The organism is Streptomyces sp. NPDC028331 (assembly GCF_055565775.1).
Map to the genome: position 1 here is coordinate 1 of NZ_JBVHTR010000015.1, position 100135 is coordinate 100135.

The 100135-nt window shown below is 72.0% G+C and carries 88 protein-coding genes, 1 tRNA gene, 1 pseudogene and 1 riboswitch; of the genes and pseudogenes, 31 read left to right on the forward strand and 59 right to left on the reverse strand.

The annotated features are described in order from the left end of the window. Positions 1 to 152 precede the first annotated feature (152 nt). A riboswitch (TPP riboswitch) is annotated at positions 153 to 247 on the forward strand. The 5 genes from ACZ4SW_RS22080 (at position 239) to lpdA (ending at position 7017) form a co-directional block, all read left to right on the forward strand. Continuing rightward, positions 239 to 1657: a purine-cytosine permease family protein gene (locus ACZ4SW_RS22080; RefSeq protein ID WP_468246899.1), complete on the forward strand. Its 1419-nt coding sequence runs from the start codon at positions 239 to 241 to the stop codon at positions 1655 to 1657. It overlaps the preceding riboswitch by 9 nt. Then, positions 1654 to 2451, forward strand: a complete 798-nt coding sequence (gene thiD / locus ACZ4SW_RS22085; protein ID WP_468246900.1) for a bifunctional hydroxymethylpyrimidine kinase/phosphomethylpyrimidine kinase — start codon at positions 1654 to 1656, stop codon at positions 2449 to 2451. Before ACZ4SW_RS22080 ends, thiD begins: the two co-directional genes overlap by 4 nt. A gap of 113 nt (positions 2452 to 2564) precedes the next feature. Beyond that, on the forward strand, positions 2565 to 3821 hold the full coding sequence (locus ACZ4SW_RS22090; protein ID WP_468247749.1) for an arsenic transporter: 1257 nt from the start codon (positions 2565 to 2567) through the stop codon (positions 3819 to 3821). Between the two features lie 159 nt (positions 3822 to 3980). Continuing rightward, on the forward strand, positions 3981 to 5423 hold the full coding sequence (gndA, locus tag ACZ4SW_RS22095) for an NADP-dependent phosphogluconate dehydrogenase (RefSeq protein WP_468246902.1): 1443 nt from the start codon (positions 3981 to 3983) through the stop codon (positions 5421 to 5423). A gap of 196 nt (positions 5424 to 5619) precedes the next feature. Then, the gene (gene lpdA / locus ACZ4SW_RS22100; protein WP_468246905.1) at positions 5620 to 7017 is read left to right on the forward strand and encodes a dihydrolipoyl dehydrogenase; all 1398 of its coding nucleotides are present in this window, start codon (positions 5620 to 5622) and stop codon (positions 7015 to 7017) included. A gap of 208 nt (positions 7018 to 7225) precedes the next feature. On the opposite strand, the gene ACZ4SW_RS22105 is transcribed toward lpdA, so the two are convergent. The 12 genes from ACZ4SW_RS22105 to ACZ4SW_RS22160 form a co-directional block, all read right to left on the reverse strand. Further along, positions 7226 to 7299: transfer RNA gene (locus ACZ4SW_RS22105), tRNA-Pro, on the reverse strand. A gap of 108 nt (positions 7300 to 7407) precedes the next feature. Further along, positions 7408 to 7764: an MmcQ/YjbR family DNA-binding protein gene (locus tag ACZ4SW_RS22110; RefSeq protein ID WP_468246907.1), complete on the reverse strand. Its 357-nt coding sequence runs from the start codon at positions 7762 to 7764 to the stop codon at positions 7408 to 7410. 42 nt (positions 7765 to 7806) lie between these two features. Further along, positions 7807 to 8352: a GNAT family N-acetyltransferase gene (locus ACZ4SW_RS22115; RefSeq protein WP_468246910.1), complete on the reverse strand. Its 546-nt coding sequence runs from the start codon at positions 8350 to 8352 to the stop codon at positions 7807 to 7809. Then, positions 8349 to 8921, reverse strand: a complete 573-nt coding sequence (locus ACZ4SW_RS22120; RefSeq protein WP_468246913.1) for a helix-turn-helix domain-containing protein — start codon at positions 8919 to 8921, stop codon at positions 8349 to 8351. Before ACZ4SW_RS22120 ends, ACZ4SW_RS22115 begins: the two co-directional genes overlap by 4 nt. A gap of 74 nt (positions 8922 to 8995) precedes the next feature. After that, positions 8996 to 9901 carry a LysR family transcriptional regulator gene (locus tag ACZ4SW_RS22125; protein ID WP_468246916.1) on the reverse strand — a complete coding sequence of 302 codons (906 nt, stop codon included), beginning with the start codon at positions 9899 to 9901 and terminating at the stop codon, positions 8996 to 8998. Between the two features lie 31 nt (positions 9902 to 9932). Next, on the reverse strand, positions 9933 to 11132 hold the full coding sequence (locus tag ACZ4SW_RS22130) for a glycine C-acetyltransferase (RefSeq protein ID WP_468246919.1): 1200 nt from the start codon (positions 11130 to 11132) through the stop codon (positions 9933 to 9935). Between the two features lie 19 nt (positions 11133 to 11151). Next, the gene (tdh, locus tag ACZ4SW_RS22135) at positions 11152 to 12198 is read right to left on the reverse strand and encodes an L-threonine 3-dehydrogenase (RefSeq protein ID WP_468246922.1); all 1047 of its coding nucleotides are present in this window, start codon (positions 12196 to 12198) and stop codon (positions 11152 to 11154) included. A gap of 206 nt (positions 12199 to 12404) precedes the next feature. After that, complete coding sequence (locus ACZ4SW_RS22140) at positions 12405 to 12974, reverse strand: GAF domain-containing protein (protein ID WP_468246925.1); 570 nt, start codon at positions 12972 to 12974, stop codon at positions 12405 to 12407. Continuing rightward, complete coding sequence (locus tag ACZ4SW_RS22145; protein ID WP_468246928.1) at positions 12971 to 13570, reverse strand: GTP-binding protein; 600 nt, start codon at positions 13568 to 13570, stop codon at positions 12971 to 12973. The genes ACZ4SW_RS22140 and ACZ4SW_RS22145 overlap by 4 nt, the downstream gene beginning before the upstream one ends. After that, on the reverse strand, positions 13548 to 13925 hold the full coding sequence (locus tag ACZ4SW_RS22150; RefSeq protein ID WP_468246930.1) for a DUF742 domain-containing protein: 378 nt from the start codon (positions 13923 to 13925) through the stop codon (positions 13548 to 13550). The genes ACZ4SW_RS22145 and ACZ4SW_RS22150 overlap by 23 nt, the downstream gene beginning before the upstream one ends. Then, complete coding sequence (locus ACZ4SW_RS22155) at positions 13922 to 14356, reverse strand: roadblock/LC7 domain-containing protein (protein WP_468246933.1); 435 nt, start codon at positions 14354 to 14356, stop codon at positions 13922 to 13924. The genes ACZ4SW_RS22150 and ACZ4SW_RS22155 overlap by 4 nt, the downstream gene beginning before the upstream one ends. Before the next feature lie 56 nt (positions 14357 to 14412). Then, the gene (locus tag ACZ4SW_RS22160) at positions 14413 to 16305 is read right to left on the reverse strand and encodes a sensor histidine kinase (protein WP_468246935.1); all 1893 of its coding nucleotides are present in this window, start codon (positions 16303 to 16305) and stop codon (positions 14413 to 14415) included. Positions 16306 to 16949: 644 nt separating this feature from the next. Here ACZ4SW_RS22160 and ACZ4SW_RS22165 point away from each other — a divergent pair. Further along, entirely contained in the window at positions 16950 to 17600 is a 651-nt protein-coding gene (locus ACZ4SW_RS22165; RefSeq protein ID WP_468246937.1) for a DUF4360 domain-containing protein, read from the forward strand. Between the two features lie 112 nt (positions 17601 to 17712). Beyond that, positions 17713 to 19668: an SMI1/KNR4 family protein gene (locus tag ACZ4SW_RS22170; RefSeq protein WP_468246940.1), complete on the forward strand. Its 1956-nt coding sequence runs from the start codon at positions 17713 to 17715 to the stop codon at positions 19666 to 19668. Positions 19669 to 19906: 238 nt separating this feature from the next. Here the strand turns inward: ACZ4SW_RS22170 and ACZ4SW_RS22175 are convergent, their stop codons facing one another. Both ACZ4SW_RS22175 and ACZ4SW_RS22180 read right to left on the reverse strand, forming a co-directional pair. Beyond that, entirely contained in the window at positions 19907 to 21331 is a 1425-nt protein-coding gene (locus ACZ4SW_RS22175; protein WP_468246942.1) for a non-reducing end alpha-L-arabinofuranosidase family hydrolase, read from the reverse strand. A gap of 613 nt (positions 21332 to 21944) precedes the next feature. Next, entirely contained in the window at positions 21945 to 23129 is a 1185-nt protein-coding gene (locus ACZ4SW_RS22180) for an MBL fold metallo-hydrolase (RefSeq protein ID WP_468246944.1), read from the reverse strand. A gap of 395 nt (positions 23130 to 23524) precedes the next feature. Between ACZ4SW_RS22180 and ACZ4SW_RS22185 the strand changes: the two genes are divergently transcribed. Both ACZ4SW_RS22185 and ACZ4SW_RS22190 read left to right on the forward strand, forming a co-directional pair. Then, positions 23525 to 24715: a Glu/Leu/Phe/Val dehydrogenase dimerization domain-containing protein gene (locus ACZ4SW_RS22185; protein ID WP_468246947.1), complete on the forward strand. Its 1191-nt coding sequence runs from the start codon at positions 23525 to 23527 to the stop codon at positions 24713 to 24715. A gap of 14 nt (positions 24716 to 24729) precedes the next feature. Further along, positions 24730 to 25350, forward strand: coding sequence for a TetR family transcriptional regulator C-terminal domain-containing protein (locus ACZ4SW_RS22190; protein ID WP_468246949.1), 621 nt, complete (start codon positions 24730 to 24732; stop codon positions 25348 to 25350). Between the two features lie 219 nt (positions 25351 to 25569). Here ACZ4SW_RS22190 and ACZ4SW_RS22195 read toward each other — a convergent pair whose 3' ends face one another. Together ACZ4SW_RS22195 and ACZ4SW_RS22200 are read right to left on the reverse strand one after the other, a co-directional pair. Next, positions 25570 to 26355 (reverse strand): SGNH/GDSL hydrolase family protein, encoded by a 786-nt coding sequence (locus ACZ4SW_RS22195; protein WP_468246951.1) that lies wholly within the window; start codon positions 26353 to 26355, stop codon positions 25570 to 25572. Positions 26356 to 26537: 182 nt separating this feature from the next. Further along, positions 26538 to 28610, reverse strand: a complete 2073-nt coding sequence (locus ACZ4SW_RS22200; RefSeq protein ID WP_468246954.1) for an alpha-galactosidase — start codon at positions 28608 to 28610, stop codon at positions 26538 to 26540. Between the two features lie 192 nt (positions 28611 to 28802). Between ACZ4SW_RS22200 and ACZ4SW_RS22205 the strand changes: the two genes are divergently transcribed. Beyond that, complete coding sequence (locus ACZ4SW_RS22205; RefSeq protein ID WP_468246957.1) at positions 28803 to 29600, forward strand: tyrosine-protein phosphatase; 798 nt, start codon at positions 28803 to 28805, stop codon at positions 29598 to 29600. 21 nt (positions 29601 to 29621) lie between these two features. Here ACZ4SW_RS22205 and ACZ4SW_RS22210 read toward each other — a convergent pair whose 3' ends face one another. The 20 genes from ACZ4SW_RS22210 to ACZ4SW_RS22305 form a co-directional block, all read right to left on the reverse strand. Further along, positions 29622 to 29741, reverse strand: coding sequence for a DUF6126 family protein (locus ACZ4SW_RS22210; protein ID WP_388566235.1), 120 nt, complete (start codon positions 29739 to 29741; stop codon positions 29622 to 29624). Then, entirely contained in the window at positions 29738 to 30373 is a 636-nt protein-coding gene (locus ACZ4SW_RS22215; RefSeq protein WP_468246962.1) for a helix-turn-helix domain-containing protein, read from the reverse strand. The genes ACZ4SW_RS22210 and ACZ4SW_RS22215 overlap by 4 nt, the downstream gene beginning before the upstream one ends. Positions 30374 to 30459: 86 nt before the next feature. After that, on the reverse strand, positions 30460 to 31857 hold the full coding sequence (locus ACZ4SW_RS22220; RefSeq protein ID WP_468246964.1) for an aspartate aminotransferase family protein: 1398 nt from the start codon (positions 31855 to 31857) through the stop codon (positions 30460 to 30462). Further along, positions 31854 to 33800, reverse strand: coding sequence for a 1-deoxy-D-xylulose-5-phosphate synthase (gene dxs, locus ACZ4SW_RS22225; RefSeq protein WP_468246971.1), 1947 nt, complete (start codon positions 33798 to 33800; stop codon positions 31854 to 31856). The genes ACZ4SW_RS22220 and dxs overlap by 4 nt, the downstream gene beginning before the upstream one ends. 27 nt (positions 33801 to 33827) lie before the next feature. After that, entirely contained in the window at positions 33828 to 34985 is a 1158-nt protein-coding gene (gene ispG / locus ACZ4SW_RS22230; protein WP_468246976.1) for a flavodoxin-dependent (E)-4-hydroxy-3-methylbut-2-enyl-diphosphate synthase, read from the reverse strand. Between the two features lie 4 nt (positions 34986 to 34989). After that, positions 34990 to 36012: an adenosyl-hopene transferase HpnH gene (gene hpnH, locus ACZ4SW_RS22235; RefSeq protein WP_468246981.1), complete on the reverse strand. Its 1023-nt coding sequence runs from the start codon at positions 36010 to 36012 to the stop codon at positions 34990 to 34992. 5 nt (positions 36013 to 36017) lie between these two features. Beyond that, positions 36018 to 36659: a phosphorylase family protein gene (locus ACZ4SW_RS22240; protein WP_468246983.1), complete on the reverse strand. Its 642-nt coding sequence runs from the start codon at positions 36657 to 36659 to the stop codon at positions 36018 to 36020. Further along, positions 36659 to 38659, reverse strand: coding sequence for a squalene--hopene cyclase (gene shc, locus ACZ4SW_RS22245; RefSeq protein WP_468246991.1), 2001 nt, complete (start codon positions 38657 to 38659; stop codon positions 36659 to 36661). The genes ACZ4SW_RS22240 and shc overlap by 1 nt, the downstream gene beginning before the upstream one ends. Before the next feature lie 116 nt (positions 38660 to 38775). Beyond that, positions 38776 to 39915, reverse strand: a complete 1140-nt coding sequence (locus ACZ4SW_RS22250) for a polyprenyl synthetase family protein (RefSeq protein ID WP_468246996.1) — start codon at positions 39913 to 39915, stop codon at positions 38776 to 38778. Next, complete coding sequence (gene hpnE, locus ACZ4SW_RS22255) at positions 39912 to 41357, reverse strand: hydroxysqualene dehydroxylase HpnE (protein ID WP_468247001.1); 1446 nt, start codon at positions 41355 to 41357, stop codon at positions 39912 to 39914. The genes ACZ4SW_RS22250 and hpnE overlap by 4 nt, the downstream gene beginning before the upstream one ends. Beyond that, a complete protein-coding gene (locus ACZ4SW_RS22260) occupies positions 41354 to 41494 on the reverse strand; it encodes a DUF6380 family protein (RefSeq protein ID WP_468247005.1) in 141 nt (46 codons plus the stop codon). Before ACZ4SW_RS22260 ends, hpnE begins: the two co-directional genes overlap by 4 nt. Beyond that, a complete protein-coding gene (hpnD, locus tag ACZ4SW_RS22265) occupies positions 41494 to 42444 on the reverse strand; it encodes a presqualene diphosphate synthase HpnD (RefSeq protein ID WP_468247010.1) in 951 nt (316 codons plus the stop codon). The genes ACZ4SW_RS22260 and hpnD overlap by 1 nt, the downstream gene beginning before the upstream one ends. Then, positions 42441 to 43343, reverse strand: coding sequence for a squalene synthase HpnC (hpnC, locus tag ACZ4SW_RS22270; protein WP_468247016.1), 903 nt, complete (start codon positions 43341 to 43343; stop codon positions 42441 to 42443). Before hpnC ends, hpnD begins: the two co-directional genes overlap by 4 nt. A gap of 360 nt (positions 43344 to 43703) precedes the next feature. After that, positions 43704 to 44492 (reverse strand): ABC transporter ATP-binding protein, encoded by a 789-nt coding sequence (locus tag ACZ4SW_RS22275; RefSeq protein WP_468247023.1) that lies wholly within the window; start codon positions 44490 to 44492, stop codon positions 43704 to 43706. Next, positions 44485 to 45414, reverse strand: coding sequence for an ABC transporter permease (locus ACZ4SW_RS22280; RefSeq protein ID WP_468247030.1), 930 nt, complete (start codon positions 45412 to 45414; stop codon positions 44485 to 44487). Before ACZ4SW_RS22280 ends, ACZ4SW_RS22275 begins: the two co-directional genes overlap by 8 nt. Positions 45415 to 45514: 100 nt before the next feature. Continuing rightward, positions 45515 to 46387: a glycosyltransferase family 2 protein gene (locus ACZ4SW_RS22285; RefSeq protein ID WP_468247753.1), complete on the reverse strand. Its 873-nt coding sequence runs from the start codon at positions 46385 to 46387 to the stop codon at positions 45515 to 45517. Positions 46388 to 46425: 38 nt separating this feature from the next. Beyond that, entirely contained in the window at positions 46426 to 47205 is a 780-nt protein-coding gene (locus ACZ4SW_RS22290) for a CDP-alcohol phosphatidyltransferase family protein (protein WP_468247036.1), read from the reverse strand. Next, positions 47183 to 48244: an iron-containing alcohol dehydrogenase family protein gene (locus ACZ4SW_RS22295; protein WP_468247042.1), complete on the reverse strand. Its 1062-nt coding sequence runs from the start codon at positions 48242 to 48244 to the stop codon at positions 47183 to 47185. The genes ACZ4SW_RS22290 and ACZ4SW_RS22295 overlap by 23 nt, the downstream gene beginning before the upstream one ends. Next, positions 48232 to 48984, reverse strand: a complete 753-nt coding sequence (locus ACZ4SW_RS22300) for a phosphocholine cytidylyltransferase family protein (RefSeq protein ID WP_468247050.1) — start codon at positions 48982 to 48984, stop codon at positions 48232 to 48234. The genes ACZ4SW_RS22295 and ACZ4SW_RS22300 overlap by 13 nt, the downstream gene beginning before the upstream one ends. Continuing rightward, positions 48981 to 50789, reverse strand: a complete 1809-nt coding sequence (locus ACZ4SW_RS22305) for a DUF5941 domain-containing protein (protein ID WP_468247758.1) — start codon at positions 50787 to 50789, stop codon at positions 48981 to 48983. The genes ACZ4SW_RS22300 and ACZ4SW_RS22305 overlap by 4 nt, the downstream gene beginning before the upstream one ends. Positions 50790 to 51100: 311 nt before the next feature. Here ACZ4SW_RS22305 and galE point away from each other — a divergent pair, with 311 nt between their 5' ends. Together galE and idi are read left to right on the forward strand one after the other, a co-directional pair. After that, complete coding sequence (gene galE / locus ACZ4SW_RS22310; protein WP_468247056.1) at positions 51101 to 52081, forward strand: UDP-glucose 4-epimerase GalE; 981 nt, start codon at positions 51101 to 51103, stop codon at positions 52079 to 52081. Between the two features lie 272 nt (positions 52082 to 52353). After that, positions 52354 to 52947 carry an isopentenyl-diphosphate Delta-isomerase gene (gene idi, locus ACZ4SW_RS22315; protein ID WP_468247063.1) on the forward strand — a complete coding sequence of 198 codons (594 nt, stop codon included), beginning with the start codon at positions 52354 to 52356 and terminating at the stop codon, positions 52945 to 52947. A gap of 232 nt (positions 52948 to 53179) precedes the next feature. On the opposite strand, the gene ACZ4SW_RS22320 is transcribed toward idi, so the two are convergent. Continuing rightward, a complete protein-coding gene (locus ACZ4SW_RS22320; protein WP_468247762.1) occupies positions 53180 to 53698 on the reverse strand; it encodes an ATP-binding protein in 519 nt (172 codons plus the stop codon). 232 nt (positions 53699 to 53930) lie between these two features. Between ACZ4SW_RS22320 and ACZ4SW_RS22325 the strand changes: the two genes are divergently transcribed. Continuing rightward, complete coding sequence (locus ACZ4SW_RS22325) at positions 53931 to 54680, forward strand: enoyl-CoA hydratase/isomerase family protein (protein ID WP_468247070.1); 750 nt, start codon at positions 53931 to 53933, stop codon at positions 54678 to 54680. Here ACZ4SW_RS22325 and ACZ4SW_RS22330 read toward each other — a convergent pair. Both ACZ4SW_RS22330 and ACZ4SW_RS22335 read right to left on the reverse strand, forming a co-directional pair. Then, complete coding sequence (locus ACZ4SW_RS22330) at positions 54667 to 55302, reverse strand: DJ-1/PfpI family protein (RefSeq protein WP_468247077.1); 636 nt, start codon at positions 55300 to 55302, stop codon at positions 54667 to 54669. The genes ACZ4SW_RS22325 and ACZ4SW_RS22330 overlap by 14 nt on opposite strands. Positions 55303 to 55313: 11 nt before the next feature. Beyond that, positions 55314 to 56267, reverse strand: coding sequence for a GlxA family transcriptional regulator (locus ACZ4SW_RS22335; protein WP_468247081.1), 954 nt, complete (start codon positions 56265 to 56267; stop codon positions 55314 to 55316). A 114-nt stretch (positions 56268 to 56381) separates the two neighbouring features. Between ACZ4SW_RS22335 and ACZ4SW_RS22340 the strand changes: the two genes are divergently transcribed. Continuing rightward, entirely contained in the window at positions 56382 to 57248 is an 867-nt protein-coding gene (locus ACZ4SW_RS22340) for an SCO6745 family protein (RefSeq protein WP_468247086.1), read from the forward strand. A gap of 191 nt (positions 57249 to 57439) precedes the next feature. Next, on the forward strand, positions 57440 to 59803 hold the full coding sequence (locus ACZ4SW_RS22345; protein ID WP_468247093.1) for a Tex family protein: 2364 nt from the start codon (positions 57440 to 57442) through the stop codon (positions 59801 to 59803). 228 nt (positions 59804 to 60031) lie between these two features. Here the strand turns inward: ACZ4SW_RS22345 and ACZ4SW_RS22350 are convergent, their stop codons facing one another. The 4 genes from ACZ4SW_RS22350 to ACZ4SW_RS22365 all read right to left on the reverse strand — a co-directional run bounded on the left by ACZ4SW_RS22350 (position 60032) and on the right by ACZ4SW_RS22365 (position 65874). Beyond that, positions 60032 to 60877 (reverse strand): LLM class flavin-dependent oxidoreductase, encoded by an 846-nt coding sequence (locus tag ACZ4SW_RS22350; RefSeq protein ID WP_468247102.1) that lies wholly within the window; start codon positions 60875 to 60877, stop codon positions 60032 to 60034. 184 nt (positions 60878 to 61061) lie between these two features. Then, positions 61062 to 62702: an ABC-F family ATP-binding cassette domain-containing protein gene (locus tag ACZ4SW_RS22355; protein ID WP_468247108.1), complete on the reverse strand. Its 1641-nt coding sequence runs from the start codon at positions 62700 to 62702 to the stop codon at positions 61062 to 61064. A 47-nt stretch (positions 62703 to 62749) separates the two neighbouring features. Then, a complete protein-coding gene (locus ACZ4SW_RS22360; protein ID WP_468247114.1) occupies positions 62750 to 63772 on the reverse strand; it encodes an oxidoreductase in 1023 nt (340 codons plus the stop codon). Positions 63773 to 63921: 149 nt separating this feature from the next. Next, positions 63922 to 65874, reverse strand: a complete 1953-nt coding sequence (locus ACZ4SW_RS22365; RefSeq protein ID WP_468247119.1) for a Xaa-Pro dipeptidyl-peptidase — start codon at positions 65872 to 65874, stop codon at positions 63922 to 63924. 215 nt (positions 65875 to 66089) lie between these two features. On the opposite strand from ACZ4SW_RS22365, the gene ACZ4SW_RS22370 reads away from it, so the two are divergent. Then, positions 66090 to 67583 (forward strand): M1 family metallopeptidase, encoded by a 1494-nt coding sequence (locus ACZ4SW_RS22370; protein ID WP_468247126.1) that lies wholly within the window; start codon positions 66090 to 66092, stop codon positions 67581 to 67583. A gap of 148 nt (positions 67584 to 67731) precedes the next feature. Here the strand turns inward: ACZ4SW_RS22370 and ACZ4SW_RS22375 are convergent, their stop codons facing one another. The 7 genes from ACZ4SW_RS22375 to ACZ4SW_RS22405 form a co-directional block, all read right to left on the reverse strand. Beyond that, the gene (locus ACZ4SW_RS22375) at positions 67732 to 69198 is read right to left on the reverse strand and encodes an amino acid permease (RefSeq protein ID WP_468247132.1); all 1467 of its coding nucleotides are present in this window, start codon (positions 69196 to 69198) and stop codon (positions 67732 to 67734) included. 291 nt (positions 69199 to 69489) lie between these two features. Continuing rightward, the gene (locus ACZ4SW_RS22380; RefSeq protein WP_468247138.1) at positions 69490 to 71670 is read right to left on the reverse strand and encodes a 3-hydroxyacyl-CoA dehydrogenase NAD-binding domain-containing protein; all 2181 of its coding nucleotides are present in this window, start codon (positions 71668 to 71670) and stop codon (positions 69490 to 69492) included. A 77-nt stretch (positions 71671 to 71747) separates the two neighbouring features. Continuing rightward, entirely contained in the window at positions 71748 to 72962 is a 1215-nt protein-coding gene (locus tag ACZ4SW_RS22385; RefSeq protein WP_468247144.1) for an acetyl-CoA C-acetyltransferase, read from the reverse strand. 3 nt (positions 72963 to 72965) lie between these two features. Continuing rightward, entirely contained in the window at positions 72966 to 74159 is a 1194-nt protein-coding gene (locus tag ACZ4SW_RS22390) for a CaiB/BaiF CoA transferase family protein (RefSeq protein WP_468247149.1), read from the reverse strand. A 197-nt stretch (positions 74160 to 74356) separates the two neighbouring features. Continuing rightward, a complete protein-coding gene (gene mmpA, locus ACZ4SW_RS22395; protein WP_468247157.1) occupies positions 74357 to 74503 on the reverse strand; it encodes a morphogenic membrane protein MmpA in 147 nt (48 codons plus the stop codon). Positions 74504 to 74565: 62 nt separating this feature from the next. Beyond that, positions 74566 to 75264 (reverse strand): endonuclease V, encoded by a 699-nt coding sequence (locus ACZ4SW_RS22400; RefSeq protein WP_468247164.1) that lies wholly within the window; start codon positions 75262 to 75264, stop codon positions 74566 to 74568. Positions 75265 to 75298: 34 nt separating this feature from the next. Further along, complete coding sequence (locus ACZ4SW_RS22405) at positions 75299 to 75625, reverse strand: plasmid stabilization protein (RefSeq protein WP_468247170.1); 327 nt, start codon at positions 75623 to 75625, stop codon at positions 75299 to 75301. A gap of 292 nt (positions 75626 to 75917) precedes the next feature. Here ACZ4SW_RS22405 and ssgD point away from each other — a divergent pair, with 292 nt between their 5' ends. Next, the gene (ssgD, locus tag ACZ4SW_RS22410; protein ID WP_468247176.1) at positions 75918 to 76334 is read left to right on the forward strand and encodes a spore wall synthesis regulator SsgD; all 417 of its coding nucleotides are present in this window, start codon (positions 75918 to 75920) and stop codon (positions 76332 to 76334) included. Positions 76335 to 76438: 104 nt separating this feature from the next. On the opposite strand, the gene ACZ4SW_RS22415 is transcribed toward ssgD, so the two are convergent. Then, positions 76439 to 77299, reverse strand: coding sequence for an isocitrate lyase/PEP mutase family protein (locus ACZ4SW_RS22415; protein WP_468247183.1), 861 nt, complete (start codon positions 77297 to 77299; stop codon positions 76439 to 76441). 355 nt (positions 77300 to 77654) lie between these two features. On the opposite strand from ACZ4SW_RS22415, the gene ACZ4SW_RS22420 reads away from it, so the two are divergent. From ACZ4SW_RS22420 to ACZ4SW_RS22435, 4 genes are all read left to right on the forward strand, one after another. Beyond that, complete coding sequence (locus ACZ4SW_RS22420) at positions 77655 to 79289, forward strand: ABC-F family ATP-binding cassette domain-containing protein (RefSeq protein WP_468247188.1); 1635 nt, start codon at positions 77655 to 77657, stop codon at positions 79287 to 79289. A gap of 99 nt (positions 79290 to 79388) precedes the next feature. After that, positions 79389 to 80165 (forward strand): dimethylargininase, encoded by a 777-nt coding sequence (ddaH, locus tag ACZ4SW_RS22425; RefSeq protein ID WP_468247194.1) that lies wholly within the window; start codon positions 79389 to 79391, stop codon positions 80163 to 80165. 263 nt (positions 80166 to 80428) lie between these two features. Further along, positions 80429 to 81403 carry an acyl-ACP desaturase gene (locus tag ACZ4SW_RS22430; RefSeq protein WP_468247201.1) on the forward strand — a complete coding sequence of 325 codons (975 nt, stop codon included), beginning with the start codon at positions 80429 to 80431 and terminating at the stop codon, positions 81401 to 81403. Positions 81404 to 81638: 235 nt separating this feature from the next. Further along, complete coding sequence (locus tag ACZ4SW_RS22435; protein ID WP_468247207.1) at positions 81639 to 82106, forward strand: hypothetical protein; 468 nt, start codon at positions 81639 to 81641, stop codon at positions 82104 to 82106. A gap of 73 nt (positions 82107 to 82179) precedes the next feature. On the opposite strand, the gene ACZ4SW_RS22440 is transcribed toward ACZ4SW_RS22435, so the two are convergent. Both ACZ4SW_RS22440 and ACZ4SW_RS22445 read right to left on the reverse strand, forming a co-directional pair. Further along, positions 82180 to 82395, reverse strand: a complete 216-nt coding sequence (locus ACZ4SW_RS22440; RefSeq protein ID WP_181139054.1) for a hypothetical protein — start codon at positions 82393 to 82395, stop codon at positions 82180 to 82182. A gap of 52 nt (positions 82396 to 82447) precedes the next feature. Beyond that, the gene (locus tag ACZ4SW_RS22445) at positions 82448 to 82699 is read right to left on the reverse strand and encodes a WhiB family transcriptional regulator (protein ID WP_468247766.1); all 252 of its coding nucleotides are present in this window, start codon (positions 82697 to 82699) and stop codon (positions 82448 to 82450) included. Between the two features lie 291 nt (positions 82700 to 82990). On the opposite strand from ACZ4SW_RS22445, the gene ACZ4SW_RS22450 reads away from it, so the two are divergent. Further along, a complete protein-coding gene (locus ACZ4SW_RS22450; RefSeq protein ID WP_468247213.1) occupies positions 82991 to 83782 on the forward strand; it encodes a VOC family protein in 792 nt (263 codons plus the stop codon). A 167-nt stretch (positions 83783 to 83949) separates the two neighbouring features. Here ACZ4SW_RS22450 and ACZ4SW_RS22455 read toward each other — a convergent pair whose 3' ends face one another. From ACZ4SW_RS22455 to ligD, 3 genes are all read right to left on the reverse strand, one after another. Further along, entirely contained in the window at positions 83950 to 84987 is a 1038-nt protein-coding gene (locus ACZ4SW_RS22455) for a LacI family DNA-binding transcriptional regulator (protein ID WP_468247219.1), read from the reverse strand. Positions 84988 to 85099: 112 nt separating this feature from the next. Next, a complete protein-coding gene (locus ACZ4SW_RS22460; RefSeq protein WP_468247225.1) occupies positions 85100 to 86050 on the reverse strand; it encodes a multicopper oxidase domain-containing protein in 951 nt (316 codons plus the stop codon). Positions 86051 to 86212: 162 nt separating this feature from the next. Next, positions 86213 to 87259, reverse strand: a complete 1047-nt coding sequence (gene ligD, locus ACZ4SW_RS22465) for a non-homologous end-joining DNA ligase (protein WP_468247233.1) — start codon at positions 87257 to 87259, stop codon at positions 86213 to 86215. Between the two features lie 75 nt (positions 87260 to 87334). Between ligD and ACZ4SW_RS22470 the strand changes: the two genes are divergently transcribed. Continuing rightward, positions 87335 to 88405, forward strand: a complete 1071-nt coding sequence (locus ACZ4SW_RS22470) for an ATP-dependent DNA ligase (RefSeq protein WP_468247240.1) — start codon at positions 87335 to 87337, stop codon at positions 88403 to 88405. Positions 88406 to 88436: 31 nt separating this feature from the next. Here the strand turns inward: ACZ4SW_RS22470 and ACZ4SW_RS22475 are convergent, their stop codons facing one another. Together ACZ4SW_RS22475 and ACZ4SW_RS22480 are read right to left on the reverse strand one after the other, a co-directional pair. Beyond that, on the reverse strand, positions 88437 to 88769 hold the full coding sequence (locus tag ACZ4SW_RS22475; protein WP_468247246.1) for a hypothetical protein: 333 nt from the start codon (positions 88767 to 88769) through the stop codon (positions 88437 to 88439). A gap of 205 nt (positions 88770 to 88974) precedes the next feature. Then, positions 88975 to 89442, reverse strand: coding sequence for a MarR family winged helix-turn-helix transcriptional regulator (locus ACZ4SW_RS22480; RefSeq protein WP_468247254.1), 468 nt, complete (start codon positions 89440 to 89442; stop codon positions 88975 to 88977). 232 nt (positions 89443 to 89674) lie between these two features. Here ACZ4SW_RS22480 and ACZ4SW_RS22485 point away from each other — a divergent pair. The 8 genes and pseudogenes from ACZ4SW_RS22485 (at position 89675) to ACZ4SW_RS22520 (ending at position 96878) form a co-directional block, all read left to right on the forward strand. After that, positions 89675 to 90333: pseudogene (locus ACZ4SW_RS22485) on the forward strand (CoA transferase subunit A). Continuing rightward, complete coding sequence (locus ACZ4SW_RS22490; RefSeq protein ID WP_468247259.1) at positions 90333 to 90977, forward strand: CoA transferase subunit B; 645 nt, start codon at positions 90333 to 90335, stop codon at positions 90975 to 90977. Before ACZ4SW_RS22485 ends, ACZ4SW_RS22490 begins: the two are co-directional and overlap by 1 nt. Then, on the forward strand, positions 90974 to 92176 hold the full coding sequence (locus ACZ4SW_RS22495; protein WP_468247263.1) for a thiolase family protein: 1203 nt from the start codon (positions 90974 to 90976) through the stop codon (positions 92174 to 92176). Before ACZ4SW_RS22490 ends, ACZ4SW_RS22495 begins: the two co-directional genes overlap by 4 nt. An 8-nt stretch (positions 92177 to 92184) precedes the next feature. Then, a complete protein-coding gene (gene pcaH, locus ACZ4SW_RS22500; RefSeq protein ID WP_468247268.1) occupies positions 92185 to 92958 on the forward strand; it encodes a protocatechuate 3,4-dioxygenase subunit beta in 774 nt (257 codons plus the stop codon). A 6-nt stretch (positions 92959 to 92964) separates the two neighbouring features. Continuing rightward, a complete protein-coding gene (pcaG, locus tag ACZ4SW_RS22505) occupies positions 92965 to 93570 on the forward strand; it encodes a protocatechuate 3,4-dioxygenase subunit alpha (protein ID WP_468247272.1) in 606 nt (201 codons plus the stop codon). Further along, a complete protein-coding gene (gene pcaB / locus ACZ4SW_RS22510) occupies positions 93567 to 94898 on the forward strand; it encodes a 3-carboxy-cis,cis-muconate cycloisomerase (RefSeq protein ID WP_468247278.1) in 1332 nt (443 codons plus the stop codon). The genes pcaG and pcaB overlap by 4 nt, the downstream gene beginning before the upstream one ends. Beyond that, positions 94895 to 96022 (forward strand): bifunctional 3-oxoadipate enol-lactonase/4-carboxymuconolactone decarboxylase PcaDC, encoded by a 1128-nt coding sequence (gene pcaDC / locus ACZ4SW_RS22515; RefSeq protein ID WP_468247285.1) that lies wholly within the window; start codon positions 94895 to 94897, stop codon positions 96020 to 96022. Before pcaB ends, pcaDC begins: the two co-directional genes overlap by 4 nt. 64 nt (positions 96023 to 96086) lie before the next feature. Beyond that, complete coding sequence (locus tag ACZ4SW_RS22520; protein WP_468247290.1) at positions 96087 to 96878, forward strand: SDR family NAD(P)-dependent oxidoreductase; 792 nt, start codon at positions 96087 to 96089, stop codon at positions 96876 to 96878. 35 nt (positions 96879 to 96913) lie between these two features. On the opposite strand, the gene ACZ4SW_RS22525 is transcribed toward ACZ4SW_RS22520, so the two are convergent. Beyond that, positions 96914 to 99589 (reverse strand): ATP-binding protein, encoded by a 2676-nt coding sequence (locus ACZ4SW_RS22525; RefSeq protein ID WP_468247294.1) that lies wholly within the window; start codon positions 99587 to 99589, stop codon positions 96914 to 96916. Between the last annotated feature and the right edge of the window lie 546 nt (positions 99590 to 100135).

A 100135-nucleotide genomic window follows, 5' to 3' on the forward strand; every position in this document is an offset into this window, starting at 1 on the left:
AGCTTCACAGGCCCCTGAGCCGTCCGGTCCCTGCGGATCTCGAAGTCCATTGCATCCCCTGAGCTGGGGTGTTGCAACGACTACTAGAACCTGAGACCCGGCAGCGGCCCTTGCCTATGGCCGATTCCCGTCCTCGGGTTAGTCTTGCCGCCGTACCGGACACGGGGTGCCCCACCTGCGGGCTGAGATCACACCCGTCGAACCTGAACCAGTTCGTACTGGCGGAGGGATGTCTTTCATGCCATCGGCGCATGTCTCGGGAGGGCTGCCCGCAGGCGGCCGGAGCACCGTCTTCGACGGGCGGATGCCCACCGCTCCCGGCGACCTCAGGGTCGAGGGTCACGGCATCGAGCCGGTCCCCGAGACGAATCGTTACGGCGGCGCGGGCCGGCTGTTCACCGTGTGGTTCGCCCCCAACCTGACCATGACCGGCGTGTTCACCGGGACCATCGGCATCGCGCTCGGCCTGGACTTCACCACCGCGCTCGCCGCCGTCGTCCTGGGCACGGTGCTGGGCGCGCTGCCCACCGCCTATCTGAGCACCTGGGGCAGCCGCACCGGAGCCGGCCAGTTGCCCCTCGCCCGGCTGGCGTTCGGGCGTGCGGTGGTGCTGCCCGGAGTGGTGCAGTGGCTGTCCTCGATCGCCTGGGACGCGCTGATCGGGCTGTTCGGCGGGGACGCGCTGGCGCGGCTCGCCGGCTGGCCGTTCTGGCTGGGCGCCCTGGTGGTGATGCTGGCGCAGGGAGCCCTCGGGGTCCTCGGCTACGAGGCGATCCACCGGCTGCAGATCGTCATGACGTTCGTGCTGGCGGCCGCGTTCGCGCTGATCGCCCTGCGCATGGCGGGCAGCGTTCACCCCGCCTGGACGGGCACCGCGCACGGCGCCGACCGCGCGGGCGCCTTCGTGCTGACCAGCACCATCGCCCTCAGTCTGTCGTTGTCCTGGGCGCCGTACGCCAGCGACTTCAGCCGCTACCTGCCGAGCGCCACCTCACGCTCCCGGATGTTCTGGTGCACGCTGCTCGGTCTCGTGGTGTCCTTCGTGGCCGTGCAGGTCCTCGGCCTGTGGGGAGCCTCGGTGCTGACCGACCAGACGGCCACGGGCGTGGACCGTGTGCTCGGCGGGGGCGCGGCCGGCGCCTTCGGGCTGCTGGCCGTGGCGCTGGCGGCGCTCGCCAGCAACGCGATGAACGACTACAGCGGCTCCCTGGCCTTGCAGACCGTCGGGGTGCGCCTGCCGCGTCCGGTGGCGGCCGCCCTCGCCGTGCTGCTCGGCTTCCCGCTCGTGCTGTGGATGCACGCGGCGAACACGACGGCCCGCTTCCAGAACGTGCTGCTGTTCGTGAGCTACTGGATCCCCGGGTTCGTGGCGATCGTGGTCGTCGACTGGCTCGTGCGGCGCGGCGCCGTGGTCGACCTCGCCGCCGAGACCGCGCGGCCGCGCTCCGGGTGGCCCGCGCTGCTCGCCTTCGTCGGCGCCTTCGCCGCGGCGGTGCCGTTCATGGACACCGGCCTGTACGTGGGCCCGGTCGCCCACGCCCTGCGCGGCGCCGACGTCTCCTACTACGTGGCGTTCCTGGTGGCCGTCGCGCTGTACGCCCCGCTGCGCGTCCGGGAGGAGGGTCGCGTGCGCGTCCGAGAGGAGGGCCGCGCATGACCGCGCCGCCCCGTGTCCTGACCATCGCCGGATCCGACTCCGGCGGCGGCGCCGGGATCCAGGCCGACCTGAAGACCATGCTGGCGCTCGGCGCCCACGGGATGAGCGTGATCACCGCGGTCACGGCGCAGAACTCGGTGGGAGTGCAGGGGGCGTGGGAGCTGCCGGTGGAGGCGGTGCGCGCCCAGTACCGGAGCGTCGTCGACGACATCGGCGTACAAGCGGTCAAGACGGGCATGCTCGCCTCGCCCGCTCTGGTCCAGGCGGTGGCCGAGCTGCTCACGGACGCGCCGGCGCCGGTCGTGGTGGATCCGGTGAGCGTCTCCAAGCACGGGGACCGGCTGCTCGCCGACGACGCCCTGGACGCCGTACGGACCCGGCTGCTGCCGCTCGCCACCGTGGCCACGCCGAACCTGGACGAGGTCGCGGAGCTGACCGGCATCGCGGTGACCGACGAGGCGGGCATGCGCCGCGCGGCCGACCGCCTGCTGTCGTACGGGCCCCGGTGGGTGCTCGTGAAGGGCGGGCACCTGCCCGGCGAGGCCGCCGACCTGCTCACGGACGGCCGAGACGAGCACTGGCTGCGCGCTCCGCGCCACGACAACCGCCACACCCATGGCACCGGCTGCACCCTCGCCTCGGCCGTCGCGGTCGGTCTTGCCCAGGGCCGCACGGTGCCCGAGGCCGTGCGGCAGGCCAAGGAGTACGTCACGCAGGCGATCGCGGCGGGCTTCGCGCTCGGCGCCGGCATCGGGCCGGTGGACCACGGCTGGATGCTGCGTGCCCACGCGTGACGGTGACCGGGGACAGGCACCCGCACGCACCGGGGTACCTCGGGTCCGAGCGTCACAGACGCGTCTGATGTGATGGACCGGCACCGCCGATCCTTTCGCGGAAGGACCGAACCCTGAACACCCCGCTCGCCGAGGCTCTCTCCGTCGTCCTCCTCGTCGCCGTCCTGGCCGGCGCGGTGGTGCGTCCCTTCAAGCTGCCGGAGGCGGTCTGGGCGGTCCCGGCCGCCGGGATCGCCATCCTGACCGGTGCCATCTCTCTGGATCACGCGCGGGCCGAGGTCGAGCGCCTGGGTCCGGTCGTCGGCTTCCTGGCGGCCGTGCTGGTGCTGGCCCACTTCTGTGACGTCGAGGGCCTGTTCCAGGCCTGCGGCGCGTGGATGGCGCGGTGGGCGGCGGGCCGTCCCGGGCGGCTGCTCACCGCGGTGTTCGCACTGGCCTCGGTGATCACCGCGGTGCTCAGCCTGGACGCCACCGTCGTGCTGCTCACGCCCGTCGTCTTCGCCACCGCGGCCCGGATGGGCGCCCGCCCGAAGCCGCACCTGTACGCCTGCACCCATCTGTCGAACACGGCCTCGCTGCTGCTGCCGGTCTCCAATCTCACCAACCTGCTCGCGTTCGGCGCGGCCGGGCTGAGCTTCACCCGCTTCGCCGCGCTGATGGTTCTGCCGTGGCTGGTGGCGGTGGCCGTCGAGTACGTCGTCTTCCGGCGCTTCTTCCGCCCCGACCTGGACGCGGGCGCCACCGACGACGAGCACGGCGAGCCGCCGAGGCTGCCGCTGTTCGCGCTGGTGACGGTCGCCTGCACGCTCGCGGGGTTCGTGGTGGCCTCCGCGTTCGGTGCCGACCCGGCGTGGTCGGCGGCGGCCGGGGCGCTGGTGCTGGCCGTGCGTGGGCTCCTGCGGCGCCGGGCCACGCCGCTGACGGTGGTGCGCGCCGCGGCGCCGTCCTTCCTGGCGTTCGTGCTGGCGCTGGGCGTCGTGGTCCGCGCGGTCGTCGACAACGGTCTCGCCGGCGCTCTCGGGCATGTCGTCCCCGGCGGCACCGGCCTGCCCGCGCTGCTCGGCACGGCGGCCCTGGCGGCCCTGCTGGCCAACCTGATCAACAATCTGCCCGCGGTCCTGGTGCTGCTGCCGCTGGCCGTCCCGTCCGGCCCGGGAGCGGTGCTCGCCGTCCTGCTCGGCGTGAACATCGGCCCCAATCTCACCTACGCCGGTTCGCTGGCCACGCTGCTGTGGCGCCGGATCGTCCACCAGCACGACCACGGAGTCGACCTGAAGGAGTTCACCCGGCTCGGCGCGATCGCCGTGCCGACCGCGCTGGCGGGCGCGGTGGTGGCGCTGTGGGCCTCCCTGCACGTCGTCGGTGCCTGACCCGGCTCCGGGTCCCGCACGCTTCGGCTCCCCGGCGGTGAGCAACTCCCGCCCCGCCGTCCGTAACTGATCGGTACAGCGGTACGAGCCGCACCGAGCGACATCCGGCGCGCCCGCCCGACACGCGGGCGCGCCGGATCCGGACCCAAGGAGCACAGCATGCAGGCGACCGCGCAGATCGGCGTCACCGGGCTCGCGGTGATGGGCCGCAACCTGGCCCGGAACTTCGCGCGCAACGGGTACACCGTCGCCGTGCACAACCGCACCCCGGCCAGGACCAAGGCGCTGATCGAGGACTTCGGGCACGAGGGCACGTTCGTGGCCGCCGAGACGGCCGAGGAGTTCGTGGCGGCGCTGGAGCGGCCCCGCCGCCTGATGATCATGGTGCAGGCGGGGGCGGCGACCGACGCCGTGATCGAGGAGTTCGCCCCGCTCCTGGAACCCGGCGACATGATCATCGACGGTGGCAACGCACACTTCGCCGACACCCGGCGCCGTGAGCGGGCGCTGCGCGAGCGTGGCATCCACTTCGTCGGCGTGGGCGTCTCCGGCGGCGAGGAGGGGGCGCTGCACGGGCCGAGCATCATGCCCGGCGGCTCACCGGAGTCGTACGCCGCACTCGGTCCGATGCTCGAGAAGATCAGCGCCAAGGTGGACGGCGAGCCGTGCGCGACGCATGTGGGCACGGACGGTGCCGGGCACTTCGTGAAGATGGTCCACAACGGCATCGAGTACGCCGACATGCAGCTGATCGGCGAGGCGTACGACCTGCTGCGCCAGGTGGCCGGGTACTCCCCCGCGGCGATCGCGGAGATCTTCCGCCAGTGGAACAAGGGGCGCCTGGACTCCTATCTGATCGAGATCACGGCGGAGGTGCTCTCCCACGTCGACGCGGCGACCGGCCGGCCGTTCGTGGACGTCGTCGCCGACGCGGCCGGGCAGAAGGGCACCGGGCGCTGGACCGTGCAGACCGCGCTGGAACTGGGTTCGCCGGTGACCGCCATCGCGCAGGCCACGTTCGCCCGCGCCGCCTCGGGCCAGTCCGCGCTGCGTGCCGCCTACCGTGGGCTGCCCGGCGGCACGAACTGGGACCTGACCCCGTACGAGGCGGAGCGCTTCACCGCGCAGGTGGAGCAGGCCCTGTACGCGTCGAAGCTGATCGCCTACGACCAGGGCTGGAAGATGATCCTGGACGCGGCCAAGGAGTTCGGCTGGAAGATCGACCTGGGTGCGGTCGCGAAGATCTGGCGCGGCGGCTGCATCGTCCGCGCCGCCTTCCTGGACCGCATACGTGCCGCCTACGCGGCCGATCCGCGCCTGGTCAGCCTGCTGTCGGACGCCGGTTTCGCCGCGGAGATCGCCGAGGCGCAGGTGCCGTGGCGCGAGGTGATCGCCGCGGCGGCCCGCCGCGGTGTGCCGGTGCCCGCGTTCTCCGCCGCGCTGTCGTACTACGACTCCCTGCGCGCCGAGCGCCTGCCGGCCGCGCTCACCCAGGGCCAGCGCGACTACTTCGGCGCCCACACCTACCGGCGCGTCGACCGCGAGGGCAGCTTCCACACTCTGTGGGGCACGCCCGCCCGCACGGAGACGGAGGTCATCTGAGACCGGCGCACGACCGGGCTCCCCGAGCGGGAGCCCGGCACCGCCCCCGCGCCCTTGCGCCCGCCTTCCCGGCCGTGTCCGGCCGTGCCGCCGCCGCGCGCCGGACCGTGCCCGGCGCCGGTCCCGCGTCGTTCCCGAGTCGTCCCCGTCCGCGGACCGAGCGGGCGAAACCGCGGTTCGACGGTAAGGTCGAGTCATGGACGCAGAGTTCGACGTCGTGGTCCTGGGGGCGGGCCCCGGCGGTTATGTGGCAGCCATCCGCGCCGCCCAACTCGGCCTGAGGACCGCCATCGTCGAAGCGCGGTTCTGGGGCGGCATCTGCCTGAACATCGGCTGCATCCCGGCGAAGGCGCTGTTGAGGAACGCGGAACTGGCGCACCTCGTCGTCCACGAAGCGGACACCTACGGCCTGAAGTTCGACGGGCAGGTCGGCCTCGACTACCGGGCGGCGTACCTCAGGAGCCGCAAGGTGGCCGACGGGCGGGCGAAGGGCGTCGGTTACCTCATGCGCAAGAACGGCATCGCGCAGTTCGAGGGCCAGGGGTCGTTCGTCGACCCGCACACCATGAACGTCCGGATGGCCGGTGAAGAGGCCACGCTCACCTTCGCCCACTGCATCATCGCCACCGGTTCGACCGTGAAGCTGCTGCCGGGTACCCGCCTCGGCAGGCGCGTCGTCACCTACGAGGAGCAGATCCTCGCCGACACTCTGCCGGCGAGCATCGTCATCGCGGGCGCCGGCGCCATCGGCGTGGAGTTCGCCTACTTGCTGCGGTCCTACGGCGTCCAGGTGACGCTGGTGGAGTTCCTCGACCGGGTCGCCCCCCTGGAGGACGAGGAGGTCTCGGCGGAGCTCGCCCGGCAGTTCCGCCGGCAGGGAATCACGGTGATGACCTCCACCCGCGTGGAGTCCATGGAGGAGACCGCGGACGGCGTGCGCGTCGTCGTCTCGCAGGCGGGCCGGGAAAGCACGCTGGAGGCGGAGAAGGTGCTCCAGGCCACGGGGTTCCAGCCCCGTACGACCGGCTACGGTCTGGCGAACGCCGGTGTCCGGCTCACGGATCGCGGCGCGATCGACGTCGACGGCCGGTGCCGCACCAGCCGTCCGCACATCTTCGCCATCGGGGACGTGACGGCGAAACTGATGCTCGCGCACACGGCGGAGGCCATGGGTGTCATCGCCGCGGAGACCATCGCGGGCGTCGAGACGATGGAGCTGGACTACCGCATGATTCCCCGTGCCACCTTCTGCCGGCCCCAGATCGCGAGCTTCGGCTGGACCGAGGCGGAGGCCAGGAACGAGGGGTTCGACGTCCGCGTCGCGAAGTTCCCCTTCACCGCGAACGCGAAGGCGCACGGGTTCGGCGAAACGGCCGGCTTCGTGAAGCTCATCAGCGACGCCCGCTACGGCGAGCTTCTCGGCGCCCATCTGATCGGGCCGGATGTCACCGAACTGCTCCCGGAACTGACGCTCGCCCAGAAGTGGGACCTGACGGTGACCGAGCTCGTCAGGAACGTGCACGCACACCCCACGCTGAGCGAGGCCGTCCAGGACGCGCTGCACGGACTGGCCGGACACATGATCAACCTCTGAGGACACGTCGCGCCGCTTCACGCGGCACGGTCGTCTCCGTGTCGCCTTCGCAGTGCCGCTCGCGCGACGAGGAACTGACCGACCGGTCGCCTATCTCGCCTCGGGAGGGAGTTACGCCGCCCCCCGGCCGCCCAGCGGGCCCCCCGGAAACGACAAAAAGGCCGTATCGGCATGCTCCGATACGGCCTTCGACCCGCTGTTCCGCAAGTCGGGACGACAGGATTTGAACCTGCGACCCCTTGACCCCCAGTCAAGTGCGCTACCAAGCTGCGCCACGTCCCGTTGCCCGCCTGACCTGGGGTTTCCCCTGGCCGAACGTGCACAGAAACAATACCGCACTCGGGGCGGTGGTCGCGCACCCGTTTATGCGCCGTTCACCCGCTGTGTCCCTCACCGGCCCGGAAGGCCCAGGTCCGGGTGGTGGTCGAGCAGGCGGGGCGGGGCGGCCTGACGCCATGAGTCGGCGAGGATGTCGTGCAGCTCGGTCTCGTCCTCCAGCTCCGAGAGGCGCACCCGGATCCAGGCGAACTGTGCCTCGTGGTCGGCGACCCAGAACTTCCCGGGCTCCGCCAGGACCAGTTCGTCCCGCTCCTCCTTGGGGCAGCGCACCGCCATGGACGTCTCGTCCTCGGGCAGCGTGGCGAACATCTTTCCCGCTACCCGGAACGTGGGCATGCTCCAGGCGATCTTCTCCGTGGTGTCCGGCAGGGACAGGGCGATACGGCGTACGTCTTCGGCGTCCGGCATGTCCCGCACCGTAGCCAACGGCACTGACAATCGGGCGGCCGGTCAACGAGAGCGCGGCGCCACCCGCTTGTAGAAGATCGTCGTGGGCTGCGGAACACCCGCGGGGGTCGCCGCGTAGTCCGGTATGGACCCGACTTCCGTCCAGCCCGCGGAGCGGTACAGCGACTCGGCCGGGCTGCCGGTCTCCGTGTCCAGGTGGAGCAGGGTGATCCCGGCCTCGGCGGCGGCATGCTCGGCGGTGACCAGCAGCCTTCGCCCCAGGCCTCTGCCGCGGGCCTCGCGGTGCACCATGAGCTTGACCACCTCGGCGCGGTGGCGAGCGTTCGGCTTGTCCGGGAAGGCGAGGCTCACCGTGCCCGTCACCCGGTCCCCCGCCCGGGCCACCCACACCGCGAGGGCACCCGCGTCGACCGCGTCCGCCCGCGCCTTCCACCAGGCGAGGGCCTCTGCACGGTCCAGCGGTGCGAGGAAGCCGATGGAGGCCCCGCCGTGCACGGTGTCGGCCAGCAGGCCGGCCAGTTCCTCCGAGTGCGCCAGCACCTCGGGCCCGCCGAGTCCGTCGATCACGGTCCTGTCGATGGCGGTCATGGGAGCACCACCACCAGCGCGTACCGCGTGTCCTCCGGTCCCGGGCAGTGGAACCGCGTCGGCCCCCAGACCCGCATCCGCAGGCAGTCGCCCGCGGTGAGCCGGTGTTCGACGTCCTGCGCGGTCACCCGCAGCGTTCCGTCGAGAACCCAGATGTGCTGCTCGAGCCCCGGTACGGGCGGCCGGTCGTAGGCGATGTCGGCGCCCGCCGTGAGCCGTCCCTCGACCAGTTCGCCACGCAGTCCCGGGTGCGGAGGCGACACGGACCGCCGCACGAAGCCGGACGCCGCGTCCTGCCACACCGTCTGGCCGGCGGCGCGCACCACCTGCGCGGGCTCCTCCTCCACCTCGCTGAGCAGCCGGGACATCGTGCGGCCGTAGACGGCGCACAGCCGGTTCAGCAGCGCGGCGGTGGGGCTGATCTCGGCGCGTTCGGCGCGGGAGAGGGTCGAGCGGCTGACCCCGCTGCGCTCGGCCAGCTCGTCCAGCGACCAGCCGCGTTCGGCCCGTAGCTCGGCGAGGCGGGCCGCGAGGCGGGCGTCGACGGAATCGATGACGTCACTTCCCATATCCGAGAAGATATCCCAGATACGGGACGTGCGCGAGAGTGTCTTCCAGATGCTCGCAGTATCTGAGGAATGCCTCAGTCGGCCGTCGCGGCTTCCGTCAGCGCGTCCAGCACCGGGCGGATCAGGGGATGCTCCTCCGCGCCCCGGCGCACGGCCGCGAACACCCGGCGGGTGGGCGCCACACCGTCGACCGGCCGGACCACCACGCCGGTGAGGTCCATGCCGCGCAGAGCGGAACGGGGCACCAGGGCCACCCCCGCGTCCGCCGAGGCCAGGGCGACGACCGCGCGGAAGTCGTCCGAGGAGTGCTCCAGACGGGGCTGGAACCCGGCGTGCTCGCAGGCCAGGACCACCACGTCATGGCAGGGATTGCCGGGATAGGGACCGATCCAGGGGTCCTTGGCCAGTTCGGCGAGCGGGACCTCGGCGGCGCCTGCGAGACGGTGGCTGACCGGTACGACGGCGTCGAAGGGCTCGGCGTACAGCGGGATGTGCGTGAGCCGGGGGTCGTCGGCGTCGGGCGCGCCCCGGTATTCGACGGCGACCGCGACATCGACCTGCCGGTCGAGGACCATCGGCAGGCTGGCGTCGCCCTCCGCGTCCTGGACGCGGACCCGGATGCCGGGCGCGCTGCGGGCGAGCCGGGCCAGCGCGGGGGCTACGACCAGGCCGATACCGGTGGCGAAGGAGGCGAGCGTCACCGTGCCCGCCGAGCCCGCGCTGTAGGCCGCCAGCTCGGCCTCGGCGCGTTCCAGCTGGGCCAGGACGGCATGGGTGTGGCCGAGCAGGATCTCACCGGCGGGTGTGAGCCGTACGCCCTTGGCGCCGCGCTCGACGAGCCGGTGGCCGGTCTCCTGTTCCAGCGCGGTGAGCTGCTGGGAGACCGCGGAGGGGGTGAGGTAGAGCGCGGCGGCAGCAGCCGTCACCGTGCGGTGGTCGGCCACCGCACGGAGGATGTGCAGCCGCCGCGCTTCGATCATGCGAACGATTATCGCAAGAGGTCCGACCGTCTCAGACGTCCAGTTCCGCCCGGGCCGCCACGAACGCGTCGACGGCGCGGTGGACGTCGTCCGTGGAGTGCGCCGCGGAGAGCTGCACCCGGATCCGGGCCTGGCCCTGCGGGACCACCGGGTAGGAGAAACCGATGACGTACACGCCGCGCTCCAGGAGCAGCTCGGCCATGCGTCCGGCCCTCGCTGCGTCACCGATCATGACCGGGGCGATCGGGTGGTCGCCCGGCAGGATGTCGAAGCCCTCCTCGGTCATCCGGCGGCGGAAGAGCGCCGTGTTCCGGTTCAGCTTCTCGCGCAGGTCGCCCGCCGACTCCAGCAGGTCGAGCACCTTGAGCGAGGCCGCGGCGATCACCGGGGCGAGGGTGTTGGAGAAGAGGTACGGCCGGGAACGCTGGCGCAGCAGGGCGACGATCTCCGCGCGGGCGGCGACATAACCGCCCGAGGCGCCGCCGAGAGCCTTGCCGAGGGTTCCCGTGACGATGTCGACGCGGTCCATGACGCCGTGCAGCTCGGGGGTGCCGCGGCCGCCGGGGCCGACGAAGCCGACGGCATGCGAGTCGTCCACCATCACCATGGCGTCGTACCGGTCGGCGAGGTCGCAGATCTCGCGCAACGGGGCCACATAGCCGTCCATGGAGAACACGCCGTCGGTGACGATCAGCTTCCGGCGCGCCCCGCCCTCGGACGCCTCCTTCAACTGCCGCTCCAGGTCGGCCATGTCACGGTTGCCGTAGCGGAAGCGGCGGGCCTTGGACAGGCGGATGCCGTCGATGATCGAGGCGTGGTTGAGGGCGTCGGAGACGACCGCGTCCTGCTCGCCGAGAAGGGTCTCGAAGACACCGCCGTTGGCGTCGAAGCAGGAGGAGTAGAGGATGGTGTCCTCCTGGCCGAGGAAGGCCGAAAGGCGTGCCTCCAGCTCCTTGTGGACCTCCTGGGTGCCGCAGATGAAGCGCACCGACGCCATGCCGTATCCCCAGCGGTCGAGCGCCGCGTGGGCCGCGGCGATCACCTCGGGGTGGTCGGCGAGGCCGAGGTAGTTGTTGGCACAGAAGTTGATCACCTCGCCGGGTCGGCCGCCCGCGGTGACGTTCACGGTCGCGGACTGGGGGGTGCCGATCACGCGCTCGGGCTTGTGCAGCCCTGCGGCGCGGATCTCGTCGAGGGTGGCGCGCAGGTCGTCGCGCACGGAGTCGAACATCAGGAAGCTCCTCAAGTGCTCACGCCGAAGGGGGGAGTTGGGCGGCCCAGTCCAGAATGACCTTGCCGCCCCTGCCGCTCGCCGCGTCGGCGAACGCCGCCTCGTGGTCGCGGTAGTCGTACCGGCCGGTGATCACGGGCGCGAGGTCGAGGCCGCCCTCCAGCAGGACGGACATCGCGTACCAGGTCTCGAACATCTCGCGGCCGTAGATGCCCTTGATGGTGATCATCGAGGTGACGATGCGGGCCCAGTCGACGGGGAACTCCTGGGACGGCAGACCGAGCATCGCGATGCGGCCGCCGTGCGTCATGTTGGCGATCATGTCGCGCAGCGCCTCGGGGCGGCCGGACATCTCCAGGCCGATGTCGAATCCCTCGCGCAGGCCGAGTTCGCGCTGGCCGTCGGCGATGGACGCCTCCGAGACGTTCAGGGCGAGGCTGACGCCGATCTTGCGGGCGAGGTCGAGGCGCTCCTCGCTGACGTCGGTGACGACGACGTTGCGGGCGCCGGCGTGCCGGGCCACGGCGGCGGCCATCAGGCCGATCGGGCCTGCGCCGGTGATCAGGACGTCCTCGCCGACCAGCGGGAAGGACAGGGCGGTGTGCACGGCGTTGCCGAACGGGTCGAAGATCGCGGCGACATCGAGGTCGACGGGGACGCGGTGCACCCACACGTTCGCGGCGGGCAGCGCCACGTACTCGGCGAACGCGCCGTCCCGTCCGACACCGAGCCCGACGGTCGCCCGGCACAGATGGCGCCGTCCGGCGAGGCAGTTGCGGCACTTCCCGCACACCAGGTGGCCCTCGCCGCTGACCCGGTCACCGACGCTCACGTCCGTGACGTCCCGTCCGGTGGCGACGACCTCGCCGACGAACTCGTGCCCGACGACCAGGGGGGTGCGGATCGCCTGGCGCGCCCAGCCGTCCCAGGCCCGGATGTGCAGGTCGGTTCCGCAGATCCCGGTCCGCAGCACCTTGATCAGTACGTCGCCGGGGCCGACGGCGGGCTCCGGAACGTCCGTGAGCCAGAGCCCTGGTTCCGCCTTGTCCTTGACCAGCGCCTTCAACGCTACGGCTCCTGGGGGTGAGGCCCGGTGCTGGGCATGCCGAACGGGCCCGCGCCCGGGAGAAGGGGTGTGAAGTCGCTCAGAAATCTGCCGCATCGGGGATCGGCGGTCCATCGAGGATTTCTTAAGCGCGACCGCAGCTTTCCTTCACGCCCCCCGCGGCTTTGTTTCATGCCACGCGCCGCCGCGCCGCCCGTGTCCCGCCGTCAGGCACACCCGGCATCACCGGGCTCCCCGGCGGCGATCCGCTCGGCCAGCTCCGCCGCCAGCGACTTGATGGTGTCCAGGCCCGAGCGGCCCCAGGGGCGCGGTCGCACGTCGAGGGCGCACACCGTCCCGAGGGCGAGGCCCGTCGAGTCCATCAGTGGGGCGCCGAGGTAGGAACGGACGCCGAGTTCGTCGACGAGCGGATTGCCGGCGAAGCGGGGATAGTCGCGGACGTCCTCCAGGACCAGGGCCTTGCGGCGGACGACCACATGCGGGCAGAAGCCGTACTCGCGGCCCAGGTGGCGGACGGGTTCACCGGCGGCGCCGTCCGGATCCGCCGACGCGGTGAGGGGACGGTCGCCGGGCTGGTGGAGTCCCGCGAAGTACTGCCGGTGTTCGTGGACGAAGGTGACCATGGCGTACGGCACCTCGGCGAGCGCCGCCAGCCGGTCCGCGAAGGCGTCGAACTCCGGTTCCGCACGCTCGCCGAGGCCCAGGCGGCGCAGCCTGCGGACGCGCTCGGGAGCGTCCCCGTCCTGAGGGGTCAGCAGCAGCCGGCTCAGCCTCATGCGCGGGCTCCGAAGCTGGGGGCGGGCGCCGGCGTCTGCGCGATGAGGTGGCGGACGAGGGTGAGCAGGGTCTGCACCCCGGAGCTGGAGATCCGGGCGTCGCAGCGCACGAGGGGGATTCCGGGGTGCAGGTCGAGGGCGGCGCGCACCTCCTCCGGGTGGTAGCGGTGGGCGCCGTCGAACTCGTTGACGGCGACGACGAATCCGAGGCCCCGCCGCTCGAAGAAGTCGACGGCGGCGAAGCAGTCCTCCAGGCGTCGGGTGTCGGCGAGGATCACCGCGCCGAGCGCGCCCTCCGACAGCTCGTCCCACATGAACCAGAAGCGTTCCTGTCCGGGCGTCCCGAACAGATACAGCACATGCTTCGGGTCCAGGGTGATCCGGCCGAAGTCCATCGCCACCGTCGTCTCGGCCTTGCCCTCGACGCCCTCCAGGCTGTCGGTCGCGGCGCCGGCCGTGGTGAGCAGTTCCTCCGTGCTCAGCGGCGCGATCTCGCTGACCGCGCCCACGAAGGTGGTCTTGCCCACGCCGAACCCTCCCGCCACGAGGATCTTCAGCGCGGTGGGGAAGGGATCAGAGCTGTCGTCGTAGTCCATCGAGCACTGCCTCCAGAAGGGACCGGTCGGTGGGGTTGTGGTGGTGGGCGGGGGGCTTGGTGGTGAGGGCCCCGCAGTCGACGAGGTCGGACAGCAGCACCTTGGTGACCGCCGCCGGCAGCCCCAGGTGGGCGGCGACCTCTGCGACCGGGACGGGCGAACGGCACAGGGCGAGCGCCTGGGCGTACTCGGGGCCGAGGGGGCCGGGAGCGGCGGCGCCGGTGGCCATCACCTGCGACAGGAGGTCGAGCGCGGCGGTGGGGCGGGTGCGGCCGTTGCTGACGGTGTAGGGGCGTACCAGCCGTCCGGCGGCGTCGTCGAGCCAGGGGCCGTCACCGGCCGTGGTGACGCTCAAGACCGCATCGCCGTGGGCTGGTCGGCGCTTCGGCGGGGCGCGGTCGTCAGGTACGGCCGCACGCTCTTGACGAGCATCGTCATCTCGTAGCCGAGGACGGCCGCGTCGGCCTCCCGGCCGGCCAGGACGGCGAGACAGGTGCCGGAACCGGCGGTGGTGACGAACAGCAGGGTCGAGTCGAGTTCGACGACGACCTGCCGTACGTCGCCGCCGTCACCGAAGCGGACCCCGGCGCTGCGGCCGAGCGCGTAGAGGCCTGAGGCGAGGGCGGCCATGTGGTCGGCACTGTCCGGGTCGAGGCCGTGGACGGCCTTCACCAGCCCGTCGCAGGACAGGAGGACCGCGCTGGTGGTGTGCGGTACGCGCTGGACGAGGCCGCTCATCAGCCAGTCGAGGTCACGGGCCTGGGCGGTCGCAGCTTCGCTCGCCATGGTGGATCGACTCCTTGGGGTACGCGGTTCTGCGGGAGCGGGTGGGGTCGGGGCGGTCATCCGGCCGGTGTGCTCCCTTCGTGACGGGCGGTCAGGTCGCCTACGGTCGGGTCGTGTGCAGTCGGGTCGTGCGCGGTCGGATCGGCCTCGCGCAGGGCCTCCGCGAGGCCGATCCCCCGGCGGAACGCGGCCATCAGACCCGGGTCGTGGCCGGTGTACTGGTCGGCGTTCTGGTGGACGGGCGGAGGGGGGCCGCCGCGGAGCTGGGGTGCGAGGTGTTCCTGGGCGCGGCGACGGGGCAGCGGGGGTCTGACCGGGGCTCTGCTCGCCGTGTCGACGCGGGGCGTCGGAAGCCTGGTCGCGTTCTCGGCGAGGGCGGCGCGGTCGGCGGGGCGGATGCCGGGCAGGGCTTCGGAAGGGGTGGCCCGCGGCGTGTCGGTGCCGCGCACGGGCAGCGGGGTCCGGACGGGGTCGGCCGGGACGCCGTCGGGTGCGGGCCGTCGCCGTCCGTGTGGGGCGGGGTGCTCGGACGCGGGCGTGGAGGGGTGGGTGTGGGGCGGGGGCTCAAGGGGCGTGCCGTGCGGGTCGGCCGGGGTGACGGTATGGCGCAGGTCCGCTGCAACCGCCTTGTCCCGCACGCCCGTTACGGCTGCCGCGCCGGGAGAGCCGGATGCGCCTCCGGAACTGTGGACGCCCGCCGTGTCCTGGGGTGCCACCGGTGTCATCGCGGCGGCCGTGCCCGGTGCCGGGCCGAGCAGTCCTTGCGGCAGGACGAGCACCGCCTGCACACCGCCGTAGATGTTGGTCTGCAACCGGACGTGGATGCCGTGCCGGCGCGCGAGTTGGGAGACCACGAACAGGCCGATGCGGCCGTCCGCGAGCAGACCGGCGACGCTGACCTGGTCGGGGTCGGCGAGCAGGGCGTTCATCTTGTTCTGCTCCGATTGGGGCATGCCGAGCCCGCGGTCCTCCACCTCCACGGCGAGTCCCGAGGTGACGAGGCTGGCACGCAGCAGCACCTGGGTGTGCGGCGCCGAGAACACCGTGGCGTTCTCGACGAGTTCGGCCAGCAGGTGGATCACGTCGGCGACGGCGTGTCCGCGCAGGCTGCCGTCGACCGGAGGCACGAGTCTGACCCGCGTGTACTGCTCGACCTCGGCGGTCGCGGAGCGCAGCACCTCGGTCATGGGGACCGGGTTGCTCCACTGCCGGCGGGAGACGGCGCCGCCGAGCACGGCAAGGTTCTCTGCGTGGCGCCGGATGCGGGTGGCGAGGTGGTCGATGTGGAAGAGCCCCTTGAGCAGGTCGGGGTCCTCGATGTCGTTCTCCAGCTCGTCCAGAAGGGAGATCTCGCGGTGCACGAGCGACTGCAGGCGCCGCGCCAGGTTCAGGAACACCTCGAGCTTCTGTTCGCTGTCCGCGCGGCTGGAGAGCTGCGCCGCCTGGACGACCGCGGCGACGGCGCCGTCATGGGCGCGCGCCAGCTCCGCCGCGAGCTGTTCGAACTCGTCGGCGTCGGCGGCGGGTGTGCCGCGCGGCGCTCGGACGGCCGGTGTCTCGCCGCGGCGCAGCGCCTCCACGAGGGCGCGCAGTTCGGACTCGTCGCGGGCGCTGTGGCGGCGCAGCGCGTCGAGCCGGCCGGTCACGGACCGGGCGGTGCGCTCGGCGGCCACGGCGGCGATCACTATGCCCGCCACGGTGACGCCGAGGGCGCCCGCGAGCACGGCCCAGAGCGCGAGGGTGGGGCGTGCGCCGGTGGTGCGGATCGTGAAGAGTACGGCGGCGCAGGCGCCCAGGGCCACCGCCAGGGGCGGCAGGACCGCAAGACGCCGCAGCTGAGGCCGTATCCGGATCTCGGGATGCGGGAGGACCGCGCGTGCGGCCGGCCGCCCGTGCCGCCCGCCCGCACGGCGGTCTTCGTGCGCGGCGGGTGCGCGAAGGTGAGACATCGGCGTCCTCGTCCTGGGTGCGTCGGGGGCGTGGGGGCTCCCGCGGGTCTGCGCGGCTCGCACGCGCCATCGCGGCGCCGGTCGAGAGAGCCGAGGTTTCGGCCCTGCGTCGCCCGACGGACACTCAGAGTAGTCGCCCTTGAGGCATGTGCGGTGGGCTGTTGACAAAGTCCTCCGGAGAGCTTCCCGCTCCGGTATGACGTGTCGTACGACAGACCGATAACCGTCTCGAAAATGCGCACCCGCCCGCCATCGAAGCGATCAGAGCTGGTCAAGAGTGGTCGCCCGCGAAAGACGACCCGTGGACGGCTTGCCCGCGCCTCAGCCCTGGAGCCGTTCGAACGCCGATCCGGCCGATCGAAAAGCCGGCCCCCGGACATGCCGCCTCGCCCCCCGGCACCGTGACCGCTCCGCCGGAACGGTCACGTGGCGTGTCGACGCCGCCCCGCGCGTCGGCCGGCCGGTCACCGAATGGCCGGGGATCGCCCTGGCCCCCCGATGGGCGACTGCGTACGATGCGAGCGCTCCCGGCCTTCACAGCGCACTCATGGTTTCTCCACAAGCCGGGAGTCCCCGCGGTTGCGCTTAACGCGTTCATGACCATCCGCGCGGGTGTCCACCCCCCACCCGAACGAAGGAGAACCATGGCCGGCGGACTGCTTCTGGGCGGCGCGATCGCCGCTCTGCTCACCAGTACGATTCCCGCGCAACACAGCTCGCCCGTCTTCACCGACCCGCCCCCGGACAAGATCGTCATCGACGTCGCCACGGTCAACGGCTCCGGCTGCCCCCAAGGCACCACCGCCGTCGCCGTCTCGGAGGACAACACCGCCTTCACGGTGACCTACAGCGACTACCTCGCCGAGGCCGGCGGGAACTCCGACCCCACCGCGTTCCGCAAGAACTGCCAGCTCAACCTGGTCGTTCACGTCCCCCAGGGCTTCACCTACGCCGTCGCCAGTGCCGACTACCGCGGCTTCGCCTCGCTCCAGCAGGGTGCGAGCGGCACCCAGCGCGCCTCGTACTACTTCCAGGGTTCCTCGAACACGGCCTACCGCAGCCACCCCTTCAACGGCCCCTACAACGACAACTGGCAGGCCACCGACAGCACGGACTGGGGCCAGCTCGTCTGGGCGCCCTGCGGGGTCCAGCGCAACTTCAACATCAACACCGAACTGCGCGTCTCCCCGGGCACGTCCGCGCCCGGCAAGGTCAGCTTCATGACCATGGACTCCACCGATGGGGACATCAACACCGTCTACCACCTGGCCTGGAAGGAGTGTCCGCGCTCGTGAAGCAGGCCGGCGGGCGGGATGAACGCAGCGCCGCCCGCCCGCCGGCGTCACCGTGACCGTGGGCCACAGCACCCGGGGAGCGCTGTCAGTGGCGGGTGGCAGCATCGGGCTCATGACGGATACCACGGCATTCGACTGGCGGTCCTTCCTGCTCCGGTGGAGCGGGGAGTGGGCCGATTCCCTGCCTGACGACGAGACCCGGAGCGAGGACGACGAAGCCGCCCGCCAGGCGCGTTGGCTTGGCTTACCGCCCGCGTCCGAGGAACGGATCTCAGCCATGGAGGAGCGCCTCGGCCGCCGGATGCCCCCGTCGTACCGGGAATTCCTCAAGGTGAGCAACGGGTGGCGGCACGCGGGCGGTTTCGTGTGGCTGCTGGCCGGGACCGAGGACGCCCGCTGGCACGACAACGACTCCGGACTCGCGGACACGTTCGAGGAGTACCTGGACGAGGACGCGGGGCCCGAGGAGCGGCGGGAGGCGGACATCTGGCGGCGCGGGCTGCAGCTCGACGTCGAGTCCGATATCACCCACGTCCTCATGGACCCCGAGGACGTGGACGAGGACGGCGAGTGGGCCGTCTACACATGGGCGAGTTGGCGGGCCGCGCCACCCGAACGGCACGCGAGCTTCCTCGAGTTCATGCGGGACATGTTCCGGGAGTTCCACAGTCTGCGGGCGCACCGGAGCGACGCGGAGCCGGTGTTCGCCAACGACACGACGCGCGCACTGGACGCCCAGGTGGAGGAGGCCCGGCTGGAGGCGCTGCGCGGCGGCTGGGAGCGGGCCGGTAAGGCGCTGGACGAGGCGAAGGAGTACGGCAGACCGCGGGCCGCCGGGCTGCGGGACCAGATACGCCGCCTGCTCGGACAGACCTACATGGTGTACTTCGACGGCCTGGTGACGGATCCGCGGTACGCACCCGACCTGCTGCCGCCGCTGGTCGCCGAGCACGCCGCGCACTCCTACCGTGACGACTCCACGCTGATGTTCCATCTGGGGGGCGCCGACGACGACGTGGTGTCACTGGCGTACGCGACGCTGGACCAGGTGCGGAACGGCACGTACCGGTACACGGCGGCCGGCCCCTTCGGCGAGGCGGTCGAGCGGGCGCGGGAGCTGGCGCGGTGGGGGGACACCGACGGGGCGTGGCGGACACTGACAGGTGCTCTGCCCCTCTGGGAGCCGCTGGGACCCGATCACCTGGCGCCGCTGGGGTGGGTGGCCTACCCCCTGCTCGGGCCGCTGCTGACCCCCGAGCGGGGCCGCGAGCTGCTGTCCACGCCACGGGGCGGGCAGGCGGGTGAGACACCGAGGCCGACGGCCGGACTCGACCCGGACGGCCTGGCGTGGCTCGCGGAGCCGGACCCGGGCAACAACCGCACGTCCTACCGGTTCGTCCTGGTGGAGGGGCTGGAGCCGCAGGAGCTGCCCGGTCGTCTCGCGGACGGGGACGGCACCGTGCTGAACGAACCCATGACCTCCTGGGAGGCACGCCACAGACCGCTGCGCAACCAGGGGGAGTTCTCGTCCTACGACGACAGGGCTCTCATGGCGGTCGGCCGGGCCGGCACCGGCTGGAGCTTCGCCTTCGACGGCGACCCCGTCCCGTTCGGCCGGCAGCGGTTCGTCTCCCCGGCCGCGGCCGCCGGCGAGGGCACCCGCGCGGTGGTGGTGTGGAGCGGCCTGAGGACGTGGCACGGGCAGCCGTTCTTCCACCTTTCGGTGGCGCGAGACGGTGCCGAGCAGTACGCATTCACGTACGCGGACGGAGAGGTCCGGCAGAGCGGGGAGATACCGCGGGCGCTGGATCCGAGCCGGTTCTTCGGTGACCTTCGGGACGGCGCCGAGACGGAACGGCTGCTGCTGGAAGCGGTGGCCGGGGAGTTCGGTGCCTCTCTTCCGCGTCACGCGATCGTGAAGGGGCGGCTGCACACGTTCACCAGCCGTTCCTGGACACGGCCGCCTAGGGACGGCGAGACGTACGCGGTGATCCGCATCCACCGGGGAGCCCCACGCCCGGCGGGCGGCGAGCGGGCGGAGGACGACGGGCCGGGGAGCACAGCGTGAGCCGAAACCCGCGGAATTGACGGAACATCACGGTCGGCAGGCGGTATTCCCGCCGGCGTCGTAGTGCCCGGTGCCACCAACATGAGAGTCCACAAGAGACAGGAACCCCGGCCGACGCACGGCCGGGGTTCCTCGAGGCGGTGAGAATCGGTCAGGAGGTGCGGTGGCGCATGCCGTGAACCGCTCGTCCACACGCCGGCGGACCGCACCACATCGCGATCACCGTGGGGCGCGCAGGTCAGTGCTGCAGAGTGAGGACACCCGGTCGCCAGGGCAGTTGGTCGTAGGGGCCGGTCGCGGTGGGCGACTTGCCCTGGTAGAGGAACTGGAGATTGCAGGGGTCGATGGTCATGGTCTGGTCGGGGTTGTTGCGGACCAGGTCACCGTGGCTGATGTCGTTGGTCCAGGTGGCACCGCTGTTGGCCTTGCCGGCGAAGGGGTTGCTCTCGGTGGCGGCCTGCGGGGTCCATGAACCGTTCAGGCTGGTGGCGGTGAACGAGCGGAAGTAGCGCTGCTCATTCGCACCCCGCGCCTCGACGATCATGAGGTACTGGTTCCGGCCCTGGACCTTGTAGACCTGCGGCGCCTCGAACAGGTTTTTGGTCGTGTCGCTCATGACCGTCGTGTACGACGAGCCGAAGTTGCCGGGGAAGTTCCCGATCGGCATGCTCGCCCGGTAGATGCTGCCGTTGTCACCGGCGAAGAACAGGTACATGTTCTGGCCGTCGGCGATCAGGGTCTGGTCGATCGGGGCGGAGCCGGGGATGCTGCCGGTGAACAGCGGCTGCGGCGCGGACCAGCCATTGGGGTTGGTGGGGTCGCTCGACGTGCGGTAGACGAAGGGCGACGCACCCCACTGGGACGCCAGGACCCAGATGTTCTTGGGCGCGAAGTAGAACAGCGTGGGCGCCACCGCGGACTGGCTCATCCCGGTCTGGCCGGCCGACGCCATGTCCGACCAGTTCGTGAAGGGCTTGAACATCATCGAGCCGTACGACGATCCCGACACGTTCGATCCGTAGACCAGGTGCTTGCCGTTGTACACCACGTTGGTGAAGTCCTTCAGCGAGACCCACCCGTTCGCCGGCTGAGCCAACGGACCCGTCGACGTCCACCGGTATGTCGACGGAAGCGAACACGTGCCCGGCGGCGGGGTCGGCGTCCCGGACAGGCCGGTCCACTTCTGGTTGCTGCCGCCGTTGCACGTCCAGATCTCCACCGCCGTGCCGTTGGCCGTACCGGCGCCCGTGACGTCCAGGCACAGCCCGGACTCCACGCCGACGACCGTACCGTCGGAGTTCACGCGCCACTGCTGGTTCGCGCCGCCGGTGCAGGTCCAGATCTGCACCCGGGTACCGGCCGCGGTGGCGTGACCCGGAACGTCCAGGCACTTGTTGCCGTACACGGTGAGCTGGTTGCTGTCCGTCGACGTCCACTGCTGGTTGGTCCCGCCCGAGCAGTCCCAGATCTGCAGGTAGGTGCCGTCGGTCTGGCCGGCGTTCGGCACATCGAGACACCGGCCGGAACCAATGCCCCGCAAGGCGCCGCCGGTGGCCGCCTGAGCCGGGTCGGCGACGAGCGTCGCCGCCAACGCGACCAGGGCCGCGACCGCGGCGGCGAGCACCATGGACAGATGGCTGCGGCTGAAACTTCGTCTGCGCATGGGGACCTCGTGATCCGTGAGTCAGCGGTTCCGGCCGGCCCCGTCAGAGGCCGTCCGGACTGTCGATGTGGTGCGGTGCACAGCGGCCCGTGGGCACCGGGCCGACCCCCCGTGGCCTCCCGCTCCCCCGAGACCCTCTGCAAGACCGGTGGTGCCCGGTGTCTTGGGCATCGAGCGTCACCGAGCCGGGTGGACGGATCGAGCCGACTCCTAGAGATTGTCGAGTGCATGACATTTTCACATCTGCATCGTGCGATGGTCTCCTTGCGGCTCGGCCGTTCCCGTGGGCGTGACCCGGAGGTGCCCTGCTGCGCGAGTGGAGCAGACCTTACGTGTTGCGTGTTCGCAATACCGAACAAGGGTCGAAGTGTCGAGCAGTCAGGATGATAGGGAACCGGTGAACGGCGTCAATACCCCCCGCAAGTGGATCTTGGTCCGTCGATGTCACTCGGACACGCGCGCCTGCACGGCGAGCGGAGGGCAACGGTGGGAACTCGGACACCCGTTCCCGGCCCTGCCGACGCTGCGGCCCGTCAACGAGCCGCAGCGCTGCCCTCGCTCAGCCTCCGACAGGGCTCCAAGGAGGTTCCTCCACACCTCCGCTCGCCCGCGGTCAGCCCTCGCCCACGAGGTCGAGATCGTCACGAGACGCCACCGGAGTGACCTCCGGAACGGGCCACTCGCGGTTCAGCGGCACGGACACATCGCGCCACCACGGGCGCGTGGGGAGGACTCCACCAGGTTCGAAGGGCTGGCCCGGAACGGGGACGGCGACCGCCTGTCCGACCGCGTCGGCCGCGGCCAGCGTCCACTCCCCCGGCTCCGCCCAGGGGTGCGGCGCCAGGTTGAACGTGGCCCAGTGGATCGGCAGCATCACCCCGTGCGGCTCGCCGCCCTGGAGGTCGAGGTGGGCGCGCATGCCTTCCTCGGGGGTCATGTGGATGTCCGGCCAGAAATCGGAGTACGCGCCGATCTGGATCATCGTGGCGTCGAACGGGCCGTGTGCCGCCCCGATGTCCTTGAAGCCCTGGAAGTAGCCGGTGTCGCCGCTGTGGTAGACGCGATGCTCGTCCCCCGCCACGGACCACGACGCCCACAGCGTGTGCTGCCCGTTGCGCAGGCCGCGGCCGCAGAAGTGGCGGGCCGGGGTGGCGGTCAGGGTGAGGCCGCCCACCTTCGTCGACTCGTGCCAGTCCAGTTCACGCAACCGGTCCGCGGACACGCCCCAGTGCTCGAGGTGGGCGCCGACTCCGAGCGGTATCGCGAACACGGTGTCCGTGCCGGCCAGGGCCTTGATGGTGGGCAGGTCGAGGTGGTCGTAGTGGTCGTGGGAGATGACGACGACATCGACCGGGCCGAGGGCGGCCAGGGGCACCGGCACCGGGTGCAGCCTCCGGGGCCCGGCGAAGTCGAACGGCGAGCAGCGCTGCCCCCACACCGGGTCGAAGAGCACCCGGTGCCCGTCGATCTCGGCGAGAACGCTGGAGTGCCCCGTCCACGTCAGCCGCAGCCCGCTCGCCGGGGGCTCGGCGAGGTCGGCGTACGTCGTCGGGTGCACGGGGATCGGACCGGCCGGGGCACGGCGGGCGCGGTCCTCCTTGCGGAAGTACATCTTCGCCAGTTCCACCGCGGAGCCCCCCGAGGGGCGGGTCCGGGTGCCCTCCGGGTTCACGAAGGCGCCGTCCGCGAAGTGCGGCGATCTGCGGATGCGCGCCAGGCGCTCCCCGCCGGGATCCGCGCCGAAGGCTGCGGGCCGCAGCGCGCGAAGCCCATGGCTCAGGGAACCGATACCGGTCACGGCACCTCCAGTGGAGTCAATGAGGCCCCTCATTATGGTCGGCCCGTCCGGCAGTCCGGCTGGCCGTGTCACGGTGCCATGTCCCCGGCCTCGCAGGACGTGACGCGTCACGCGGACCCTGAGCGACGTCCGTGCGCGTCGGTCCGCCGTGTCCGTGTGAGCACTCACCACGGGGAGCGGCGCACTGGAGGTGTCCCATGGCCCGTATCTCCCAACTCCCCGGCGGACCCCCTTGTTCCGCGCCATGGAGTCCAGTTCCGCGCCATGGACGTTCCCGGCCGCTCCTGCCAGGGACTTGAGACGTCCGTGGGCGGGTGTCCGGCGGGTCGGACGCGCGGTCGGGCCCGTCTGCACGGGCCAGGCGCTACTGAACCCCCGTTCAGTACAGTGTGCGTATGGCCTTCGACCGGGACACCCCCCTCATGACGCTCGTGTGGACCGATCACATCACCGGACGGAAGGGCTTCCTCGTCGTCGACCGGCTGGTGCGGGGCGTCGCCAGCGGCGGGCTGCGGATGCGGCCGGGCTGCACGCTCGAGGAGGTCGCCGGGCTGGCCCGCGGCATGACCATGAAGGAGGCGCTGCACTACAACCCCGAGGGCCGGTACGTCCCCCTCGGCGGGGCCAAGGGCGGCATCGACTGCGATCCCCGGGCCCCGGAGGCGTACGGCGTTCTGGTGCGCTATCTGCGCGCCATGAAGCCGTACATCGAGAGCATGTGGACCACCGGCGAGGACCTGGGCCTCACCCAGGAGCTGGTCGACCGGGCGGCAGCCGAGGCGGGACTGGTGTCGTCCGTGCAGGCCCTGTACCCGCTGCTCGAGGACGAGGCGGCGGCCCGCAAGCGGCTCGCGGACGCGTTCGCGGTCGAGGTGGACGGCATCGGGCTGGACGGGCTGGTCGGCGGATGCGGTGTCGCGGAGTCGGTCCTGACCGTGCTGGACCGGGCCGGGGTGCCGTACGCGGGGACCCGCGTGGCCGTGCAGGGATTCGGCACCATGGGCGGAGCCACGGCGCGGTTCCTCGACCGGGCGGGGGTGACCGTCGTCGCGGTCGCCGACATCCGGGGCACGATCGCCAACCCGGACGGTGTCGACGTGGAGGCGCTGCTGGGGGCGCGCGACGCGTACGGGACGGTGGACCGGGCCGCGCTGCGCCCCGCCGACCGCGAGCTGCCGGGCAACGCCTGGCTGTGGGCGGACGCCGAGGTGCTGGTGCCGGCGGCGGTCTCGTACGCCGTCGACACCGCCAACCAGGCCCGGATCCGCGCCCGGTGGATCGTGGAGGCGGCCAACATGCCGGTGCTGCCCGCGGCGGAGGCGATGCTCGCCGCGCGCGGGGTGACCGTGCTGCCGGACGTGGTGGTCAACTCGGGGACGAACGCCTGGTGGTGGTGGACGCTGTTCGGCGACATAGGGCCCGACGCGGACGAGGCGTTCGCGTACACGCGGCGTTCGATGCGCGAGCTGGTCGGGCGGATGCTGGACCGGGCGGAGGCCGACGGGACGAGCCCGCGGGCGGCCGCGCACGCCCTGGTGGCCGACCGGCTGCCGGTGATCGCCGAACGGTTCGGGTGGTACCGGTGACATAGGGTGGCCGCGTGACGAGGGTGCGGTTGAGCGTCGCTCAGCGGCGCGAGGAGCTGCTCAGGGCCGCCGTCGAACAGATCGAGGCGCGGGGCGTGGCGGCCGTGCGCGTCGCGGACGTCGCCGCGGCCCTCGGAGTGAGCAACGCGCTGGTGCTGTACCACTTCTCGACGAAGGAGAAGCTGGTCGCGGAGGCCTTCGCGTACGCCGCCGAGGACGATCTGGCACAGCTGCGCAGGCTGCTCGGCCGCCGTACGTCGGCGCTGCGCCGGCTGCGGGCCGCGGTGCGCTGGTACGCGCCGACGGGGTCGGCCAAGGGCTGGCGGCTGTGGATCGACGGCTGGGCGGCGGCGTTGCGCGAGCCGGCGCTGCGGGAGGTCGCCCAGGACCTGGACCGGCAGTGGAAGGCCGCGCTCACGGAGGTCGTGGCGGAGGGGGTGGCCGCGGGCGAGTTCCACTGCTGCGACCCCGCCGGCGCGGCGCTGCGCCTGACCGCGCTGCTCGACGGCCTCGCCGTGCAGATGACGGTGTACGAGGGCGCGGTGTCGCGGGTGCGGGCGCGGGAGTGGGTGGACGAGGCGCTGGCGCGTGAACTGGGCGTGGAGCCCGGGGCGTTGACGTCGGCGCCAGGTTGACGCCGATCGCCCCCGCCCGGGCGCAGGGGGTTCGCCCCCGCCGTCCTCGCCCTCCCCGTGCCCCAGGGGGCTGCGCCTCCCAGGCACCCGCTGACCGCCTTGCGGCCTCGTCCTCACACTCCCCCGGGCCCTTCCAGCAAGGGCCCCGTACGGGCTGAACGATGCCGGCCGGTGGAGACCCCTCGGCGCCTGAGGCGTTCCGGGAGAGGGGTCCGAGCGTCACACGGCCTGCGTGATCCGCATCCTGATGTCGTCGGGTGACACCGTGCCCTTCGCCACCACCCGGTCCCCCGACGACTCTCCGCGCAGCCGGCGTCCGATCCACGGCACCAGGTGCTCACGCGCCCAGTGGATGTCGTCGCGCCGTACTTCGAACGTGCCGCGCGGCGGCAGGGGCGGCCACGGCTGGTCCGGGTCGGCCGGCACCTCGAGGCCGAGAACCTGGCCCGCCCGCAGGGCGACCCGGGTGTGTCCCTCGGGCGAGAGGTGCAGACGGTCGTCGTCCCAGGCGCGCCGGTCCTGCACGGACTTGAGCGACCACAGGTCGAGGACCGGGCAGCCGTACCGGTCGGCGATGGCCCGCACATGACCGTTGTAGGTGGCGATCTTGCCGCGCAGATGCTTGAGCACCGGCACGCCCCGCGTGTCGAACCCGGTGGTCACCATCACCGTGCCCACGGCGGACGTGAGGGCGGCGACGGCTCGCTCGAACCGCTCGGCGACCTCGTCCGGGTCGGTGCCCGGCCGGATGATGTCGTTGCCGCCCGCACAGAACGAGACCAGGTCCGGGGCCAGTTCGAGGGCCTTCGGGACCTGGTCCGCGACGATCTGGTCGAGCAGTTTGCCGCGCACGGCGAGGTTCGTGTACCGGAAGTCGCCCTCGGGACGCCGGTCGGCGAGGAGAACCGCGAACCGGTCGGCCCAGCCGACGAACTGCCCGTCGGGCCCCGGGTCGCCGACACCCTCGGTGAAGCTGTCCCCCACCGCCACGTACGACCCGATCACTGATCTGTTGTCATTCTTCGAATCGTCTGCCACATCGGTCCATGATTCACCTTGGGATGTGAGCTACGCGACCGTAGGCAGGGGTTGACGGACGGTGAGATAAACCACTCGCCGCATGTGCGTCGATCAGGAATAGGCCTCTGAGCTGCGGTGTTGGGCGAGCCGCCCGGCGCCTTCCCCGATCACGTGCGGCGCAGCCGGACGACCGTCGCGTCGAAGTCACCGCGCAGCGCCGGCCGCAGCCCGTGGTGCAGCAGGACCGCGCCCCGGTGCAGCTCGCCCGTCTCCCGGCATTCGTACGTCGCCGCCGGGTCGAGTCCGCGCAGCCGCAGCGGGGCGACCGGCTCGCCGTAGTGCTGGGCCTGGAGCCAGGCGAGGACCACGGTCTCGTCGCCGAGCACGTACTGCACCGCGCTGAGCCCGCCCGTCGGCGGTCGCAGCCGGTAGAGGTCGCCGCGCTGGACCACGGGCCGGATCTCCTTGTAGAGGGTGACCCAGTCCCGGGCCTCGGCCAGTTCCTCCTCCGTCCACTGGGCGAGGTCGCCGCCCACGCCCAGCACCCCGGCCATGGCGCTCACGAACCGGAAGCGCAGGCTGCTGACGCGCCCGTTGAGCTGGGTGTTGGGGCTGTCGGTGACCCAGGCGGCCATGACCCGCGCCGGGTGGATCTGGCTGAAGCCGTGCTGGATGGCGAGGCGGTCGAGCGGGTCGGTGTTGTCGGAGGTCCACACCTGGTCCGTACGGCTCATGACGCCCAGGTCGACACGTCCGCCGCCGCCCGAGCAGGACTCGAAGGCGACATGGGGGTGTGCGGCACGCAGGCGGTCCAGCAGGGTGTAGAAGGCGCGCACATGGTCGACCCACAGTCGCTGCGGGTAGGGCTCGCCGGGCCAGCCGGCGTCGGTGAAGCAGCGGTTGAAGTCCCACTTCACGTAGTCGACCGGGGCGTCGGAGAGCAGGGCGTCGAGCTGCTCCCAGAGGTACTCCTGGACGTCCTCGCGGGCGAGGTTGAGGACGAGCTGGTTGCGGAACTCCGTCCGCCTGCGTCCCGGCTGGTACTGCACCCAGTCGGGGTGGGCGCGGTAGAGGTCGCTGTCGGGGTTGACCATCTCGGGCTCGACCCAGATGCCGAACTGCATCCCGAGGGCGTGCACATAGTCGGCCAGCGGCTTGAGGCCGGAGGGGAAGCGGTCCGGGTTGGGCCGCCAGTCGCCGAGTCCGGCGCGGTCGCTGGTACGGGCACCGAACCAGCCGTCGTCGACCACGAACAGCTCGACCCCTATCGCCGCCGCCCGCCGCGCCAGCGCGCCCTGCTGCTCCTCGGAGATGTCGAACTCGGTCGCCTCCCAGGAGTTGTAGAGCACGGGGCGGTCCTGGTCCGCGTCCGGGACGACGTACGCGCGCTGGTAGGCGTGCCAGGCGCGGCTCGCGCCGCCGAAGCCTTCGCCGCTCCACAGTCCCGCGAAGACGGGGGTGGTGTACGTCTCCCCCGGCGCCAGGAGCAGCAGGCCCGAGTCGTCGTACCCGGCGCCGCCGGTGATCTGCACCCGGGCGTCCGGGAGCTGGGCCACGGCGATCCGCCAGATGCCCGACCAGGCGAGCGCGCAGCCGTAGACCTCGCCGCGCTCCTCGGTGGCGTCCGTGTCCAGTGCGACCCACGGCAGGTGCTGGTGGCCGGTGTGGCCGCGGCGGCTGCCGATGACCTTCTCGCCGTAGGTGAGGCCGGACCGCACCAGCCGGGACTCGGCCGCCCAGCGGCCGTGCAACTGGGAGAGGTGCCAGCCGTCGCGCTCGGGCAGGGTCCAGGTGGCGGAGTCGGCGCGCAGGAGCTCGACGGGGGCGGAGCCGTCGTTGACCGCCGTCACCCAGCGCTCTACGACATCGCCGCGCATCCGGTAGTGGAGGGTGATCCGGAGTCCGGTGTCGGTGAATCGCAGCCGCAGCTCGTCGCCGTCGGCCTCGTACGCCTCGAACGCCCACTCGGTGCCGCGGCGCTCCTCGGTGCGCACGGACAGGGCGGGGCGCACGAAGCGGGGGCCGCCCTCGACCGGGTACTCCTCACGGCCGTCGAGCGGAGCCTCGAAGGGCCGGTACCGCGGTGCGGGCAGGGCCGCGAGCGCCTCGGCGTCGGCGAGGGCGATCCGCGGGCCCCAGTGCAGGTGGACCGGCGTGTCGTCCTCGGTGAGCCGCAGGGCGTAACTGCTCGTGGGCCCGGACAGCAGCCAGGTGCGGCCGTCCTCGGCGGTCTCCAGCATCACATGCCCCCACATATTCGAACAGGTGCGATCAGGTACGGACATCATGGGGTGTGGAGTGCCTCGCGGGCAACGGTCTCCGATCGCTCGTGCGGTGCACTGCCGCGGCGGACCGCCTGTTCACACCGTGCCGTATCGTCGAGGCGCGGCCCGTCGGCGAGCAGCGCCGGCGGACGGATGGGAGGAGCCCTCGTGACGCAGCAGGTCCCGTCTACCGAGCCCGAGCTGACCGGCGTACGCAACTTCCGGGACGTGGGTGGTCTGCCGACCGTGGACGGGCGGCGGGTGCGGAGCGGAGTGCTCTTCCGCAGCGGACATCTCGCCCACGCTACGGAGCAGGACGCGGCCTTCCTCACCTCCCTGGGCCTGCACACGATCTTCGACTTCCGCAACGCGGCGGACAAGAAGCTGGAGGGCCCGGACGTCGAGTTGCCGGGCGTGCGGAACGTCAACCTGCCGCTGACCGACCCGGCGCACGGCGCGGAGTTCTGGAAGATGGTCCGCGACGGGGACCTGGAGCAGCTCCGTGAGCTCCTCGCCGACGGCAAGGCGGAGCGCCGGATGATCCTGTCGTACCGCACGATCGTCAAGGAGCGCACGGCCGAGCACTCCCAGGTCCTGCACGCGCTGGCCGAGGACAGTGTGCCCGCGCTGATGCACTGCGCCGCGGGCAAGGACCGCGCGGGACTGTCGATCGCGGTGACGCTCCTCGCCCTCGGGGTCGAGCGTGAGGCGATCGTCGCCGACTACCTGGAGTCGAACGCGAAGCACCGCCGGTACAAGGTGTACCGCAACGGTTCGTCGGCCGACGCCTACTCCCCCGAGGTGATGGAGCTCCTCAGCCCGCTCTTCGAGGCGCGTGCCGAGTATCTGGCGGCAGCGCTGGAGACCGTCGAGGAGACATGGGGCGATGCCGACGCCTATCTGGAGAAGGGGCTGCGGATCACGCCCGCGGTGCGGGAGCGGCTGCGCGACCGGTTGCTGGACTGACTTGCCGTCCGGGGTGGGCGCTCACTTCGCGCCCACCTGGAACAGCAGGTAGATGAAGGCGGCGAACAGGTGGCCGACCGCGATGTAGACGATCAGCCGCACCCACAGGCCGCGCGGGAACTTCTCTTCCATGTCGGTCATGGCGTCTCTCCGGGGGTGGGACCGACGCACAGTGCGGCGGTCGGGCTCTGCAGCAGGGTGTGGACGAAGAGCAGCTCCGTGCCGTCGTGGTCGGCGGCGGCGAGGCGGTGCGGGGTCAGCGAGTCGAAGTGCGCGCTGTCGCCGGGGGCGAGGACGTGCGTGGTGTCGCCGAGGCGCAGCCGCAGCCGCCCCCTGAGGACGTACAGCCACTCCTCGCCCGGGTGGACGCGCACGATGTCGCCCTGGGTGCCGTGCGGGATGTGGACCCGCAGGGCCTGCATACCGCGTCCGGCCCCGCCCGCCTGCCAGTACGTCCAGCCGCCCGCCCGGGTGGGCTCCATGTCGGCGGCGCGCACGACGGCGTCCCGGTCGGCGACGGTCTCGCCGAGCAGTTCGGAGACGGTCGTACCGTAGATACGGGCGAGTGCCAGCAGCATCGGCAACGAGGGCTGACGCCGGCCGGTCTCCAGGCGGGACAGGTGCGCGGGCGAGAGCCCGGCGGCTCGGGCCGCGGCCTCCAGGGTGAGCCCGGCGCGGCGGCGCAGCGCACGGAGCTGCGGCGCGACGGCGGGCAGGTCCTCGGACGGCGCGTCCTCGGCCCCGGTGCCGGGGTCGGTCTCGGGAGAGCTCATGCCTCCATTGAGCCGGAGCTTTGCCTCAGCGGCAAATTTCTTGCCTGTGAGGCAAAAACTCCGGCTCGCGGAGGGTCAGCGCGGGGTCAGCGGTTCGCGACCGCCTGCTTGATCAGTGTCTTGCCGAAGTCCCACACCAGGCCGCCGCCGTGCGCGTCGTCCATCACCGCGGTGAAGGCGTCCATGAACCGGTCGACGTCCGCCTCACCGATGATCAGCGGCGGGATCAGCTTGATCACCTCCAGGTGGTCGCCGGAGACCTGGGTGAGGATCCGGTGGCGTTGTAGCAGCGGCACGACCACCATCTGCGCGAACAGGCCCTTGCGGGCGGCCTGGAGCATGGTCCACCGGCTGCGCAGCTTGAGCGAACTGGGCCGGCCGAACTCGATGCCGATCATCAGGCCCCGCCCGCGGATCTCACTGAGCATCTCGTACTTGTCGACGAGCTCGGTGAGCCGCGACTTCAACTGCTCCCCGACGGCCCGGGCGTTCGCGACGACCTGCTCGTTCTCCATCACGGACAGGACGGCGAGCCCGGCCGCCATCGCCTGCGCGTTGGACCCGAAACTCGCCGAGTGCACGAGGACCCGGTCCATGGACGAGTAGACCTTCTTGAAGATCCAGTCCTTGCCGAGGGTGGCGCCGACCGGGACATAGCCGCCGGAGAGGGCCTTGGCCACGCACACCAGGTCGGGTTCCACACCGTCCTCGTGCTGGTGGGCGTAGAAGTCGCCGGTGCGGCCGAGGCCGGTCTGCACCTCGTCCGCGATGAGCAGGGCCTTGTGCCGGTGCAGCAGCTCCTGCGCCGCGCGCAGATAACCGGGGGGTGTCTCGTGGACGCCCTTGCCCTGGATCGGCTCCACGATGAGAGCCGCCACGTCCCCCTTCTTCAGCTCCCGGGCCAGGGCGTCGAGGTCGCCGAGCGGGACGGCGGTGTCGGGCAGCAGCGGGGCGAAGCCGTCGCGGAAGCCGGATTCACCGTTGACGGAGAGGGACCCGGTGGTCAGCCCGTGGAAGGCGTGTGTGCAGTACAGGATCCTGGGCCGGCCGGTGGCGTACCGGGCGAACTTCAGTGCGGTCTCGACCGCCTCCGTTCCGCTGTTGCCGAAGAACACCCGGTCCAGGTGCGGGCTGTGGGCGAGCAGCTTCTCCGCCAGCAGGCCGGGCAGGGGCTGGCAGTCGAAGCGGGTGAGGTCGGCGAGCTGGGCGTCCAGCACGTCGTGCAGCGCCTTGCGGACCACGGGGTGGTGGCGGCCGAGGCCCATCACCCCGAACCCGGCGAGCATGTCCAGGTAGTCGTTGCCCTCCGCGTCCCAGAAGTGGGCGCCCTCGGCCCGCTCGTACACCTTGTCGAAGCCGATGGTGTGGAGCATCCGCGGGAGCTGGTGGTTGAGGTACTTGGCGTGCAGCTCGTAGCGCTCGGCCCCGCGTTCGGCCAGGAGCGCGCCGAGGTCGAACCCCTGTTGCCCGGTGGAGGTGGTCATTCCGCGTTCACTTTCTCCTTGGCCGGCACATCCTCGGACAGCACACCCTCGGACAGCACACCCTTGGGCGGCTCGCCCTTGGCTGCCAGGCAGGCGCTGATGCGGCCGGCGATCTCCACGGGCGTGAGGCCGATGTCGGCGAGCACCTCGCTGCGCTTGGCGTGCGCGAGGAACTGCTCGGGGATCCCGAACCTCCGCACCGGTACGTCGACGTCCGCGTCGCCGAGCGCGAGGGCGACCGCGGAGCCGACGCCGGCGGAGCGGCTGTTGTCCTCGACCACCGCGACGAGCCGGTGCTCGGCGGCCAGGCCCGGCAGGGAGGGGTCCACGGGCTTCACCCAGCGGGGGTCGACGACCGTGCATCCGATGCCGCGGGCCTGCAGCAGGTCGGCGGCCTGCAGGCAGACGGGCGCCATGACGCCGACGGCGACGAGCAGCACCTGCGGCGCCTCGTCGCGGTGCAGCACGTCCAGGCCGCCCACCCGGTCGACGGCCGGGATCGCCGGGCCCACCGACTCCTTCGGGAACCGGATCAGGGTCGGCGCGTCGTCGACCGCGACCGCCTCCCGGAGCTGGGCCCGCAACTGGTCGGCGTCGCGGGGCGCGGCGATCCTCAGGCCGGGCACGACCTGCAGGACGGACATGTCCCACATGCCGTTGTGCGACGGCCCGTCGACGCCCGTGACCCCCGCCCGGTCCAGGACGAAGGTGACGCCGCAGCGGTGCAGGGCGACGTCCATCAGGAGCTGGTCGAAGGCGCGGTTGAGGAAGGTCGCGTAGACGGCGACGACGGGGTGCAGCCCTCCGGTGGCGAGACCGGCCGCGGAGACCGCCGCGTGCTGCTCGGCTATGCCCACGTCCCACACCCGGTCGGGGAACCGCTCGGCGAACTTGCCGAGGCCCACCGGGTGCAGCATGGCCGCCGTGATCGCCACGACGTCCTCGCGCTCCTCGCCGATGCGGGCGATCTCGTCGCCGAAGACCGAGGTCCACGACGGGGCCTTGGGCGGTGCGAGGGGCTCGCAGGTGCGCGGGTCCATCACGCCGACGGTGTGGAAGTGGTCCTCCTCGTGGGCGAGGGCGGGCTCGTAGCCGCGGCCCTTCTCGGTGAGGCAGTGGATGAGGACCGGGCCGTGAAAGCGTTTGGCGCGGCGCAGCGCCGACTCGACGGCCCGGATGTCGTGTCCGTCGATGGGACCGACGTACTTCAGACCCAGGTCCTCGAAGAGGCCCTGCGGCGCGAACGCGTCCTTGAAGCCCTTCTTCGCGCCGTGCAGGGCCTCGTAGACGGTGGAGCCGATGACGGGGGTGCGCTGCAGCACCTCCTTGCCCCAGGCCAGCACCCTCTCGTAGCCGTCGGTGGTGCGCAGTGCGGCCAGGTGGTTGGCGAGGCCGCCGATGGTGGGCGCGTAGGAGCGCTCGTTGTCGTTGACGACGATGATCAGCGGGCGGTCCTTGGCGGCGGCGATGTTGTTGAGCGCCTCCCAGGCCATGCCGCCGGTGAGCGCGCCGTCGCCGATGACGGCGACGACGTGGCCCTTCTCCCCCTGGACCTGGCGGGCCTTGGCGAGCCCGTCGGCCCAGCCGAGCGCGGTGGACGCGTGGCTGTTCTCGATGATGTCGTGCTCGGACTCCTCACGCGACGGATACCCGGACAGACCGCCCTTGCCGCGCAGCTTCGAGAAGTCCTGACGTCCTGTCAGAATCTTGTGCACATAGCTCTGATGGCCGGTGTCCCACAGAATGCGGTCGACCGGCGACTCGAAGGCCCGGTGGAGCGCGATGGACAGTTCCACCACCCCCAGATTGGGCCCCAGGTGACCGCCGGTCCTGGCGACCGCATGGATCAGGAACTCCCTGATCTCCTCGGCCAGTCGACTGAGTTCTGCCTCGGACAGCGCCTTCAGGTCGCGTGGTCCCCGGATGTTCTCCAGTATGGTCACGCCGGGCCCCCTCTCGGTCCGTGCTGTTCAACTCACGGTGACGGCCGGCGCTCCCGGCGCGACGCCGTCCTTCTCCATCCGCTCGGCGATCCTCATCGCCTCCTCGATGAGGGTCTCCACGATCTTCGACTCGGGCACGGTCTTGACGACCTCGCCCTTGACGAAGATCTGGCCCTTGCCGTTGCCGGAGGCGACGCCGAGGTCGGCCTCCCGTGCCTCCCCGGGGCCGTTGACCACACAGCCCATGACCGCGACCCGCAGCGGCACCTCCATTCCCTCGAGGCCGGCGGTGACTTCGTCCGCCAGCTTGTAGACGTCGACCTGGGCGCGCCCGCACGACGGGCAGGAGACGATCTCCAGGCGCCGCTGCTTGAGGCCCAGGGACTGAAGGATCTGGATGCCGACCTTGACCTCCTCGGCGGGGGGCGCCGACAGCGACACCCGGATCGTGTCGCCGATGCCCTGGGAGAGCAGCGCGCCGAACGCCACCGCCGACTTGATCGTGCCCTGGAAGGCGGGACCGGCCTCCGTCACGCCGAGGTGCAGCGGGTAGTCGCACTGGGCGGCGAGCTGCCGGTAGGCCTCGATCATCACGACCGGGTCGTTGTGCTTGACCGAGATCTTGATGTCCCGGAAGTCGTGCTCCTCGAAGAGGGACGCCTCCCACAGGGCGGACTCCACGAGCGCCTCCGGGGTCGCCTTGCCGTACTTCTTCAGCAGCCGCTTGTCCAGAGAACCCGCGTTCACCCCGATCCGGATCGGGGTGCCGTGGTCCTTGGCGGCCTTGGCGATCTCCTTGACCTTGTCGTCGAACTGCTTGATGTTGCCCGGGTTGACGCGAACGGCCGCGCAGCCGGCCTCGATCGCGGCGAACACGTACTTCGGCTGGAAGTGGATGTCCGCGATCACCGGGATCTGCGACTTGCGCGCGATCGTCGGCAGGGCGTCCGCGTCGTCCTGCGTGGGGCACGCCACGCGGACGATCTGGCAGCCGGACGCGGTCAGCTCCGCGATCTGCTGCAGGGTGGCGCCGATGTCCGACGTACGGGTCGTCGTCATCGACTGCACGGACACCGGGGCCCCGCCCCCGACCGCCACCGGCCCGACATGGATCTGCCGCGACATGCGCCGCTCGGCGATCGGCCGGGCCGGTACCTCGGGGACGCCCAGAGGAACGGCGGTCATCTCGTCACCCGTTGTTCTGCTGGACGGTCTCGCGCATCGCCCGCAGGGACTCCTTGAGGGAGCCCATGGTGGCGAGGACGGCGGTCGGCTCGTAGCCGCAGTGCGCCATGCAGTTGGCGCAGCGCGGGTCCTTGCCGCGGCCGTACTTGTCCCAGTCGGTCTTCTCGATCAGCTCACGGTACGTCGGCACGTACCCGTCGCTCATCAGGTAGCAGGGCCGCTGCCAGCCGAAGAGCGAGTAGTTCGGGATCGCCCACGCCGTGCACGGGAAGTCGACCTTGCCCTCGAGGAAGTCGAGGAACAGCGGCGAGTGGTTGAGCCGCCAGCGGCGGCGGTTGCCGCCCGCGAACGCCTTCTTGAACAGCTCACGGGTCTGCTCGACGCCGAGGAAGTGCTCCTGGTCGGGCGCCTTCTCGTAGGCGTAGGCGGGCGAGATCATCATCTCGTCCACCTTCAGGTCGTCATTGAGGTAGTTGAGGACCTCGATGACGGTCTGCGGGGTGTCGGTGTTGAAGAAGGTCGAGTTGGTGGTGACCCGGAAGCCGCGCCGCTTGGCCTCCTTGATGGCCTCCACCGCCTCGTCGAACACGCCCTCCTTCGCCACGGACTCGTCGTGCCGCTCGCGCAGACCGTCGATGTGCACGGCGAAGGCGAAGTACGGGGACGGGGTGAACTTGTCCATCTTCTTGCGCAGCAGCATGGCGTTGGTGCACAGGAAGACGTACTTCTTGCGCGCCACCAACTGCCGTACGATCTCGTCGATCTGCGGGTGCATCAGCGGCTCGCCGCCCGCGATCGACACCATCGGCGCACCGGACTCCAGCACCGCTCCCACGGCCTGCGCCACCGGCATGCGCTGCTTGAGCACTCCCGCCGGGTGCTGGATCTTGCCGCAGCCCTCGCACTTCAGGTTGCAGGCGTAAAGCGGTTCCAGCTCCACGATGAGCGGAAACTTGTCCCGCCTGCGCAGCTTCTGTTCGAAGAGATAGGTCGCCACCTTGATGGACTGGCGCAGCGGCATGGCCATCTGGCTCACCTCCTGGGGAGCAGCAAAGATCGGTGCCATTCAAAGAAAACAGGCAGTACGGCACGAAGAACACGGAAAGCTGATATTCCACCGCGAACGGTGCCGATGCGGACGAGTTCATGTTCTGGAGCGTCCACGACCACCCGGACGGCCGCAACCGGGCGGGCGCCCGTGCGGACGGCGCTCAGGAGCGTGGCCGCGGACTCCATGTCGACCGCGATCGCGCCGGTCGCGAGCAGTTCCGAACGCTCCTGACCACGGACGACGTGGTCCGAGCCGGTGAGCGGTCCGGTGTGGACGGTGCGCCCCGGGACGGCGCGTGCGAGTTCCTTGACGAGCAGGTCGGTTCCCTCGCAGGGGGTGATGCCGCGCGGATCCCGGGTCTCCTCGGCGACGACCAGGTCACCGGGGTGCATCCCGGGCGCCAGTCCCGCGCAGAAGCCGGTGGCCACGACGGCCGCATGGGCGAACCCGGGGTCGCCGAGCGCCCGGGTGACCGACCGTTCGGCCGCCCGGGGTCCCATACCCGTACGGAGCAGTGTGACGGGCCCGTCGGCGCCGCTGTGTCCGCCGCTGCGCAGGGCGAGGTGCTCGATGCCGAGGGCGCAGGCGATCAGCAGCGGGGCCGGATCGGGCTTCTCGCTCATCAGCTCCCCTTGGCCTGGGCGAACGGCTCGCCGTGGACGTAGCGGCCGAGTGCGGTGAGCGGGAAGACCTGCCGGTAGAGGTGGTAGTTGATGGAGAAGTCCCAGGGGAAGCCGGTCCCGGTGAAGTACGGCTCGTCCCAGGAGCCGTCCTCCTTCTGGGTGTGGGCCAGGAACTCGATGCCGCGCTCGACGGTCTTGGACTCGCTCTCCCCCGCGGCCAGCAGCGCCAGCAGGGCCCACGCCGTCTGCGAGGCGGTGGAGGCGCCCCGGCCGCTCCACTGACGGACGTCCTTGTAGGAGCGCAGGTCCTCGCCCCAGCCGCCGTCGTCGTTCTGCACGCTCTCCAGCCAGGCGACGGCTCGGCGGATCGCCGGATGCGCGGCGGGGATCCCGGCGGCGACCAGGGCGGGCACCACCGATCCGGTGCCGTAGATGTAGTTGACGCCCCAGCGCCCGAACCAGGAGCCGTCCGGCTCCTGCTCGGCCAGCAGCCACTCGATGCCGCGGCGGGTGCGCGGGTCGTGGGCGAGGCCCTCGACCGCGAGCATCTCCACGACGTGCGCGGTGACGTCGGCGGACGGCGGGTCGATGACCTCGCCGAAGTCGCAGAACGGCAGCCGGTTCGGGAACGGGCTCGTGTTGTCGACGTCGAAGGCGCCCCAGGCGCCGTTCTTCGACTGCATGCCGAGGTTCCAGCGCACCCCGCGCCCGATGGCCTGCTCCATCCGCTCCGGGTCGTGGTGCTTCACCCGGCGCAGCGCGAGCACGACCTCGGCGGTGTCGTCGATGTCGGGGTAGTTGTCGTTGTGGAACTCGAACGCCCAGCCGCCCGGCGGCAGCCCGGGCCGGCGCACCGACCAGTCGCCGGGGCGGACGATCTGCTCGCCCAGCATCCAGTCGGCCGCCTTGACCAGCTGGGGGTGGTCGGCGGGCAGGCCCGCGTCGGCGAGCGCGATGGTGGCGAGGCAGGTGTCCCACACCGGGGACTGACAGGCCTCGATCATGCGGGCGCCGTCCTCGCGCCAGACGGCGAAACGGTCCAGCGACGCGATGCCCTCACGCATCACCGGGTGCTGGAGGTCGTAGCCGAGCAGGTGCAGGGCGATGACCGAGTACACCGCGGGCGGCTGGATCCCGCCCCAGCAGCCGTCGTTCTCCTGCCGCTCGATGATCCAGCGGGCGGCGCTGTTCATGGCGGCCCGGCGCAGCCGGCGCGGGGCGACCTTGCGGAACTGGTGCAGCGCCTTGTCGAGCCGTTGGAACACCCCGTCCCAGCTCGCCACCGGGGCGAGCCCTCTGACCGGGTTGGGGTCGTCCGGGTCGGTGTGCAGTTCGTCGAGCGGGAACGGCGCGGGCCGCACCGGGCGCTTGGCGGAGACGATGGTGAGCGGCACGATGGTCTGCCGTGCCCAGCAGCCGAAGTCGTAGATGTTCAGCGGCATCCACTTCGGGAACCAGATCAGCTCCGGCGGGAGTTCGGGCAGGTCCTCCCATTTCCACCAGCCGAACAGGGCGAGCCAGATCCGGGTGAAGACGCGGGCGGCGGCGATGCCGCCCTGCTCGCGGATCCAGGCGGAGGCCTTGGCCATGTGGGGTTCGTCCGGCGCGTCGCCGGCCAGGCGCAGGGCGACGTACGCCTCGATGGTGGTGGACAGTTCACCGGGCCCGCCGTAGAAGGTGGCCCAGGTGCCGTCGTCGCGCTGCTCACCACGGATGTAGAGGGCGGCGGCGTGGGTGGTCTTCTCGTCGCGGATACCGAGGAACTGGCGGAGCATGAGGTCCTCGGCGTCCATCGTGACGTTGGTCTCGAGGTCGCCCTTCCACCAGCCCTGGGCGTCCTGCCGCGCGAGCAGGAAGTCCGTCGCACGCCGCATGGCGCGCTCGGCGGCATCTCGAGTGCCGACCGTCCCGGCCGCCTCCGGGAGCGGTTCGCTGGTTTCGCTGGCCGCGGCAGCGCGGGGCGGCAGGGCCCCGGGGCTTCCGTCGGTCGTCGCTGTCATGGCTTCCCCTTCGTGCAGTCGTGCGAGTCGTGCTGCTGTGGGTCCGCCGTCGGCCGGTGCGCGTGCGCTCAGGGCACCGGCCGGCGACTACGCGATGCGTGTTCGACCGATAATGATCATCTCTTCCGTACGACGACGAAGTCGGCGAGCGCCGTGAACCGCGCCCGCACCTCCTGGGGCATCCGGACGGAGTCCAGCGCCTCGATGGCGATGGCGTGCTGGCGACGCGCCTCCTGGGCGGTCCACTCGCGGCCGCCCGCCTCTTCGATGAGCGCGGCGCGCACGGCGAACTCCTCCTCGGAGAAGTTCTCGAAGTCGCTGCTCTTGGCGTCCTCGGCGAGCAGCTCGCCGAGCCGCTCGGAGGCCGCTCCCCCGGCCGCCAGCGCGGCCACGACCGGCAGGGACTTCTTGCGCTGGCGCAGATCGCTCCAGGTCTGCTTGCCGGTGGCCTCCGGGTCGCCCCAGATGCCGAGGAGGTCGTCGACGGCCTGGAAGGCGAGGCCGAGGTGGTAGCCGTACTTCTCCAGCGTGTCGGCCGTGGCGTCGTCCGCACCGCCGAGCACGGCGCCGATGGAGGACGCGCAGGCGAGCAGGGCGCCGGTCTTGTTGCCCTCCATCTCCAGGCACTCGGCGACGGTGACCCGCTCGCGGTGTTCGTAGGAGATGTCCTGTGCCTGACCGTCGATCAGGGCGCGGGTGGCGTTGGTCAGCCGGCGGGTGGCACGGCCGGCCTCGACGGTGCCGAGTTCCAGCAGGATCTCGTTGGCCAGGGCGAAGAGGGCGTCGCCGACCAGGATGGCCTGCGCGGGGCCGTGCACCTTCCACACGGTGTCACGGTGGCGGCGCTGCTCGTCACCGTCCATCAGGTCGTCGTGCAGCAGCGAGAAGTTGTGCACCAGCTCGACCGCGACCGCGCCGGGCACGCCCACCTCGGGTGCCCGGCCCGCCGCCTCGGCGGAGAGCAGGGCCAGCGCCGGGCGTACGGCCTTGCCGCCGTCGCCGTCCGCGGGGTTGCCCGCGGCGTCGATCCAGCCGAAGTGGTAGGCGGCGACGGTGTCCATGGGCGGTGCCAGACGGTCGACGGCCGACCGAAGGACCGGGGTGGCCAGGGTACGGCCGCGCTCCAGGAGCGCGGACACGTCCACCGCGGTCCTCGGGGCGGCCGCTTCGGCCGGGGGCACTGTGGGCACCACAGTCTCTCCTCTTGTTGCGATGTCGGGGGTGCGGTGGCCTGTTCCCAGCGAGTCGACGCTCACGCCGCCTCCTCGAAGAGATCGGAGAGGTGGGCGCCGGACCGGCCCAGCGCGCCGAGTGCGGCGGCCGCCGCACTGATGCCGCTGCGGACCGCACTCTCCATGGTCGCGGGCCACCCGGTGGCGGTCCACGCTCCGGCCAGGCAGAGGCCGGGGGCCTTGGTGCGGGCGCCGGGCCTGAGGCGCCCGACGCCGGGGCCGGGGGCGAACGTCGCCGTGCGCTCCCGGGTCACGAAGAAGTCCCTCACCTCGGCGTCGCGGGTGGCGGGCAACAGCCGCCGCAGTTCCGGCAGATAGCGCTCGCGCAGGGCGGCGACCGGCGTGTCGATCTCGGCCTGGGCGGCCGACTGCGACAGCGCGAGGTACTGGCCCTCGCGCAGTCCTGAGGCCTCGGTGCGGTCGAAGACCCACTGGACCGGGGAGCCGAGGGCCGCGAAGAACGGGCGGCTGAGCACCTTGCGGTCGTAGACGACATGGATGTTGAGGATCGGCGCGGTGCCGATGTCCAGCAGCCGTTCGGGGGCGTCGAGGGCGCCGGGGGGCAGCAGATCGTGGGCCTCGCGCTGCGGTACGGCGAGGACGACGGCGTCCGTCTCGATGCGTTCGCCGGGAACCTGAACGCTCCAGAGCCCGTTTTCGTCAATGGAGATGGAGGTGACGCGTGTACGGACCTCGGTACGGACGCCCGCGGAGTCGAGCGCCTTGCGGGCCAGCCGGTCGTGCAGTTCGCCCAGCGGGACGCGTGCCCAGCCGATGTCGGCCGCGCCCGGGTCGGACAGCAGACCCGTTTTGAACACCATCGCGGCGAGCCCGAGCGACGCGTCGCCGGCCACCGCGTTGAGGGTGGCGACCCCGACCAGGTCCCACAGTGCCTCGACGGCACGCGCCGACTGGCCGTGCGCGGCCAGCCAGCTACCGAAGTCCTGCGCGTCGAGCGCGGGGTCCGCGAGGTCCAGTGCTCGGAGCGCCAGTGCGGCACGCCCCACTTTGGCGCGTTCGGCGAGCGAGAGATGCGGATAGGTGGCCAGGCTGCGCCCGAGATGCAGGGGTACGGGCAGGGCGTCGCGCCGTAGTCTGCCGAGCCGCCGCCCCGGTGCGGCGTTCGCGTCGAGAACGGGCACGTCGAGACGATCCTGCAGGGGCGCGAGCGCGGAGGCGTCGATGCGGTCGAGGAACCAGCGGTAGGCGGTGCAGCAGCGCAGGTAGACATGCTGGCCGTTGTCGACGGTCAGGTCCCCGCGGTGGAAGGAGAACGCGAGACCGCCGAGCCGCGGCCGTCCCTCCAGGAGGGTGACGCGCACTCCGGCGTCGGCGAGCGCCAGCGCGGCCGTGATGCCGGCCAGACCGCCGCCCACCACCACGGCGGACGTCTCGCGGGAGGACGGCACGCCACGGCGGCCCGACATGTCTCCGGCCGGGCCCTCCGCCTGGGTGCCGTCGCTCATCGTGCTTCCTCCCGTGCCGGTCCACCGTGGTGCTTGAACGATGCACGGCAGGCCGTCGCAGTCAGGGACGCCGCGCCGCACCGGAGGGTTGCCTGCCGCTTTTCGGAGGTGGCGGGGGACGGGACCGGGGTGTCCATCACACGCGCCTCCTGAGGGGCCGTCGGGACACGTTCCGCGCGTCGAGGCCCGACAGGCCGCGCACCGCCACGTACGCCTTCTCGCGCCCGGGCAGCGAGACCCGGCCGCGCAGCACGGCCTCCGGGTCCCGCTCGATGCGGTCGAGGAGCCGGCGGTAAATGCCCGCCATGGCGGCGACACAGGCGCCGCTGCGCCGGTCGAGCATGGGCAGCAGTCGGTAGCCCTCAGCGAAAAGGGCGCGGGCCCGACGCACTTCGAAGTGCACGAGGCCCGCGAAGTCGGAGCCCTCGGGTGGGGTCGGTCCGTGGAAACCGGCCGAGCAGCCGAACTTGGCGAGGTCGTCGGCGGGGAGGTAGACGCGCCCGCCCTCGGCGTCCTCGCGGATGTCCCTCAGGATGTTGGTGAGTTGCAGCGCAAGCCCGAGCGTGTCGGCATACTCCGGCGCGCGCTCGGCACCGCGCGCCCCCGGTTCCGTGCCGAACACGCCGAGCGAGAGCCGTCCGATGGCGCCGGCGACACAGCGGCAGTAGACCTTCAGGTCGTCCCAGGTCTCGTAGGTCTCGCCGCGCACGTCCATCAGGACGCCGTCGATGAGTTCGTCGAGGCCGCCGAGCGGGATCGGGAAGTGACCGGCGGCGTGGGCGAGGGCGACCGCGACCGGGTCGGTGTCGTCCTCGGCCACCGCCTCGTCGCGGATGCGGGCCAGCAGCGCGCGGGTCTCCTCCAGCCGTGCCGCCTTGACGTCGGTCGCCAGCGCGCCGTCGCCGATGTCGTCGACACGCCGGGAGAACGCGTAGAGCGCCGACATCGCGCGGCGCTTCGGCGTCGGCAGGAGCCTGATCCCGTAGGCGAAGTTACGGGCCTGCTGCCCGGTCACGGCCTCGCAGTAGCGGTACGCGGCGAGTACCGGTGGGGACACGTGTTCTTCCGACTCCACGGTCCGGATCACCCCTCTCCTCGCAGAGTCACGCCCACCTCGCGCAGCAACCGGAGCTTGCCGGGCCGGGGCGGGCCGGGAAGTACGTCGTAGTGGGCTGCGGCGATCGCGTGGATCGCCGCCCTTCCTCCCGCCACGAAGCCCGCGAGCAGCACCTTGAGCCTGCCGTGGACGCTACCCACCAGGGGGGCGCCTTCATTCAGGAGATCGCGGGCGCGTTCTGCTTCGTACGCGACCAGTGCGCGCACCGATGCGCCCGCTGTGGGCGTGGCGAGGTCCGCCTCCTGGACGTGGAAACGCTTCATGTCCGCGGCGGGCAGGTAGATGCGGTCGCGGCCGAGGTCCTCGGCGACGTCCTGGAGGTGTTCGACGATCTGCAGCGCCGTGCAGATCGCGTCGGAGCGGCGGACTCGCTCGGGGGTGGAGGTGCCGGTGACGGCCAGGACGAGTCGGCCGACCGGATTCGCGGACAGTTCGCAGTAGGCGAGGAGGTCGTCGTACGTCTCGTACCGCTTGACGAGCTGGTCCTGGCGGTTGGCGGCGATCAGGCCGAGGAACGGCTCGGGGGTGAGGCCGGCGCGCCGGACCGTGCGCTGCAGGCGGAGCAGAAGGGGATGGCGGGGTGTCGCGTCGAAGACCCGGCGCAGGTCCGCCTCGAAGGCGTCCAGGAGGACCAGGCGGTCCTCGGCCTCCTCGGGCGACACGCCGAGGAGACGGGCGTCGGCGCCGCCGGGTGCGAGATCGCCGTCACCGATGTCGTCGACCAGCCGGGCGAATCCGTAGACGGCCATGAGGTCGTCCCGCCACGCCTTGGGCAGGAAGAACGGCGCCACGGGGAAGTTCTCGTCCGCGGCCTTGTCGAGGGTGCCGCGCTCCGGGTCGCCGGTACGCGCCGTCCCGGCTTGCGTCACCGCTCGCCGCCCGGCGCGGAGACGGCACATGCCCCGCGGAGCTGGAGACTTTCCGTAGCCATTGCCGTCACATCTCCCGTTCTACACCGCCGACCCGATACATCCTCTTTCGGACACGCCGCCTGGCTGTCCGTGCAGCACGACAGGTGTGGGGGTGTATGGCATTATCGCCCCACTTGCCGTGAATCAGCACCGTTACAGCTTACGTTGTACAACGCAGCGAGCTTCGGCGGGGTGTCCTGCACATCACAACAACACACCGATTGGCGCCAAGATTCCCAAGCCAAGCCCGAGTTGACGTTTCCTTTGCAGACGCGGGGCCCCGCGGAATGGTCGCGACGGGGCCCGGGGCGGTGCGGATTACTTGCCCGTGAACTTCTCGTACTCCTTGAGCACCTCTTCTGTGGGACCGTCCATCCGGAGTTCGCCGCGCTCCAGCCACAGGACACGGTTGCAGGTGTCACGGATGGATTTGTTGTTGTGACTGACCAGAAACACCGTGCCCGCCTCCTTGCGCAGTTCCCGGATGCGCTCCTCGGACCGCTTCTGAAACGCGCGGTCGCCGGTGGCGAGGGCCTCGTCGATCATCAGGACGTCGTGGTCCTTGGCGGCGGCGATGGAGAAACGCAGCCGGGCGGCCATGCCGGAGGAGTAGGTGCGCATCGGCAGGGTGATGAAGTCGCCCTTGTCGTTGATGCCGGAGAAATCGACGATCTCCTGGTACCGGGCCTTGATCTGCTCCCGGGACATGCCCATCGCCAGGCCGCCCAGGATGACGTTGCGCTCGCCCGTCAGGTCGTTCATCAGGGCCGCGTTGACGCCGAGCAGCGAGGGCTGGCCGTCGGTGTAGACCTTGCCCTTCTCGGGGGGCAGCAGTCCGGCGATGGCGCGCAGCAGGGTGGACTTGCCGGATCCGTTGGAGCCGATCAGGCCGATGGCCTCCCCGCGGTAGGCGACGAACGACACACCCCGGACCGCGTGCACCGTACGGACCCCGCGCGCCGCGTCGTCCGAACCCCGCCTGAGGATGCGGCTGAGGGCGGCGGTCGCGCTGCCCCTGCCCGTCCTGGCGCCGTTGACGCGGTAGACGATGTGCAGTTCGTCCGCGATGACGGTGGGGACCCTCTCCCCGGTCTTCTGCTCAGCCACGGCCGTACCGCTCCTCCGCCTTCCAGAAGTACACGAACCCGCCGGCGAAGACGACGACGGCCCAGAACAGGGCGATGGCCCACACGTGCGGCGGGAGGTTGGCCGGGCCGTAGCCCTTGATGAGCGCGAAGCGCATCAGGTCCATGTAGACGGCTGCCGGGTTCGCCTGGAGCGCGCGGACGACCCATTCCGGGCGGCCGGCGAGCATGGTGTGGAGGGAGAACATGACGCCGGACGCGTACATCCAGGTGCGCAGGATGAACGGCATGAGCTGCGCGAGGTCCGGGGTCTTGGCACCCATCCGCGCAACGATCAGCGACAGACCGGTGTTGAAGAGGAACTGCAGCACCAGGACCGGGACGATCAGCAGCCAGGACGGCCTCGGGTAGCTGCCGAAGCCGATGGCGACCGCGAACAGCACGATCATCGAGAACAGGAGCTGCTGGAGCTGCTGCAGCGCGAACGAGATGGGCAGCGAGGCGCGCGGGAAGTGCAGGGCCCGCACGAGGCCCAGGTTCCCGGAGATCGCCCGGACACCCGCCATGATCGAGCTCTGCGTGAAGGTGAACACGAACACGCCGGTCACCAGGAACGGGATGTACGTGCCGTGCGACATCCCCCGGCTGGCCTTCAGGATCAGCCCGAAGATGAAGTAGTACACGAGCGCGTTCAGCAGCGGGGTGGCGACCTGCCAGAGCTGACCGAGCTTGGCCTGGCTGTACTGGGCGGTGAGCTTCGCCTGGGAGAAGGCGAGGATGAAGTGACGCCGTCCCCACAGCTCGCGGACGTAGCGGACGAGTCCGGGCCGGGCACCGCTGACCGAGAGCCCGTACCTGGCGGCCAGCTCGGCCGGGCTCAGCCCCTCGTCGGGTGACGGATGGGCGGTCACCGCGATGCCCACGTCATGCTTTGTCTCACTCACAGGTTGGCGAACTCTCCGTTTTCGGGATGCGCGGACTGCCCGCGCGCGGACCGGAGCCGGGACGTGGGTCCCGCCCGCCGGCTTCCGAGTACCGAGCTTGTCAGATCACCGGGGGCCGGCCCAGTCGGGTAAGCAGCCAGACCGTACGCCACCGCATGGGGCGGCGGGGTCCGCACGGGGTCGTCCAGCCCTCGCGGAAGCCGCCGAACCAGGCTCTCAGAGCGGCGCGCGAGGGACGGCGCAACAGCGTCAGGAGCATCCAGACGCCGAGGTACACCGGGACCAGGACGGCGGGCAGGTTGCGGCGGGCGAGCCACACGCGGTTGCGGGCGACCATCCGGTGGTAGACCGCGTGGCGGGAGGGGGCGGTCGTGGGGTGGTACAGCACCATGTCCGACCGGTAGTCGATCATCCAGCCCGCGTCCAGGGCCCGCCAGGCCAGGTCGGTCTCCTCGTGGGCGTAGAAGAACTCGTCCGGCAGGCCGCCGACCTCGGCGAACACCTTCGTGCGGACGGCGTTGGCGCCGCCGAGGAAGGTGGTCACCCGCGAGGAGCGCATCGGGTCGGAGGCCCGCAGCCGGGGCACGTGGCGGCGCTGGGTCTCGCCGGTGTCGGGGTCGGCGATGCGGAAGCTGATGATGCCGAGCCTCGGGTCGGCGGCGAAGGCCTCACGGCACAGCTCGGCGGTGTCGGTGCGGGCGAGCAGGCCGTCGTCGTCGAGGAAGAGCAGGACGTCGACGTCGGAGCCGCCGGGGCCGAAGGCCTCGATGCCGACGTTGCGGCCGCCGGGGATGCCCAGGTTCTCGGGCAGCTCGACGGTGCGGACGCCGTCGGGGACGTCGGGGACCGGGGAGCCGTTGCCGACCACGACCACCTCGACCCGGTCGCCGTCCTGCTTGGCGACCGAGTCGAGGAGGGCGCGGAGCTCGGCCGGGCGGTTGCCCATGGTGATGATGACGGCCCCGACCTTCAGGGGGCCGCCCTCGGCGGCGCCCCCCTGGGTGGCGCCGCTCACTTCAGCCTGCTGGAGGCGAGGACGGACACGAGGTGCAGCACCGTCTGCAGGAGCGCGATGCCGGCCAGCACGGCGACGCCGAGCCGCTCGAAGAACAGGTCGCCCCGCACCGTGTCCACGATCGCCAGGACCAGGATCAGCAGGGACGCCTCGATGCCCAGGATCAGCCGGTGGAACTTGAGCGCGGCGGCCGCCTTGCGGGCCAGGGCCATGCCGGAGGAGCGCATCTCCGAGGCGGCCTCCTTCACCGGCGGCAGCCCGGCCTGGTGCCGGGCCACGCCGACCAGGTCGGTCTCGGCCTTGATCAGGACGGCCCCGAGCGCGGCCAGCGTCCCGAGGAAGGCCCACAGCCAGTCGATGCGGCCGCTGCCCCACAGGTCGGCGGCGCGCAGACCGAATCCGACGAGCACGGCGGCATCGGTGAGGTAGGCGCCGACGCGGTCCAGGTACACCCCGCCCAGCGAGTACTGCTTCTTCCAGCGCGCGATCTCGCCGTCGACGCAGTCCAGCAGCAGGTACAGCTGGACGCACAGCACGCCGAGCACGGCACCCGGGATCCCCGGCACGAGCAGTGCCGGGGCCGCGAGCACACCGAAGACGGTCATCAGGTACGTGAGCTGGTTGGGCGTGACCCTGGTGTTGACCAGGTAGCGGTCGACCCGCAGGGACACCTCTCGCATGTAGAGGCGTCCCATCCAGTGCTCACCGCTGCGCCGGTCCTTCACCCCTGCGGGGTGGACGACGGGCCGGAGTTCAGCTACCGATGGCCTTGACATAGTCGGCGTAGGTGTCCTTGATCTGTTCGGTCGTCAGGTCGAGGTGTTCGAGGATCGTGTAGCGGCCGGGCCGGGTCTGCGGGGCGTACTCCACGACCCGGACGAACTCGTCCACCGTGAAGCCGATCTCCTGCGGCAGCACGGGCAGCCCGTGCCGGCGCAGCACCTGGGCCATGAACGCCGACTCCTCGTGCGCCCCGCGCAGGTACATCGCGAAGGCGGCGCCCAGGCCGCACTGCTCGCCGTGGGCGGCCGCACGCTTGGGGAACAGCAGGTCGAATCCGTGGTTGATCTCGTGGCAGGCGCCGGAGGACGGGCGGGAGTCGCCCGACACGGACATGGCGATGCCGCTGAGGACCAGCGCCTCGGCGAGGACCTGGAGGAACTCGTTGTCGCCCACCCCGCCGGGGTGGCGCAGCACGGCCTCGCCGGCCTGCCGGGCCATGGCCGCGGCCAGGCCGTCGATCTTCTCGCCGTTGACACGGTTGGCCAGCTCCCAGTCCGCGACCGCGGAGATGTTGGAGATGGCGTCGCCGATACCGGAGCGCACGAAACGGACCGGAGCCTCGCGGATCACGTTGAGGTCGATGACGACCGCGATCGGGTTCGGCACACCGTACGAGCCGCGGCCCGCGTCGTTGTCGAGGGTGGCGACCGGGGAGCACAGGCCGTCGTGCGCGAGGTTCGTGGGCACGGCGACCAGGGGCAGGCCGACGCGCGCCGCGGCGAACTTGGCGCAGTCGATGATCTTGCCCCCGCCCAGGCCCACGAGCGCGTCGTAGTGGCCGGACTTCATCTCGCCGGCCAGGCGGACCGCGTCGTCCAGGGTGCCGCCGCCGACCTCGTACCAGGTGGCGCCGGGCAGGCTGGGGGACAGCCGCTCCCGCAGGCGGGCGCCGGAGCCGTCGCTGACCGCGACGGCGAGCTTGCCCGAGTGGGAGATGCGCTCGTCCGCCAGCACGCCCGCCAGGTCGTCGAGGGCACCCGGGCGGATGTCGACGACGACCGGCGAGGGAATGAGCCTCGTCAGTACCGGCACGCGATCTCCCGCCCCCGGGCCAGGTCGTCGTGGTTGTCGATCTCGACCCACGGGACGTCGCCGATCGGCGCCACGTCGATCTTGAAGCCTCGGTTGACGAGCTCCTGGTAGCCGTCCTCGTAGTAGAGCTGCGGGTCGCGCTCGAAGGTGGCCCTGAGCGCGTCGGCCAGCTCTTCGGCGGCCTCGCCCTCGATGAGGGTGACGCCGATGTACTCGCCGGTCGCCTCCGCCGGGTCCATCAGCTTGGTGATCTTCTGGACGCCCTTGTCGGGGTCGACGACGACCTTCATCTCCTCGTCGGCGAGCTTCTTCACCGTGTCGAGGGCGAGGATGATCTTCTTGCCGTCGCCGCGGGCGGCGAGCAGGGTCTTCTCGACGGAGACCGGGTGGACGGTGTCGCCGTTGGCGAGGATCACGCCGTCCTTCAGGGCGTCACGGCCGCACCACAGGGAGTAGGCGTTGTTCCACTCCTCGGCCTTGTCGTTGTCGATCAGGGTGAGCTTCAGACCGTACTTCTGCTCCAGGGCCGCCTTGCGCTCGTACACGGCCTCCTTGCGGTAGCCGACGATGACGCCGACCTCGGTCAGGCCCACCTCGGCGAAGTTGCCGAGCGTGAGGTCCAGGACCGTGAGGCTGTCCTCCGCGCCCTCGGGCCCCACCGGCACCAGAGCCTTGGGCAGGGTGTCGGTGTAGGGGCGCAGGCGCCGTCCGGCACCGGCCGCCAGCACGAGGCCGATCATGCGGGTTCTCCTTCATCGTGTACGGCGGGTGCGCCGCCCTTGTGTGCGGCCACCCAGAAGCGGATGCTCTCGACGAGCACCACGAGGGCCACGTACCCGGCGAGGGCCGTGAGGGCGGCCTTGAACTGTGCCGCGGTGAGAGTCGCGGCCAGAACCGTGACGAGCAGTGTCCGGCCCTCGTGCCCCCCGATCGCGCGCACCAGCCAGTGCGGCGGCGCGCCGGCGTCACCGCGGATGCGGTACACCGTGTCGTAGTGATGGTAGGCGACGGCCGCCACCAGTCCGAAAGCCGCCGGTAGCACTCCGTTCACCCCGGACCTCGCCGCGAGGATCAGGACGGTGCCGTATTCGGCGGCCCGGAAGAGCGGGGGGACGAGCCAGTCGAGGGGGCCCTTGAGGGGGCGGGCGAGGGCCAGGGGGGACTGGAGCACGTAGAAGACGGCGCCCAGGACGGGCCACCAGCTCCCGTATCCGGCGAGCGAGGCCGCGAGCACGAGCACGGCGCCGCCGACCAGGGCGGTGTAGGCCGGGGCGCGCAGGGACACCCGGCGTGCGAAGCGCGTCAGCAGCTCGGCGAACGGCCCGCTGTCCGACAGGTCCGCCAGCGCCCGCGCCGCCCGGTCGGTGCGACGGGCCTTGCGCGTCACCGACCGCAGTACCCGGCCCGCCGTGGTGTAGGCGGCCGCGAACGCGCAGCCGATGAGCAGGACGACGAAGGTGAGACGGGGCGTCGTGGCGGCCGTCAGGACGGCTATCAGCGCCCAGCGCTCCCCGATCGGCAGGACGATCATCCGGCGCACCCACACCGTCCAGCCGACGCTGTCCAGGCGGTCCGAGAGGGCCGCGGTGGGGCTGGTGTTGGCGGTGGCGTCGTGGTTGGCCTCGTTGAACGCGAAGTCGACGACGTGCCGGCACGTCTGCAGGATCATCGCGCCGAGGGCGAGCGCCCACACGTCGTCACCGCCGCGGGCGGCGCCGAGGGCGAGGCCGGCGTAGTAGGCGTACTCCTTGACCCGGTCGAAGGTGGCGTCCAGCCAGGCGCCGAGCGTGGAGTACTGCAGGGAGTAGCGGGCGAGCTGGCCGTCGGTGCAGTCGAGGACGAAGGACAGGATCAGCAGGACGCCCGCCGCGACGAACCCGCCGCGGGTGCCGGTGGCCGCGCTGCCCGCCGCGATCAGGGCGGTGAGCAGCGACGCGGTGGTGACCTGGTTGGGGGTCAGGCCGCGGCGGGCGCACCAGCGGGCGATGTAGCGCGAGTACGGGCTGATGAAGTGGGTGGTGAAGAAGCCGTCGCGGGCCTTGACGGCGCTGCGCAGCCGGACGGCCTCGTCGTCGACGGCGGCGACGGCCTGCCGGGCCTCGTTGCGGGACTGCGGGTCGGTGGGGACGGCGGCGACCAGCGGGCCGAGCTCGGGGCGGTGGACCGGGACGCCGTCGGCGTCGAGGGCGGTGGTGATGCGCTCGGCGAGGTTGTCGGTGACCACGGCGGCACCGCCGGCCGCGGCGGACTTCTCGCGGCTGAGAGCGCGGGACAGGGCCTGGCGGGCGGCGGACTGGACGGTGACGGCGCCGGGCACGGCGGCGGCCGGGAAGCGGGGGTCGGTCAGGCCGAGGCGCAGCGCGTGCAGGTGCCCCACGAAGCGGGCGTCGACGATCGCGACCCGCTGACCCGCCGGCACGGCGGCGAGGAGGGCCTCGGCGTCACCGGTGTCGGTGGCGACCCGCACGTCGAAGCCGAGGGCCCGCAGATCGCCCTCGAGCGACGATCCGGGGACCGGCTGTCCGGTGAGGATGGCGGTCGACAGACGAACTCACTCCCTGAAGGCCCGACGCCCACGGGCGTCGGTCATGTGTGCGGTGCGGTACACCCGGGCGGGGGCCGGGCGGCATGTCGGCAGAGGCTATCGGATACCTGGAAGCCCGTGTTCACCGGGCGTTCACGGGTGATCAACCCGGTCCGTGAGGCCGCCGCCGCGATCATCATCGGGGATGGGACGGGCGGGTCACAAACCGCGGTCCGGGTCCGCGCACTCCCGGGTGTCCCGCCGGGTGGTGGGCCGTCCGGGAACGGGCCGGGCCGCCGCACGTTCGCCGGACGGGCATAGGGTGAGACGTCATGACGTGGCTGATCACCGGCGGGGCCGGGTACATAGGAGCCCATGTGGCGCGGGCGATGACCGCGCAGGGCGAGGGCGTCGTCGTCCTGGACGACCTCTCGGCCGGCGTCCCGGCCCGGCTTCCGGAGGGAACGGCTCTCGTACAGGGCTCCGCGCTGGACGGTGACCTGCTCAAGCGGGTCCTGGCCGAGCACACGGTGACCGGTGTGGTGCACCTCGCAGCCCGCAAGCAGGTCGGCGAGTCCGTGGACCGGCCGACGCACTACTACCACGAGAACGTGGGCGGTCTCGCCACGCTGCTGGACGCGGTCGCGGAGGCGGGGATCACCCGGTTCCTGTTCTCCTCGTCCGCGGCCGTCTACGGCGACCCGGATGTGGACCTCATCACGGAGGACACGCCCTGTGCCCCGATGAGCCCGTACGGCGAGACGAAGCTCGCGGGCGAGTGGCTGGTGCGGGCGGCGGGCCGGGCGCACGGCATCGCGACGGTGTGCCTCCGCTACTTCAACGTGGCGGGAGCGGCGGCGCCGGAGCTGGCCGACACCGGCGTGTTCAACGTCGCGCCCATGGTCTTCGACCGGCTCACCCGCGGCGAGGCCCCGCGGATCTTCGGCGACGACTATCCGACACCGGACGGCACCTGCGTCCGCGACTACATCCACGTCTCCGACCTCGCCGAGGCGCACCTCGCGGCGGCCCGGCGGCTGGCCGGGGGCGCGACGGGCGACCTGACTGTCAACGTCGGCCGCGGCGAGGGCGTCTCGGTACGGGAACTCGTCACGCTCATCGGCGAGGTGACCGGTGACACCACTCCCGCGGTCGTCGAGCCGCGCCGCCCCGGGGACGCGCCCCGCGCCGTCGCGTCGGCCGCACTGGCCGAGCGGGAGCTGGGCTGGACCGCCCGGCGCGGGGTGCGCGAGATGGTGGAGTCGGCCTGGCAGGGCTGGCTGCTGCACCACCCGGAGGCACGCCACGGCTGAACGGGATGCGAACCCCCCGGCGGGGTACGCGGGCGTGCGCCACGGATGCGCGGCGCTTGCGCGGGCGCGGGCTGCCCGGGCGCGCCCCCGCGCGGTTCCGCGTCCGCGGCGCCGGGCACGATGAGGTATCCGACCGCTTCCGGCGCCCTCGACGTGTTGCTCCGGGCCCCTTCCGTGCGGCCGGGCCGGGACATGCGGGAAGGAGCGAAGTGCCGGGAGTGCCGGATTCGTACGGCAGACTTGGGGCTGGACAACCGAAGCGAAGGATGGGTATGCCGATCACACCTGCCACCGCGACGCACCGTTCGTCGAACGGCACCGCCGAAGCCATCATGCTGGAGCTGGTCGACGAGAACGGCACCACGATCGGCACGGCCGAGAAGCTCGCCGCCCACCAGCCGCCGGGCCGGCTGCACCGGGCGTTCTCGGTGTTCCTCTTCGACGAGCGGGGCCGGCTGCTGCTCCAGCAGCGGGCGCTGGGCAAGTACCACTCCCCCGGTGTCTGGTCCAACACGTGCTGTGGCCATCCCTACCCGGGTGAGGCGCCGTTCGCGGCGGCGGCCCGGCGGACGTACGAGGAGCTGGGTGTCTCCCCGTCGCTGCTCGCCGAGGCGGGCACGGTCCGCTACAACCACCCGGACCCGGACTCGGGCCTGGTCGAGCAGGAGTACAACCACCTCTTCGTCGGTCTGGTGCAGTCCCCCCTGCACCCGGACCCGGAGGAGGTCGGGGCGACCGCCTTCGTGACCGCCGAGGAACTGGCCGAGCGGCACGCGAAGGACACGTTCTCGTCCTGGTTCATGACGGTCCTGGACGCCGCGCGGCCGGCCATCAGGGAGCTGACCGGGTCGTCCGCGGGCTGGTGACGCGGGGGTCCGTCCGGCCCGTCCGGACGGACCCGCACGGACCCGCACGGACCGCGGTCCCTGGGAGCAGCCCGGGGAGCGTGGCTGGCAGCGCGGAGCCCGGAGTGTGTGCGGGCCGTCCCGGCCGACGACCGGGGGCGGCTGCCGGGCGAAGGCCGGCGGACCAAGGCCGGCGGACCAAGGCCGGCGGACGAAGGCCGGTGAAGGGCCGGGCCGCGGATGCGGGACCCGCTCAGAGGAGGCCCGTGGGCTTGAGCGGGAGCGCGGCCCAGATCACCTTGCCGCCGCCTGCCGTGTGCTCCACGTCGCAGACTCCGCCCGCCTCCCTGGTCACCTCCCGGACCAGGAGCAGTCCGCGGCCTCCGGTGCGGCCGTGGTCGGCCTCCAGCGCGCTCGGGCGGTAGGGGTGGTCGTCCTCCACCGCCACCCGCACCCACTCGGGACCGACGGCGACCTCCACGGCGAGCATGGGCGACAGCAGCGCCGCATGCCGGACCGCGTTGGTGACCAGCTCGGAGACGATCAGCAACAGCGCCTGCACGGTGTCGTCCGAGACGGGCACGCCCTGACGGACGAGCAGGTCCCGGACGGCGTGCCGCGCCTGCGGCACCGAGGCGTCCACGGCGGCGGCGGTGAACCGCCACACCCCCTCGTACGGCAGCGGTCCCGATGGCCGCGCGCCGTCCGGCGCGTTCCCGCCGCCTTCAGGGCGTGGGCCAGATGGGCCAGACCCTCGCCCTTGGTTCTCCATCGTCCGGTCGCCACCCTTGCGCTCGATTGTCACCACACGTCGAGTGTTGGGAATGCGCTGGTCCGTCCCAAAAGACTGAACACAAGTCAGCGTGTTTCGACGACATCTGACCACTTGGCGTATGACACGGTCAGTTGTGTGACAGCTCCTGGTCCTCGCCGCGCCCTCTTGCGAACTCTTCGGGTTGTAGGCGTTCGCCGGGAGTCCGGGCGCTGCGGATAGCATCCGGCGTATGGAGCCGCAGCTGCTGCACCGCGTCGCCGACGGAGTCGCGACCGTCGTCATCCACCATCCGGCCAAGCGGAACGCCATGACGGCCGCGATGTGGGAGGCGTTGCCGCCGCTGCTCGACACCCTGGCCGCCGATCCGGCCGTCCGGGCGCTGGTGCTGACCGGGGAGGGCGGCACGTTCTGCGCGGGCGCCGACATCTCCACGCTGAGGGGCTCCCCGGAACGGGCCCAGACGCTCGCGGTGCGGGCCGAGGAGGCGCTGGCCGCGTTCCCGAAGCCGACGCTGGCGGCGGTTCGCGGGCACTGTGTGGGCGGAGGGGCGCAGCTCGCGGCGGCCTGCGACCTGCGGTTCGCGGAGGAGGGGGCACTGTTCGGGGTGACGCCCGCCAAGCTGGGCATCGTCTACCCGGCCTCCTCCACCCGGCGGCTGGTGTCGCTGGTGGGCCCGGGCACCGCCAAGTACCTGCTGTTCTCCGGCGAGTTGATGGAGGCGGAACGGGCGCTGCGGACCGGCCTGGTCGAGGAGGTGCTGCCGGAGGGGGAACTGGACAAGCGGGTCGCGGAGTTCACGCGTGTGCTGGCCGCACGCTCGCAGCTCACGCAGGCGGCGGCCAAGGAGTTCGCGAACGGGCGGACGGACCGGGACGCGTACTGGGCCGGGCAGGCGCGCGGAAGCGGCGACACCGCGGAGGGCGTCACCGCGTTCCTGGAGCGCAGACGGCCGCGCTTCACCTGGACTACCGCAGGATGAAGCGGCTGCGGGCGCGGAGCAGATCGACGATGTGGGCGGGGGCCTTGCGCGGTGATCCGGCGTCGTAGGGCGGCTGCGGGTCGTACTCCGTGCCGAGCTGGACGGCTTGGGCGACGTCGTCGCCCGCGATGCGGCCGAGCAGCGCGAGGGCCATGTCGAGGCCGGAGGACACGCCGGCGGCGGTGACGTACTTGCCGTCGAACACCACGCGCTCCTCGGCGGGTTCGGCGCCGAACCGCTTCAGCTCGTCGAGGGCCAGCCAGTGCGAGGTCGCGCGGCGGCCGTCCAGCAGGCCGGCGGCGGCGAGCAGCAGGGACCCGGAGCACACGGAGGTCGTCCAGGTGCTGGTCGCGTCAGCGGCGCGGAGCCAGTCCAGCAGGGGCGCGTGGTCCATCAGCGCGCTCTGGCCGGGACCGCCGGACACCACGACGACGTCGGGGGCGGGCACCTCGGTGAGGGCCTTGTCCGCGGTGATGGCGAGCGCTCCGGTCTCCGTGCGCACGGGACCGGCGTCCTCGGCGACGAAGACGGTCTCCGCGTCCGGCATACGGGAGAGGATCTCGTACGGCCCGACGGCGTCGAGGGCGGTGAAGCGGTCGTAGACGACGATGGCGATCTGCATGGGGCTTCCCTTCAGCGGGCGGTCGCGGGACGGAAGCGGCGGCGGTACTCCGCCGGGGACGCGCCGAGCGCCTTCACGAAGGCGCGGCGCATGGCCTCGGGTGTGCCGTAGCCGCTGGTGCGGGAGATCTCCTCGATGCCGTCGGCGGTGTCCTCCAGCAGACGGCGGGCGTGTTCCAGGCGGACGCGGTCGACGTAGCGGCCCGGCGTCATGCCCGTCTCGGCCTGGAAGGCGCGGGCGAAGTGGCGGGGCGACAGCCGGGCGCGGGCGGCGAGCGCCTCCACGGTGAGGTCGTCGCCCGGGTGCTCGCTGATCCAGCGCTGGACCTCGCGCAGCGGTTCGCGCCGCGCGGTCTGGGCGGCGAGCTGGGCGCTGAACTGGGCCTGGTTGCCGGGACGGCGCAGGAAGACGACCAGGTGGCGGGCGATGGCCAGGGCGGTCTCGCGGCCGAGGTCCTCCTCGACGAGGGCCAGCGCGAGGTCGATGCCGGAGGTGACACCGGCCGAGGTGGCGACGTGTCCGTCGCGCACGTAGATGGGGTCGGGGTCGACCTCGACCGCGGGGTGGTGACGGGCCAGCGTCTCGCAGTACGCCCAGTGGGTGGTGGCGCGGCGGCCGTCCAGCAGGCCCGCGCGGGCGAGCAGGACGGCACCGGTGCAGACGGAGACCAGACGGCCGGCGCGGGGGCCGTGCTCGCGCACCCAGTCGACCAGGCGCTCGTCGGGGCGCCGGGTGCCCTGGCCGCCGGGGACGATCAGGGTGTGCGGGGCGGGCGCGTCGGCGAGGGGCAGGTCGGGGACGAGCGCGAGTCCGCTGGAGGTGCGGACCGGGCTGCCGTCCAGGGAGGCCGTGACGAGGCGGTAGGACCCGGGACAGCACCGCTCGGCACCCGCGAAGACCTCCACCGGACCGGTGACGTCGAGGCTCTGCACGTCCTCGAAGAGGAGGACCAGGACGGTGCGCATGCCGTCGATTCTGGGCGGCCCTCGGAATGGCCGCAACGACGAATACCCCACCTTTCCTGCCATGCCGACGCCCGCGCTGTGCGACGTACCAACCAGTCGGTAACGTTTCGGTCCATGACCTCTCCCCTGCCGGAGCGCGCCGGGCGGCGCTGCCACAATGTGATCAATCCGCTGCATTCGACGCACTACTTCTCACCGGATCTGGACCGCGAACTGACCGCCGTGGGCGTGTCCGACCGCAGGGCCGCCTATTTCGCCGTGCGGGCCGCCGCCATGGGCCCCGTGGGCGCAGGTGTGGTGACGGCCTCCTTCTACAACTTCCACCCCGGGCTGGTGGCACGGCACGTGCCCGCCGTGTGGGACACGGCGTCCCCCCAGGTGGTGCTCGCGGCACGCGCGCGTGCCGTCGACGCGACGCTGCGGCGGCTGCTCGGCGAGGAGACCGTCGCCGCCAAGGAGATGACCGAGGCGGCGGAACTCGCCCTGCGCGCGACCGAGGCGTGCACCCGGCACGCACGCCCCCTGTACGCCGCGCACGCCGATCTGCCGGTGCCGGACGAACCGCACCTGGCGTTCTGGCACGCGACGACGCTGCTGAGGGAGCACCGCGGCGACGGCCATCTGGCGGTGCTGCTGGCCGCGGAGCTCGATCCGCTGGAGGCGCTGGCGACGCACACCGCGACCGGCAAGGGCATGGCCCCGAAGTGGGTGCTCGCCACGCGCGGCTGGAGCCGGGAGGACTGGGACGCGGCGTGCGGGCGGCTGCGCGAGCGTGGACTGCTCCGTGCGGACGGCGAGTTGACCGAGGCGGGCAGCGCGCTGCGCAAGGAGATCGAGGCGGAGACCGACCGTCTCGACCGGGCCCCGTACGAGCACCTCGGCGCCGCGGGCGTCGAACGGCTGACGGAGCTCGCGGGCGCGCTGCTGAGCACGGCTCTCGCGGCCGGCGCCTTCCCGGAGGGCATGGTCGGCAAGGGATGAGGCCGGCTGCTCGGCGGGGCCTCGGCGGGGCTTCCTGCTGTGGCCGCCGGGCCTGAGCGGGCCGGCGGATCCCCGGCCCACGGGGCGGCGGAGCCCGGCACCGCCGCCCCGTGTCCCCGCCCTGAGCCCCGTTGTCGGCGCGACCTGCCACAATTGCCGCGCAACCTCAGTGGAGAAGGCGGTACGGGATCGTGACGACACCCGGGTCCCTCGGAGCAGGGTCCATCGAAGGCAGGATCGCCGAGGAGCTCGGCGTACGGGAGCGGCAGGTGAAGGCCGCGGTCGAGCTGCTGGACGGCGGCTCGACGGTGCCCTTCATCGCCCGCTACCGCAAGGAAGCGACCGAGATGCTCGACGACGCGCAACTGCGCGTGATCGAGGAGCGGCTGCGCTATCTGCGGGAGCTGGAGGAGCGGCGCACCGCGATCCTGGAGTCGGTGCGCGAGCAGGGCAAGCTCACCGGGGAGCTGGAGGCGCAGATCCGGGGCGCCGAGACCAAGGCGCGCCTGGAGGACATCTACCTCCCCTACAAGCCCAAGCGGCGCACCAAGGCGCAGATCGCGCGCGAGGCCGGCCTGGAGCCGCTGGCCGAGGGGCTGCTGGGCGACCCGACCGTCGAGCCCCTGGCCGCGGCCGCCGCCTTCGTCGACGCCGACAAGGGGGTGCCCGACCCGCAGGCCGCGCTGGACGGTGCGCGGGCCATCCTCACCGAGCGGTTCTCGGAGGACGCGGACCTCATCGGCGAGCTGCGCGAACGGATGTGGGTGCGTGGGCGGCTCGCCTCCAAGGTGCGGGAGGGCAAGGAGGAGGCGGGTGCCAAGTTCGCCGACTACTTCGACTTCGCGGAGCCCTTCACGGAGCTGCCCTCGCACCGGGTCCTCGCCCTGCTGCGCGGCGAGAAGGAGGAGGTCCTCGACCTCGTCCTGGAGCCGGAGGAGCCCACGGACGGCCCGTCGTCGTACGAGGGGATCGTGGCGCACCGCTTCGGGATCGCCGACCGCGGCCGGCCCGCCGACAAGTGGCTGCTGGACACGGTCCGCTGGGCCTGGCGCACCCGCATCCTGGTGCACCTCGGCATCGATCTGCGGCTCAGGCTGCGCACGGCCGCCGAGGACGAGGCCGTCAAGGTCTTCGCGGCGAACCTGCGCGACCTGCTGCTGGCCGCCCCCGCCGGTACGCGGGCGACGCTGGGCCTGGACCCCGGTTTCCGTACGGGTGTGAAGGTGGCCGTGGTGGACGCGACCGGCAAGGTGGTCGCCACCGACGTCATCCACCCGCACGTCCCGGCCAACAGGTGGGACGAGGCCATCGCCAGGCTGGCGCGGCTGGCGAAGGAGCACGCGGTCGAGCTGATCGCCATCGGCAACGGCACGGCGTCCCGCGAGACCGACAAGCTCGCCGGTGAACTCATCGCCAAGCACCCGGAGTTGAAGCTCACGAAGGTGATGGTGTCCGAGGCGGGCGCGTCGGTGTACTCGGCGTCGGCGTTCGCCTCGCAGGAGCTGCCGGACATGGACGTGTCGCTGCGCGGCGCGGTCTCCATCGCCCGTCGCCTGCAGGACCCGCTCGCCGAGCTGGTGAAGATCGACCCGAAGTCCATCGGCGTGGGCCAGTACCAGCACGACCTGTCCGAGGTGAAGCTGTCGCGCTCGCTGGACGCGGTGGTCGAGGACTGTGTGAACGGCGTGGGGGTGGACGTCAACACCGCGTCGGCTCCGCTGCTCGCCCGGGTCTCCGGCATCTCCTCGGGGCTCGCGGAGAACATCGTGGCGCACCGGGACGCCAACGGCCCGTTCAGGTCCCGTGCGGAGCTGAAGAAGGTGGCACGCCTCGGGCCCAAGGCGTACGAGCAGTGCGCGGGCTTCCTGCGGATCCGCGGCGGCGACGACCCGCTGGACGCCTCCAGCGTGCACCCCGAGGCGTACCCGGTGGTCCGGCGGATGGTGAAGACGACGGGCCAGGAGGTGGCCTCCCTCATCGGGAACACCGCGGTGCTGCGCTCGCTCAAGGCGTCCGACTTCGTGGACGAGACGTTCGGTCTGCCGACGGTGACCGACATCCTCAAGGAGCTGGAGAAGCCGGGTCGTGACCCGCGGCCCGCGTTCAAGACGGCCAGCTTCAAGGAGGGCGTCGAGAAGATCTCCGACCTGTCGGCCGGGATGGTCCTGGAGGGCGTCGTCACGAACGTCGCCGCGTTCGGCGCCTTCATCGACGTCGGCGTCCACCAGGACGGTCTGGTGCACGTCTCCGCGATGTCGAAGACGTTCGTCAAGGACCCGCGGGACGTGGTGAAGCCGGGCGACATCGTGAAGGTGAAGGTGCTGGACGTCGACATCCCGCGCAAGCGGATCTCGCTGACGCTGCGGCTGGACGACGAGGCGGCGCCGCAGGGGCAGTCCTCCGGCGGCGGCCGGCAGCGCGGCGGGCGTCCCCCGCAGCAGCGGCAGGGCCGCCAGGGCGGAGCCTCCCGTCAGGCGCCCCCGCCGGCCAACAGCGCGATGGCGGACGCACTGCGCCGCGCGGGCCTGCTCGACCAGAAGCCGGGTCGCCGCTGACGCCCGGGGCCCGGAACACCCCGGGCACTCCACCGGCCCCCGTCAGGGTCCCCCGTGGTGCCCTGGCGGCGGGGGTGAGCTGACGCCGCAGCGCCCGGGCCCGCCGCACGGGGCGGGCCCGGGCTGTGGGGCGGCCGGGGCGACGGCGTCAGGACCCGGGCCGTGGGTGTGCAGGGCAGCGGCCGGGCCCGGTTGCCCGGGTCGTCGGCCGGCTGTTCGCCCGGGTCGTCACAGGACGTCGGCCAGGCGGTCGACCTGGGCGGGGTCGAGGCCGTAGCAGTAGAGCATCACCTCGTCGGCGCCGAGGTCGGTGAAGGCGGTGACCGCCTCCCGGATCTCCGCCGGTGTGGTGAGCATCCCCTCGACCATCCGGTCGGCCATGCCGGTGAAGGTGTAGTACGCGTGCATGGCGGCCCGGGCGTCGTCGATCACCTCCTGCGGGCCGAGCGCCACGTTGACCTGCGCGACGAGGCGGGGCTCGCCGTCGCGGCCGTGCTCGCGCCAGAACCCGCGGACGGTGTCGAACAGGCCGCCCGCCCAGGAGGGCGGTGCGGCGGCGAGGAAGCCGTCGCCCCACCGGGCGACGCGTTCGAGCGCGGCCGGCTTGAACCCGCCGAAGAGCACCTCTGGGCCGCCGGGGCGAGCGGGCGCCGGTCCGATGGGACCGACGCCGTCGCCGTACGGCTCACCGGACCACAGGCGGCGCATGACCGCCATCTGCTCGTCGAGGCGCCGGCCCCGGGTGCGCGGGTCGGTCCCGGTCGCCCGGTGGTCGTCGTCACGGCCGCCGATGCCCAGGCCGAGGACCAGCCGCCCACCGGTCATCCGGTCCAGGGTGGCGGCCTGCTTGGCGAGCAGGGCGGTGTCACGCAGCGGGGCCAGCAGCACCTCGGTCTGGACACGGATGCGGGAGGTGGCGCCCGCGAGGACGGAGAGCGCGACCAGCGGTTCGGGATTGTCGTAAACGAGCCGGTCGAGCAGGCCCAGGGTGCTGAAGGGCCCGGCGTCGGCGCGCCGCGCCCAGGTGAGCAGGGTGGTGGGGTCGCCGATGGGCAGACCGATACCGATGTTCATACGGGAGAACCTCCGACAGGAAGGGTCGACAAGGACGGCCGCCCCTCCGGCACCTCGGCGAGGGCACACCACGCCCTGGGTGGGACGCTCCCGCTCTGCGGCGTACTTCGGGGGAACGTCTCATCGGAGTGAACTCACTGTAGAGCGAGGGGAGTTCGGGGTACAACCCGATTACCCGACGGGGTCACCGGTGTTCCGTCACCTTGCCGTCCGCCACCTCCAGACGGCGTGTCACCCGTACCGCGTCCAGCATGCGGCGGTCGTGGGTGACCAGGAGCAGGGTGCCCTCGTAGGAGTCCAGGGCCGCCTCCAGTTGCTCGATCGCCGGCAGGTCAAGGTGGTTCGTCGGCTCGTCCAGGACCAGCAGGTTCACGCCCCGGCCCTGGAGCAACGCCAGTGCGGCACGGGTGCGTTCCCCCGGGGAGAGCGTCGCCGCGGGGCGCAGGATGTGGTCCGTCTTCAGGCCGAACTTGGCGAGCAGGGTGCGCACCTCGACCGGCTCGGTGTCCGGGACCGCCGCGCGGAACGCCTCCAGCAGGGATTCCGGGCCGTGGAACAGCTTGCGGGCCTGGTCGACCTCGCCGACCAGGACGCCGGAGCCGAGGGAGGCGTGTCCCGCGTCGAGCGGGACACGGCCCAGCAGCGCGCCGAGCAGGGTGGACTTGCCCGCGCCGTTCGCCCCCGTCACCGCGACCCGGTCGGCCCAGTCGATCTGCAGGGAGACCGGGCCGAAGGTGAAGTCGCCGCGCCGGACCTCCGCGTCCCGCAGCGTGGCGACGACCGCGCCCGAGCGGGGTGCCGCCGCGATCTGCATGCGCAGCTCCCACTCCTTGCGGGGCTCCTCGACGACCTCCAGGCGCTCGATCATGCGCTGGGTCTGCCGGGCCTTGGCGGCCTGCTTCTCGCTGGCCTCGCTGCGGAACTTGCGGCCGATCTTGTCGTTGTCGCTCGCCTTGCGGCGGGCGTTCCTGACCCCCTTGTCCATCCAGGCGCGCTGCGTCAGGGCCCGCTCCTGGAGGGCGGACTTCTTGTCGGCGTACTCCTCGTACTCCTCGCGTGCGTGCCGGCGGGCCCGCTCGCGTTCCTCGAGGTAGGCCTGGTATCCGCCGCCGTAGAGGTTGGTCTGCCGCTGTGCGAGGTCGAGTTCGAGGACCTTGGTGACCGTGCGGGTGAGGAACTCGCGGTCGTGGCTGACGACGACCGTCCCGGCGCGCAGGCCGCCGACGAAGTGCTCCAGCCGCTCCAGGCCGTCCAGGTCGAGGTCGTTCGTGGGCTCGTCGAGCAGGAAGACGTCGTAGCGGGACAGCAGCAGGGAGGCGAGGCCGACGCGGGCCGCCTGACCGCCGGACAGGGACGTCATCGGCTGGTCGGGGCCGACGCCCAGGCGGAGGGAGTCGGCGACCTCCTCGGCGCGCTCGTCGAGGTCCGCGCCGCCGAGGGCGAGCCAGCGCTCCAGGCTCGCCGCGTACGCGTCGTCGGCGCCGGGCGCCCCGTCGACGAGCCCCTGGGTGGCCTCGTCCATCGCGCGCTGGGCCTCGGCCACGCCCGTGCGGCGCGCGAGGAACTCCCGTACCGTCTCCCCCGTCCGGCGCTCCGGTTCCTGCGGCAGATGCCCCACCGTCGCGGTCGCCGGGGAAAGCCGCAGCTCGCCCTGCTCGGGGTTGAGCAGCCCGGCGAGCATGCGCAGCAGGGTGGACTTCCCGGCGCCGTTGGCACCGACGAGCCCGATCACGTCGCCGGGCGCGACGACGAGGTCGAGCCCGGTGAACAGCGAGCGGTCGCCGTGCCCGGCGGCGAGGTTCTTGGCGACGAGGGTGGCAGTCATCAGACCGCGATCCTAACGGCCGCCCGCTGCCGCCGGCGCCCGGATTCTCATCGCGCCACGGCCTCCACCAGCACACCTCCGGAGGTCCGCGCCACGAGGAACGCCTCGCCTTTCACCGCCTTGGCGTCCAGGGCGATGCGGTGGCGGCCCGGCTGGAGGACGCCGTCGAACACCTCGCTGGTGTGCGTGCGGTAGAGGCGGTCGAGACGGTACGCGGTGAGACGGACGCGGCAGGGGGAGCCGACGTCGACGCACGCCGCGCCGTCTTCGGCGGCCAGTCCGGTCAGGCGGCGCCGCTCCACCGGGCTGCGGTCCAGGGCCTGTTCGATCTGGGCGACGAGCAGCGGGATGATCGGAGCGAGCCCGTCGACATGAGCGACATCGATGCCGGCGTCCTCGAAGGAGCGGCGTACGCAGGCGCGTTCCTCCGCGGTGACCGCCCGGCCGAAGGCGACGGCACTGTACTGGCGCAGTTCCTCGGCGGGGACGCCGGTCGCGTCGTGGGCGATGTCGGCGCCGATGCCGATGGTGCGCAGGGCGGCGGCGAGCTTGGCGAGCACGGCGACACGGGCGCCGATCAGCAGCACACGGCGCCGGGGCGCGGGGGTACCGCCGGTCAGCAGGGCGTCCAGCGCGGCGCGGTACTGGACCCCGTGGAAGCGGAAGGGGCCGATGCCGTGGTAGCCGTTGAGCCGGAGGTCGGCGGTGTCGCCGGTCTGCCAGGCGAAGTCCCGCCAGATGTAGTCGTCGCCGTCGCGCTCGATGACCGCGGTGACCGCTCCGCACGCCAGGTCCTCGCACTCGGGGCAGCCGTAGAGGACGTACCGGCCGCCCGGCAGCGGTGCGGCGGTCTCCAGCAGCAGGCCGCGCACCTGCGCGGTGAAGATCGCGGGCGGTATGTCGGAGGCCAGCGGGGAGACGGCGTCCAGGTCGGACAGCCGGCAGAGCAGTGGGTGTCCGTCCACGACGAAGTCCACGAAGTCCCGGTGCGCCTCGAAGTCACCGTCGGCGAGGACGGCACCGGCCCGCATCGCCGGTGCCAGGCCGAAGGTCGCGTATGCGGCAGACATGCTGTGAGTATCCCCACACGGCGAGTGATGCGAGCACGGCAGGACGGATTCGGTCTGCGCCCCGGGGCGGCCGGGCCGGCGACCACGGCGGGTCGGCGGCGGCGGTCGGCCCGGCCGCCCGGGGCACCGTCACAGGCCGTGCGCCGCCGTCAGGCGCCGCCGGGGACGCGGTGGACCGTGCGCGGGCCGCCCAGGCCGTACGGGGTGGTGGGTGCCGTGGTGGCCGCGGGCGCACCGGATGCGGCACCCGCGAACGCCGCGGCCCCGCCGGCGAGCGGCACCCGGGCCGCCGTGCGGGACAGGTCCACGGTCAGGGTGGGCGTGGTGGACGGAGGGTCGATGAGGTCCTTGTCGGTGCCCGCGACGATCAGCGCCAGCCGGTGGCCCTTCGGGACGACGTGGTCGGTCGCGGCCAGGTCGAGCGTGATCGTGTACGCCCGTCCCGGGGTCAGCGGGACGCCCTTCACGTCCGAGGCGTAGTGGCCGAGGTCGGCCCAGCCGCGGCTGAACACCGTGGCGGCGACGTCCGCCGTCTTCGCCTCGGTGGCCTTGAAGCAGGCGCTGTCGCCGACGGTGCTCGAGCCCCAGCAGGTGCGGTCGGTGAGCGTGGTGATGCCCTCCGCGGAGTCGGCGTAGTCCCGGATCGTGGCGGGGCCGAGGTCGACGAGCACGGCGGACAGGTGGGCCGACGACGTGGTCGGCGTGACGGTGACGGTCACCGTGGAGGAGCCGGAGATCCGCAGGTCCTTCGACAGCGCCGGGGTGACGAATCCGGCCTTGTCCGAAGTGGACCGGTCGATGTGCGCGGCCCAGTCGTTCTCACCGAGCCGCGGGTCGTCGGTGAAGGTCTCGGTGCCGCTGCCGGGTCGCAGTCCGAGGGTGCCGACGCCCGCCCGGTCGCCGCGGCCGGGCCGCAGCGTGGTCGCGGCCGTGTCGCGGGGCGGCCAGACGGTGGAGGTGACCCACTGGTCGGGGTGGCGTTCGATGTCGGCCATGGGCTCGCGGTCGACGCCGTTGTCGTAGCCGAGGAGTTCGTGGTCGAACCAGCGGTGCAGGGTGTCCACCCACTGGGCGCGCCGGTAGTCGAAGGGGTCGACGTGCCCGGTCTGCGAGAGCCAGATCTTGCGCTTGACGCCGTGCTGGGCGAGGGCGTTCCACCACTGGCCGAGGTGCTTGGTGCGCACGTTGAGGTCCTGCATGCCGTGCACGAGGAAGACGCTCGCCCGGACCTTGCCCGCGTCCTTCACGTAGTCGCGTGCGGTCCACAGCGGTGTCCGGTCACCGGTGCGCGGCGCGCCGTCGACGAGTTGTCGCTGCACGGCGGCGCACCTGGCCCGGGCGTCGGGGCTCTCGACGGCGTTGGACAGCCAGTCCGGGCCCGAGTCGTACAGGGGTGCGCCCTTGGCGAAGTAGTAGTCGTACCAGGAGGAGATGGCGCTGATGGGCACGATGGTCTTCAGGCCCTTGACGCCGGTGGCGGCGACTCCGTTGGCGATGGTGCCGTCCCAGCTCTTGCCGATCATGCCGGTGGCGCCGTCGGTCCAGTTCGCCCTGGCGGGCGTGGTGCCGGTGCGGGTGGTGTAGGCCCGTGCCCGGCCGTTGAGCCAGTCGATCACTGCTGTGGCGGACTGGATGTCGGAGCGCCCGCCGACGTCCACGCAGCCGTCGGAGCGATTGGTTCCGGCCAGGTCCACGCCGACGAAGGCGTAGCCGCGGGGCACGAAGTAGTTGTCGTAGAACAGCGGCATCCGGACGACGTGGCCGCTCGCGTCGTAGGTCTTCGTCTGGCTCTCGTTGCCGCGTCCGCAGCAGGAGTAGTAGGGGCTGGCGTCCATGATGACGGGCACCTTGCGGCCCTGGGCCGCGGGTTCGCGGGGCCGGACGATGTCGGCGGCGACGCGGTCGGTCTTCCCGTCGCCGTCGCCGTCCAGGCCGGTGTCCACCCAGACGGACTCGCGGATGGCGTTCGCGTACGAGTAGACGGGCCGGCTCTCCCGGGGGGCGCTGTGGGCGGCCGCGGGGGTGAGGAAGACCGCCAGGAGGGCGGCGGTGGCCGCCGCCGCGAGCGGTCTGAGGGCTGTGAGGGGGGTGGTGATCCGCATGCGCGGGACGGTACCCGCAGCAACTCGCGTGCAGAAGAGGGCATCTGAGGGACAGTCGGGTACTTCGCGATCGGCAGGGCCGATGGGGCGGGGGTGGCTCGTGTCGGCCGGATGGCGATCGTGTGACAGGGGGTGCCATGGACATGCCGGGGGATGCGGGGTCTGAATAGGCTCCGGACCGAACAGACCTCGTGCCCCTACGACTTGGAGTTCTCGTGCACCGCAGACTCATCGCCCCGGGCGCACTCGCGGCGGCTTCCCTGTTGCTGGCGATCCCGGCATCGGCGGCCGACTACAGCCCCGGTGCTCCGGGTATCGGCGACCCCTACTACCCGTACTACGGCAACGGCGGATACGACGTCTCCCACTACGACCTGCGGCTGACGTACCAGCCGAAGACGGACGAGCTGCAGGGCACGGCGACGATCCTGGCGCGGACGACACAGGACCTGTCGCGCTTCGACCTGGACTTCCTGCTCGATGTGAGCGAGGTGCGGGTGAACGGCGCCAAGGCGTCCTTCACCACCTCGGGCCAGCACGAGCTGGTGGTCACGCCCACCACCCCGCTGCCGAAGGGCACGCCCGTCACCGTCGTGGTCCGGTACAGCGGCGTGCCGTCCACGAAGAGCGCGTACGGCTTCACCACCTGGCACCGCACCCCGGACGGCGCGGTCGCCGCGGACGAGCCCGAGTCGGCGTGGTGGTGGTTCCCGAGCAACGACCACCCCAGCGACAAGGCGACGTACGACGTTTCGGTGGCCGTGCCGGACGGCACCCAGGCGATATCCAACGGCACACTGCAGTCGACGAGTTCCAAGCTGGGCTGGACGCGCTACAACTGGCGCGAGAACAAGCCGCAGGCGACGTATCTCACCACGCTCGCGATCGGGAAGTTCGACATCACGACCAGCACGTCGGACGGCGGCATACCGGTCGTCAACGCCTACAGCAAGGACCTCGGGGACAACGACGGGGCCGCACGGGCGAGCGTGGAGCGCACCGGGGAGATCGTCGACTGGCTCAGCGGCTACTTCGGGCCGTATCCGTTCGGCTCGGCGGGCGGATACGTGCCGAACACGACCACGGGGTACGCGCTCGAGACGCAGACCCGCGTGTACTACAGCCCGAAGCAGTTCGCGAACGGCTCCAACACGTCGGTCGTGGTGCACGAGCTGGCGCACCAGTGGTACGGCGACGACGTGTCGCTGAAGGACTGGAAGGACATCTGGATCAACGAGGGCTTCGCGCGGTACGCGCAGTGGCTGTGGTCGGAGCACGAGGGCGAGGGCACGACGCAGGAGCTCGCCGACTACGTGTACGCCTCGCACCCGGCCGACGACGCCTTCTGGACGGTGAAGCCGGGTGACCCCGGCCCGGACGACCAGTTCGACATCGCGGTCTACGACCGGGGCGCGCTGGCCATCCAGGCGCTGCGGAACGAGATCGGGGACGACGCGTTCTTCGCCGTTCTCAAGGGCTGGCCGAAGGAGCACGCGTACGGCAACGCCTCGGTGGCGGACTTCCGGACGTACGCGGAGAAGGTGTCCGGGAAGCCGCTGAGCGCGCTCTTCGACACCTGGCTGTTCCAGCCGTCGAAGCCGGCGGCACCGGCGGCGCGCGCCGCGTCCGTCGCACCGGCTTCGGCCGCCGTGCCGCAGCCGAAGTCCTGGAAGAAGATCGCGGCGACGAACGACGCGCACTCCGGCTGACCGGCGGGGCTCACCGGGGCCCGACGGCTCGCCGGGTCCGAGGCCGGCTCCGTGACGTGGACGCACGCGCGGGACTCGGCCTCGGCCGGGGCTCACGGCGCAGGGGCAGGCTCCCGGGGCCGGGGCCCCGGGAGCCGGGCCGCTGAGCCTACTTCGTGAGGTCGGTCAGTTCCCGGTTCGCGGCCTGTTCGATGCGGCGGCGCAGCGCGAACCAGCCGCCGACCAGCAGGACCGCGATCACGGGGATGAGCAGCAGGGTCTTGCGGCCGACCTCGGGGTCGTTCCACATCAGGCCCAGGCAGACGAGCAGGAAGGCGATCGTCGCGATCTCCGTGACCGGGCTGCCGGGCAGCCGGAAGGACGGCCGGGTGACCTGGCCCGCCCGGGCGCGGCGGACGAAGATCAGGTGGCAGATCATGATGATCACCCAGGTGCTGACGATCCCGAGGGACGCCACGTTCAGCACGATCTCGAAGGCCTGGCTCGGCACGAAGTAGTTCAGGCCGACGCCGATCACGCACACCGCGCAGGTCAGCAGGATGCCGCCGTAGGGCACCTGGCTGCGGTTCATCCGCGCCGTGAACTTCGGCGCGGAGCCCGCCATCGCCATGGAGCGCAGGATGCGGCCGGTGGAGTACAGGCCGGAGTTCAGCGAGGACATCGCGGCGGTGAGGACGACCAGGTTCATCACGCCGCCCGCGCCGTGGACGCCGATCTTCGACAGCACGGTGACGAAGGGGCTCTCGTCCCCGGAGTACACCGAACCGGGCAGCAGCAGCGCGAGCAGGACCACGGAGCCGACGTAGAACAGACCCACGCGCCACATGATCGAGTTCACCGCGCGCGGCACGACCTTCTCGGGCTCCGCCGTCTCGCCCGCGGCGACGCCCACCAGCTCCAGGGCCGCGTAGGCGAAGATCACGCCCTGCATCACCAGGACGACGGGCATCAGCCCGTGCGGGAAGATCCCGCCGTTGTCGGTGATCACGCCGAGACCGGGGGTGCGACCGTCCACGTCGTGCCGCGTGGCCAGCAGGAAGATGCCGACGAACATGAAGGCCACCAGGGTGGCGACCTTGATGATCGCGAACCAGAACTCCATCTCGCCGAAGATCTTCACCGAGATCAGGTTAACGGCCAGCACGACCGCGAGGGCGATCAGGGCGAGCACCCACTGCGGGATGGAGGTGAAGAAGCTCCAGTAGTGGGTGTAGAGCGCGATGGCCGTGATGTCGGCGATACCGGTCGTCGACCAGTTCAGGAAGTACATCCAGCCGGCGACGTACGCCCCCTTCTCGCCGAGGAACTCGCGCGCGTACGACACGAACGACCCGGACGAGGGCCGGTACAGGACCAGCTCGCCGAGGGCGCGGACGACGAAGAAGGCGAAGACGCCGCAGACCAGGTACGCCAGCGCCAGGGCGGGACCCGCGGTGTGCAGCCGACCGCCGGCACCGAGGAAGAGACCGGTGCCGATCGCCCCGCCGATGGCGATCATGTTGATGTGGCGGGCCTTGAGGTCCTTGCTGTAACCGGCGTCGCCCGCGTCCGCGGGCGCCCGGGTCGCATCGGTGTGGGATGCAACCGCGGCCGTGTTCACGGCGTCCTTGCTCACGAGTGGATCTACTCTCTGGTACGCCCGGCGCTGGGGTGGTGCGCGGGTTTCCGGATGGGGCTCGGTCCGGCCACCCCTGACGCGGCACAGACCAAGGGCTCACCTTCTCGCGCAGGCCGCTCGGTATGCGATGGCGCACGTCACAGAGCGGAACTTCTCACATGTTCGTCACGTGTTCACCTTGCGTTGGCCATGAAGTCGCCTCGTGTATGCCGCCAAGGCGCCGAGTGGCAGGATCGGCTCACGCTCGCCGGACGGGGGCGGGCGCCGGCCCCCGTCCGGCGAACCGTGTCAGCGAGCGTCGGCGAACCGCTCCCCCTTCTCCGCCTTCTCCACCAGCAGCGCGGGCGGAGTGAACTGCTCGCCGTACCGCTCGGCCAGCTCCCGGGCGCGGGCCACGAAGCCGGGCAGGCCGCCCTCGTAGCCGTTGATGTACTGCAGGACGCCGCCGGTCCAGCCGGGGAAGCCGATGCCGAAGATCGAGCCGATGTTGGCGTCGGCGACGGAGGTCAGTACGCCCTCCTCGAGGAGCCGGACGGTGTCCAGCGCCTCGGAGAACAGCATGCGCTCCTGCATGTCGCGGAACGGGATCCGGTACCCGGGCTCGGTGAAGTGCTCCCGCAGGCCCGGCCACAGGCGGCCGCGCTTGCCGTCCTCGCCGTACTCGTAGAACCCGGCGCCGCCGCTGCGCCCGGTGCGGCCGAACTCGTCGACCATGCGGTCGATGACCGACTCCGCCGGGTGCGGGGTCCAGGTGCCGCCCGCCTCCTCCACGGCCCGCTTCGTCTCGTTGCGGATCTTCCGGGGCAGGGTCAGCGTCAGCTCGTCCATCAGGGACAGCACCTTCGCCGGGTAGCCCGCCTGCGCCGCCGCCTGCTCCACGGACGCGGGCTCGATGCCCTCGCCGACCATCGCCACGCCCTCGTTGATGAAGTGGCCGATGACCCGGGAGGTGAAGAAGCCGCGCGAGTCGTTGACCACGATCGGCGTCTTGTTGATCTGCCGCACCAGGTCGAAGGCGCGGGCCAGCGCCTCCTCCCCGGTCCGCCTGCCCTTGATGATCTCGACGAGCGGCATCTTGTCGACCGGCGAGAAGAAGTGCAGCCCAACGAAGTCGGACTGCCGCTCCACGCCCTCGGCGAGCGTGGTGATCGGCAGCGTGGAGGTGTTGGAGCACAGCAGCGCGTCGGGCTCGACGACGTTCTCGATCTCCTGGAACACCTTGTGCTTGAGCGCCGGGTCCTCGAACACGGCCTCGATGACGGCGTCGCAGCCCGCGAGGTCGCCGGCCTCGGCGGTCGGGGTGATACGGGCGAGCAGCGCGTCGGCCTTCTCCTGGGTCGTACGGCCCTTGGCGACCGCCTTGGCGCACAGCTTCTCCGAGTAGCCCTTGCCCTTGACGGCCGCCTCCAGCGAGACGTCCTTGAGGACCACCTCGATGCCCGCGCGGGCGCAGGAGTACGCGATGCCCGCGCCCATCATCCCGGCGCCGAGGACACCGACCTTGCGGACCCGGCGCGGCTCGATGCCCCGCGGGCGGTTGGCACCCGAGTTGACGGCCTGGAGGTCGAAGAAGAACGCCTGGATCATGTTCTTCGCGGTCTGCCCGGTGACCAGCTCGGTGAAGTAGCGCGCCTCGATGGTCAGGGCGGTCTCGAAGTCGACCTGGGAGCCCTCGACGGCCGCGGCGAGGATGTTGCGCGGGGCGGGGTAGGGGGCGCCGTTGAGCTGCTTCTTGAGGTTGGCGGGGAAGGCGGGCAGGTTGGCGGCGAACTTGGGGTTGGACGGCGTGCCGCCCGGGATCTTGTAGCCCGGCCTGTCCCAGGGCTGGTGGGACTCGGGGTTGGCGTCGATGAAGGCACGCGCCTTGGCCATCATCTCCTCGCGGGTGGCGGCCACCTCGTGCACCAGGCCGTTCTCCAGGGCGCGCCGGGGCGAGTACTGGGTGCCCTGGAGCAGCACCTTGAGCAGGGCGTCGGCGATGCCCATCAGGCGTACGGTGCGGGTGACGCCGCCACCCGCCGGGAGCAGGCCCAGCGTCACCTCCGGCAGGCCGATCTTGGAGCCGGGGGCGTCGAGGGCGATGCGGTGGTGGGAGGCGAGCGCGATCTCGTATCCGCCGCCCAGGGCCGCGCCGTTGAGGGCGGCGACGACCGGCTTGCCGAGGGTCTCGATACGGCGCAGGGAGTTCTTGATCGCCACACCGGTCTCGAACGCCTGCCGGGCGTCCTCGGGACCGGCCTTCATCATGTCCTTCAGGTCGCCGCCCGCGAAGAAGGTCTTCTTGGCGGAGGTGTAGACGATGCCGCGGATGGAGTCCTTCTCGGCCTCGGCGCGCTCGGCGATCGCCGCGATCGACTCCTTGAACGCCTGGTTCATGGTGTTCGCGGACTGGTTCGGGTCGTCGAGGACGAGGGTGACGACGCCGGTGTCGTCCTGCTCCCAGCGGATGGTGGTGGACTCTGTGCTCATCGGGGTGCTCCGTAAGGTCCGTCGGATCCCTTGGATCCGTTCGATCCGTTCGATCCGTTTCGATCCGTTGGGGAAGGTCAGACGCGTTCGACGATGGTCGCGATGCCCATGCCGCCGCCCACGCACAGCGTGGCGAGGCCGTACCGCTTGTCCTGCCGCTCCAGCTCGTCGACCAGCGTGCCGAGGATCATCGCGCCGGTCGCGCCGAGCGGGTGGCCGAGCGCGATCGCGCCGCCGTTGACGTTGACCTTGTCCAGGGACAGCCCCATGTCCTTGACGAAGCGCAGGACGACCGCGGCGAACGCCTCGTTGATCTCGACCAGGTCGATGTCGTCGATCGTCAGCCCGGCCTTGGCGAGGGCCTTGCGGGTGGCGGGCGCGGGACCGGTCAGCATGATCGTCGGCTCGGAGCCGGACACCGCCGCGGAGACGATGCGGGCCCTGGGACGCATCCCGTAGCGCTCGCCGGTCTCCTTGGACCCGATGGCGACGAGGGCCGCGCCGTCCACGATGCCGGAGGAGTTGCCCGCGTGGTGGACGTGGTCGATCTGCTCGATCCAGTGGTACTTCTGCAGCGCGACCGCGTCGAAGCCGCCCAGTTCCCCGATGTCCGCGAACGAGGGCTTGAGCTTCGCGAGCGACTCGGCGGTGGTGCCGGGCCGCATGTGCTCGTCGTGGTCCAGGACGACGAGCCCGCTGCGGTCCTTCACCGGGACCACGGAGCGCTCGAAACGGCCGTCCTTCCAGGCGGCCGCGGCGCGCTCCTGGGACAGGGCCGCGTACTCGTCGACGTCCCTGCGGGAGAAGCCCTCGATGGTGGCGATGAGGTCGGCGCCGATGCCCTGCGGCACGAAGTTGACGGTCATGTTGGTCATCGGGTCGGCGAACCAGGCGCCGCCGTCCGAGGCCATCGGGACCCGGGACATGGACTCGACGCCGCCCGCGAGCACCAGGTCCTCCCAGCCCGAGCGGACCTTCGCGGCGGCCAGGTTGACCGCTTCGAGGCCGGAGGCACAGAAGCGGTTCTCCTGGACGCCGGCCACCGTGTCGGGCAGCCCGGCGGCGATCGCGGCGATCCGGGCGATGTCGGAGCCCTGGTCGCCGACGGGGCTCACCACACCGAGCACGATGTCGTCGATCGCGGCGGGATCGAGGTCCGGGAACCGCCGCCGGGTCTCGTGGATGAGCCCGACCACCAGGTCGATGGGCTTGGTGCCGTGCAGGGCGCCGTTGGCCTTGCCGCGCCCGCGCGGGGTGCGGATCGCGTCGTAGACGTACGCTTCGGTGCTCAACTGTCAGCCTTTCGAGGAGGGTCGGCCGGGCAGGCGCGGCTCGGGAGGGTCGGGAGCTTCATCGGTCGCCGTCCCGAGGAGTCGGGGCGCGTCCCAGTCACGGGCGACGTCCTCGGTGTCGGCGCCGGGCTGGGCGGGACCGCTGTGCACCGCCGTGTGGGTGACGGAGAAGCGGGGCGCGGGCGCGGGTTGGGTGATGCCGCCGTGGTCGGTGAAGGTGCCGCGGGCGGCGAGGTGGGGGTGGGCGGGGGCCTCCCGCAGCGACAGGACGGGCGCGACACAGGCGTCGGACCCCTCGAAGACGGCGGTCCACTCGTCGCGCGTGCGGGTCTTGAACCGGGCCGCGACCATCTCCCGGAGTTCGCCCCAATGGGCGACGTCCCTGCGGGCCGGGGCGCGGTCCGCGATGCCGAGCAGCTCCACGAACTCCGCGTAGAACTGCTGTTCAAGGGCGCCCACGGCCATGTACCGGCCGTCGGCCGTCTCGTAGGTGCCGTAGAACGGGCAGCCGCCGTCGAGCAGGTTGGCGCCGCGCCGGTCCTGCCAGCCGCCGGCGGCGAGCATGCCGTGGATCATCGAGGCCAGGTGGGCGGCGCCGTCGACGATGGCCGCGTCCACCACCTGGCCGGTTCCGGTCGCACGGGCGTGGTGCAGGGCGGCGAGGACGCCGACGACGAGGTAGAGCGCACCGCCCGCGTAGTCGCCGACGAGGTTGGCGGGGATCGCCGGGGGCGCGTCCGGGGTGCCGATCATGCCGAGCGTGCCGGTGAGCGCGATGTAGGCGATGTCGTGCCCGGCGCGCGGGGCGAGCGGCCCCTCCTGGCCCCAGCCGGTCATCCGGCCGTAGACGAGCCGGGGGTTGCGGGCGTGGCAGGTCTCGGGGCCGACGCCGAGGCGTTCCGCCACGCCAGGGCGGTAGCCCTCGATGAGGATGTCGGCGCGCTCGGCCAGGTCCAGGACGCGGGCCGGGCCGTCCTCGGTCTTGAGGTCGACGATCACCGAGCGCTTGTTGCGGTTGGTGACGTCGTACTCGGGGTCGACGGCGAGCCCCGAGCCGTGCGGCCGGTCCACGCGGACGACGTCGGCGCCCAGGTCGGCGAGGAGCATGCCGGCGAACGGCCCGGGTCCGATACCGGCCAGCTCGACGACGCGTACGCCGGCGAGGGGGCCCTGCCCCGGCGTCCTTGCCACTGCCATCCGGCCCCCAGCTCCGCGACCCACCCGATGCGACATCGGCGATGTTGAGAACGTGTTCCAGTACGGGCACTATCGGATCGAGCAAGCGCTTAGTCAAGCGCAGGCCCCGACGTCATACTCTCCGTACGCACATTCTCACCTCACGGTAGCCGCGGCCACCGACAACGGCGCGGGGCGGAGCGACCGCCGGCCGGCCTTCAGGAGCCCCACGCCAGCACGGTGAGGATCATTCCGGCGATCCAGGCCAGGCCGGCGAGAACGGCGAGGAGCAAGGCGGCCGTCACGGCTCGCTCGACGGGCTGGGCGGCGTGGCTCACGGTCTTGGGGGCACGGTGCGTCGTCATGCGGCCCAGCCTGCCGACCGGGCCGGTGCGGCCACATCCGTGCGCGTACTCAGGCGCCGTACTCAGGACACGGAGCCGACGGCCTCGCGAAGCGCGCGTCGGCACAGGGTGTCGGCGCGCCGGGTGGACTCGGGGACGCGGTACGCCGGGGCGAGCGCGAGTGTGTGCGCGCAGGCGTTGGCGAGGCCGACGCGGTGCCCCACCGAGACGAACACCGGCTTGACGCCCGTCCGGGTGCGCAGGGCGCTGCCGACCTCCTCGGTGCCCGCGAGGAGCGGGCTCCTGCTGCCGCGCTCGGCGCCCGGCTCCGCGTAGGTGAACGTGAAGGGGTTCTTCGCGACGCCGATCGTGGGCAGTCCGGTCAGAACGCCGAGGTGGCTCGCCAGGCCGAAACGGCGCGGGTGGGCGAGGCCGTAGCCGTCGCAGACGACCAGGCCGGGATCGTGGTCCAGGGCGTCCAACGCGGCCAGCACGGTGGGGATCTCGCGGAAGGCGAGCAGACCGGGAACGTACGGGAAGGAGACCTCGCCGACGGCCGTGGCCTCGGCGAGGGGCGTGAGGGTGGCTCCGTCCAGGACGACGGCCGCCGCCGCGACGACGCCGCGCTCGTCGTCGTAGGCGACGTCGACCCCCGTCACGGGGCCGGTCCCGGGCGGCGGCCCCGGTTCGTCCAGGATCACCCGGCCGCGCAGCGCGTCCTGCACGGCCCGGGCCTCTTCTTCGGTCGCGGGCCACCCCGCGGGGGTGCGTACGGAGGTCATGGTGGTGACGAGCGTACGACCCCGCGGCCTGCCGTCACTTACCGCCCAGGGCGCGCTGCAGCTCGCTCTTGTTCATGTCCGAACGGCCGCGGATGTTGCGCCGCTTGGCCTCCTCGTAGAGCTGGTCGTAGGTCGCCGACTGGGAGCCCTTGCCCGAGCGCTCTCCGCCGCGCCTGGCGGGCGACTTGCCCTGCGTGGACGTGCGGCCGGCCGTCTTGGACTCACCGGAGCGGGCGCGCTCCTTGTTCACGGTCCGCGCCGCGATCTCCTTGGCGCGCCCCTCGCTCTCCCCGCGGTCGCGCGCGCTCTCCTTGATGTGCTCGTACTGACGTTCCCGCTTGGGGCTCGAGCCGCGTGGCATGACCGTCACTTCCTCTCCGGATGCGGATGCCGCCCGAGTACCCCGGTTCGCCGGGGTTTCACCGTCGCCGCCGGCCGGGAACCGTACGCGCGTGCGCGGTGTCCTCTCCGGTGTCCCCCGGTCCGCGGCACACCGGAGTGATCGCCCCCACCGGGCACCGCCCTGATGGCATGGACTCGGTGACAGAGGTCACTCGAATTTCATGTGCACGGATCGGCCGATTCGATCGTCTCTTCCAGTGCCCGGCCTCATCCGCCCGAAGTCCGTCCAGCCGTCCCGAGGGAGCAAGGCGTTGTCCACCGTCATCGAGCAGCCCGTGGAGGCCCGTCTCGTCGCTGCCGCGCCGCGTATGCCGAGCATTCCGGCCGTGCTCCACTACGACCGGAGCGACCCGTTCGCCGTCCGCATGACCTTCCCCGCCCCCGCGACCCTGGAGGGCGTGGAGGTGTGCTGGACCTTCGCCCGCGAACTCCTCGCCGCCGGCCTGGAGGGCCCGGAGGGCCAGGGGGACGTCCGGGTGCGGCCGTACGGCTACGAGCGCACCGTCCTGGAGTTCCACGCCCCGGAGGGCACCGCCGTGGTGCACGTCCACTCGGACGAGGTCCGGCGCTTCCTGCAGCGGAGCACCGAGCTGGTGCCGGTGGGTCTGGAGCATCTCCAGGTGGACCTGGACCACGACCTGGACGAGCTGATGCGGGACGCGTGCTGAGCCCTTCGCCCCTCGGTGCGTCCGCTCGGCGTGGGAGCCGCGGTGCGACGGCGGGTGCGGGTCGTCGGCGGCCGGCCGCACCCACGCGGCGAAGCGGCACGTAGTCACGGCCTCGGGACGTCTCCGGGCGCCTGACGGCCCCCGCCCAGCAGCCCGTTGAGCTCCCCGTGGTCCAGGCCGTCGGCCAGCGCTTCGTACGTTCCCTCGTTCAGCAGTTCCCGTGCGGCCCGGCGGACCAGGGCGTGGGCGGCCTGGGCGATGCCCGCGCCGGTGCTGACGCGGGCGACACCGAGAGCGGCCAGTTCGGCGACGGTGGGCGCCCCCGGACCGGCCATCACGTTCAGCGGGCCCTCGATGCCCTCGGCGAGCGCCTTCACGGTCACCGGGTCGACGGCCCCGGGGACGAAGACGCCGTCCGCCCCGGCGGCCAGGTAAGCGGCGGCCCGCTCCAGGGTCTCCTCCAGGCCTCCGGTGGCGCGCAGATACGTGTCCACGCGCGCGTTGACGAACAGCGGCACGCCGGCGGTGTCGGCGGCCTCGCGTGCCGCGGCGATGCGCGCGGCCTGTTCGGCGACCGGACGCAGCGGGGCGCCCGCGCCGTACAGACCGTCCTCGATGTTGACCCCGACGGCGCCCGCGGCGAGCACCCCCCGGATCGTGGCACCGACGCCGGCGGCGTCGTCGGCGTATCCCGTCTCGATGTCCGCGCTCACCGGTACGGTCACCGCCTCCCCGATCCGGGCGAGGGCCGCGAGGGCGTCGCCGTTCGAGAGCCGGTCGCCGTCGGCGGCGCCCAGCTCCCAGGCGAGCCCGGCGCTCGTGGTGGCGACGGCCGCGGCTCCCGCCTCCTCGACGAGCCGCGCGCTGGCGACGTCCCAGGCGTTGGGCAGCAGCAGCGGACGACCGGGCACGTGCAGGGAGCGGAAGGCGAGGGCCTGCTCACGCAGGCGCGTCTTGTTCGTCATGCGCAGGAGTCAACCAGCGGGCGGGGGCGGGTGGCTGGCAGAAATCCGACATAGGTGTAGGGGGCGCCGGGCGGGCCGCACGGCCTCCATAAATGCGTTGACGCCCGCTGCGCCCCCTCGTACGGTGTGTGACGCTTCTGTTGCCGCCGGGAGGAGAAGGACGTTGCTCGTCTGAGGTCCTGAGACACCGCGTCACGCAGCGCTGTCCGCGTCTGCGTGCCTCGTGTGCGACCTCGGCGTTCGAGCCGTCCCCTCGGTGCGGAGCTTCCCCTTCCCTCCGTCCGCGGACCGTCGCCCCATGCGGTGTCTCACACGCGTTGCCCGAAATCCGCCCTTGAGCAACCGCGAGGCCCGTATGTCACCCACCCCTTCCATCACCTGCACCTCCCTGGCCTTCTCCTGGCCCGACGGCACCCCCGTCTTCGACGGCCTTCAGGTCGCCTTCGCCGCCGGCAGAACCGGACTCGTCGGAGTCAACGGGTCGGGGAAGTCGACCCTCTTGAAGCTGATCGCCGGTGAACTCGCCCCGGTCTCGGGAACCGTGCACGTCGCCGGCGAGGTCGGCCACCTGCCGCAGAACGTCGCGCTCGACACCGGCCTGCGCGTCGACGACGTCCTCGGCATCGCCGCCAAGCGCGCCGCGCTGCACGCCATCGAGGCGGGCGACGTGGCCGAGGAGCACTTCACCACGGTCGGCGACGACTGGGACGTGGAGGAGCGCGCCGAGGCGACGCTCGGCGAACTCGGGCTCGGCCACATCGGCCTGGACCGCACCATCGGGGAGGTCTCCGGCGGCGAGTCCGTCCTGCTGCGCCTGGCCGCGCTGCTGCTGCGCCGCCCGGACGTGCTGCTGCTCGACGAACCCACCAACAACCTCGACCTGTACGCGCGCAGGCGGCTGTACGCGGCGGTGGAGGCGTGGCCGGGCGTCATGGTCGTGGTCAGCCACGACCGGGAACTCCTCGACCGCGTCGACCAGATCGCCGATCTGCGCGCCGGGGAGGTCACCTGGTTCGGCGGCACCTTCTCCGCCTACGAGGAGGCGCTGGCGGTCGAGCAGGAGGCGGCCGAGCGCATGGTGCGCGTGGCCGAGGCCGATCTGCGCAGGCAGAAGCGTGAACTGCTCGACGCCCAGGTGAAGTTGGCACGCCGCAAGCGGTACGGGCAGAAGATGTGGGACAGCAAGCGCGAACCCAAGATCGTGATGGGGGCGCGCAAACGGGCGGCCCAGGAGTCGGCGGGCAGGCACCGCATCCTGCACGAGGAGCGGCTCGCCGAGGCCAGGGAGCGGCTGGACGAGGCCGTCGAGGCCGTCCGGGACGACGACGAGATCCGCGTCGACCTGCCGTACACGGCGGTGCCGCCGGGGCGGACCGTCCTGACGCTGCGGGACCTGAAGCTGACGTACGGCGCCCGCGTGGACGGCGGCCTGGAACTGCGCGGGCCGGAGCGGATCGCGCTGATCGGGCGCAACGGCGCGGGCAAGACCACGCTGCTGCGCACCATCGCGGGCGAGTTGCAGCCGGTGGCGGGCGAGGCGACGGCGCACGTGCCGCTGCGTTTCCTGCCGCAGCGGCTGGACGTCCTGGACGACGAGCTGACGGTCGCCCAGAACGTGGCCCGGTTCGCACCCGCCGCCACCCCCAACCGGATCCGGGCCCGCCTGGCCCGCTTCCTGTTCCGTGGCGCGCGGGCCGACCAGCCCGCCGGGACCCTGTCGGGCGGCGAGCGTTTCCGGGCCGCCCTGGCCGCGCTGATGCTCGCCGAGCCGGCGCCGCAACTGCTGATGCTGGACGAGCCGACGAACAACCTCGACATGGCGAGCGTGCGGCAGCTCACCACCGCCCTGGAGTCGTACGAGGGCGCGCTGATCGTGGCCAGCCACGACCTGCCGTTCCTGGAGTCGATCGGCATCACACGCCTGCTGCTGCTCGACGGAAAGCTGAAGGAGACCACACCGGAGGCCGTCGAGGATCTCACCCGGCCCTGACCGCCGGTGGCGCACGGTGCCGGAACCCGGGGCTTTGTCCCCGGCTTCCGGCCCTACATGATGGCGGGCGACATCATCAGCCGAGACGGAGTTCCGCACGTGCCCAGCAAGAAGGCCCTCATCCGCCGACCCAGCCCGCGCCTGGCCGAGGGGCTGGTGACCCACATCGAGCGGGAGAAGGTCGACGTCGACCGCGCGCTCGAGCAGTGGGAGGCGTACGCGGAGACCCTGCGCGGGCACGGCTGGGAGACGATCGAGGTGGATCCGGCCGACGACTGCCCGGACTCGGTGTTCGTCGAGGACACGGTGGTGATGTACCGGAACGTCGCACTGATCGCACGGCCGGGCGCCGAGTCGCGGCGCGAGGAGACCGCGGGCGTCGAGGAGGCCGTGGCGCGGCTCGGCTGTTCCGTGAACTGGATCTGGGAGCCGGGCACCCTCGACGGCGGCGACGTCCTGAAGGTCGGCGACACGATCTACGTCGGCCGCAGCGGACGCACCAACGCGGCCGCCGTCCAGCAGATGCGCGCGGTCTTCGAACCGCTGGGCGCCCGGGTGGTCCCGGTGCCCGTCACCAAGGTGCTGCACCTGAAGTCGGCGGTCACCGCGCTGCCCGACGGCACGGTCATCGGACACGTGCCGCTGGTGGACAGGCCTTCGCTGTTCCCGCGCTTCCTTCCGGTGCCGGAGGAGGCCGGCGCGCACGTCGTGCTGCTCGGCGGCGACAGGCTGCTCATGTCGTCCGGCGCGCCGCAGACGGCGGACCTGCTCGCCGACCTCGGTCATGAACCGGTCCTGGTGGACATCAGCGAGTTCGAGAAGCTCGAGGGATGCGTGACGTGTCTGTCGGTGCGGCTGCGGGAGCTGTACGAGTGACCGGGTGACGAGGCCACCCGTTCGTCCCGGTCGGCACCGATCGGCGGGGACTTCCGCATCCGGGACAGGGCCCTGCCCGGGGAGGAATTCCGGATCCCCGACAGGGCCTCGCCCAGGGGGAGTTCAGCGGGCGGGGGCAGGGCTTTTACAGCGCGCTTAACCTACGGGTTCGTAACCTACGGATTCGTAGCCTACGATCCCGTAAGTTCCGGCCACCGCTCGTCGGCTGCACCGCTGTTCTTCCCCGTCCTCCTGGAGTTCCCGTGACGATCACCTCTTCCCACCTCGGCAGCCCCTCCGTCTGGACCGACGCACGGCTGCTGTACGCCCTGGAGGAAGTGGTCGAAAAGGAGCTGAACCGCCATCTGCAGGTCGCCAAGGACTGGATGCCGCACGAGTACGTCCCCTGGGGCAACGGCCGCAACTTCCCGGGCTTCTTCGAGGACGGCGTGGCCTGGGAGAAGGAGCAGTCGACGGTCACCGAGATCGGCCGGATCGCGCTGGTCGTCAACCTCCTGACGGAGGACAACCTCCCCAGCTACCACCACGAGATCGCCACACTGTTCGGCCGCGAGGGCGCGTGGGGCACCTGGGTGCACCGCTGGACGGCGGAGGAGGGCCGGCACGGCATCGTGATGCGGGACTATCTGCTCGCCTCCCGCGCGGTCGACCCCGACCAGCTGGAACGATTCCGCATGGCGCACATGAGCGAGGGCTTCCAGTCGGACAACCGGCACTCGATGCTGCACTCCGTCGCCTACGTCGCCTTCCAGGAGCTGGCCACCCGCATCTCGCACCGCAACACCGGCCACCAGTCCGGCGACCCGGTCTGCGACCGGATGCTGGCCCGCATCGCGACCGACGAGAACCTGCACATGGTGTTCTACCGGAACCTGCTCAAGGCCGCGTTCGAGATCGCACCCGACCCGACCATGCAGGCCGTGCGGGACGTCGTGGTGGGCTTCCGGATGCCCGGCCACGGCATCCCCGGCTTCGAGCGTGCCGCCGCGCAGATGGCGATCGGCGAGGTCTACAACCTGCGCATCCATCACGACGACGTACTCCAGCCGGTGCTCCGCTTCCTGAAGGTCATGGACATCGACGGACTGGGCCCCGAAGGGCGCCGGGCCCAGGAGGAACTGGGGCTGTTCATGGGCGGTCTGAACACCGAGGCCACGAGGTTCGACGAGAAGCTGGCCGCCCGCAAGGCGCGGATGGCGGCCAGGGCGGGGGCGTAGCCCGCGTATCCGGACGGGTTTCCGCATCGGGATCCGTATGCGCGTCCGGACACGGATGCACACCGATACGGCCGTGGATGCGAATCCGCCGCAAACGCCACGTCGCGCCACCCTGTTCGCCGCACCGAGCCATCCCTCAGCATGCATATGCCGGGCGGGCTCTCCCCAGTGGGCGCCACCCGGCCTGTCCCTTTCGTACGCCTGGTCGGGCCGGGTGGCGCCCCTGGAGCGGGTCATGACGAATGCGATGTGGATGCGAGGCGTTCAGTGGCTGGCCGCCGCGGCACCGGACCCGCGCGCCTGCGCGGAGCAGTGGGAGCGGGACGGCGGCACGGTGTTGCTGGAGGCCGGTCGCCACTGGGACGTGGTGAGCGTTCCGCGCCACCTGGGCCTGCTCGCCCTGGACATTCTGTGGGACGACCCGCTGCGGGCACCCGGACCGACGCTGGTGGACTCGGCTGCGCTCAGGGTGGGGTTCTTCGTGCCGCCGGATGCGCCCGGCCACTGGACCGGCGCCGGGGTCCGCCGTGCGGGCAAGGGGGCGTGGGTCGCCGTGCCGCCGCCGTACCGGCCCGCCGGCTCCCTGGAGTGGATCGTTCCGCCCGATGGAAGCGGGTTGCTGCATCCGCCGGTGGTCCTGCGGCGGGCGCTCACCCGGGCCGGTCGAACGCTCGCCGTGCTGGCCACCGTCAGCGAGGACTGAACCTCCGGACCCGGTCGGTCACCATCGGTCGGTCACCGCCCGTCGGTCGCCGTCGGTCGGTCACACGGCTCTCCTACGCGGCCTCGTAGTGGTGCGCGTCCGCGCCGCGCCACTTCACCCACGCCGGATCGTCGAGCAGGTCCTCGGCGTCGGGCAACCCGGCCCGGCCGAGGAACTCGATCACGTCCTCGTCGGAGAACGCCACCCCGAGGCTCTCCCCGCGCGCGGTCACCCGGCGACCGCCGGTGCCCGACGGTGGATGAACGATGACAGGAGCCCGTCCGGACATGTCTCCAGCATCGTCCCGGGCGACCGTCCGCGCATCCGGACGGTCGGACCCCTCACCCGTTGTCCTGCGGCCGCCGCAGGTGCAGCCGCTCCTTCTCGGACAGCCCGCCCCAGACGCCGAACCGTTCGTCGTGGGTGAGGGCGTATTCGAGACACGCCGCGCGGCTCGCGCACAGCCCGCAGATACGCTTCGCCTCCCGCACCGAACTGCCCGGCTCGGGGAAGAAGAAATCGCCCCCCGTCTGCGCACAGAGCGCCTGCTCCTGCCAGGCGACGTCGGACGCGGTGATCGCTTCGATGTGCATGGCCGAGAGCGTGCCGCGCGGCGAAAAACGTTCGATCAACACGGCATATACGGCCCGCGGCCCCGTCCGGCGCCCCCTCCGTGAGGCTCCCGATGATGTCCGCGCGCCGCCGTGCGGTGCACGGCGGCGCGCCGGGAGACCCATGCCGAAAGCGCGCACCGGCCGGTCCCCGGCCGCCCACCGACCGTCCGGCCGTCCCAGGGGTCCGCCGGCTCATTCCGGCGGCGATTGTCAGTGGGGGGTGGAAGACTCGGCAGAGCAGGCAACGGGAACCCTCGAAGGAGGGCAGCGATGCTCACCACCCGTTTCGTCAACGGCGCTCCGAACTGGCTGGACATCGGCACCACGGACATCGACGGCGCCGAGTCCTTCTACGGCGGCCTCTTCGGCTGGCGGTTCCAGTCGGCGGGCCCCGACTCCGGCGGCTACGGCTTCTTCCAACTCTCCGGCAGAACCGCGGCCGGCGGCATGCAGACCACCCCGGAGCAGGGGCCGCCGTCGTGGACCGTCTACTTCCAGAGCTCCGACGCGGAGGCCACCGCCAAGGCGGCCGAGCAGTCCGGCGGCAGCGTGCTGATGCGGCCCATGGACGTGATGGGTGAGGGTCACATGGCCGTCCTCGCCGACCCGGCCGGAGTGCCGTTCGGCATCTGGCAACCGGGCCGCACCAAGGGCATCGAGGTGGCCGGCGACCCCGGCTCCCTGTGCTGGATCGAGCTGTACACGCCGGACATCGCCCGCGCCGCCGCGTTCTACCGCCAGGTCCTCGGCTGGGAGACCGAGGGAGTGCCCTTCCCGGGCGGCACCTACACGTGCATCAATCCGGACGGTCGCGGCCGGGACGACATGTTCGGCGGCCTCGTCCCGCTGGCCGACGATCCGGCGGAGGCGGAAGCCGGAGCGCACTACCTGCCCTACTTCGAGGTCACGGACGCGGACGCCACGGTGAGCAAGGCGCAGGAGCTGGGCGGCAGCGTCCGGATGCCCGCGACGGACGTCGAGGGTGTGGGCCGTATCGCCCGGCTCGTCGACCCGTACGGAGCCCGCTTCGCGGTGATCAAGAGCGCGCCGCAGCAGAGCTGACGCCGGCGGTCCCGGGGCGCGGTGCCGGGCTCCTGTCCCGGCGCACCGCGCCCCGCCTTCCTTCCCGCCGCCGAAGGCGGGGCGGGGTAGGCGGGGACCCACACCGATGCACCGTGGCGGTCCGGTCCGGTCGGTGCGGTCGGTGCGGTCGGTTCAGGCCGGTGCCGTCACGCCGACGCCCGCCGGATCAACGTCGTCGGCAGCACCACACTCGGCGGTGCGCCGCCCGCTCCGGGCTCGTCACCCCGCCGGTCCAGCCCCCGCAACAGGAGCCGGGCCATCAACCGGCCCATCTCCTCGATGTCCTGGCGGACCGTCGTCAGCGGCGGGTCGGTCTGCTCGGCGACCGGCAGCATGTCGTCGAAGCCGACGACGGCCACGTCGTCAGGCACCCTGCGGCCCTCGGCGCGCAGTACCCGCAGGGCGCCCGAGGCGCTCAGGTCGTTGGCGGCGAACACGGCGTCCAGGTCCGGGCAGCGCTGCAGCAGCTCCCGCATCGCCCGCTCGCCGCCGGCCGGTGTGAAGTCCCCCTCGACGACGAGCCCCGGGTCGGCGTCGGCCATGACGTCGCGGAACCCGTCGAGCCGGTCCACGGCGGACGTCTGGTCGAGGGCGCCGGTGATGTGCGCGATGCGGCGGCGGCCGAGTCCCACGAGGTGGCGCACGGCCTGGCGGGCACCGCCGCGGTTGTCGCTGTCGACGTAGACGGCGCTGCGGGTGCCGTCGCTCCAGCCCGGCCGCCCGCCGAACACGGTCGGCACCCCGGCCCGCTGCACCAGTTCGGGCAGTGGGTCGTCGAGGTGCAGCGAGAAGACGAGCGCTCCGTCGACGTGCCCGCCGGAGAGGTAGCGGCCGACCCGGGCGTGGTCGGCGCGGCCCTCCGTGAGCAGCAGGACGAGCTGGGAGTCGTGGGCCGTCAGCTCCTTGCTGATACCGCGCAGTTGCAGGGCGAAGAAGGGATCGGCGAAGACCCGGGTCTCCGGTTCCGCGATCACGACGGCGACCGCGTCGTGGCGCTTGGTGACCAGGCTGCGCGCGGCCTGGTTGGGCACGTATCCGAGTTCCTCGACGGCACGGCGCACCCGCTGGACGAGGGGTTCGCGCACTCCGTCACCGCCGTTGACGACGCGGGACACCGTCGCCCGGGAGACACCGGCCCGGGCGGCCACTGCCTCCAGCGTGGGACGCGGCGCGGTCTCGGTCACGTCGGGGCTCCTCCTCGGCGGTTGCCGATCAGCATAGCCCCGACCGCCCCACCATTGAGAGCGCTCCCCGGAGGGGGAGAGCCGGGTGTCGGCGAGGGCGGCTGTCCGTACCTTAGTGCCGGTGCTGCGCCGAGTCGTCGTACTCGGGAATCGTCCCGTCCGACTTCCGCACGAGGAACAGGCCGTCCATCCCCTTGTCGGCGTGTCGTTGGACGTGGCAGTGGTACATCCACGCGCCCGCGCCGCCCGACTCGCCCGCGATCACCTGGAATCCGAAGGAGACGCCGGGGCCGACGACCCTGGTGTCGATGAGCGCGCTGGAGTCCTCGGGACCGCTGAGCAGTCCCGTGCGGTTGTCCGCCCACCGGTGACCGTGCAGATGGAACGTGTGGAAGTCGTCCCCGTGCGTGATCACCACGAACTCGACGCGCTCCCCCAGGGCGGCCTCGAACGTGGGTCCTTCGTGCCCGTTGCCGTTGTTGATCGACGTCCCGTTGAACACGATGGCGTGCGTGGTGTCGGGGAGGATGTCACCCTTGCGACGCACGATCAGCGCTCCGTACAGGCCGTCGCGAACGCCGCCCGTGCCGTGCGGGGTACCCACGACGTGGTCGTGGTAGTGCCAGTAGCCGGCGCTGCCCTCCTGATAGGTGCCGTCCTTGCGACGGCCCGGAGCATGCGTGCGCCACACGTAGGTGCGTGTACGACCCGGCTTCACCACACTTTCCGTGAGCCTCGTTCCGTCGTTGCTGATCGTGTAGTCCACCCCGTGCACATGCAGGCCCGTCGAGACGTCCAACCGGTTCTCGAACTCGACGTAGAGCGTGTCGCCCTCGGTGACCTCGATCAGCGGGCCGGGGATGGTCGCCTTCCCGTTGCCGAGGCCGTAGCCCTTGCGTCCGTCACCGAGTCTCGCGGCGAACAACTTGATGTGTCTCTCCTTGCCACCGGCGGGCGCGGTCCTCGGCCCGCCGTCCGCGAAGGCCTCCGGTGCCAGTGACAACGATGTCGCGACGGTCGCGCCGCCGAGCAGCACCCGCCGGTTGAAGCTGCGTCTGTCCATGCGGAACTCCCCATCCTGGTACGCAATTCATGGAGAAGAGCCGCTGGGCGAACAAGGGACCGGTAGCGGCACAGCGTGAGCTTATCCGCACAGAAGACCAATTCTTCGTATTGACGACATACCGACATTTAAGTGTCGCCGGGGAGGTACGTCCGTGGTCGGTCAGGACGCGGCCGGACCCTCGGGGGTCTCCGGCTTCCGCTCCCGCCGTGCCCGGCTCGGCTGCACGCGCTTCGGCTCGCCCGGCATCTTCGGGTACTCGGGCGGATAGGGCAGGTCGCCGAGCCCGTGGTCGTGTTCGTCGCGGCGGGCCAGTTCGAGCAGTGCCTCCAGGGAGAAGGCGTGGTCGTCCATGTCCGCGTGGACGTCACCGAGTTCGGCGTACCGGCGGGGCATGGTCGCGAGGTCGAAGTCGCGGGGCTCCGCATCGTCGACCTCCTCCCAGCGCAGCGGCGCGGACACGGGGGCGTGGGGCCTCGGGCGGACGGAGTAGGCGGAGGCGATGGTCCGGTCGCGTGCCGTCTGGTTGTAGTCCAGGAAGATCTTCCGGCCCCGCTCCTCCTTCCACCAGGCGATGGTCACGTGCTCGGGCATCCGCCGCTCCATCTCGCGCCCGACGGCGATCGCGGCGCGGCGCACCTGGGTGAAGGTCCAGCGGGGCTCGATGGGCACGAAGACGTGCAGCCCGCGGCCGCCCGAGGTCTTGGGCCAGCCGCGCAGGCCGCCGTACTGGTCGAGGACCGCGCGCAGTTCGTGGGCGGCGCGCACCGCGTCGGCGTAGTCGGTGCCGGGCTGCGGGTCGAGGTCGATGCGCAGTTCGTCGGGGCGGTCGACGTCGTCGCGGCGCACCGGCCACGGATGGAAGGTGAGCGTGCCGTACTGCGCGGCCCACACGACGGCGCCGGTCTCGGTCGGGCACATCTCGTCGGCGCTGCGGCCGCTGGGAAAGGTGATGTGCGCGGTGGGGATCCAGTCCGGCATGCTCTTGGGGGCGCGCTTCTGGAAGAACCACTCTCCGGTCACCCCGTCCGGGTAGCGCTCCAGGGTGGTGGGGCGGTCCCGCAGAGCGCGCAGGATGCCGGGACCGACGGCCATGTAGTACCGCGCCAGGTCCAGCTTGGTGAAGCCGCGCTCCGGGAAGAAGACCTTGTCCGGGCTGGACAGCCGTACCGTCCGGCCCGCCACCTCCAGCTCCACCGCATCGCCCATGCGAGCCACGGTAGGCGCCCGCCCCGGTCCTCGCACACCGGGCGAACCGCCTCCTGCGGCAGCAGAATCGGAGGCATGGACCTGCCGGTGATGCCCCCCGTGAAGCCGATGCTCGCCAAGCCCGTGGCGGCGATCCCGCCGGACATGCAGTACGAGGCCAAGTGGGACGGCTTCCGGGCCATCGTGTTCCGCGACGGCGCCGAGGTGGAGCTGGGCAGCCGTACCGGAAAGCCGCTCACCAGGTATTTCCCCGAGCTGGTGGAGGCGGTGCGGGAGCGGCTGCCCGAGCGGTGCGTGGTGGACGGGGAGATCGTGATCGCGCGGGAGGGGCGCCTGGACTTCGACGCGCTGACGGAGCGGATCCATCCGGCGGACTCGCGGGTGCGGATGCTCGCGCAGAGGACACCGGCGTCGTTCGTGGCGTTCGATCTGCTGGCGCTGGACGACGAGTCGCTGCTGGACGTGGAGCTGGGCGACCGGCGTGCCCTGCTGGAGAGGGCGCTGTCCGGGGTGCGCCCGCCCGTCCACCTGGCGCCGGCGACCACGGACCGTGCGGTGGCCGAGCAGTGGTTCGAGCAGTACGAGGGGGCCGGCCTGGACGGGGTGATCGCCAAGCCGCTCACCCTGCCCTACCGTCCGGACGAACGCGTGATGTTCAAGGTCAAGCACGAGCGCACGGCGGATGTCGTCGTGGCGGGCTACCGCTTCCACAAGAGCGGCCCCGTCGTGGGGTCGCTGCTGCTCGGGCTGTACGACGACCGGGGGGCGCTCCAGCACGTGGGGGTGTCGGCCGCGTTCCCGATGAAGCAGCGGGAGCGGCTGGTGGAGGAGCTGGAGCCGCTGCGGATGGAGGACGTCACCGGCCATCCCTGGGCCGCCTGGTCGGACGAGGAGGCGCACGAGACGGCCCGGCTGCCGGGGGCGCCGAGCCGTTGGTCGGGGAAGAAGGACCTGTCCTGGGTGCCGCTGCGGCCGGAACGGGTGGCGGAGGTGGCGTACGACCACATGGAGAAGGGGGAGCGTTTCCGGCACACGGCGCGCTTCCGCCGCTGGCGCCCGGACCGCACCCCCGAGAGCTGTACGTACGAGCAGTTGCAGGAACCGGTGCGCTACGACCTCGCGGAGATCCTCGGCACCGCGGAGTGACCCTCCGGTGGGGGTCGCCTCGGGCCGGGTGTCATCCCCGGCGCCCCAGGCGGCGTTCGATCGCCGCCGACGCGTTCCGGCGGTCGGTGGCGAGCGCCTGCCGGGCCTCCTCGGCCGAGCCGAAGCCCAGAGCCGCCGCGATCGCCTCCCAGGCGACACCGCCCGCGAGGAGGGCCTCCACCGCGGCACCGACGGCGACGCCCGCCTCATGGCGGGCGCGGTCCAGTTCGGCGAGGGTGCGCAGCAGGTCGGGTGCCGTCGCGGCGTCCGTGAGGCCGCTCTGGGCCGCGTGCCGTGCCTGGTCGGCGGTGACCCACCAGTCCGCGGAGGTGTGCGGGGAACGGGTGGCGAGGGTCCGGTCCACGGTGGTGCCGCCTTCCTTCGCGGGTACACGTCTCGGGTGCCGCCGGGCACCCCAGTCTAGGTCCGGTGATCCGGAATGCGGTGTTCACGGTCCGCTGAACGGACCAGCGGGCCGTCTCCGGCTCACCGGCCGTCCGGGGCGCGCCCGGCGAGCGGCAGACCGGCCCGCGCTCCACGGCGGCCCCACGGCTCCGCGGGCACCGGGGTCAGGTCTTGGTGGCCGCGAGCGGCTCCGCCGGGTTGCGCAGGTCCTCCGCGGCGTCCGCGACACGCCGGATGAGGTCGAGGAAGAGGGTCTGCTCCTCGGGCGTGAGCGGGGCCAGGAAGACCTGGTTCATCCGGGCCGTGCGCACGGTCAGCTTGCGGTGCGTGCGCACACCGTCCTCCGTGAGGCGCAGCAGGAAGCGGCGGCCGTCCTGCGGGTCGCGGACCTTGTCCAGAAGGCCCCGCCGGCCGAGCCGGCTGATCACCTCGGCGATGGTGGACCGGTCGAGACCCACCCGCTCCCCGACGGTGCGCTGGTCGAGGCCCGGCTCGGCGACGAGGGCGTTCAGGACCGCGAACTGGGGCGAGGTGATCTCCTCCGAGACCATCGTGTTCCACAGCAGGTAGTGCGCCTGCTGGAGCCGCCGGGCCAGGTGCCCGGGGTGGGCGGAGAGATCCACCGCGGCCATGAGCGCTCCTCAGCGTCGTCCGTCGTGCTTCGGCCATTCCATCGGTGCACTGAACAATACCGCCTGCTGTTCACCCCGTTTGTCCCCGCTCATGAGGCACGTCTCCCGAGCCCTCTGGGCTCTTGACGGACTAAGTCGACGAGTGGCAGCGTGAGGGAACCTCGCAGAAATAATCAGTGCGCTGAGTAATTCGGTGATCCTTGTGGTGTCGCGGACAGATGGGGCTTGACGGATGGACAAGGTGGTCGCCACGGCCCTGGAGGCGGTGGCCGACGTGCCGGACGGCGCGTCGCTGGCGGTGGGCGGGTTCGGGCTGAGCGGTGTGCCCGACGCGTTGATCGAGGCGCTGTACGAGCGCGGGGTCAGCGGCCTGAGCGCGGTGAGCTGGAGGTCGAGATGATCCCGCAGGGCACGCTGGCCGAGCGGCTGCGCGCGGGCGGGGCCGGCATCCCCGCCTTCTACACACCGGCGGGTGTGGGGACCCAGGTCGCCGAGGGCGGGCTGCCGTGGCGCTACGACGGGCACGGCGGGGTCGCTCTGGTCTCGCCGCCGAAGGAGGTGCGGGAGTTCGACGGAGTCGAGTACGTGCTGGAGCGCGGCATCCGGACCGACTTCGCGCTGGTGCGGGCGGCGAGGGGCGACCGGCACGGGAACCTCGTCTTCAACAAGTCCTCCCGGAACTTCAACCCGCTGGCGGCCATGGCGGGCAAGGTCGCCATCGCCGAGGTGGAGGAGCTGGTGGAGCCCGGGGAGATCGATCCGGACGCGGTGCATCTGCCGGGCATCTTCGTGCAGCGGGTCGTGGCGCTCACCCCGGAGCAGGCCGCCGACAAGAAGATCGAACGGCGCACGGTCTCCGCGCCCGAGGCACGAGGAACGGTGAGTGCGTGATGGCGTGGACCCGTGAGCAGATGGCGGCCCGCGCGGCGCGCGAGCTGAAGGACGGTCAGTACGTCAACCTCGGCATCGGGCTGCCGACCCTGATCCCCAACTTTCTGCCCGAGGGCGTCGAGGTGGTCCTGGAGTCGGAGAACGGCATCCTGGGCACCGGCCCCTACCCCACCGAGGAGGAGGTCGACCCGGACCTGATCAACGCGGGCAAGGAGACGGTCACGGTGCTGCCCGGCGCCGCCTTCTTCGACTCGGCGCTGTCGTTCTCCATGATCCGCGGCGGGCACATCGACGTCGCCGTGCTGGGCGCCATGCAGGTCTCCGAGAAGGGCGACCTGGCCAACTGGGCGATCCCGGGAAAGATGATCACGGGGATCGGCGGGGCGATGGACCTGGTCCACGGCGCCCGCACCGTCATCGTCGTGATGACCCACACCGCCAAGGACGGCAGCCCCAAGATCCTGAAGGAGTGCGCGCTGCCGCTGACCGGCCGGGCCTGCGTCGACCGGATCATCACCGACCTCGGCGTCCTCGACGTCACCGACGAGGGCCTGGTCCTCGTCGAGACCGCACCCGGGGTGGGTGTCGAGGAGATCACCGCCAAGACCGACGCCTCGCTGACCGTCGCGGAGGAACACGCATGAAGACCGTCTACGTCGTCGACGCGGTCCGCACCCCGATCGGCCGCTACAACGGCGGCCTCGCGGGCGTCCGCCCGGACGACCTCGCCGCCCACGTCCTCCGCGAACTGCTGGCCCGCACGCCCGGGCTGGACCCCGCACGCATCGACGACGTGTACTTCGGCAACGCCAACGGGGCCGGCGAGGAGAACCGCAACGTCGGCCGCATGGCCGCCCTGCTGGCCGGTCTGCCCACCTCGGTGCCGGGCGTGACGGTGAACCGGCTGTGCGCCTCGGGCCTGGAGGCGGTCATCCAGGCCGCCCGCGCCATCGCCGTCGGGGACGCCTCGATCGCGCTGGCGGGTGGCGTGGAATCCATGACCCGCGCCCCCTATGTGCTGCCCAAGAGCGACAAGCCGTTCCCGGCCGCCCACACGGAGCTCTACTCCACCACGCTGGGCTGGCGCATGGTGAACCCGGAGATGGACCCGCAGTGGACCATCCCGCTCGGCGAGAGCGCGGAGCTGATCGCCGACAAGCACAAGATCAGCCGCGAGCAGCAGGACGAGTTCGCCCTGCACAGCCACCAGAAGGCGGCCAGGGCACAGCGGCAAGGCCTGTTCGACGCAGAACTCGCCCCCGTCACCATTCCGCAGCGCAAGGGTGACCCGCAGGTCCTCGCCACCGACGAGTGCGTACGCCCGGACGCCTCCCTCACCGCGATGGCCAGGCTCAAGCCGTCCTTCCGCAGCGAGAACGGCACCGTGACCGCGGGCAACGCCTCCCCGCTCAACGACGGCGCCGCCGCCCTGCTCCTGACCGACGAGGAAGGGCTCGAGGCCGTCGGCCGCGAACCCCTCGCCCGCGTCTCGGCGACCGGTGTGTCGGCCGTCGACCCGCAGTACTTCGGTCTCGCCCCGGTGGCGGCGGTCAACCGCGCCCTGGCCAAGGCGGGCAGGAGCTTCGACGACCTGTCGGTCCTCGAACTCAACGAGGCCTTCGCCGCCCAGGTCCTGGGCTGCCTCGCGGAATGGCCCGAGTTCGACCCGGCCGTCCTCAACCCGCAGGGCGGCGCCATCGCCCTCGGCCACCCGCTCGGCGCCTCCGGTGCCCGTCTCGCCGGCACCGTCGCCCACCAGCTCGCCCGTCGCGGCTCCGGCACCGGCGTCGCCACCCTGTGCATCGGCGTGGGCCAGGGCCTCGCCCTCGTCCTCGAACGCTAGGAACACCCATGGCTCTCACTCAGCAGGACATCGACCTCGAGATCGCGGCCGAGCACGCCGCCTACGAGAAGCGGGTCGCCGACGGCGGGCCCGTCGAACACCACCCGCGCCGCGACTACGCGCCCTACCGCTCCTCGGTGCTGCGCCACCCGAAGCAGCCGCCGATCACCATCGACGTCGCCAAGGACCCGGAGCTGGTGGAGCTGTCCTCCCCGGCCTTCGGCGAGCGGGACATCACCGAGATCGACAACGACCTCACCCGGCACCACCGGGGCGAGCCCATCGGGGAACGGATCACCGTCTCGGGCCGCCTGCTCGACCGCGGCGGGCGTCCGATCCGCGGCCAGCTCATCGAGATCTGGCAGGCGAACGCGGCCGGCCGGTACGCGCACCAGCGCGAGCAGCACGACGCCCCGCTCGACCCGAACTTCACGGGCGTGGGCCGCACGCTCACGGACGACGACGGCTTCTACCGCTTCACCACCATCCAGCCGGGCCCGTACCCGTGGCGCAACCACGTGGGCGCCTGGCGTCCGGCCCACATCCACTTCTCGCTCTTCGGCACGGCGTTCACACAGCGGCTCGTGACGCAGATGTACTTCCCGAACGACCCGCTGTTCCCGTACGACCCGATCCTGCAGTCCGTGACGGACGACGCCGCCCGGCAGCGGCTCGTGGCGACATACGACCACAGCCTGTCGGTGCCGGAGTTCTCGCTCGGCTACCACTGGGACATCGTGCTCGACGGCCCGCACGCCACCTGGATCGAGGAAGGACGCTGACCTGCCATGACGAGGATCGACACGAGCAGGCCGGAGAGCGTGCTGCCCACCCCGTCGCACACCGTCGGCCCGTTCTACGGGTACGCGCTACCGTTCCCGGGCGGGGCCGACATCGCGCCGGTGGGCCACCCGGACACCATCACCCTCCAGGGGTACGTCCTCGACGGCGAGGGCAACCCGCTGCCGGACGCCTTCGTGGAGCTGTGGGGGCCCGGCCCCGACGGCACCCTCCCCACCACCGACGGCTCCATCCGGCGCGACCCGGCGACCGGCGGCTACCTGGGCCGCAACGGGGTGGAGTTCACCGGCTGGGGCCGCATCCAGAGCGACGCCAACGGCCACTGGTACGCCCGTACGCTGCGGCCGGGCGCCCGCGGGCGCAGCGCCCCGTACATCAGCGCCTGCGTCTTCGCGCGCGGTCTGCTCATGCACCTGTTCACCCGGATCTACCTCCCCGGCGACGAGGCGGCGCTCGCCGCGGACCCGCTGCTCGCCCGGCTCGAGCCGGAGCGCCGCGACACGCTGATCGCGGTGGACGGAGGCGACGGCACGTACCGTTTCGACATCCGCCTTCAGGGCGAGGGCGAGACGGTGTTCCTGGAGTTCCGGTGACCTCTGCAGAGTCCGACAGCGGCCTGCTCGCCCCCGGGTGGGCGGGCTCCCCGGCCGCGTCCGCGACGAGCGACGGCGCGTACCTGCGGGCGCTGCTCGACGCGGAGGCGGCGCTGACCCGGGCGCAGGCCGGACTGGGGCTGGTTCCCGAGGAGGCGGCCACGGCGGTGACCTCGGCGGCCGGGTCCGGTCCCTTCGACGTGCGGGACATCGCGCTGCGGGCCCGCAGCGGCGGCAATCCGGTGATCCCGCTCGTCGCCGACCTGACGGAGGCGGCCGGTCAGGAGTACGGGCCGTACGTCCACCGGGGCGCGACCAGTCAGGACATCCTCGACACGGCGACGATGCTGGTCGCCGCGCGCACCCTGGACCTGGTCCTGGCCGACCTGGAGCTCACGCAGGAGGCGCTGGCCCGGCTCGCCGCGCGGCACCGGGACACGGTCCTGCCGGGGCGGACGCTCACCCAGCACGCGGTGCCGACGACCTTCGGGCTGAAGGCGGCGGGCTGGCGGTCGCTGGTGCTGGACGCCCGGGACCGGCTGCGGGCGGTACGTGACGGGCTGCCCGCTCAACTGGGCGGCGCGGCGGGCACCCTGGCCGCGTTCACGGCGTACGGCGCGGCGGATCCGACGGCGCTCGTGGCCGCGTACGCACGGGAACTCGGCCTGCGCGCACCCGAGTTGCCGTGGCACGCCCTGCGCACCCCGATCGCGGATCTCGCGGGCGCCCTCGCCTTCACGGCCGGAGCGCTGGGCAGGACCGCCGCGGACGTCCTCACCCTCTCCCGTACCGAGATCGCCGAGGTCGCCGAGGACGCCGGCGGGGGTTCCTCCGCGATGCCGCACAAGGCGAACCCGGTACGGGCGACGCTGATCGCGGCGGCCGCCCGGCGCGCACCGCAGCTCGCGGCCACCCTCTACGGGTCACTGGCCGCCGAGGACGAACGCCCGGCCGGGGCCTGGCACGCCGAGTGGGAGCCGCTGCGCGATCTGCTGCGAGTGGTGGGCGGCGCCGCGCACGACGCCGTGCCCCTGGCCGAAGGCCTGCGGGTGGACGCGGACGCCATGCGCGAACACCTCGGCCTCACCCACGGGTTGGTCGTCTCCGAGCGGCTGGCGGCGGAGCTGGCGCCCGTGCTGGGCCGCGCCCGCGCCCGGGAGCTGCTCACCGAGACCGCCCGGCGCACCCGCACCGAGGGCCGCACCCTCGCCGAACTGCTCGCCGAGGTACCGGAGTTGAAGGACGTCGACGTCGCAGCCCTCACCGACCCGGCCCAGTACACCGGCTCCGCGGGAGCCCTCACCGACCGTGCCCTGGAGCGCCCGTGACCGACAAGCTGTTGCACCACCGCGTGGAGGGTCCCGCCACCGCTCCCCCGCTGATCCTCGGCCCGTCGCTCGGCACCTCGTACGCCCTGTGGGACTCGGTGGCGCCGGAGTTGTCCGTCACCCACCGGGTGATCCGCTGGGACCTGCCCGGCCACGGCGGCTCGGCCCCGGACCTCATCCGACCGGGCGCGACGGTCGGCGACCTCGCCGAACGGGTCCTGGCGCTCGCGGACTCGCTGGGTGTCGACCGGTTCGCGTACGCCGGGGTGTCGCTCGGCGGGGCGGTGGGGCTGCACCTGGCCGTGCACCACCCCGAGCGGGTCTCCTCACTGGCCGTCATCTGCTCCTCCGCCCACTTCAACGGCTCGAAGCCGTGGGAGGAGCGGGCCGCGCTGGTACGCCGCGAGGGTCTGGCGCCGGTCGCCGCGACCGCCGACTCCCGCTGGTTCACGGCCGGGTTCACCGTGCCGCGGCTGGTGCAGGACCATCGGGACGCGGACCCGGAGGCGTACGCCGCCTGCTGCGACGCGCTCGCCGCGTTCGACATCCGTGACCGGCTGGCGTCGATCACCGCGCGGACGCTGCTGATCGCGGGCCGCGAGGACCCGGCGACGCCGCCGGCACATCTGCGGGAGATCGCGGACGCGGTGCCCGGCTCCGCGCTGGTCGAGCTCCCGGGCGCCTCGCACCTGGCGCCCGCGCAGTGCCCGAAGGCCGTCGTGGCGGCGTTGCGGACGCATCTGACCGGAGCGCCGGAGCGGGGCATGGAGGTACGCCGCCAGGTCCTGGGCGACGCCCATGTGGACCGGGCGCAGGCGCGCCAGACCCCCTTCACCGCGCGCTTCCAGGACTTCATCTCCCGCTACGCCTGGGGCGAGATCTGGACCGATCCGACGCTGTCCCGTCGTGAACGCAGCATGATCACGCTGACGGCGCTGGTCGCGCACGGCCACTACGACGAGCTGGCCATGCACGTCCGGGCGGCCCGGCGCAACGGGCTGACACCGGAGGAGATCGGCGCGGTGCTGTCGCAGACGGCCGTCTACTGCGGGGTGCCGGCGGCGAACTCGGCGTTCGCGGTGGCGCAGCGGGTGCTCGCGGAGGAGGAGGCCGCCGGAGGGTGACCCTGCTGGTCGTAGCTTCAGCAGCACCCCTCACGGAGCGCCCGCGCGTGTCTAGGGTGGAAGCATGTCGACTGTTCTCATCACCGGTGCCACCTCCGGACTCGGCCGGTATGTCGCCTTCGAACTGGTCCGTTCCGGGCACGTCGTCCTCGCCCACGGGCGCGACGCGGGCCGTACCGACCGGCTGGTCGCGGAGTTGCGCACCGAGGGTGAGGCGCACGGCTTCGTCGCCGACCTCGCCTCGCTGGACGCGGTGCGCCGGCTCGGTGACGAGGTCGCCGCGGCGCACCCCGAGCTGGACGTCCTGATCAACAACGCGGGTGTGGGCGGCGGCGCGCGCGGCTCCGGCCGCGAGGTGAGCGCCGACGGCCACGAACTGCGGCTCGCGGTCAACCATCTGGCGCCGGTCGCCCTCACCCGTGCCCTGCTGCCGGTGCTGCGGCAGAACCCTCCCGCGCGGATCGTCAACGTGGGCTCGGCGGGCCAGGAGCCGCTGGACTTCGACGACCCCGAGCTGACGCGCGGCTACAACGGTGTCTCGGCGTACTGCCGCAGCAAGTTCGCCCTGGCCGCGCACACGTTCGCGCTGGCGGAGGAGCTCCAGGGCACGGGTGTGTCGGTGAACGTCCTGCACCCGGCGACCTACATGGACACGGCGATGGTCCGCGAGGCGGGGGTCACACCGTGGAACACGGTCGCGGACGGGGCGGCCGGGGTACTGGCGCTTGCCACGCAGGACGTGGGCAGCGGTGGGTACTTCGACGGCACGCGACCGTCACGGGCGCACGAGGGGACGTACGACCGCGAGGTGCAGAAGCGCCTGACGACGGTCACGGATCAACTGCTCGCGCTGTAGCCGCGCCACGACAGGGGCGCGCCGGGGCTGTGGCGTCAATCGGATCCCAGCGCATCCCGAGCCCGAACAGCCAACCCGTCCGCCCCGCACGACTCCGCCAACGACAGCCCCCGTTCGAGCTCGGGCACCGACCTCGTGGCGATTCCGTACTCGACGAGCGCGGCAGCGTGTTCGTACTGGCAGGGAGAGGCCTCGAGGTAGGTCACGGCCTGTGCGGCCAGGCGCACCGCACGCTGCCCCGTCTCCAGGGCGGCGGCCACCCGCAGGGCCTCGCCGATGGCCGTGTCGGTGCCGAAGAACTCGGCCTGCCGGCGGGCCGTCGCGGCCAGATCGGCGGCACGGCGCGGATCCTCGGTCGCCAGCGCCCGCGCCAGGTCCCCGGCCCAGGGCGCCAGCACCGTGTTGTGCCCGCGTCCCGCGCACGCCTTCTCGGCCGCTTCCAGCTCGCCCACGCCCTCCTCGGTCCGCCCGACGGCGAGCAGCAGCCGGCCGCGCACGGAACGGGTGTCGGGCAGCACGATCGTGGACGGGTACGGGGGTGCGAAGCCGCACCGCTCGGCGAGGGACCAGGCCTCCTCGACGTGTCCCCGGGCGAGCAGCGTGTCGACGAGGCCGCAGGTCGCCGACCAGTACAGGGGCAGCCCGCGCCCGACGCGCTCGGCGAGACGCAGCGACTCGCGCAGGGAGGTCTCGGCTTCCCGGAGCCGGCCGCGCCTGCGGTGCGCGAGTCCGAGGTAGGCGTGGGCCAGGGCGAGGTGGCCGCCGCTCCAGCCGGCGGACTCATAGGCGCGCAGGGCCTCCGCGAACAGGCTCTCGGCCCGGTCGAGCCGGTCGGTGTAGGCGTACGCGCTGCCCAGCATCAGCAGCAGTTCGATGCCCCACTCGGTGTCGGTCCAGCCGAGTCCAGGGGCGAGGCGGCCGTTGACGAGGGCGCGGTCGCAGACTTCCACGACCTCTTCGGCGTTCTCGCCGTGGGTCATCGCGTCGAAGCCGCGCAGGATGAGCAGGGCACGCTCGGAGTTGTTCCGGCCGGTGCAGGTGCGGGCGAGTTCGGCCAGCTCACGGGAGCGTGCCGGGGAGTCCTCCTCGGCCGCGTGGATGCTCTCCCACATGTAGTGGACGGCCTGCAGACGCATCCGGGAGGGGCCCGGCTCCAGACGGGCCGCCTCCTCGTCGACGGTGCGGATGGCGTCGTCGAGCTGGTCGTTGTGCAGCAGGGCCTGGGACAGGCGGTAGACGGCGTCCACGCGGTCGTCGCCCTCCAGGCCGGGCAGGGCGAGGGCGGCCTGGAGGTAGTCGATGGTGGTGGCGGGTGAGGTCAGCAGCGTGGCGCAGCCCAGTTCGTAGAGCACGTACGGCTGGATCTCGGGCGTCGGCGGCTCGAGCAGGGCGCGTTCCAGACAGCGGCGGGCCGCTTCGGGGGCGCCGACGGCGAGGTGTTCGCGCGCGGCCTGACGCATCTGCTCGACCAGTTCCTCGTCGTCGTCCGGGTGGACCTCGAGGAGGTGGCGGGAGGCGGCCGCCGCGCCGAGGCCGGAGTCGGTGACGACCCGTGCGGCGATGCCGTGCATGGCGGTGCGCAGCCCGTCGGGGATGGAGCGGTAGACGGCGCTGGCGATCAGCGGGTGGACGAACTCCAGCTCCGCTGCGTCGGTCCGGCGGCCCGCCGCATCGGGTCGGGTCATGATGCGGGCGGCGCCGAGCAGCTCGGCGCAGCGCGCGGCTTCGTCGGGGCTCATGGTGGCGAGCCGGGCCACCAGGTCCACGGTGATGCCGGTGCCGAGGATCGCCGCGGCCCAGGCGAACCGGGTGGCCTCTATGCCGAGTCCCTCAAGGCGGGCGACGAGGCCGTTGCCGCGGGCCGAGCGGTTCAGGTCCCGCAGCTCGGCGCAGGACGCCTCGACCGGGTCGAGCTGGCTGTCCTGCACCTTGGCGAGCAGTTCGACGGTCTCGTACGGGTTGCCGCCGGTCACGGCCCACACCTCGCGGCAGAACGGGGCGTCGGCGTGCGCGCCGACGGTGGCCCGGGTGAGCCCGGCGGTCGCCTCGGGGGTGAGCGCGCTCAGGGTGCTGACCGGGCGGCGGGCCGCCGCGGTGATGGCGTCGAGGTGGCGGGCGCCTTCGCCGCCGGCCTCGCCGGGGCGGAGGGCGACCACGAAGAGCACGCGCAGGTCGTCGAGGCGTTCGCAGCAGGCGGCCAGCCAGTGCAGGGTCTCCTGGTCGGCCCACTGGGCGTCGTCGACGATCAGGACCAACGGCCACTCGCGCCGGGCGAGCCGGAAGACGACCTCGACCAGGCCGTCGCACACGCCCTGCGGGTCGGCCTGCCGCTCGCCGGGGTCCGCGATGCCGAGGGCGGGGCCCGCGACCTCGTACCAGTCGCCCAGGTACTCGCGCGCCTCCTCCGGCATCAGGGAGAAGAGCATCGGCTGGAGCAGTTGCCGTACGACGTTGAACGGCACGGAGGTGACGGTCTCACCGCCGCGCGCCCACCACACCGCGCAGCCCCGCTTCTCCGCGATGCGGCGTGTCTCGGCGAGCAGGGCGGTCTTGCCGATGCCGGCCTCCCCGCTGAACACCAGCAGACTCCCCGACTCCGAGGGCGACGAGTCGTCGCTCAGGGCGTCGACCGCCTCGGTGATGACGGCGAGTTCCGCGTCGCGTTCCCACAGGGAAGCCGAGGCGGCCGCGCCGGGCCGTGCCTCCGTCATCCCGGTACCTCCCCAGGTCGCCCAAACGACGTACGGACATCGAGCCTAGCCGTCCCCGTGCGTCGGTGGAGGGAGGTCGGACCACCTGTTGCCGTGACGGGTGACACGAGGCACCCCGGGGCGACGCGATCGGGCGCCGACCAGCCCGGCCGCGGGTAATCGATCGTCAAAGTCCGTGCGGGGCAAGCGCATTCTCCCCCCTGCGGCGGCAACCGGCTTCCACGGCACGTGCCGTACCGCCGTGCGGTACCGGCTCGCGGGCCGGAGCGGAACGCGGGATGACGGGACGGTACGGGGCGGAGCCGCCGCGGGTGACGGGGCCGTCGCCGCGCCGTCGCCGGTGGGTTGTCGCGGGCGGCCCGGGGGCCGCTGGCGCCGTCTCCGGGCCCGCTCGGCGTCCGCGACCGTGGTCCTCGACGCACCACCGGGCGGGAGCTTCCGTCCGGCGCCGTGCCGTGGGCCGGGGGGGGGAGGGGGGAGGGGGGGGGGGGGGGGGGGGGGGGGGGGGGGGGGGGGGGGGGGGGGGGGGGGGGGGGGGGTGGGGCG

Bases quoted from the DNA above. Each gene is read 5' to 3' on its own strand.
- ACZ4SW_RS22210 (WP_388566235.1), bottom strand. From the start codon at position 29,741: ATGACCGACATGGAAGAGAAGTTCCCGCGCGGCCTGTGGGTGCGGCTG.
- ACZ4SW_RS22290 (WP_468247036.1), bottom strand. From the start codon at position 47,205: ATGTCAAGGCCATCGGTAGCTGAACTCCGGCCCGTCGTCCACCCCGCA.
- ACZ4SW_RS22185 (WP_468246947.1), top strand. From the start codon at position 23,525: ATGGCCTTCGACCGGGACACCCCCCTCATGACGCTCGTGTGGACCGAT.
- ACZ4SW_RS22470 (WP_468247240.1), top strand. From the start codon at position 87,335: ATGGACCTGCCGGTGATGCCCCCCGTGAAGCCGATGCTCGCCAAGCCC.
- ACZ4SW_RS22350 (WP_468247102.1), bottom strand. From the start codon at position 60,877: ATGAACATCGGTATCGGTCTGCCCATCGGCGACCCCACCACCCTGCTC.
- ACZ4SW_RS22360 (WP_468247114.1), bottom strand. From the start codon at position 63,772: ATGTCTGCCGCATACGCGACCTTCGGCCTGGCACCGGCGATGCGGGCC.
- ACZ4SW_RS22220 (WP_468246964.1), bottom strand. From the start codon at position 31,857: ATGACCACCTCCACCGGGCAACAGGGGTTCGACCTCGGCGCGCTCCTG.
- hpnE (WP_468247001.1), bottom strand. From the start codon at position 41,357: ATGAGCGACGGCACCCAGGCGGAGGGCCCGGCCGGAGACATGTCGGGC.
- ACZ4SW_RS22240 (WP_468246983.1), bottom strand. From the start codon at position 36,659: ATGAGCGAGAAGCCCGATCCGGCCCCGCTGCTGATCGCCTGCGCCCTC.
- ACZ4SW_RS22145 (WP_468246928.1), bottom strand. From the start codon at position 13,570: ATGGACTACGACGACAGCTCTGATCCCTTCCCCACCGCGCTGAAGATC.
- ACZ4SW_RS22400 (WP_468247164.1), bottom strand. From the start codon at position 75,264: ATGACCTCCGTACGCACCCCCGCGGGGTGGCCCGCGACCGAAGAAGAG.
- ACZ4SW_RS22325 (WP_468247070.1), top strand. From the start codon at position 53,931: ATGGAGCCGCAGCTGCTGCACCGCGTCGCCGACGGAGTCGCGACCGTC.
- ACZ4SW_RS22335 (WP_468247081.1), bottom strand. From the start codon at position 56,267: ATGCGCACCGTCCTGGTCCTCCTCTTCGAGGACGTGCAGAGCCTCGAC.
- ACZ4SW_RS22355 (WP_468247108.1), bottom strand. From the start codon at position 62,702: ATGACTGCCACCCTCGTCGCCAAGAACCTCGCCGCCGGGCACGGCGAC.
- ACZ4SW_RS22170 (WP_468246940.1), top strand. From the start codon at position 17,713: ATGACGGATACCACGGCATTCGACTGGCGGTCCTTCCTGCTCCGGTGG.
- shc (WP_468246991.1), bottom strand. From the start codon at position 38,659: ATGACAGCGACGACCGACGGAAGCCCCGGGGCCCTGCCGCCCCGCGCT.
- ACZ4SW_RS22480 (WP_468247254.1), bottom strand. From the start codon at position 89,442: ATGGCCGCGGTGGATCTCTCCGCCCACCCCGGGCACCTGGCCCGGCGG.
- pcaG (WP_468247272.1), top strand. From the start codon at position 92,965: ATGACGAGGATCGACACGAGCAGGCCGGAGAGCGTGCTGCCCACCCCG.
- ACZ4SW_RS22320 (WP_468247762.1), bottom strand. From the start codon at position 53,698: ATGGAGAACCAAGGGCGAGGGTCTGGCCCATCTGGCCCACGCCCTGAA.
- ACZ4SW_RS22080 (WP_468246899.1), top strand. From the start codon at position 239: ATGCCATCGGCGCATGTCTCGGGAGGGCTGCCCGCAGGCGGCCGGAGC.
- ACZ4SW_RS22115 (WP_468246910.1), bottom strand. From the start codon at position 8,352: ATGACCGCCATCGACAGGACCGTGATCGACGGACTCGGCGGGCCCGAG.
- ACZ4SW_RS22340 (WP_468247086.1), top strand. From the start codon at position 56,382: ATGACCTCTCCCCTGCCGGAGCGCGCCGGGCGGCGCTGCCACAATGTG.
- ACZ4SW_RS22490 (WP_468247259.1), top strand. From the start codon at position 90,333: ATGGCGTGGACCCGTGAGCAGATGGCGGCCCGCGCGGCGCGCGAGCTG.
- ACZ4SW_RS22300 (WP_468247050.1), bottom strand. From the start codon at position 48,984: ATGATCGGCCTCGTGCTGGCGGCCGGTGCCGGACGGCGCCTGCGCCCC.
- ACZ4SW_RS22520 (WP_468247290.1), top strand. From the start codon at position 96,087: ATGTCGACTGTTCTCATCACCGGTGCCACCTCCGGACTCGGCCGGTAT.
- ACZ4SW_RS22140 (WP_468246925.1), bottom strand. From the start codon at position 12,974: ATGAGGCTGAGCCGGCTGCTGCTGACCCCTCAGGACGGGGACGCTCCC.
- ligD (WP_468247233.1), bottom strand. From the start codon at position 87,259: ATGGGCGATGCGGTGGAGCTGGAGGTGGCGGGCCGGACGGTACGGCTG.
- ACZ4SW_RS22460 (WP_468247225.1), bottom strand. From the start codon at position 86,050: ATGGACAGACGCAGCTTCAACCGGCGGGTGCTGCTCGGCGGCGCGACC.
- ACZ4SW_RS22200 (WP_468246954.1), bottom strand. From the start codon at position 28,610: ATGCTGGAGACCGCCGAGGACGGCCGCACCTGGCTGCTGTCCGGGCCC.
- ACZ4SW_RS22445 (WP_468247766.1), bottom strand. From the start codon at position 82,699: ATGCACATCGAAGCGATCACCGCGTCCGACGTCGCCTGGCAGGAGCAG.
- ACZ4SW_RS22420 (WP_468247188.1), top strand. From the start codon at position 77,655: ATGTCACCCACCCCTTCCATCACCTGCACCTCCCTGGCCTTCTCCTGG.
- ACZ4SW_RS22450 (WP_468247213.1), top strand. From the start codon at position 82,991: ATGCTCACCACCCGTTTCGTCAACGGCGCTCCGAACTGGCTGGACATC.
- ACZ4SW_RS22495 (WP_468247263.1), top strand. From the start codon at position 90,974: ATGAAGACCGTCTACGTCGTCGACGCGGTCCGCACCCCGATCGGCCGC.
- ACZ4SW_RS22165 (WP_468246937.1), top strand. From the start codon at position 16,950: ATGGCCGGCGGACTGCTTCTGGGCGGCGCGATCGCCGCTCTGCTCACC.
- ACZ4SW_RS22525 (WP_468247294.1), bottom strand. From the start codon at position 99,589: ATGACGGAGGCACGGCCCGGCGCGGCCGCCTCGGCTTCCCTGTGGGAA.
- ACZ4SW_RS22435 (WP_468247207.1), top strand. From the start codon at position 81,639: ATGACGAATGCGATGTGGATGCGAGGCGTTCAGTGGCTGGCCGCCGCG.
- ACZ4SW_RS22110 (WP_468246907.1), bottom strand. From the start codon at position 7,764: ATGCCGGACGCCGAAGACGTACGCCGTATCGCCCTGTCCCTGCCGGAC.
- ACZ4SW_RS22215 (WP_468246962.1), bottom strand. From the start codon at position 30,373: ATGAGCTCTCCCGAGACCGACCCCGGCACCGGGGCCGAGGACGCGCCG.
- gndA (WP_468246902.1), top strand. From the start codon at position 3,981: ATGCAGGCGACCGCGCAGATCGGCGTCACCGGGCTCGCGGTGATGGGC.
- ACZ4SW_RS22390 (WP_468247149.1), bottom strand. From the start codon at position 74,159: ATGGCAGTGGCAAGGACGCCGGGGCAGGGCCCCCTCGCCGGCGTACGC.
- thiD (WP_468246900.1), top strand. From the start codon at position 1,654: ATGACCGCGCCGCCCCGTGTCCTGACCATCGCCGGATCCGACTCCGGC.
- ACZ4SW_RS22175 (WP_468246942.1), bottom strand. From the start codon at position 21,331: ATGCGCAGACGAAGTTTCAGCCGCAGCCATCTGTCCATGGTGCTCGCC.
- ACZ4SW_RS22120 (WP_468246913.1), bottom strand. From the start codon at position 8,921: ATGGGAAGTGACGTCATCGATTCCGTCGACGCCCGCCTCGCGGCCCGC.
- idi (WP_468247063.1), top strand. From the start codon at position 52,354: ATGCCGATCACACCTGCCACCGCGACGCACCGTTCGTCGAACGGCACC.
- ACZ4SW_RS22125 (WP_468246916.1), bottom strand. From the start codon at position 9,901: ATGATCGAAGCGCGGCGGCTGCACATCCTCCGTGCGGTGGCCGACCAC.
- ACZ4SW_RS22380 (WP_468247138.1), bottom strand. From the start codon at position 71,670: ATGAGCACAGAGTCCACCACCATCCGCTGGGAGCAGGACGACACCGGC.
- ispG (WP_468246976.1), bottom strand. From the start codon at position 34,985: ATGACCGCCGTTCCTCTGGGCGTCCCCGAGGTACCGGCCCGGCCGATC.
- ACZ4SW_RS22365 (WP_468247119.1), bottom strand. From the start codon at position 65,874: ATGCGGATCACCACCCCCCTCACAGCCCTCAGACCGCTCGCGGCGGCG.
- ACZ4SW_RS22260 (WP_468247005.1), bottom strand. From the start codon at position 41,494: ATGGACACCCCGGTCCCGTCCCCCGCCACCTCCGAAAAGCGGCAGGCA.
- hpnH (WP_468246981.1), bottom strand. From the start codon at position 36,012: ATGGCCATGCCGCTGCGCCAGTCCATCAAGGTGGCGACCTATCTCTTC.
- ACZ4SW_RS22405 (WP_468247170.1), bottom strand. From the start codon at position 75,625: ATGCCACGCGGCTCGAGCCCCAAGCGGGAACGTCAGTACGAGCACATC.
- ACZ4SW_RS22415 (WP_468247183.1), bottom strand. From the start codon at position 77,299: ATGACGAACAAGACGCGCCTGCGTGAGCAGGCCCTCGCCTTCCGCTCC.
- mmpA (WP_468247157.1), bottom strand. From the start codon at position 74,503: ATGACGACGCACCGTGCCCCCAAGACCGTGAGCCACGCCGCCCAGCCC.
- pcaH (WP_468247268.1), top strand. From the start codon at position 92,185: ATGGCTCTCACTCAGCAGGACATCGACCTCGAGATCGCGGCCGAGCAC.
- lpdA (WP_468246905.1), top strand. From the start codon at position 5,620: ATGGACGCAGAGTTCGACGTCGTGGTCCTGGGGGCGGGCCCCGGCGGT.
- ACZ4SW_RS22130 (WP_468246919.1), bottom strand. From the start codon at position 11,132: ATGTTCGACTCCGTGCGCGACGACCTGCGCGCCACCCTCGACGAGATC.
- ACZ4SW_RS22440 (WP_181139054.1), bottom strand. From the start codon at position 82,395: ATGTCCGGACGGGCTCCTGTCATCGTTCATCCACCGTCGGGCACCGGC.
- ACZ4SW_RS22160 (WP_468246935.1), bottom strand. From the start codon at position 16,305: ATGTCTCACCTTCGCGCACCCGCCGCGCACGAAGACCGCCGTGCGGGC.
- galE (WP_468247056.1), top strand. From the start codon at position 51,101: ATGACGTGGCTGATCACCGGCGGGGCCGGGTACATAGGAGCCCATGTG.
- ACZ4SW_RS22330 (WP_468247077.1), bottom strand. From the start codon at position 55,302: ATGCAGATCGCCATCGTCGTCTACGACCGCTTCACCGCCCTCGACGCC.
- ACZ4SW_RS22155 (WP_468246933.1), bottom strand. From the start codon at position 14,356: ATGGCGAGCGAAGCTGCGACCGCCCAGGCCCGTGACCTCGACTGGCTG.